At 73.2% G+C, this 88,264-nt stretch carries 65 protein-coding genes (1 of these 65 running past the window's edge); 42 read left to right on the top strand and 23 right to left on the bottom strand.

Translation table 11 applies throughout. The features are described 5' to 3' along the window. Positions 1-495 precede the first annotated feature (495 nt). Positions 496-2,223: a beta-N-acetylhexosaminidase gene (locus tag BIU94_RS08045; RefSeq protein ID WP_083404676.1), complete on the bottom strand. Its 1,728-nt coding sequence runs from the start codon at positions 2,221-2,223 to the stop codon at positions 496-498. Positions 2,224-2,259: 36 nt separating this feature from the next. On the opposite strand from BIU94_RS08045, the gene BIU94_RS08040 reads away from it, so the two are divergent. Then, positions 2,260-3,399, top strand: a complete 1,140-nt coding sequence (locus BIU94_RS08040; protein ID WP_175472172.1) for an ROK family transcriptional regulator — start codon at positions 2,260-2,262, stop codon at positions 3,397-3,399. A gap of 51 nt (positions 3,400-3,450) precedes the next feature. Further along, entirely contained in the window at positions 3,451-4,188 is a 738-nt protein-coding gene (locus BIU94_RS08035; RefSeq protein WP_071256967.1) for a DedA family protein, read from the top strand. A gap of 4 nt (positions 4,189-4,192) precedes the next feature. On the opposite strand, the gene BIU94_RS08030 is transcribed toward BIU94_RS08035, so the two are convergent. Further along, positions 4,193-4,396, bottom strand: coding sequence for a DUF2945 domain-containing protein (locus tag BIU94_RS08030; RefSeq protein ID WP_071256965.1), 204 nt, complete (start codon positions 4,394-4,396; stop codon positions 4,193-4,195). 196 nt (positions 4,397-4,592) lie between these two features. On the opposite strand from BIU94_RS08030, the gene BIU94_RS08025 reads away from it, so the two are divergent. Further along, positions 4,593-5,645, top strand: coding sequence for a serine/threonine-protein kinase (locus tag BIU94_RS08025; RefSeq protein ID WP_071256963.1), 1,053 nt, complete (start codon positions 4,593-4,595; stop codon positions 5,643-5,645). Between the two features lie 87 nt (positions 5,646-5,732). Then, entirely contained in the window at positions 5,733-6,356 is a 624-nt protein-coding gene (locus tag BIU94_RS08020; RefSeq protein ID WP_071257007.1) for a phosphoribosylanthranilate isomerase, read from the top strand. A gap of 251 nt (positions 6,357-6,607) precedes the next feature. On the opposite strand, the gene BIU94_RS08015 is transcribed toward BIU94_RS08020, so the two are convergent. Continuing rightward, on the bottom strand, positions 6,608-7,366 hold the full coding sequence (locus BIU94_RS08015) for an HAD-IIB family hydrolase (protein ID WP_071256961.1): 759 nt from the start codon (positions 7,364-7,366) through the stop codon (positions 6,608-6,610). Positions 7,367-7,405: 39 nt separating this feature from the next. Continuing rightward, positions 7,406-8,002: a nitroreductase family protein gene (locus BIU94_RS08010; RefSeq protein ID WP_071256959.1), complete on the bottom strand. Its 597-nt coding sequence runs from the start codon at positions 8,000-8,002 to the stop codon at positions 7,406-7,408. Between the two features lie 84 nt (positions 8,003-8,086). On the opposite strand from BIU94_RS08010, the gene BIU94_RS08005 reads away from it, so the two are divergent. Both BIU94_RS08005 and BIU94_RS08000 read left to right on the top strand, forming a co-directional pair. Further along, positions 8,087-9,010, top strand: a complete 924-nt coding sequence (locus tag BIU94_RS08005) for an AEC family transporter (RefSeq protein ID WP_071256956.1) — start codon at positions 8,087-8,089, stop codon at positions 9,008-9,010. 242 nt (positions 9,011-9,252) lie between these two features. Beyond that, positions 9,253-9,660, top strand: coding sequence for an aldehyde dehydrogenase (locus tag BIU94_RS08000; protein ID WP_071256953.1), 408 nt, complete (start codon positions 9,253-9,255; stop codon positions 9,658-9,660). 9 nt (positions 9,661-9,669) lie between these two features. Here BIU94_RS08000 and BIU94_RS07995 read toward each other — a convergent pair whose 3' ends face one another. The 4 genes from BIU94_RS07995 to BIU94_RS07980 form a co-directional block, all read right to left on the bottom strand. After that, on the bottom strand, positions 9,670-9,918 hold the full coding sequence (locus tag BIU94_RS07995; protein ID WP_071256951.1) for a hypothetical protein: 249 nt from the start codon (positions 9,916-9,918) through the stop codon (positions 9,670-9,672). 93 nt (positions 9,919-10,011) lie between these two features. Beyond that, positions 10,012-10,848 (bottom strand): exodeoxyribonuclease III, encoded by an 837-nt coding sequence (locus tag BIU94_RS07990; protein WP_071256949.1) that lies wholly within the window; start codon positions 10,846-10,848, stop codon positions 10,012-10,014. A 40-nt stretch (positions 10,849-10,888) separates the two neighbouring features. Further along, positions 10,889-12,232: a M23 family metallopeptidase gene (locus BIU94_RS07985; RefSeq protein ID WP_071256947.1), complete on the bottom strand. Its 1,344-nt coding sequence runs from the start codon at positions 12,230-12,232 to the stop codon at positions 10,889-10,891. 64 nt (positions 12,233-12,296) lie between these two features. Then, on the bottom strand, positions 12,297-13,970 hold the full coding sequence (locus BIU94_RS07980; RefSeq protein WP_071256945.1) for a hypothetical protein: 1,674 nt from the start codon (positions 13,968-13,970) through the stop codon (positions 12,297-12,299). A 101-nt stretch (positions 13,971-14,071) separates the two neighbouring features. Between BIU94_RS07980 and pyrE the strand changes: the two genes are divergently transcribed. Together pyrE and BIU94_RS17785 are read left to right on the top strand one after the other, a co-directional pair. Continuing rightward, positions 14,072-14,623: an orotate phosphoribosyltransferase gene (gene pyrE / locus BIU94_RS07975; RefSeq protein ID WP_071256943.1), complete on the top strand. Its 552-nt coding sequence runs from the start codon at positions 14,072-14,074 to the stop codon at positions 14,621-14,623. Continuing rightward, positions 14,620-16,872 (top strand): septum formation family protein, encoded by a 2,253-nt coding sequence (locus tag BIU94_RS17785; RefSeq protein ID WP_071256941.1) that lies wholly within the window; start codon positions 14,620-14,622, stop codon positions 16,870-16,872. The genes pyrE and BIU94_RS17785 overlap by 4 nt, the downstream gene beginning before the upstream one ends. A 268-nt stretch (positions 16,873-17,140) precedes the next feature. On the opposite strand, the gene BIU94_RS07965 is transcribed toward BIU94_RS17785, so the two are convergent. Then, positions 17,141-18,094, bottom strand: coding sequence for an aldo/keto reductase (locus BIU94_RS07965; RefSeq protein WP_071256939.1), 954 nt, complete (start codon positions 18,092-18,094; stop codon positions 17,141-17,143). Between the two features lie 116 nt (positions 18,095-18,210). On the opposite strand from BIU94_RS07965, the gene BIU94_RS07960 reads away from it, so the two are divergent. Beyond that, positions 18,211-18,855 carry a HEAT repeat domain-containing protein gene (locus BIU94_RS07960; protein ID WP_071256938.1) on the top strand — a complete coding sequence of 215 codons (645 nt, stop codon included), beginning with the start codon at positions 18,211-18,213 and terminating at the stop codon, positions 18,853-18,855. Positions 18,856-19,194: 339 nt separating this feature from the next. Continuing rightward, entirely contained in the window at positions 19,195-20,472 is a 1,278-nt protein-coding gene (locus tag BIU94_RS07955) for a sodium:proton exchanger (protein WP_254784788.1), read from the top strand. 344 nt (positions 20,473-20,816) lie between these two features. On the opposite strand, the gene BIU94_RS07950 is transcribed toward BIU94_RS07955, so the two are convergent. Beyond that, positions 20,817-21,506 (bottom strand): metal-dependent transcriptional regulator, encoded by a 690-nt coding sequence (locus tag BIU94_RS07950; RefSeq protein WP_071256936.1) that lies wholly within the window; start codon positions 21,504-21,506, stop codon positions 20,817-20,819. 37 nt (positions 21,507-21,543) lie between these two features. On the opposite strand from BIU94_RS07950, the gene BIU94_RS07945 reads away from it, so the two are divergent. Then, positions 21,544-22,434, top strand: a complete 891-nt coding sequence (locus BIU94_RS07945; protein WP_071256930.1) for a CPBP family intramembrane glutamic endopeptidase — start codon at positions 21,544-21,546, stop codon at positions 22,432-22,434. A 42-nt stretch (positions 22,435-22,476) separates the two neighbouring features. Here the strand turns inward: BIU94_RS07945 and BIU94_RS07940 are convergent, their stop codons facing one another. Beyond that, positions 22,477-23,274 carry an HAD-IIA family hydrolase gene (locus BIU94_RS07940; protein WP_071256928.1) on the bottom strand — a complete coding sequence of 266 codons (798 nt, stop codon included), beginning with the start codon at positions 23,272-23,274 and terminating at the stop codon, positions 22,477-22,479. A gap of 130 nt (positions 23,275-23,404) precedes the next feature. Between BIU94_RS07940 and BIU94_RS07935 the strand changes: the two genes are divergently transcribed. From BIU94_RS07935 to BIU94_RS18200, 5 genes are all read left to right on the top strand, one after another. Further along, positions 23,405-24,070: a TetR/AcrR family transcriptional regulator gene (locus tag BIU94_RS07935; protein WP_071256921.1), complete on the top strand. Its 666-nt coding sequence runs from the start codon at positions 23,405-23,407 to the stop codon at positions 24,068-24,070. A gap of 23 nt (positions 24,071-24,093) precedes the next feature. Continuing rightward, on the top strand, positions 24,094-24,729 hold the full coding sequence (locus tag BIU94_RS07930) for a TrmH family RNA methyltransferase (RefSeq protein WP_071256918.1): 636 nt from the start codon (positions 24,094-24,096) through the stop codon (positions 24,727-24,729). 185 nt (positions 24,730-24,914) lie between these two features. After that, positions 24,915-39,827, top strand: coding sequence for a CARDB domain-containing protein (locus BIU94_RS07925; protein ID WP_071256916.1), 14,913 nt, complete (start codon positions 24,915-24,917; stop codon positions 39,825-39,827). Then, the gene (locus BIU94_RS07920; protein ID WP_071256913.1) at positions 39,824-40,297 is read left to right on the top strand and encodes a hypothetical protein; all 474 of its coding nucleotides are present in this window, start codon (positions 39,824-39,826) and stop codon (positions 40,295-40,297) included. Before BIU94_RS07925 ends, BIU94_RS07920 begins: the two co-directional genes overlap by 4 nt. Positions 40,298-40,352: 55 nt before the next feature. After that, positions 40,353-42,746 (top strand): LuxR C-terminal-related transcriptional regulator, encoded by a 2,394-nt coding sequence (locus BIU94_RS18200; protein WP_071290548.1) that lies wholly within the window; start codon positions 40,353-40,355, stop codon positions 42,744-42,746. 169 nt (positions 42,747-42,915) lie between these two features. Here the strand turns inward: BIU94_RS18200 and BIU94_RS07910 are convergent, their stop codons facing one another. Next, the gene (locus BIU94_RS07910) at positions 42,916-43,905 is read right to left on the bottom strand and encodes a LacI family DNA-binding transcriptional regulator (protein WP_071256909.1); all 990 of its coding nucleotides are present in this window, start codon (positions 43,903-43,905) and stop codon (positions 42,916-42,918) included. 431 nt (positions 43,906-44,336) lie between these two features. Between BIU94_RS07910 and BIU94_RS07905 the strand changes: the two genes are divergently transcribed. Beyond that, entirely contained in the window at positions 44,337-45,107 is a 771-nt protein-coding gene (locus BIU94_RS07905) for an endonuclease domain-containing protein (RefSeq protein ID WP_175472171.1), read from the top strand. 94 nt (positions 45,108-45,201) lie between these two features. Here BIU94_RS07905 and BIU94_RS07900 read toward each other — a convergent pair whose 3' ends face one another. The 3 genes from BIU94_RS07900 to BIU94_RS07890 are packed head-to-tail and all read right to left on the bottom strand — an operon-like array spanning position 45,202 to position 48,658. Beyond that, a complete protein-coding gene (locus tag BIU94_RS07900) occupies positions 45,202-47,283 on the bottom strand; it encodes a YhgE/Pip domain-containing protein (RefSeq protein WP_071256902.1) in 2,082 nt (693 codons plus the stop codon). Continuing rightward, a complete protein-coding gene (locus tag BIU94_RS07895) occupies positions 47,280-48,014 on the bottom strand; it encodes a hypothetical protein (RefSeq protein WP_071256900.1) in 735 nt (244 codons plus the stop codon). Before BIU94_RS07895 ends, BIU94_RS07900 begins: the two co-directional genes overlap by 4 nt. Further along, positions 48,011-48,658, bottom strand: a complete 648-nt coding sequence (locus BIU94_RS07890; protein ID WP_071256897.1) for a TetR/AcrR family transcriptional regulator — start codon at positions 48,656-48,658, stop codon at positions 48,011-48,013. Before BIU94_RS07890 ends, BIU94_RS07895 begins: the two co-directional genes overlap by 4 nt. 316 nt (positions 48,659-48,974) lie before the next feature. On the opposite strand from BIU94_RS07890, the gene BIU94_RS07885 reads away from it, so the two are divergent. The 4 genes from BIU94_RS07885 to BIU94_RS07875 all read left to right on the top strand — a co-directional run bounded on the left by BIU94_RS07885 (position 48,975) and on the right by BIU94_RS07875 (position 54,815). Next, positions 48,975-52,472, top strand: a complete 3,498-nt coding sequence (locus BIU94_RS07885; protein WP_071256890.1) for a S8 family serine peptidase — start codon at positions 48,975-48,977, stop codon at positions 52,470-52,472. A gap of 128 nt (positions 52,473-52,600) precedes the next feature. After that, positions 52,601-52,765: a hypothetical protein gene (locus BIU94_RS17780; protein WP_175472170.1), complete on the top strand. Its 165-nt coding sequence runs from the start codon at positions 52,601-52,603 to the stop codon at positions 52,763-52,765. 186 nt (positions 52,766-52,951) lie between these two features. After that, complete coding sequence (locus tag BIU94_RS07880; protein WP_071256888.1) at positions 52,952-54,250, top strand: adenylosuccinate synthase; 1,299 nt, start codon at positions 52,952-52,954, stop codon at positions 54,248-54,250. Between the two features lies 1 nt (position 54,251). Then, complete coding sequence (locus tag BIU94_RS07875; RefSeq protein ID WP_175472169.1) at positions 54,252-54,815, top strand: low molecular weight phosphatase family protein; 564 nt, start codon at positions 54,252-54,254, stop codon at positions 54,813-54,815. 42 nt (positions 54,816-54,857) lie between these two features. Here the strand turns inward: BIU94_RS07875 and BIU94_RS07870 are convergent, their stop codons facing one another. Then, positions 54,858-55,835 carry a hypothetical protein gene (locus BIU94_RS07870; protein ID WP_071256886.1) on the bottom strand — a complete coding sequence of 326 codons (978 nt, stop codon included), beginning with the start codon at positions 55,833-55,835 and terminating at the stop codon, positions 54,858-54,860. 119 nt (positions 55,836-55,954) lie between these two features. Further along, on the bottom strand, positions 55,955-58,537 hold the full coding sequence (locus BIU94_RS07865; RefSeq protein WP_217639487.1) for a LamG-like jellyroll fold domain-containing protein: 2,583 nt from the start codon (positions 58,535-58,537) through the stop codon (positions 55,955-55,957). Between the two features lie 147 nt (positions 58,538-58,684). On the opposite strand from BIU94_RS07865, the gene BIU94_RS07860 reads away from it, so the two are divergent. The 4 genes from BIU94_RS07860 to BIU94_RS07845 all read left to right on the top strand — a co-directional run bounded on the left by BIU94_RS07860 (position 58,685) and on the right by BIU94_RS07845 (position 62,244). Then, positions 58,685-59,176 carry an SRPBCC family protein gene (locus BIU94_RS07860; RefSeq protein WP_071256881.1) on the top strand — a complete coding sequence of 164 codons (492 nt, stop codon included), beginning with the start codon at positions 58,685-58,687 and terminating at the stop codon, positions 59,174-59,176. 95 nt (positions 59,177-59,271) lie between these two features. Further along, positions 59,272-60,246 carry a CPBP family intramembrane glutamic endopeptidase gene (locus tag BIU94_RS07855; protein ID WP_071256879.1) on the top strand — a complete coding sequence of 325 codons (975 nt, stop codon included), beginning with the start codon at positions 59,272-59,274 and terminating at the stop codon, positions 60,244-60,246. Continuing rightward, positions 60,233-61,576 (top strand): sensor histidine kinase, encoded by a 1,344-nt coding sequence (locus BIU94_RS07850; RefSeq protein ID WP_083404671.1) that lies wholly within the window; start codon positions 60,233-60,235, stop codon positions 61,574-61,576. Before BIU94_RS07855 ends, BIU94_RS07850 begins: the two co-directional genes overlap by 14 nt. After that, positions 61,573-62,244 (top strand): response regulator transcription factor, encoded by a 672-nt coding sequence (locus BIU94_RS07845; RefSeq protein WP_071256877.1) that lies wholly within the window; start codon positions 61,573-61,575, stop codon positions 62,242-62,244. Before BIU94_RS07850 ends, BIU94_RS07845 begins: the two co-directional genes overlap by 4 nt. A 19-nt stretch (positions 62,245-62,263) precedes the next feature. Here BIU94_RS07845 and BIU94_RS17775 read toward each other — a convergent pair whose 3' ends face one another. Continuing rightward, a complete protein-coding gene (locus BIU94_RS17775; RefSeq protein WP_071256873.1) occupies positions 62,264-62,779 on the bottom strand; it encodes a hypothetical protein in 516 nt (171 codons plus the stop codon). Positions 62,780-62,896: 117 nt separating this feature from the next. Between BIU94_RS17775 and BIU94_RS07835 the strand changes: the two genes are divergently transcribed. Together BIU94_RS07835 and BIU94_RS07830 are read left to right on the top strand one after the other, a co-directional pair. Continuing rightward, positions 62,897-63,529 carry a TetR/AcrR family transcriptional regulator gene (locus tag BIU94_RS07835; RefSeq protein WP_071256871.1) on the top strand — a complete coding sequence of 211 codons (633 nt, stop codon included), beginning with the start codon at positions 62,897-62,899 and terminating at the stop codon, positions 63,527-63,529. Between the two features lie 147 nt (positions 63,530-63,676). After that, the gene (locus BIU94_RS07830; RefSeq protein WP_139196354.1) at positions 63,677-64,075 is read left to right on the top strand and encodes a hypothetical protein; all 399 of its coding nucleotides are present in this window, start codon (positions 63,677-63,679) and stop codon (positions 64,073-64,075) included. Between the two features lie 70 nt (positions 64,076-64,145). Here BIU94_RS07830 and BIU94_RS07825 read toward each other — a convergent pair whose 3' ends face one another. Beyond that, positions 64,146-64,868, bottom strand: coding sequence for a CPBP family intramembrane glutamic endopeptidase (locus BIU94_RS07825; RefSeq protein ID WP_175472168.1), 723 nt, complete (start codon positions 64,866-64,868; stop codon positions 64,146-64,148). 181 nt (positions 64,869-65,049) lie between these two features. On the opposite strand from BIU94_RS07825, the gene BIU94_RS07820 reads away from it, so the two are divergent. From BIU94_RS07820 to BIU94_RS17365, 5 genes are all read left to right on the top strand, one after another. Then, positions 65,050-66,120 carry an acyltransferase gene (locus tag BIU94_RS07820; protein WP_071256864.1) on the top strand — a complete coding sequence of 357 codons (1,071 nt, stop codon included), beginning with the start codon at positions 65,050-65,052 and terminating at the stop codon, positions 66,118-66,120. Positions 66,121-66,279: 159 nt separating this feature from the next. Next, on the top strand, positions 66,280-67,719 hold the full coding sequence (locus BIU94_RS07815; RefSeq protein ID WP_071256863.1) for a polysaccharide biosynthesis tyrosine autokinase: 1,440 nt from the start codon (positions 66,280-66,282) through the stop codon (positions 67,717-67,719). 13 nt (positions 67,720-67,732) lie between these two features. After that, positions 67,733-68,692, top strand: coding sequence for a hypothetical protein (locus BIU94_RS07810; RefSeq protein ID WP_139196353.1), 960 nt, complete (start codon positions 67,733-67,735; stop codon positions 68,690-68,692). A gap of 62 nt (positions 68,693-68,754) precedes the next feature. Continuing rightward, entirely contained in the window at positions 68,755-70,149 is a 1,395-nt protein-coding gene (locus tag BIU94_RS07805) for a sugar transferase (RefSeq protein WP_254784787.1), read from the top strand. Between the two features lie 199 nt (positions 70,150-70,348). Then, complete coding sequence (locus BIU94_RS17365) at positions 70,349-70,618, top strand: hypothetical protein (protein ID WP_139196352.1); 270 nt, start codon at positions 70,349-70,351, stop codon at positions 70,616-70,618. A gap of 19 nt (positions 70,619-70,637) precedes the next feature. On the opposite strand, the gene wecB is transcribed toward BIU94_RS17365, so the two are convergent. Then, positions 70,638-71,816, bottom strand: coding sequence for a non-hydrolyzing UDP-N-acetylglucosamine 2-epimerase (gene wecB / locus BIU94_RS07795; protein ID WP_071256855.1), 1,179 nt, complete (start codon positions 71,814-71,816; stop codon positions 70,638-70,640). A 126-nt stretch (positions 71,817-71,942) separates the two neighbouring features. Here wecB and BIU94_RS07790 point away from each other — a divergent pair, with 126 nt between their 5' ends. The 7 genes from BIU94_RS07790 (at position 71,943) to BIU94_RS07760 (ending at position 80,100) form a co-directional block, all read left to right on the top strand. Continuing rightward, on the top strand, positions 71,943-73,205 hold the full coding sequence (locus tag BIU94_RS07790; RefSeq protein WP_071256853.1) for a hypothetical protein: 1,263 nt from the start codon (positions 71,943-71,945) through the stop codon (positions 73,203-73,205). Positions 73,206-73,254: 49 nt separating this feature from the next. Continuing rightward, positions 73,255-74,478: a lipopolysaccharide biosynthesis protein gene (locus BIU94_RS07785; RefSeq protein WP_071256850.1), complete on the top strand. Its 1,224-nt coding sequence runs from the start codon at positions 73,255-73,257 to the stop codon at positions 74,476-74,478. Positions 74,479-74,487: 9 nt separating this feature from the next. Then, entirely contained in the window at positions 74,488-75,678 is a 1,191-nt protein-coding gene (locus BIU94_RS07780; protein ID WP_083404668.1) for a glycosyltransferase family 4 protein, read from the top strand. Further along, complete coding sequence (locus tag BIU94_RS17360) at positions 75,675-76,718, top strand: glycosyltransferase (protein ID WP_071256845.1); 1,044 nt, start codon at positions 75,675-75,677, stop codon at positions 76,716-76,718. The genes BIU94_RS07780 and BIU94_RS17360 overlap by 4 nt, the downstream gene beginning before the upstream one ends. Further along, positions 76,715-77,635, top strand: coding sequence for a glycosyltransferase (locus BIU94_RS07770; RefSeq protein ID WP_071256843.1), 921 nt, complete (start codon positions 76,715-76,717; stop codon positions 77,633-77,635). The genes BIU94_RS17360 and BIU94_RS07770 overlap by 4 nt, the downstream gene beginning before the upstream one ends. Before the next feature lie 9 nt (positions 77,636-77,644). Continuing rightward, positions 77,645-79,459 carry a DUF4012 domain-containing protein gene (locus BIU94_RS07765; protein WP_071256841.1) on the top strand — a complete coding sequence of 605 codons (1,815 nt, stop codon included), beginning with the start codon at positions 77,645-77,647 and terminating at the stop codon, positions 79,457-79,459. Positions 79,460-79,548: 89 nt separating this feature from the next. Next, positions 79,549-80,100: a hypothetical protein gene (locus BIU94_RS07760; protein ID WP_071256839.1), complete on the top strand. Its 552-nt coding sequence runs from the start codon at positions 79,549-79,551 to the stop codon at positions 80,098-80,100. Positions 80,101-80,168: 68 nt separating this feature from the next. Here the strand turns inward: BIU94_RS07760 and BIU94_RS07755 are convergent, their stop codons facing one another. From BIU94_RS07755 to BIU94_RS07745, 3 genes are read right to left on the bottom strand one after another with little or no spacing between them, the layout of a single operon-like run. Then, complete coding sequence (locus tag BIU94_RS07755) at positions 80,169-80,510, bottom strand: hypothetical protein (RefSeq protein WP_071256836.1); 342 nt, start codon at positions 80,508-80,510, stop codon at positions 80,169-80,171. Then, the gene (locus BIU94_RS07750) at positions 80,507-81,676 is read right to left on the bottom strand and encodes a hypothetical protein (RefSeq protein WP_071256833.1); all 1,170 of its coding nucleotides are present in this window, start codon (positions 81,674-81,676) and stop codon (positions 80,507-80,509) included. Before BIU94_RS07750 ends, BIU94_RS07755 begins: the two co-directional genes overlap by 4 nt. A gap of 46 nt (positions 81,677-81,722) precedes the next feature. After that, complete coding sequence (locus tag BIU94_RS07745; protein ID WP_175472166.1) at positions 81,723-82,217, bottom strand: VanZ family protein; 495 nt, start codon at positions 82,215-82,217, stop codon at positions 81,723-81,725. Between the two features lie 260 nt (positions 82,218-82,477). Between BIU94_RS07745 and BIU94_RS07740 the strand changes: the two genes are divergently transcribed. From BIU94_RS07740 to BIU94_RS07730, 3 genes are all read left to right on the top strand, one after another. Beyond that, positions 82,478-82,807, top strand: coding sequence for a hypothetical protein (locus BIU94_RS07740; protein WP_071290546.1), 330 nt, complete (start codon positions 82,478-82,480; stop codon positions 82,805-82,807). A gap of 104 nt (positions 82,808-82,911) precedes the next feature. Further along, positions 82,912-83,235 carry a hypothetical protein gene (locus BIU94_RS07735; RefSeq protein WP_175472165.1) on the top strand — a complete coding sequence of 108 codons (324 nt, stop codon included), beginning with the start codon at positions 82,912-82,914 and terminating at the stop codon, positions 83,233-83,235. 302 nt (positions 83,236-83,537) lie between these two features. Next, positions 83,538-88,264, top strand: the 5' portion of a protein-coding gene (locus BIU94_RS07730; RefSeq protein WP_175472164.1) for an Ig-like domain-containing protein. 727 nt of this gene lie beyond the right edge of the window; the window shows 4,727 of its 5,454 coding nt (coding positions 1-4,727); its start codon is at positions 83,538-83,540; the stop codon falls past the right edge of the window.

The following is an 88,264-nucleotide window of genomic DNA, read 5'->3' as shown; positions in this document are numbered from 1 at the left end:
AGGCCCGGTGCCAGCTGGCACCGGGCCTCCCGTCCGTCTCCGATCGCCGGGCCGACACCCGGGTCGGGCGGCGGGCGGCCGGGCCGACACCCGGGCCGGCCGGGCCGACGCCCGGATCGCGCGGCCGAGGTCGCGCGATGTGCCGTCCGGCGCCCGATCGTGCGGCTGGTTCCGCGACCTCGGCGGGCGGGCTGCGGCGTGTTGCGCGACCTCGGTGCCGGGCCGCGTGCGCGAGGTCGGCGCGCCGTCGCCGGGTCGCCGACGCCAGGTCGGGCGGCCGAGGTCGCGCGAAGTGCCGTCCGGCGCCGGATCGTGCGGCCGGTACCGCGACCTCGGCGGGCGGGCTGCGGCATGTCCTGCGACCTCGGCGCCGGGCCGCGTGCCCGACGTCGCCGGGCCGCCGGCGGCCGGGTCGCGCGGCCGAGGTCGCGCGATGTGCCGTCCGGCGCACGACCGTGCGGCTGGTTCCGTGACCTCGGCGCCGGGGGCCGCGTCCTACTCGGCGATGTTCGCCGTCACGGCGTCGATGTAGGCGGCGCGCTCCTCGCGGGAGTGCGGGCGGCCTGGCACGCCCGGGCGCTGCTCCCACGGGAAGGGTCCGGCCTCGTGGCGGTACTCGATGCCCATCGCCTCGAGCCGGGCGGTGTGCTCGGCGAGTCGGCCCCGGAACTCGGCGAGGTCGCGCGGGCCGGCGGCGTCGGCCGACCAGAGCGCCTCGGCGAGGGCGGCCACGCGGGGGAACAGCTGGTAGTCGAGCTTCCGGGCGGTGTCGACGTGCTCCGTCCACATGTTGCCCTGGCCGCCGATGACGTGCGCGCGCTCGGCCTCGGTCAGGCCGGAGGGGACCGGGTCGAAGGCGAAGACGTCGTCGACCGACAGCACGATCGAGACCGGGATGGGCTCGGTCGCCAGGTCGCTCTGCCGGTAGTCCAGGTAGGCCTGGTCGTCGGGTGAGGAGATGACGTCGTGTCCGCGCTTGGCCGCGGTCCGGGCGCCGGTCAGGCCACGCCACGAGACGACCGTCGCGGACGGGTCGAGCGTGCCGCCCTCGAGGATCTCGTCCCAGCCGAACGCCCGGCGGCCGTGGCCGGCGACGTGGTCGGCGAGCTGGCCGATGATCCAGGCCTGCAGCTGCTCCTCGTCGGCGAGGCCGAGCGACCGGATGCGCTCCTGGGTGCGGGGGTCCTGCTCCCACTGCACCTTCGGGCACTCGTCGCCGCCGATGCCGATGTAGCGGGACGGGAACAGGGCGATGACCTCGTCGAGGACGTCCTTGAAGAAGTCGACGGTGCTGTCGTCGGCGTTGAGGACGTCGTCGGCGATGCCCCACTCGGTCCAGACCTCCACCGGCGTCTCCGGGTGCACGCCGAGCGACGGGTAGGCGGCCAGCGCGGCGCGCACGTGTCCGGGCGTCTCGATCTCCGGCACGACGGTGACGAACCGGTCGGCGGCGTAGGCGACGATCTCGCGGATGTCGTCCTGCGTGTAGTAGCCGCCGTGCGGACGGCCGTCCTTGCCGGCGACGACCAGGGAGCCGTCGGGTCCCGGCACGTGGGCGCCCACCTGCGACTCGCGCCGCCACGAGCCGACCTCGGTCAGCCGGGGGTACTTGCGGATCTCGATGCGCCAGCCCTGGTCCTCGGTGAGGTGGAAGTGCAGGCGGTTGATCCGGTGCGCGGCGAGCTGGTCGACGACGCGCATGACCTCGTGCTTCGTGCGGAAGTGCCGGGCGACGTCGAGCATCACGCCGCGCCAGGCGAAGGCCGGTGCGTCCTCGACGACCGTCGACGGGACGGACCACGGCCCGGTGCCGACCCGGCCGTGGCGGTACACGTCCGGTGGCAGGAGCTGCAGCAGGGCCTGCACGCCGTAGAAGACGCCGGCCGCCGAGCCGCCGACGACGTCGATGCCGCGCGGCGTGACCGTGAGGCGGAAGGACTCGCTGCGGTCGCCCTCGGGGGTCGCGGGCCCGGCCGGCAGCGACGGGTCGTCGACCACGCGCAGTGCGATCACGCCCTCGGTGGTGCCGCCCTGCCCGGTGCCGTCGTCGGCGGCGTCGCGGACCGGCAGCCCGGTCGACGCCCGCAGCGTCTGCTGCAGGTACAGTCGGACCGATCCGGCCGCGTCGTCGGCGGCGATCCGGGTCGACGGCGTGATCTCGAAGGCGCCGGTGCCCGGGGCGGAGCGGCGCGGTCGTGGGATGAGCATGTCGGAGTCCACCATTCCTCAATGATCTTTCGTAATGTGGAGGCTATGGCTGTGCAGGAGACCGTGTCAACGATCCCGGGAGTGGTCGGAGCGACGCCGGGCGTCCTCCGGCAGATGAACTCGCGTGCGATCCTCGACGCCCTGCTGCGCGACGACGCCTCGCACTCGGTCACCGAGCTGAGCCGCGCGGTCGGCCTCTCGCGCCCCACGGTCGAGGCGGCGCTCACCGACCTCGTCGACGAGGGCTGGGTGGCCGAGGCCGAGGTGCTCGTGACCCCGAACAAGGCCGGTCGGCGCCCGAAGCGGTTCCGGGCCGACGCCGCCGCCGGCTCGGTGCTCGGCGTGGACCTCGGGCTGCACGGGATCGTCGGCGTGCGCTCCGACCTGCGCGGGGTCCAGCAGGCCCGGGTCGAGGAGCGCTACGCCGACCTCGCCGACGCCGAGCAGGCGTGGACGAGCGTGCAGGACGTGGTCCGCCGCCTGACCGCCGACACCGCGACGTCACCGGTGCTGGCCGCGACGTTCGGCGTGCCGGCCGTCGTCGACCGGAGGGGCGCGATCGACTACACCGTCGCGGTGCCGGAGTGGGTGGAGCGCCGGGTGCCCGGCCGCATCCAGGACCTGTTCCCCGGCGTCGCGACCTTCTTCGACAACGACGCCAAGCTCGCCGCCGTCGCCGAGGCGATGTGGGGGCGCCTGCGCGGCGTGCAGGACGCGGTCTCGCTCGTCATGGGCCGGCAGATCGGTGCGGCGTTCGTGGTCGACGGGGCACTGGCGCGCGGGGCGCGCGGCGCGGCCGGCGAGATGGGCGGCCTCGACGTCACGGGCTGGCCCGGTGCGCCGAGCCGGCTGGAGGCCCGGGTCCCCGCCGACACGGACCTCGAGTCCGTCTTCGCCGCGGCCGGGCAGGGGGCGGCGTGGGCCGTCGAGGTCGTCCGCGCGTTCGCCGCGGACGTGGCCCCCGGCGTCGTGCAGCTCGTCGCGACGATCGACCCCGAGGTCGTGGTCGTCGGGGGCGAGGTCCTGCCGGCGGCGGCCGAGTTCAGCGAGGCCCTCGCCGCGGTGATCGCACCGCAGCTCCGCCACCCGGTCGAGGTCGTGCCGTCGACCGTCGGGCGCGACGCGGTGGCGCGGGGTGCGCTCGCCCGGTCCCTGACGCACGTGCGCACCGAGCACATGGGACTCGGCTGACCTCCAGACCGGACCCGGGTTCCTGACAGGCCGTTCAGAGAAGATGGCGGCATGACGACTGCCGTGACCGACCGCGCCATGACCGTCGCCACCGGCGACTCCTCCACCCCGTCCGACCTGGGGGGCCTGTCCGGGCTCGTGCTCCAGCTCATCGACGCCCTGGGGGAGTGGGGCGTGGCGCTCATGCTCTTCGTCGAGACGGTGTTCCCGCCGATCCCGTCCGAGGTGATCCTGCCGCTCGCCGGGTTCCTGGCCGGTGCGGGCAAGATGGACCTCGTCCTGGTCCTGCTGCTCGCCACCCTCGGGTCGTACCTCGGGGCCCTGGTGCTGTACTGGCTCGGCGCCGTCATCGGCTTCGAGCGGACCACACGCTGGCTCGGCCGCCTGCCGCTGGTCGACGAGGACGACTTCCGCAAGGCCGCCGACTGGTTCCACCGCCACGGCAAGAGCGCGGTGTTCTTCGGCCGGTTCGTGCCGATCGTCCGCAGCCTCATCTCGCTGCCGGCCGGTGCCGACCGGATGCACCTCGCCACGTTCTCGATGTTCACGATCATCGCGAGCGGCATCTGGAACAGCGCCCTGGTGCTCCTCGGTGCGGCGTTCGGCTCGCAGTACGAGCGCGTCGAGCAGTACACCGAGTGGATCGACCGGGTGCTCTACCTCGCGATCGCCGTCGTCGTCGTGACGTTCGTGGTGCGCCGCATCCGCCGCGCCCGTGCCGACCGGCGGTCGGACGGCGACGCGGACGGTGCTCGGGGTCGGCGACGCGCCGAGCCCGCCCGCGACTGACCCGTCAGGCCTTCTGCAGGGCCGACTCCTTGTGGGCGGCCTGCTTGCCGCTCTTCTCCGACTCGACGATCCAGTACGGGTCGTCGTCCGTCGGCTTGAAGTGCTGCCCGTCGAACGTGAAGTCCTTCGTCTTCTGCTCGACCAGCGTGCCGGTGGTCGTGCCCTGCGAGGTGTTCCAGTGCACCTCGTCGCCCTTCGACAGTGCCATCGCTGTCCTCCTTGCGAAGTAGTCCGTTGGTGGACGTCGGACGGTACCCGCCGATCCCGCACGGACACAGGGAAGCAGGGGGTCACGATGTCGTAACGCCCGAGCGGGACGGAGAGCGGACGCGTACCGTTGACGGCGAGCCACACACGCCGGCAGCGGCCGCGGATCTCCTGGCTCCGGACGGAACGACGGCATCATGACCCTGCTGGACAGCGCGCGGGCGGACACGGTCCTGGCGGCCCGGTACCGGCTCGTCAAGCTGATCGGCACGGGCGGGATGGGCTCGGTGTACGAGGCCCGCGACGAGCACACCTACCGTGCCGTCGCCGTGAAGCTCTTCGCCACCCCGGACAAGATGACCACCGCCGACCGCGTCCGCCAGGAGCGCGAGATCCGGCTGCTCAGCATGCTGTCGCACCCGGGGCTCATCCCGCTGTACGACGCCGGCACCCACGACTTCGAGGACGGGCCGCACCGCTTCATCGTGATGGAGCTCATCGCGGACACGACGTTGCTCCGCCGGCTGTCCGAGGGTGCCCTGCACAACTACGAGGTCGCTGACCTCGGCGCGCAGCTCGCCGACGCCCTGGCGTACGTGCACTCACGTGGGATCGTCCACCGTGACGTCAAGCCGGCGAACATCCTCATCAGCGACGAGGGCTCGTCCGGCTTCGCCCGCACCGTCAAGCTCACCGACTTCGGGGTCGCGCACTTCGTCGACGGCTCGCGGCTGACGAACGACGGCACGATCATCGGCACGGCGGCGTACCTGAGCCCCGAGCAGGTCGCCGGTGAACCGATCAGCTTCGCGACGGACGTCTACTCGCTCGGCCTGGTGCTGCTCGAGGCGCTGACCGGCAAGCAGGAGTACTCCGGCACGCTCATCGAGGCGGCGCTCGCGCGGCTGCGGCACGACCCGGTCGTCCCGGACGACGTCGCGTCGGAGTGGCGCGACCTGCTCAGCCGGATGACCCACCGGGACCCGGCGCGCCGGCCCACCGCCGTGGCGATCGCGAGCGCACTGCGCGGCGGCTCGACGCAGATCACCGGCCCGTTGCCGCTCGGTCCGGAGCGGGTCAAGCACCAGCGCGACCACCGCATGCACCGCGCGGCCCACCGCCACGCGAAGCGCGGCACGTTCGAGGCGGTCCGCCGCTGGCGTCGCCGCAACGTGCTCGTCGGCTCGTTCGCCGTCTCCGGCGTGCTCCTGGCCTGCGGCGCCGCGTACGTCGCCGGCATGCTGCACTGACCACTGACCACTGACCACGGAGCACCCCGGCGCGGCTGCCCGGGCCGCGGTGGTACCGGCGTCCGGTCGACTGGCAGGATGGACGACATGACCGACCAGCGCTGGATCAAGATCTGCGGCCTGTCGACCCCGGACACCGTGGACGCCGCCGTCGACGCGGGCGCCGACGCGGTCGGCTTCGTCTTCGCCGCCGGCAGCCCGCGGACCGTCACGGCGGACCTCGCGAAGGAGCTCGTCGAGCGGCTGCCCGACGGCATCGACGCGGTCGGGGTGTTCCGCGACCAGAAGATCGACGAGGTCGTCGGCATCGCCTCCGAGGTCGGTCTCACCACCCTGCAGCTGCACGGCGGCGAGTCCGCGACCGACTTCGCCCGGGCGCGTGACGCCGGCTTCTTCACGATCCGGGCGCTCGCGGCGGAAGACTACCTGCGCGAGACGCCGGAGCAGCGCGCCGCGTACGACCACGACCTGCTGCTGCTCGACGCCGCGGTGCCGGGCAGCGGCCGGCTCATCGACCCCGCGGCCGTCGAGGGCACGGTCGACGAGGCCTGGATCCTGGCCGGCGGGCTCACCCCGGCGAACGTCGTCGCGGCGGTCGAGGCGCTCGACCCGGACGGCGTGGACGTGTCGAGCGGCGTCGAGTCGGAGCGCGGGGTCAAGGACCCGGCGAAGATACGCGCGTTCGTCGAGGCCGTCCGCAGCCTCGGCTGACGCTCGGTCCGGCTGACGCTCGGTCCGGCTGACACGGACCGGCTGACACGGGTCGCCTGCCGCGGGCCGGCGGGCGCACGGTCGGCTGCGCAGCCGGCGCGCGCTCCGGACGTGCTCGGTGGCGGACGGGAGGCGCGTGGCGCGCCCGCCCCGTGCCTCCCGTCCGGCGCGCAGTTGCGTGCACTGCGGATGGTGAGCAGGAACGGTCGGGTGGCGGGTACCGACCCGACCGTTCCTGCTCACGAAGCGCGTCAGCGCAGGGTGGGGACCAATGCGGTGAGGAAGGCGTCGGTGTCCTCCCAGCCCTCGACCGCGTGGCAGGGCACGCCCAGGGCCTTCACCGGGTAGTCGTTGCCCTCGGGGTCGAGCCGGTCGCCGACGAACAGCATGTCGTCGAGCGCGATGCCGGTGATCTCGGCGAGCCGCTGCATGCCGTAGGCCTTGTCGATGCCCTTGCGGGTGATGTCGATGCTCGTCGAGCCGCCGGAACGGACCTCGAGGTCGGGCAGGTCCGACTGCACGAGCCCGCGCAGGTGGTCCTTCTTCGCGCCGGTGGGGTCCCACTGCTTCTTCACGTCGACGGGCGCGGTCTGGCCGAGCGCCGAGAACGTGATCTGGGAGCCGCGGTCCTCGAGGATCTCGCCCCAGGTCTCCGACTCCCAGTAGCCGGCTTCCTCCGCACGGGCCCGGACCGAGGCGAGCGCGCGGCGCTTCTGCTCGTCGGTCAGGTCCTCGGCGTACTGCAGCGCCCAGTCGTCGCCCGCCCACCGGTAGTAGCGGGTCCCGCAGGTCGGCAGCAGGTGCAGGTCGTCGAGCACGAGCCCGTCACGCTCGCGCAGGGGCGTGACGAGCTGCTGCTCGAACTGCTGGAAGTTGCCGCCGGAGATCACCGCGACCGGGACGACCTCGAGCAGGGACGCGAAGGTCTCGAGCATGCGGGGGTCGAGGGCGGACTTCGACGGGGCGAGCGTGTCGTCCAGGTCGAAGGCGACGAGGCGGGGCGTGGTCATGCCCCCGATCCTGCCAGACGCCGACCAGGGGCCCGCTGACTACTCCTTGACGAGCACGACCTCGTCGAGGGGCAGGCGCGTGCGCGGGGCGACCTCGCGCTCGGCGGCCTTCTCGTCGAGCTGCGACGGGTGCGCGACGGTGCCGATCGCCGTCACGGTGTAGGGCAGGAAGCGCTCCGGCAGGTCGAAGGCGGCGCGGAGGCCCTCGGCGTCGATGCCCGCCATCTGGTGCACGTGCAGCCCCTCGGCGTGCGCCTGCACCGTCAGGGCCGCCAGCGACTGCCCGAGGTCGTACTGCGCGAACGGACGGGCCTCGCCGTCCTCGGTGACGGTCTCGAGGACGCCGACGACCAGGGCGCTCGCGCGGAACGCCCACGCGGCGTTGAAGCCGAGCAGGTTCTCGTTGATCTTCCGGAACGTTTCGGTGCCACGGCGGCCCGCGAGGAAGCGGCGGGGCTGGTGGTTCATCGCCGACGCGGCCCACCGGGCGGCCTCGAGCACGGCGTCGAACTGCGCGTCCGTGATCGTCGCGGTCTCGTCGTAGGAGCGCGGGCTCCAGCGCTCCTCGAGCAGGGGCACCAGGGGCTGGCTGGAGTCGGTGGACCGGGTGAGGGTGTCGGCGTTCGTCGAGGTCATGGTGCCTGCAACGGTAATCGATGCGTACGCATTTCCGACCCGCGTGACGGCACGTGACCGCGCACAGGTGCCAGGATGGACCCGATGGGTGGCGTGTTGACCGGCTTCGCGATCATCGGCGCGATCATCGCCGGTGGGTACGTCGTCGGGCGCATCCGACTGCTCGGGCCGCACGCGCAGTTCGTCATGAGCCGCCTGGCGTTCTTCGTGCTCATGCCGTGCCTGCTCTTCCACACCATCGCGACGGCGGACATCGCCTCCTTGCTGTCGCCGGTGCTCGTGGTGTCGCTGCTCAGTGCCGTCGTCGTGGCCCTCGCAGCCGCGGTGGTCTTCCGCCTGGTGCTGCGCCGCCCCGTCACGACCACCACCGTCGGCGCACTCGCGTCGAGCTACGTCAACGCGAACAACATCGGGCTGCCGGTCGCGGTCTACGTGCTCGGGCAGGCGACCGCCGTCGTGCCGGTGATCCTGCTGCAGCTCGTCGTCCTCGCGCCGATCGCGCTGACGATCCTCGACGCCGCGACCGCGGCTTCGGGTGGCTGGGTGCGGCGGGTCTCCGGGCCCTTCCGGAACCCGATCATCATCGCCTCGATCGTCGGCCTGGTGTTCTCGGCGACCGGCGTCGACCTGCCGGCACCGGTGCTCGAGCCGTTCTCGCTGGTCGGGGCCGCCGCGGTGCCCGTCGTGCTGCTGTCCTTCGGGATGAGCCTGCACGGCGCCGCGCCCCTGCGCGATCCGGCGATCCGCACCGACGTCATCGTGGCGTCGTCGATCAAGCTCGTGGTCATGCCGGCCGTGGCGTTCGTGTTCGCCCGGTTCGTCTTCGGTCTCGGCGCGCAGGACGTCTTCGTGCTGACGACGCTCGGCGCACTGCCCGCGGCGCAGAACGTCTTCAACTACGCGCAGCGGTACGGCGCGGCCGTCCCGGTCGCCCGCGACGTCGTGCTCATCTCGACGATCGGCTCGGTCCCCGTGCTCGTCGCGGTCGCGGCGCTGCTGCACCCGTAGCGCGCCCGGGGCGCCCCGCGCGCCGGACGGGAGGCCCGTGACGGACCCGCACCGTGCCTCCCGTCCGCCGTGGGGTCGCGTGCGGACGCGTGTGATCGCGCGCGCTCCGGATGGTGAGCAGGAACGGTCGGGTGGTGGGTGCCGACCCAATCGTTCCTGCTCACGAACCGCGTCGGGTGCGCGCGTACCCTGGCACCCACGGGGCGGACCCGCCCCGTGACCACGACGGACGGAGACCTGCGATGGACACGATGGCGATGATGAAGAGCATGTCGACGACGGACATGCCCGTGGCGATGGACGCGGACGCGGTGCAGGACACGATGATGGCGATGAACGCCGCGTCGATGGCGGCGACGATGTGCTCCGCGTCGGACATGCGCATGGGCGCCGAGATGGCGACGTGTGCCGCGATGTGCTCGAACACGGCGATGCTCGCGGACACCGGCATGCGGATGATGATGCGACCGATGGGCACGGACACCGAGGCGATGCGGGCGATGCTCCTGGCCGTCGTGGCGATGGGGACCGCGTGTGCTGCCGAGTGCCGCGGGCACCAGGACATGGACGACTCGTGCCGGTACTGCGCGATGGCCTGCGACGAGATGGTGTCGAAGTGCCGGGCGCTGCTCGACGCGATGGCCGCCTGAGCCGTCCCGCTACGCGCTGCGCGCCGTGGTCTGACGGCCGCCGGCGCTGAGGATCTCCGCCACCGGGTGGTGGGCGACCGGGTCGCCGACCGACAGGACGCCGTCGGCGCCCGTCACCCGGAGCCGCTGCACGTCGCCGTCGAGGAAGGCGACGACCGTGTCCGTCGCGCCGGTCTCGAGGACGATGCCGTCGCGCCAGGCGCCGGGGGCCGCGCTCGCCATGACGCGCTGGATCGGGAGGACGGTCGTGGGGGACATGGCTGCACCTGCTCTCGGACGGGGTCGGTGCAGGGAAACCTACGTGGCCGTCGGCGACCGCTCAACGACGGCGGTCGCGGGGCGTAACAGACGTCAGAAGATCATCGGCCGGTCGTCGTCGAGCGAGGTGTCGAGGTCGAGGTCGACCACCACGGGGACGTGGTCGCTCGGGGCGTCGCCCTTCCGCTCGTCGCGGTGGATCGAGGCGTCCGTGACGACGTCGGCGAAGGCCTGCGAGCCGAGCACGAAGTCGATCCGCATGCCCTCGTCGCGGGGGAACCGCAGCTGCTTGTAGTCCCAGTAGGTGGAGCCGTCGGGGACGATCGGGCGGACGACGTCCTGCAGGCCGCGGGCCTCGAACTCGCGGAACGCGGCGCGCTCGGGTTCGCTGACGTGGGTCGAGCCCTCGAAGACGCGGATGTCCCAGACGTCCTCGTCGAGCGGTGCGACGTTCCAGTCGCCCATCAGCGCGAGCGGGATCTCCGGCGAGGCCTCGAGCCACTCCGAGGTGCGGTCGGCCAGCTGGGCGAGCCAGTCGAGCTTGTACGTGTAGTGCGGGTCGCCGAGCTCGCGGCCGTTCGGGACGTACAGGCTCCAGAGCCGGACGCCGTCGACCGTGACGCCCATCGCGCGCGCCTCGACGGGCAGGTCCGGGCCCTCGTGGCCCTTGAGGAATCCGGGCTGGCCGGGGAAGTCGCGGGTGACGTCCTCCATCGGCAGGCGACTGGCGAACGCGACGCCGTTCCACTGGTTCAGGCCGTGCGCCTCGACGTGGTAGCCCGCGGCCTCGAAGGCGTCGACCGGGAACTGCTCCGGCTTGCACTTGATCTCCTGCATGCCGAGGACGTCGACGTCCTCGCGCACCAGCCAGTCGACGATCCGCCCCACTCGGGTGCGGACGGAGTTCACGTTCCAGGTCGCCACGCGCATGGGACAAGAACCTACCGGTGGCGGCTGGGGACCGTGGCGCCTAGAAGGCGACGCCGCGGGCCGACATGAACGGCACCGGGTCCGTGGTGGCGCCGTTGATGTGGACCTCGACGTGGCTGTGGCAGCCGGTCGACGCACCGGTGGAGCCGACCAGGGCGATGAGCTGCCCGGCGGACACCTGCTGCCCCTGGGCGACCCGGAAGCCGCCGTCCACGATGTGGCCGTACGCGGTCTGCACGCCGCCGCCGTGGTTGATGCGGACGTAGTTGCCGTACCCGCCGTACCACCCCACGTAGTCGACGGTGCCGGCCGACGCCGCGACGATGGGGGTGTAGCAGCCGCTCGCCAGGTCGGTGCCCTCGTGCATGGTGACGACGCCGGTGATCGGGTGCACCCGGTAGCCGTACGGGCTGATGACGTACCCGCTCGCCGGTCGGACCCAGCCGGTGCCCGAGCCGGACCCGGCCGAACCGCCCCCGCCGCTGCTGCCACCGGAGGACGCCCCGCCGCCCCCGCCGCCACCGGAGGAGCCGGCGTTCGCGTTCTGCGCCGCGAGCTGTGCCGCGGCACGCTCGGCTGCCTCGCGCGCAGCCTTCTCCTCGGCCCGCTTGCGGGCACGCTCACCTGCGGCGAACTCGGCCTCGGTGCGGACGCGCCCCGAGGTCAGGGTCGCGAGCTGGGCGTCGAGTCGCGCCTTGTTCGACTGCTGCTCGTCGTACGCGGCCTGGACCGCGTCCGAGGCGGCCTGGGCCTCTTGCATGCGGGCCTCGGCCTTCGCCGCGAGGTCCTCGAGCGCTTCGGCGGCACGGTCGGCCTGGGCCTGCAAAGACTGGGCGACGGCGGCGTCGTTGGCGGCGGCGGCCTGCACGCGCTCGGCCTGCTCGGAGAGCTTGCTCAGCGCGCCGAGGTCGTAGAGCAGGTCACTCGCGTCGTCGCCCTTGGTCAGCACCGAGGTGGTGACGTCGGCGCCGCCCGAGCGGGCCATCTGCGCGGCGAACTGGCCGGCCTGCGCGGCGCTCTGGTCGGCGACCTCCGCGTGGTCCTTCGCGTCGGCGCGGAGCCGCTGTTCCTTCTCGGCCGCGGTCTGGGCCTTGCGCTGCGCCGCGTAGAACACGTCACCGAGCTCCTGCGCCTTCGCCTCGGCCGCTTCGACCTTCGCGTCGAGCTCGCTGATGATGCCGCGGATCTCGGTGATCTGCCCCTGCTTCGCGGACTCCTTGCCGCGGGCGGCCTTGACCTCGTCCCACGTGGGGTAGGTCACCGCCTGAGCGGCGGGGGCTTCGGCGACGACCGTGCCGACGAGGCCCGTGAGCGCGAGGGCCGTGACGGCGAGTCGCAGGCGCACGGCGGCCCTGGGGGAGCGGAGGCGGGAGGATCGAGACATCGGGCACGAGCCTATACATCCGTACAGCCGGGATCGACCGACAACGCGCCGCTGTGGAGAACTCCTAGAAGCCGCGTTCCCGTCGGATCGCGTCCGCGCTGCCGACGACGTCGCGGCGCAGGACCTCGGCGCCGGCCGTGCCCGCGTAGTCGTAGACGTCGAAGCCCGTGCAGTGGGTGATGGTCGCCGGGGCGCCGAGCGAGTCCTCGACGGCGGTGGTCCACAGGTCGCGCGACCCCACGATGACGAACGTCGGGGACGCGTCGCGGTAGGCACCGAGGTCGACGAGCCAGGGGTAGGCGTCGAAGGTGTCGCGGACCTGCAGCAGGTGCACGTTCGGCGTCGCGTAGGCGGCGAGCGGCCGGACCGTCCAGAACTGGCCGACGCCGGTGACGGTACGGCCGTCGGCCCAGCGCTCGAGGCACGCGGTCGGGCCGTACCGTGCGGCGGCGACCGCACCCGCGGTGCTCGGCGTGACGGCCACGCCGGTGACGAGCACGGCGCCGGCGGCGACGGCCACGGCGGTGGCGAGGCCGCGCCGCGGACGGTGCACCCGGGTGCGGCGGACCGCCGTGCGGGCGAGCTCCGCGACGGCGACGAGCGCGAGCAGCGGGACGGTGGCGATCGGCTGCAGGTACCGCGCGGCGTCCTGCCCGGTCACGACGACGCCGACCGACAGGGCGACCACGGTCACCAGGGGGAGCGCGGTGGCGACGAGCACCGTCCGCGACGTCCGCACCCGCCACGCCCACACCGTGCCGCCGACCGCGACGAGCACCCCGGCGAAGAGCAGGAGCAGCCCGGCGTCCCCGGCGGCGGTGCCGGCGCGGTCGTCGGTCAGCGCGGCGAAGAAGCGCAGCGACGCGGCCGCCCGGTCCGGGTGCAGGTAGGAGGACGGGTCGAGCGACACGAAGGGCCGCAGCGGGACGCGGAGCAGGTACCCGACGACGGAGCCCACCACGAGCGTCGCACCGAGCAGCCCCGCCGGCCGCCACGGCACGCGACGGGCCAGGGCGAGGAGCGCGAGCGTGACGACGACGGGCGCGGCCGACCACGGCACGTACATCGGGTTCGACGCGGTCGTGCACGCCGCGACCAGCCCGAGCACGACGAGCACCGTCGGCGAGGCCCGGCCGGTCCGGACGGCCCGCAGCACGAGCACCGCCGTGCCGAGCATCGCGAGCACCACCCCGTAGTAGTACGTGGTCGTCAGCAGCAGCGACGCCAGCTCGAGCGAGTTCGTCGTCGGGGACGACTCGGTGAGCACCAGCAGGGTCACGAACGCCAGCGCCCCGGCGGACACCGTGATCCGCGCCGCGCGCCCGGCCGAGGGCATGAGCTCGTTCGCCGCCGCCCGGACCAGCGCGTAGACGGCGAGCAGCACGAGCACGCCGTTCAGCGCGAGGGCCTGCTGCGGGGTCGCCGTCACGAGGGCGCAGAGCAGGTAGACCGGCAGCTCGGGGAAGAAGAACAGCGCGGGCGACATCGCCCACTCGAACGGCTGCCCCGCCTCGAGCGACCGGCGCACGAGCGGCAGCAGCACCGAGTCGCCGTCGTACCAGAGCACCGAGACGCGCTCGGTGGCGACGACGTGGCGCAGCGCCACGACGGCGAGGGCCAGCGCGACCAGGGCGCCCAGGGCCTCCCGCCAGACCGCGCCGGACGCAGTGCCCGCCGACGCCCGGCCCGCGCCGGCGGACGACGTGGCCACCGTGGCGCGGTGCGGTGCTCGGGACATGCTCCGGAGCGTACCGAGCCGCGCTCGGTGCCCGTACCGCTTCCTCGCCCCGGCAGCCGGGAGGCGCGCGGGACGCGCCCGACCGGCTACCCTTGTGGGCTGTGACCGACGCGCGCGAACAGTTGATCCAGTTCATCTCCTCCGAAGCGGTGTTCCACGGCGACTTCACCCTGACCAGCGGGAAGAAGGCGACGTACTACATCGACCTGCGGAAGGTGAGCCTGGACCACCGGGTCGCGCCGCTGATCGGCCAGGTCATGACCGAGCTCGTGCAGCAGGTGCCCGGCGTCGACGCGGTCGGGGGCCTCACCATGGGCGCCGACCCCATCGCGAGCGCGGTGCTGCACCAGGCCGCCGCCCGGGGCCTGGCCTACGACGCGTTCGTCGTCCGCAAGGAGCCGAAGGACCACGGCCGCGGCAAGCAGGTCGAGGGCCCGGACCTGCGGGGCAAGCGCGTGGTCGTGCTCGAGGACACCTCGACCACGGGTGGCTCGCCGCTCAAGGCGGCCGAGGCGCTCGAGCGCGAGGGCGCGATCATCGCCGCCGTCGCGGTCGTCGTCGACCGGGACACCGGTGCGAAGGAGACCATCGAGGCCGCCGGTTACCCCTACTTCGCGGCCATCGGGTTGGCTGATCTGGGGCTGACCGCGTGACCGAGGAGCGTCCCGAGGACGCGCGCGGGCCCGAGGACACCGCCGGCCCGGCAGACGGGGTCGACGGCCAGGAGGCCCGGCGTGCGTCCGGCGAGGACGCTCCGTTCCACGGGCTCCGCAGCGCTGCGGACATCTTCGGGGCGCCCAGGGGCGCGGACGACTGGCCCTCGCGTCGTGAGCGCCGCGAGGCGGAGCGCTCCGCGAAGGAGACCGGCGCACCGCTGCCCGAACCGTTCGTCCCCGACGACGAGCCCGAGTCCGGCACGAGCACCGGCACCGGCACCGACGCCGGCACCGGCGCGGGCGCCGTGTCGTCCGCTCCCGCGCCGCTCGACGACGGCGCCACGCAGGCGATCTCGATGCCCGAGCAGCTCGCCGCACCGTCCGAGAACCCCACCGCGGCGGTCGAGTACGAGCGCTCGACCCTGCACGACCGCATCCCGCCGCCCGCCGCAGTGCCCCCGGCCGCCGCCGCGCCGCACCCCTCGTCGATCTCGCTGCCGACCGCGCAGACGCACCGGGACGAACGCGCCGCCGCGAGCCGTGCCGTCGACGCGGAGCGCCGCCGCGTCGACCCGTTCGGCGAGGGTCGCGCCGACGTCGACTGGCTCGGACGGGCCACGGGCCCCGGGGCCGTGCCGACCGGTCCGGTGGCCCAGCAGCCGCCCGGCGTCGAGAACGTGCTGCCGCCGACCGAGGAGCCGCCGAGCTTCACCGACCTGCTGCGCCTCGACGAGCTCGGGCGACCGGCGTCGGGTGTCGCCGGCGCCGACCGGCCCTTCGACTGGGCGATCCGCGACGACGAGGCCGGCGAGGTGCCGTCCGCGCTGACCGCGGACACGTTCGACACCACCACGACCTCGACGGGCTCCGGCTCGTGGTCGCTCGCCGCGGAGTCCGACGAGCCCGCTCGCGACGACGCCACCCCGGCGCACGGTGTGCCGCCGGTCCTCCGCGAGTTCCCGGTGCCGCCGGCCGTCCCCGCAGCCGCTGCCGCCGCCGCGAGCGCGCCGGCCGCTCCCGGCCCCGGGGCGACGCCCGCGTCCGACGCGACCGAGGCCCTGGACGTGCGCCGCGCGCCCGGGCGGGACGACGCTGCGGACCCCGCCCCGGGCCTCCCGTCCGACGCGCCGACCACCGCGATGCCGGCGGCCGACGCGAGGTGGGACGACCCCGACGCGACCGTGCCGCCCACGGCGGCCCCGCCGCTCGTCGAGCCCGTGGCCGGGACCCAGGCGTACCCCGCGGCGCTGCCGCCCGCGGTCGGGCAGGACCTCGACGCGTTGCTCGGGCTCTCCGCCGACCGCCGGGACGACGACCACGTCGCCGAGCGTCCGACCGCCCTGCCGGGCACCGCGCCGGACGACCTCGACCAGTCCGAGTGGGCCGGCCGCGAGACGAGCGACACGAGCGCCATCAAGGACCTGTTCGGCACCGAGGCCGTCGACCAGCTCGGCGGCACCGGCTACGACCCGGAGGACACCGGCACGCGGATGATGCCGGCGGCCGTCGCGTCGTCGGCCGGGGTGTCCGCCGCGAACGGGCAGCGAGGGGGCGGGTCGTCCGGTGCCGGCGGTGCGTCCGGCGGTCGCGACAACTTCATCAACGAGGGCGTCGCCCGGCTCCGGAGCGAGGGCACGCGCGGCAAGCAGCTGCTCATCGGCGCGTCGGTCGTGCTCATCCTCGTACTCGTCGTCGCGGTGTTCCTGCTCACCCTGTGGATCCGGGGCAACGGGATCGCGGAGCAGACCGCACCGACGCGCTCGCCCGCCGCAGCTGCGTCGACGGCTCCGGCGACCCCGTCGACCACACCCTCGGCCGCGGCGCCGTCGAGCGAGGCAGCCCAGTCCGGCACGACGCTGCAGTTCGCGACGACGCCCGCGCTGCCCGGCGAGCACCCGTGGACCGACCTCGCCGGTGGCGAGTGCCTGTCACCCTTCACGAACGCGTGGTCGCAGACCTTCACGGTCGTCGACTGCGCGACCCCGCACATCGCCCAGCTCACGGCGCGGATCCCCGTGACCGCCGACGCGTACCCCGGCGCCGAGGCACTCGGGGCGCAGGCCGCCGAGCAGTGCCAGTCGGACGCGGCGCTGAACGCCTCGGCCGCGGCGGCCGTCGGGGACGTGCAGGTGCAGGGCTCCTACGCCCCGGACCAGCAGACGTGGGACCAGGGCGACCACTTCCTGTCGTGCTTCGTGACGCGGTCGTCCGGGCAGCCGCTCACCGGGTCGCTCGCGCCGGCGTAGGCCTGCGCCGCACCCGCACCCGCACCCGCACCCGCACCCGCACCCGCACCCGCACCCGCTGCCGCGCCGGCTGGCCGGGGTCGGCGCGCACCCGTTCTGCGACGGTCCACCCTGGTATCGGCGCGTGGGCTGTCGCACCGTTCACACGCATCGGATGCGTGTGCAACGAACGACAACCCACCCGTCGAACGACGAGTGGGCTGTCGGAGCATGCACGAGCATCCGGGCCGGACGGGCCTGGCGCTCGGGTACCCGGGCGCGCGTGGGGTCAGGCGCTCGCCGGCACCTGCGCCGACACGTCGGTCAGGGTCCGCAGCTCGTCGGCGCTGAGCTCGAGGTCCGCCGAGGCGAGCAGTGCCGGCAGCTGGTCGGTGTCCCGGGCGCTGGCGATCGGCGCGACGACGTCCGGCTGCGCCTGCAGCCAGGCGAGGGCGACGGTGGCGATCGCGACGTCGTGGGCCTCGGCGACGGTGGACAGCGCGTCGACGACGGCGAGACCCTCGTCCGTGAAGTACCCGGAGACCTGGCCCTCGCGGTCCTTCCCGGCGAAGTCGCCCTTCGTGCGGTACTTGCCGGTCAGGAACCCGGCGGCGAGCGCGAAGTACGGCACGACGCCGAGGCCGTGCTCGTGGGCGAGCGGGGCGATGTCGGACTCGTACGGCTGGCGGGTCACCAGGTTGTAGTGCGGCTGGATCGCGACGGGCTGCGCGAGGCCGTTCTCCGTCGCGATGCGGATCCACTCCTCGGCCCGCTCCTTCGAGTAGTTCGAGATCGCCGTGTACCGCACCAGGCCGTCCTGCACGAGCTGGTCGAAGGCGCGGACGGTCTCCTCGAGCGGGGTCGCCTGGTCGTCGAAGTGCGCGTAGTACAGGTCGATGCGGTCGGTGCCGAGGCGCTGCAGGCTGGCACGGGCGGCAGCGGCGACGTTCGCGGCGCCGAGGCCCTGGAACTGCGGGTGCTGCGAACCCTTCGTCGCGATGACGACGTCGTCGCGCTTGCCCGAGGCGCGGAGCCACGAGCCGATGACCCGCTCGGACTCGCCGCCCTCGTTGCCCGGCGCCCAGGCCGAGTAGACGTCGGCGGTGTCGACGAAGTCACCGCCCGCGGCGGTGTACGCGTCGAGCACCTGGTGGGAGGTGCGCTCGTCCGCCGTCCACCCGAAGACGTTGCCGCCGAGGGCGAGGGGGAACACGTGGAGGTCGCTGGTGCCGATGCGGGGCATGTGGGGTCCTTCCGGTTGTGCACGTGGTCGTGGGCGGTCCGGGGACGGACCGTCGTCTGCCGACGGTATGCCCCGAGTCTCGACGCGGTCCCGGGATCGCGGACGAGCATGGACGGATGACCGCGCTCACCGAAGCCCTCGCCGACCCGCGCTCCTCCGTCCGACTGCAGGCCGTCATGGCCGCGGGGGCCACCCCACACGCCGAGGACCTGGACGTGCTCGTCGCTCGGTGCGCTGTGGAACCGGACCTGTTCGTCCGCGACACCCTGACGTGGGCGCTCACCCGACACCCCGCCGACGCCGTCGTCGCACGGGTCACGCGCGAGCTCACCCGACCCGAGGCGCAGGCCCGCAGCCAGGCACTGCACACGCTGTCGAAGATCCGCGACCGGTCGACCTGGCCCGTCGTCCGGCCGCTGCTCGGCGACCCCGACGAGGGCGTCCTGCGCACCGCGTGGCGCACCGCCGTCGGCCTGGTGCCCGACGACGAACGGGACGGCCTCGCCCGCACCCTCGCGGTGCAGCTCGGCGTCGGCGACCGTGAACGACGTCTCAGCCTGTCGCGGGCGCTCGTCGCCCTCGGCGAGGACACCGTCGCCAGCGTGCTCGCCTCCGCCGCCGACCGCGGCTCGGCGGCGGTGCGCGAACACGTCGCCGAGACCGAGCGGCTGCTGCAGGACCCCGACGCCGCCTCGGCGCTCGCGCTCGAGCGCGCCCGCCGCGAGGTCGCGCTCGGCCGCACCCGGTCGGCGAAGGGGTAGGCCCCGCGGGGTGCGCGCATGACGGACGGGAGGCCCGTGGCGGACGCCGCCACGGGCCTCCCGACCGTTCCGGGGCGGGCCGGGCAAGACCTGGATTCGGGACGCCGAAGAGGCCGGATCGGCTTGCGCACGCGGATCGGAGCGCGCCAAGGTGGGTGCCGAAGGGGAGTAGCTCCCAGCGCGTGCATCGACACACTGGCCATCACGACGATCGGCCCGGTGCACCACCCGACACGGGTCCGACAGGGCCGGGTCGGGCGAGCGAGACCTTCGGCCGTTCCGCCGTGGCCGAGGTCCTCCCTGCGAGGCCCTGCCGTGGCTCCTCCCGGGAGACCCACCATGACCGACACCCTGTCGACCCCCACGTCGACGGCCGCCGCCCCCGCACCCCGCATGGGCGCCAGCGCCTGGGGCCGCGTCGCGATCTGCGTCGTCCTCGCGCTGCCCGCCGTCGTGTTCCGCCTCGGCGGACTCGCACCGAACCCGGTCGTCGACCTGTTCGTCTTCGGCGGTGCCGTCGTCGCCGCCGCGTTCCTGCTCGCCTGGGCCGCCGAGGCCGCGCAGAAGGACATCTCCGGGGCGCTCGCCATCGCGATCCTCGCGCTCATCGCCGTGCTCCCCGAGTACGCCGTCGACCTGTACTACGCGTTCCGCTCCGGGTACGACCCCGCGTACGAGCAGTTCGCCGCCGCGAACATGACCGGGTCGAACCGGCTCCTGCTCGGGTTCGGCTGGCCGCTCGTCGTGATCGTGTCGCTGCTCGTCGCACGACGGTTCGTGCGCGAGGGCTCGATGCCCGCCGCTGCCAGCCGGGTGCTCGAGCTGGAGCGGTCCGCACGGCTCGACGTCGGGTTCCTCGCACTGCTCGCCGTCGTCGCGTTCCTCATCCCGCTGATGGGCTCGATCCCGATGTGGTTCGGTTTCGTGCTGCTCGCCGTGTTCGTCGTCTACCTGTGGCGGGCCTCGCAGGTGCCGGGCGACGACGACGAGGACCTGCCCGGCATGGCCGGCAACATCGCCTCGATGCCGAGGGTCGCCCGCCGCTGGACGATCGTGCTGCTCTTCGCCGCAGCCGCCACCATCGTGCTCATGGCTGCGGAGCCGTTCGCCGACGCCCTCGTCGAGTCGGGCAGCGCGCTCGGCATCGACAGCTACTTCCTGGTGCAGTGGCTCGCGCCGCTCGCGACGGAGGCCCCCGAGTTCATCGTCGCCGTCCTCTTCGCACTGCGCGGCATGGGCGGCGCGGCCATCGGCACGCTCATCGCGTCGAAGATCAACCAGTGGTCGCTGCTCGTCGGCTCGCTGCCGATCGCGCACGTGCTCGGCGGCGGGACCTCGGGCGGGCTGCCGCTCGACGGCCGGCAGGTCGAGGAGTTCATGCTCACCGCGTCGCAGACCGTGCTCGGCGTGGCGATCATCATCGCGCTGCGGTTCCACCGGTGGTCGGCGATCGCCCTCGTGGCCCTGTTCGCGGTGCAGTTCGTCGTGACCGACACGAGCGGCCGGTGGGTGCTCAGCACCGTGCACCTGGTCGCGGCGGTCGTGGTGTTCTGGATCAACCGGCGGGAGATCGGGCCGACGCTCGCAGCGCCGTTCCGCCGGCCGCGGGCGGCGTAGGCGCCGGCGGGCGCCGGGGTCGGGCGGGCGCGGGGCGGGCGCGAGGTCGCACGTTCTGCCGCCTGGGCGGCGCTCGGGCGGCACTTCGTGCGACCTCGGCGGACGTGAGCGGCGCGTCGTGCGACCGGGGACAGGTCGGACGGGAGGCGTAGGGCGGCTGGCACCGTGCCTCCTGTCCGGCTCGGGGCCGGGGCCGGGCGGGCGGCGGGCGGGCGCGAGGTCGCGCGTTCTGCCGTCTGTGCGGCGCTCGGGCGGCAGGGTGTGCGACCTCGGCGGACGTGAGCGGCACGTCGTGCGACCTCGGGGCGCGTCGTGCCCCCTCGGGCCGTGCGCGCCGCCTCGGGTCAGTCGGCGTCGGGAGCGAGCCAGATCGCGGACGCCGCCGCTGCCGGCAGGTCGACGAGGGACTCGGTCCCGTCGCTCGCCCGGCGCGCCACTGCGATGACGCCGGCGTAGTCGCGCACCCGCTCGACCCGCAGGTGCGTGCCGAGTCCCACCCCGAGTTCGTCGAAGTACCGCAGCAACGAGGGGTCGTCGTCCGACACCCGGTCGACCGTGCCGCACGAGCCCGGCTCGACCGCGCCGAGCAGTGTGCCGGGGGAGTCCGGCACCGAGCCGTCGGCGGCGGGGATCGGGTCGCCGTGCGGGTCGTGCGTCGGGTGGCCGAGGTCGGCGTCCACCCGGTCGAGGAACCGCTCGGACACGGCGTGCTCGAGTGCCTCGGCCTCGGTGTGGACCTCGTCCCAGGAGTAGCCGAGCCGCTCGACCAGGAACGTCTCGATGAGCCGGTGCCGGCGCACCATCGCGACGGCGACCTGCTGGCCGAGCGGGGTGAGGACGACGCCGTAGTACGGGGTGTGCTCGATGAGCCCGTCACGGTCGAGCTTGCGGAGGTTGCCGGAGACCGTCGACGCCGACACCTTCAGCGCGGCCGCGATGTCCCGCGTGGCGAGCCCCGCGCCACCGCGCTCGCCGTCCTTCCAGATGAGCTTGACGTAGTCCTCTGCCATGGTCGACAAGGAGGGCAGGCGCATACCGCCAATCGTACGGCCGCCCTGGTACAGATGAGACGTGCACCCACCCCGTCGCCGCCGCTGGCCGGTCCCGCCGTCCCTGCTCGTCGGCCTCGTCCCGATCGTGGTCTTCGCGGCGGTCAGCGCCTGGCGGTCCCGACCGAGTGACGACTACGCGACCCTCGGGCAGACGGTCGACAGCGTCGTCCGGGCACTCGTGGTCCCCGAGGGCATCGCCGTGGTGGCGCTCGCCGTGTTCGTCACCGCGCTCGGCTGGTGGCGCATCGCCACGGTCGACCGCACCCGGACGCCCCTGCGGTGGACGATGGTCGCCCCGCTGCTCATCGTGCTCGTGGCCCTCGCCCGCCTGCCGTTCGTGGACTGGTCGGCGTTGCCGCCGCACTACTTCCTGCTGCTCACCGTGGGGGTGCTGTTCGTCGGGGTGTTCGAGGAGCTGATGACCCGCGGCGTCCTGCTCGTCGGACTGCGCCGTCGCGTGCCGGAGATCGGCGTGTGGGCGATCTCGTGCGCGCTGTTCGGCGTGCTCCACCTGCTCAACGTGCTCGGCGGTGCCGAGGTCGACGCGACGCTGCTCCAGGTGGTGTTCGCGGCGTCGTTCGGCTCCACGCTCTACGTCGCCCGTCGGCTCACCGGCAACCTGCTCGCCCCGGTGCTCCTGCACGCGTTCTGGGACTTCGGGTCGATCGGCTTCTCGGCGACCGCCGGGTTCGAGGACCGGGGCCGCCTGCTCGCGGTCGGGCTGATCGGGCTGTTCTCGTTCGGGGTGCTGGTGCTCGGGATCGTCGCGGGCGCGCTGGTCGCGTGGCGGGACGACCGCCCGCGTCGCCTGGCGAAGCAGTGGCGCTCGGTGCCGCCGATGGCGGCCTTCGCCCTGGAGGCCCGTGGCACCGCATCCGTCGAGGCCCCCGCCGGTCTCGCACCGCGGTAGCGACACAGCGACGCAGCCGCGCGGGCGGCGGCGCGCTGCTCGCTAGAGCTCGACCTCGAAGGGCTCGGTGCGGACGAGTTCGTGGACGCCCGAGATGACCTCGCTCGGGCGGAACGGGTAGCGGTCGATCTCGGCCTGGTCGCTGATGCCCGTCATGACGAGGACGGTGTGCAGCCCGGCCTCGATGCCCGCCTGCACGTCGGTGTCCATCCGGTCGCCGATCATGCCGGTGTTCTCGGAGTGGGCGCCGATCCAGTTCATGGCCGAGCGGAACATCATCGGGTTCGGCTTGCCGACCACGTAGGGCTGCTTGCCGGTGGCCTTCTCGATCATCGCGGCGATGGCGCCGGTGGCGGGCAGCACGCCCTCGGCCGACGGGCCGGTGGCGTCGGGGTTCGTGACGATGAAGCGGGCGCCGGCGCGGATGAGCCGCACGGCCTTCGTGATGGCCTCGAACGAGTAGTTGCGGGTCTCGCCGACGACCACGTAGTCGGGGGCGGTCTCGGTCATGATGAAGCCGGCCTCGTGCAGCGCGGTCGTCATGCCGGCCTCGCCGATGACGAACGCCGAGCCGCCGGGCATCTGCGAGCGGCAGAAGTCCGCCGTCGCCAGGGCCGAGGTCCAGATCCGTTCCTCGGGGACGTGCAGGCCCGAGCTGCGCAACCGCGCACTGAGGTCCCGCGGCGTGAAGATCGAGTTGTTCGTGAGCACGAGGAACTCGGTGCCCTCGTCGAGCCACTGCTGGATGAGTTCCGGGGCCCCGGGGAGCGCCTGGTTCTCGTGCACGAGCACGCCGTCCATGTCGGTCAGCCAGCACTCGACCTCGTCGCGGGTTGCCATGGCCCTCACCCTAGTGCGCGGCCGTGACGGGGACCCCGGACCACCGGCACCGCGCCTGCCTGAACACCGACCGCCGGTCGGCTTTGCCCTAGGCTTTTCGGGACACGTACCGCATCAAGGAGGACCGCCCGTGCTCGTCGAACCCGGACCAGCCACCGCCGCCCCAGGGAGTCCGCCCGAGGCCGCCCCGCGTCGCCGCCGCGGGCGGCCGAACGCGCTGGACCGGCAGCAGGTCGTCGACGCGGCGACGGCGATCGCGAACGAGGACGGTCTCGACCGTCTGTCCTTCCGGGCACTGGGGGCGCGGCTCGGCGTCGCCCCGATGACGGTGCACCGGACGATCGGCGGGCTGGACGACCTGCACGCCGAGCTCGTCCGCCGCACGGTCGACGAGTTCACCGCGACGTTCGTCTGGCCCGACGAGTGGCACGAGGTCGTCCGGACCTTCGCCACGACCTTCCGCGACCTCATGCGGACGCACCCGCTCGTGCTCGAGTCGCACAGCCAGCGAGCCCCGCTGGCGTCCACCGAGTCGGACGCCGTCGTGGCGGAGGTCGTCGGGGCGCTCCGCCGGGCCGGCCTGTCCGACGAGGAGGCGATGTACGCGTTCTTCGTCGTCTACGACTTCGTGGTCGGGCACGCCGGGGTGCAGGTCGGCCGGGGCGACGCCCCCGCCGGTCGACCGGAGCGGCACGCGCTCGTCGGCGAGGTGCTGGGGGAGCACTCCTACGACGTCCGGTTCGCCCTCGGGCTCGACATCCTCATCGCGGGCATCGAGGCGCGCGCGAGCGCCTGACCGCCGGGTCGTACGCTGGTCCGGTGAGCACCACGCCCGAGCCGTCGCACGAGCTGACGACGAACGGCGTCGGTCCGCACCCCGAGCCGTGGCCGGACGACCCGCGGCTGGACCCGGAGCTGTTGGCGGCCGGGGACAGCCGCAACGTCGTCGACCGGTTCCGCTACTGGTCGATGGAGGCGATCGTCGCCGAGCTCGACACCCGTCGGCACGCGTTCGACGTCGCGATCGAGAACTGGCAGCACGACCTGAACATCGGGTCGATCGTGCGGAGCGCGAACGCCTTCCTCGCCGGCACGGTGCACATCATCGGACGGCGACGCTGGAACCGGCGCGGGGCGATGGTCACCGACCGCTACCAGCACGTGCGGCACCACCCCGACGTGCAGACGTTCCTGGCGGCGATGGCGGACGAGGGCCGGCCCGTGGTCGCGATCGACAACACCCCCGGTGCCGAGCGGATCGAGACGGCGGCGATCCCCGAGCGGTGCGTGTTCCTGTTCGGCCAGGAGGGACCGGGCCTGACCGACGAGGCGATCGCCGGCGCGGACGGGCACCTCGAGATCACGCAGTACGGCTCGACCCGGAGCATCAACGCGTCGGCCGCAGCGGCCGTCGTGATGCACAGCTGGATCGTGCAGCACGCCAGCCCGTCCTGACCGACGACCCCCCAACGGGGTGAACGGCAGGGTGAAAAAGTGACCGTTCGTCGCCGCGAAGCCGTGAGTGTCCTCAGGATGGAAGCGCAGCGGCCTGTGAGGCGGTCGTCGCACCCTGATCCCCACCCGGCAGCGTGGACCCGACCACTCCAAGGGTCTGTTCGTCGTGTCCGGAAGGTCACTGCTTGCTGCTCGCAACCCGCCGTCCCCGCCACCGCGCGGAGTCCGTCGCCCGTCCCCGGTGGTTCCGCGGCGTCGCGATGGCCCTCGCCGTGCTCATCCCCACGACCGGTGTCGCGCTCGGCACCGAGGGCGTCGCCCAGGCCGCGGTCGTGCAGTGGGGCGTCGGCGCCGACCAGGCACCGAACTACCAGGCGACGGTCAACGGCGACTTCACGATGACCGGCAACGGCGTCCTCGCCTGCTCCGGCACCGCCCTGACGGCGACGGGGACCAGCGGTACGTGCACGGACCTGCACGCGAACGCCGTCGGCTCGTCGACCACCACGTCCTACAACGACTACTTCAAGATGGTGAACTCGAACACCGTCTCCGGCTTCACCACGAACTCGTCCACCGGCACGCTGACGATCCCCGCCGGCGCGACGGTCGTCAAGGCGTCCCTCAACTGGAGCGCCAACACCGGCGTCTTCGCCGGGACGCAGAACGTCACCTGCTCCGGGAACTCCGCGAACGGGTCGCAGTGGTACGCCACCCGCCCCGACGCGGCCGCCGGCTACCGCACGCAGCCGGCGCAGCTCAAGGTCGGCTCGTCGGCGATCCGCTCCGTCGCGCCCGACGCCCTGCTCGAGGACCCCACCTCGCAGGCCAGCGCGCTCTACTACTCGGCCTCCGCCGACGTCACGAACGCCTTCGCCGGTGCCGCCACCGGGTCGCCCCTGTCGATCAGCGCCGGCAACGTCTGGGCGGCGGTCGGTGCCGGCTGCTACGCGGGCTGGTCGCTCACCGTGGTCTACGACTACGGCCGCTACATCGCGGGCAACGCCAACTCGGCCCCGCACAAGGTCATCTACTACCAGGGGCACGTGCGCGAGGCCGCGTCGGACAGCCCCCTCACCGTGAACTTCACCGGGTTCTCGGCGCTGCAGTCCGGCGTCAAGTTCGGGTACACGCTCTACGAGGGCGACCGCGGGATCACCGGCGACTACATGCGGTACACCCCGCAGGGCGGGTCGCCGACCGAGGTGCTCAACACGAAGAACGCCGGCGGCAACATCGGCGTCGGCCAGGCGGACGGCTCGGTCCGGTACACGCAGACCGCCGACACCACCGCGTTCACGAACCAGAGCGTCGACGTGCACACGCAGACGCTGTCCGGCGTCGACAAGGGCGACACCGCGATGACGCTCACGGTCGGCACGAGCGGCGACTCGTACCTGCTGCAGAACGCGGTGCTGTCCGTGCCCACCGCGGCGCTCAGCGTGTCGAAGACCCTCGACGGCACGGTCAACGACCAGTTCCGCACCGCGACGGAGAACACCGCCTTCACCATCACGGTGACGAACAACGGCTCGGTCGCGCTGACGAACATCCAGCTGACGTTCCCGGACACCGAGACGTGCACGCCGTCGACCACCATCGCGGGGCCACTCGCCGCCGGGGCCACGGCCACGGTCCGGTGCACGGGGCCCCCGCCCACGGCGGCGTCCACCACGAGCTCCGTGACCGCGACCGCCCAGGTGGCCGGTGACACCACCGTCACCGTCAGCGACACCGGCTCGACGAACACCTACCTGTCGTCGCTCGCCCTCACCAAGACCTCCGCCCTGGCCTCCGGCGCCACCGGCAAAGCCGGCGACACCGTGAACTACTCGTTCACCGCCACGAACAACGGCACCGGCCCGCTGACCGGCGTCGCGATCACCGACCCGCTCTCCGGGCTCTCCGCGCTGACGTACGGCACCTGGCCGTCGGGCACGAGCGGGACGCTGCAGCCCGGCCAGGCCGTCACCGCCACGGCGACCTACACGCTCACCCAGAACGACGTCGACGCCGGTTCCGTCGCGAACACGGCGACCGTCACCGGCACCGACCCCGACGGCGGCCCGCGCCCGACCGCCTCGGCGTCCCGCACGCAGCCGCTCACCGCCGCGAACACCCTCGCGCTCACCAAGTCCGGTGCCCTGGCGTCCGGGTCGACCGGTCGTGCCGGCGACACCGTGAACTGGTCCTTCCGCCTGACGAACACCGGCGCGCAGACCGTCACCGGTGCCACGATCTCCGACCAGCTCGCCGGCGTCTCCGCGATCTCCTACGGCACCTGGCCCTCCGGGACGACCGGTCGGCTCGCGCCGGGGCAGTCGGTGACCGCCACCGCCACGTCGACGCTGACGCAGGCCCAGGTGGACGCCGGCTCCGTGACGAACCCCGCGACCGCCTCCGGCCGCAGCGCCTCGGGCAGCACCGTCTCCGCCCCGACCGCCACCGCGACCGTCGCCGTGCCCGCCGCCAACGCGCTCGCGCTGACGAAGTCCGGCGCCCTGGCGTCCGGGTCGACCGGCCGTGCCGGCGACACCGTGAACTGGTCCTTCCGCCTGACGAACACCGGCAACCAGACGGTCACCACCGCGTCGATCACCGACCGGCTGAGCGGCGTCTCCGCGCTGACGTACGGCACGTGGCCCTCGGGCACGACCGGCACGCTCGCGCCCGGGCAGTCCGTGACGGCCGCCGCCACGTACACGCTCACCCAGACCGACGTCGACGCGGGCAGCGTCGTGAACACCGCCGGGGCCTCCGGCCGCGGCGCGTCGGGCGGGACCGTCACCGCGCCGGACGCGACGGCGACCGTGTCGGTGACCGATGCCTCCAGTCTGACCGTCGTCAAGAACGGGAGCCTGGCGTCCGGCGCGACCGGACGGGCCGGGGACACCGTGAACTGGACCTTCACGGTGACCAACGGCGGCAACCGCACGCTGACCGGGGTGACGATCGCCGACCCGCTCCCCGGGATCTCGACGATCGCCTACGGCACCTGGGCCTCCGGCACGACCGGTCGCCTCGCTCCCGGGCAGTCCGTCACCGCCACCGCCACGTCGACGTTGACGCAGGCGCAGGTCGACGCCGGCTCGATCACGAACACCGCCACCGCCTCCGGGACGAACCCCTCCGGCACCACCGTGACGAGCGGCCAGACGACGAAGACCGTCGACATCGCCTCGGCGCAGAAGATCGCGCTGACGAAGACCGGCTCGCTCGCGAGCGGCGCCACCGGCAAGGTCGGCGACACCGTGAACTGGCAGTTCAGCGCGACGAACACCGGCAACACCACGCTGTACGGCGTCGCGATCGCCGACGAGCTCGCCGGCATCTCGGCCCGCACCTACGCGTGGCCGGGCGCCGCCGGACGGCTCGACCCGAACCAGACGGTCACCGCCACCGCGACCTCGACCCTCACCCAGGCCGACGTCGACGCCGGCAGCATCGTGAACACCGCCACCGCGGCGGGCAACACGCGTGCCGACGGCACCGGCCAGTCCGCGTCGTCGACGACGACCGCGGCGGTGTCGCTCTCGCGCGCCCCCGGCATCGCGATCACGAAGACCGGCGCGCTCGCCTCCGGGGCGACCGGCGCCGTCGGTGACACCGTCACGTACACGTTCACGGTCCGGAACGCCGGCAACACGACGCTCACCGGCGTCGCCGTGAGCGACCCGCTCGCCGGGCTGTCCGCGCTCACGTACTCGTGGCCGGGCACGAGCGGCCGCCTGACGCCGGGGCAGACCGCCACCGCGACGGCGACCTACGCGCTCACCCAGAAGGACGTCGACGCCGGTTCCGTGCAGAACACCGCGACCGCGCGCGGCACCGCACCGGACGGCTCGACCGCGACGAACGCCGCGACCGCCCGCACCACGGTGCCGTCGGCACCCGGCATCACCGTGTCGAAGACCGGTGCGCTGGCCGCCGGTGCGACCGGCGCCGCGGGCGACACCGTCGACTACACGTTCACGGCCCGGAACACCGGCAACCAGACCCTCACCGCGGTGACGATCAGCGACGCCCTCGCCGGCGTCTCGACCGTCACCTACGGCACGTGGGCGTCCGGCACCGCCGGCACGCTCGCCCCCGGGCAGACCGTCACCGCGACGGCGCGCTACACGCTCACCCAGGCCGACGTCGACGCCGGCAGCGTGGTGAACACTGCACAGGTGTCGGCCCGCACGCCCGCCACGACGACGATCACCGCGAGTTCGCCGAACACGCTCCAGGTCCCGTCGAACGGCACCCTGTCGTTCGCGAAGACCGGCACCCTCGCCGGCTCCGGCACCCCCGCGGCCGGCGGCACGGTGAACTGGACCTTCACGGCCCGCAACACCGGCAACGTCACGCTCACCGGCGTCACGATCACGGACCAGCTCGCCGGGATCTCCACCGTCACGTACACCTGGCCGGGGGCCACCGGGCGCCTGGCACCGGGACAGACCGTGACCGCGTCGGCCACCTCGACGCTCACCCAGGCGCAGGTCGACGCGGGCACCGTCCGCAACACCGCGACGGTCGCCGGCACGACGCCCCGCGGCACCGCCGTCAGCCAGGCCGCAGCGGCCACGGTGTCGGTGGACCGCACCGTCGCCGTCAGCGTCGCCAAGTCGGGAGCGCTCGCCGCCGGTTCGACCGGCACCGCGGGCGACACCGCGACCTGGACGCTGCGGATCACGAACACCGGCAACACGACGCTCACCGGCGTCGGCGCGACCGACTCGCTCGCCGGGCTCTCCGCGCTCACCTACGGCACCTGGCCCTCCGGCACCGCCGGGACCCTGGCGCCGGGCCAGACGGTCACCGCGACGGCGACCGGCACCGTCACCCAGGCCGACCTCGACGCCGGTTCGGTCACGAACACCGCCACCGCGACCGGCACCGGTCCGTCGGGCACGACGACCGCGACCGCCCAGGGCTCCGGGACCGTGCCGCTCGCCGGCAACCCGGCGCTGACGTTCACCAAGGCCGTCGCCACCGGCGCGGGGTACAGCGGCCGCGCCGGCGACACCCTGGACTACTCCTTCCGCGCGACGAACGCCGGCAACCAGACGCTCACCGGTGTCACGATCACCGACCCGCACGCGGGCCTCGGCGCGCTGACGTACCAGTGGCCGGGCACGGCGGGGCGCCTCGCCCCCGGGCAGACCGTGACCGCGACCGCGTCCTACACGCTGACGCAGGCCGACGTCGACGCCGGCACGGTCGCGAACCGCGCCACCGTCTCCGGCACGAACCCGCAGGGCACCGCGGTGAGCACCCCCGCGACCGCCGCGCAGACCATCGCGCCCGCACCCGGCATCGCCGTGGCGAAGAGCGCCGTCGTCGGCGGCACCGGTCGGGTCGGCGACACCGTGACCTACCGCTTCGACGTGTCGAACACGGGCACGACGACCCTCGGCGGCGTCGGCGTCACCGACCCGCTGTCCGGGCTGTCCGGGATCACCTACGGCACCTGGCCGTCCGGCACCGCGGGCACCCTCGCCCCGGGGCAGACGGTCCGCGGCACCGCGACCTACACGATCACCCAGGCGGACGTCGACGCGGGCAGCATCGTGAACACCGCGTCCTCGGCGGCGACCACGCCGGGCGGCGGCACGGTCCGCGCGACCGGTTCGGCCACCGTGACCCCGGCCTCCGGGGCCCCGGCGATCACGCTGGCGAAGACCGAGCGCCTCGCCACCAGTGCGACCGGCGTCGCCGGTGACACCGTGCGGCTCGGCTACACGATCACGAACACGGGCAACCAGACCCTGACGAACGTGACGCTCACGGACGACCAGTCCGGGCACTCGGCGTTCGCGTTCGGCACCTGGCCGTCCGGCACCGCCGGCACGCTCGCCGTCGGCCAGTCCGTCACGGCGACGGCGACGTACACGCTCACCCAGGCGGACGTCGACCGCGGCCGGGTCGCGAGCGACGCCACCACGACGGGCGTCTCGCCCGGCGGCGTGACGGTCCGCGCCACCGACACCGGCTCGGTCGTGCCGAAGCGCACGCCCGGGGTCGCGCTGACCGAGACCGGTTCCGTGACGAGTGGCAACGGCGGCGTCGGCTCCGTCGTCACCTGGACGTACCAGGCGACGAACACCGGCACCGTGACGCTGACGGTCCCCGAGGTCGTGCACGCCCTCGGCGGCACCGTCACCTACGCGTGGCCGAACGCGCCGAACACCCTGGCCCCGGGTGAGACCCTCACCGCGACCAGCACCTCCACCGTCACCCAGGCCGACGTCGACGCCGGGTCCCTGGTGGACACCTCCTCCGTCACCGGGACCGCGCCCTCCGGCACCGACCCGGCGACCGTCACCGCCACCTCCGCCGCCACCGTGCGCACCTCGGACGCGGCGCCCGGCCTCGGCATCAGCAAGGTCGAGACCTTCGACGCCGACGGCTCGACGACCCGCGCCGCCGTCGCCGGCGAGCAGGTCGACATGCGCTACGTCGTCACGAACACCGGCAACGTCACGCTCACCGTCGTCGGCGTGCAGGACGCGCAGCGCGGTGTCTCGAGCGTCGTCTTCGCCGACGGCGACACGACCATCACCCTGGCACCGGGCCGTTCGGCCACCGCCACGGCCACCTACTCGCTCAGCCAGTCCGACGTCGACGCGGGCGGCATCCGCTCCGCGGCGACGGCGTTCGGCACCACGCCCGCCGGCACCCGCGTGACCGCGTCCGCCACCGACGGCGTGACGATCACGCCGCAGCCGGCCGTCGCGCTGACGAAGACCGCACGCTACGACACGAACGCCGCCGGCGCCGTCGAGAGCGGCCGCGTCGGAGACACCGTGGTGTTCTCGTTCCTCGCCACGAACACCGGCTCGGTCACCCTGACCGACCTGACGCTGCGGGACCAGCTCGTCGGCCTCGCCACCGCGACCCCGATCGACGGGACCCCCGCGCTGCGCGACCTCGAGTGGTCCGGCGGCAGCACCGGCTCCCTGGCCCCCGGCGAACGCGTCCGGGCGACCGCGCGCTACACCGTGACCCAGACCGACGTGGACGCCGGCAGCATCACGAACACCGCGACCGTCGCCGGCACCACGCCCGGTGGCGCGTCCACGAGCCGCGACGCCACCGTGACCATCGCCACCGCGGCGGACAACACGGCGGCGATCGGCATCGTCAAGCAGGCCTCCGTCCCCGGGACCGGCACGCCGCAGCCCGGCGACCCGGTGCTCCTCGGGTACACGGTGACGAACACCGGCGACTTCTCGCTGACCGGCGTCACCGTCACGGACGACGGCGCCGACGCGGGCTCCGTCCGCTACAGCACCTGGCCCTCCGGCACCGCGAACCGCCTCGAACCCGGCCAGACCGTCACCGCCACCGCGGTGCACACGCTGACGCAGGCCGACATCGACGCCGGCTACGTCACGAGCCCGGCGCGCACCACCGGCACCCCGCCGACCGGTGCGGCCGTCACCGCGACGAGCTACCGCACGGTGCCCGTCACCCAGGTGAACACGTTCGACTTCTCGAAGAGCGGCGTCCCCGCGGGCAGCACGGCCGGTGTCGGCGACCGCCTGACGTTCACGCTCACCGCGCGGAACACCGGCAACACGACGCTGGACCTGCTCCAGATGACGGACCAGCTGCAGGGCGTCGGCGTGCTCGAGTACCGCTGGCCCGACCCCGCGGCCCCGGGGGTCGTGCCGCCGGGCCAGGTCGCCACGGCCACCGCCGCGTACACGATCAGCCAGGCCGACGTCGACGCCGGCAGCGTGCTCAACAGCGCGAACGCGATCGCGAGCCCGCCGACCGGCTCCGCGATCACGCGGACGACGACGAGCACCACCGGGGTGGACGCCTCGGCCCCGACGATCACGCTCGACAAGACCGAGGCGCTGGCCGACGGCGCCGTCGGGGTCGCGGGCGACACCGTCCGGTTCGGGTACACGATCACGAACGCCGGCACCACGACCCTGACCGGCGTCGCGCTGACGGACGCCCAGCCGGGCCTCGGCGCGATCGCCTACGGTGCGTGGCCGTCCGGCACCACCGGGTCCCTCGCACCCGGGCAGTCCGTCACCGCCACGGCGACGTACCGCCTGACCCAGGCCGACGTCGACCGGGCCGCGGCGGACACCGCGGACGGCGTCGCGCTCACCAGCGTCGCCACGACCACGGCGACCGACCGGCGCAGCGGCGAGGCCGTCAGCGCCACCGACGACGGCTCCGTGACGCTCGCGCCGACCTCGGGCATCGCCACCCGGAAGACCGCCGCGACCGTCGGCGGCGGCAGCATCGGCGCCGTCCGCGCCGGGGACGTCGTCCGCTACACCGTCACCGCGACGAACTCCGGGCAGACCACGCTCACCGACGTCACGGTGTCCGACCCGCTCCGGGGCCTCGGCACCCCGACCACCACCTGGCCGAACGCCACGGCGGGCACGCTCGCGCCGGGACAGGCCGTCGTCGTCACCGCGGACCGCACCGTCACGCAGGACGACGTCGACGCCGGGTCGGTCGCGAACACCGCCACCACGACGGGCACCACGCCCGCCGGCACCACCACGTCCGGTTCGGGCACCCGGACGGTCGTCACGACACCCGGCGCGCCCGCGATCGCGGTGCAGAAGTCCGAGGCGCTGGCCGACGGCGCCACCGGTGCGACCGGCGACACCGTGGAGCTCACCGTCACGGTGACGAACCGCGGCGACGTGACGCTGACCGACGTCGCCGTCGCCGACGGCCAGCCCGGCGTCTCCGCCGTGCGCTTCGACGCCTGGCCCTCCGGCACCGCCGGCCGCCTGGCACCGGGGCAGTCGGTCGTCGCGCACGCCACGTACACGCTCACCCAGCAGGACGTCGACCGTGGCGGGGTCGCGAGCACCGCGACCGCCACCGGCGTCCCGCCCCGGGGCGCGACGGTCGCGGCCTCCGACGACGCCGGCGTCACGGTGACCCCGCGGGGCGCCCTGTCGGTCGACAAGACCGGCACCCTCGGCGGCGCGACCGGCGCGGTCGGCGACACCGTCCGCTACGGCTTCCGCGTCACCAACACCGGGAACGTGACGCTCTCCGGCGTCGGCGTCGCCGACGTGCTCTCCGGCGTCTCCGCCGTCACGATCGACGACTGGTCCGGCGCCGCCGGGCGGCTCGAGCCGGGCGACACCGTCACCGGCACCGCGACGTACCGCGTCACCCAGGCCGACGTCGACGCGGGCAGCGTGCTCAACGACGCCACCGTCACCGGCAGCACGCCGTCGGGCGACACCGTCACGGCGTCCGACGCGGCGACCGTCGCCCTGGCGGCGGCCGCCCCCGGCATCCGCCTCGACAAGACCGAGCGCCTCGTCGACGACGCCACCGGTGTGGCCGGCGACACCGTGCGCCTCGGGTACACGATCACGAACACCGGCACGGCGACGCTGTCCGGCGTCGCGCTGACGGACGCCCAGGCGCGCCTGTCCGACATCGAGTTCGGCACCTGGCCGTCCGGCGTCGGCACCCTCGCGCCCGGGCAGACCGTCACCGCGACCGCCACGTACACGCTGACCCAGGCGGACGTGGACCGCGGCACCGTCGGCAGCACCGCGACCGCGACGGGCACCAGCCCGCGCGGCACCGAGGTCACCGACAGCGCCCAGGGGACGGTCGCGCTCACCGCGCCGGCCGCGGTGTCGCTCACGAAGCGCGCCGCGTTCCGGGACGGCGGGACCGGTCGGGTCGGCGACACCGTCGACTACACCTTCACAGTCGTCAACACCGGTCAGGTCACCGTCGACGGCGTGCGGGTCGCGGACCGGCTCGCCGGCCTCGGACCCGTCACCGTCGAGGCCGGGCCGGACGGCGACGGCTCGCTCGCCCCCGGGCAGTCCCTCGTCGCCCGCGCCGCGTACACCGTGACGCAGGCCGACGTCGACGCCGGCAGCATCGTCAACGGCGCCACCGCGACCGCGACGCCGGCCCGTGGGGACGACGTCACGGCCACGGACAGCACCACCGTCCGCACGTCGGACGGCGCCCCGGCGATCGGGATCACCAAGACCGAACGCCTGACCGGCACCGGCACCCCGGCAGCCGGCGACACCGTCCGCCTCGACTACACGCTGACGAACCGCGGCAACCAGACGCTCACCGGCGTCACGGTCACCGACGCGCAGATCGGCGTCACGTCGGTCGCGTACGGCACCTGGCCGTCCGGCACCGCCGGTCGCCTGGCCCCCGGTCAGTCCGTGACCGCCACGGCCACGTACGTGCTCACCCAGGCGGACGTCGACGCGGCTCGCGTCGAGAGCGCCGCCACCGTCTCCGGCGTCGCCCCGACGGGAGGCACGGTGCGCGCCACCGACACCGCCGGCGTCGACCTCGCCGCGGCTCCCGGGCTGTCCCTCGACAAGCAGGGACGGCTCGCGCCCGGCGCCACCGGCGCCGCCGGCGAGGGCATCCGCTACACCTTCAGCGCGACGAACACCGGCAACGTGACGGTCGAGCTCCTCGACTTCCGCGACCGCCTCGCCGGGCTGAGCGACCCGACGGTGAGCGACTGGCCCGGTTCGGTCGGCGTGCTCGCGCCCGGCCAGACCGTCACGGCCGAGGCGACCTACACGATCCGCCAGTCCGACGTCGACGCCGGCTCCGTGGCGAACACCGCGACCGTGGTCGGACGTGCGCCCGACGGCTCCGACGTCACCGGGACCGACGGCACCACCGTCGAGACCGCCGCGTCCGGACCGCGCATCGGCGTCGTCAAGACCGCCGTCCTCGCCGACGGCGCGACCGGCCGCGCCGGTGACCGGGTCGAGTACCGCTACGAGGTCACGAACTCGGGCAACGTCACCCTGACCGGCATCGGCGCCGTCGACGACCAGACCGCCGTGTCCGCCGTCGTCTTCGGCGACTGGCCGACCACCGAGGGCCGGCTCGCACCGGGCCAGACCGTCACCGCGACGGCCTCGCACGTGCTCACCCAGGCCGAGGTCGACGCCGGCGTCCTGCGCAGCACCGTCACCGCGACGGGCACCGCGCCGGGCGGCACGGACGTGCGCGCCACCGACACCCGGGCCGTCACGATCGCACCCGCACCCCGCGTCGCGTTCTCGAAGACCGCCGCGTACACCGACGGCGGCACCGGCCGCGTCGGGGACACCGTGCGGTACGCCGTCCGCGCGGAGAACACCGGCTCGGTGACCCTGCGCGACGTGACCGTGACCGACCGCCTCGCCGGGCTGTCCGCCTTCACCGCCGACTGGCCGGCCGCCGCGGGCACGCTCGCGCCCGGTGCCGTCGTCACCGCGACCGCCGAGTACACGGTCACCCAGGCCGACGTCGACGCCGGCAGCATCGTCAACCAGGCCGTGCTCTGGGCGAGCCCGCCGACCGGCGCGCCCGTCACCGCGACCGACGGCACCACGCTCCGCACCGCCGTGCCCGCCGACGGGATCGCACTCGTGAAGGACGAGCGCGTGACCTCCGGCACCGGCGTCGCGGGTGACACGGTCACCTTCACCTGGACGATCGCGAACCCCGGCAACCGCACCCTGACCGGCGTCACCCTCGACGACGACCAGTCCGGGCTCGGCACCGTGTCGTACGGCTCGTGGCCCGGCGCCGTCGGCACGCTCGCGCCGGGGCAGGCCGTCACCGCCACGGCGACGTACACGCTCACCCAGGCCGACGTCGACCGCGGCTCGATCAGCAGCACCGCGACGACGACCGGCACCGTGCCGTCCGGCGAGGTCGTCACGGCGACCGCGACCGGAGCGGTCGACACGGTCCGCACCGGCTCGTGGACGATCGCCAAGTCCGGCGCCCTGGCCGACGGGGCCGCCGGTGTGCTCGGCGACCGCATCGACTGGACGTACCGCGTCACGAACACCGGCACGGTCACGCTGACCGACGTGGTCGTCGGCGACGACCTGCCCGGCGTCACCGCGCCCGTCGTCGCGACGTGGCCGAACGGCACCGCCGGCACGCTGCGCCCCGGGCAGTCGGTCACCGCCACGGCCCGGTCCGCCGTCACGCAGACCGACGTCGACGCCGGCAGCGTGGTCAACCGTGCGACCGCCGACGCCCGGGTGCCCGCGGGTGTCACCGACCCCGGTGCCCAGGAGGACAGCGCGACGGTCGCACTGCGGACCTCGACCCAGCAGGTCGACGTCGTGAAGACGGCCCGCCTGGCCGACGGGTCGACCGGACGTACCGGCGACACCGTCGAGTTCGGCTACGTCGTCACGAACACCGGCACCGCGACGCTGACCGGGGTCGCCCTCGCCGACGCGCGCCCCGGCACCTCGGCGATCGCGGTCACCTGGCCGGGACGCGCCGGCGTGCTCGCACCCGGCGAGTCCGCACGTGCCACGGCGACCACGGCCCTGACGCAGGCCGACGTCGACCGGGGGACCCAGGCCTCCACCGCGACCGCGACGGGGACCGGACCCGGCGGCGCGACCGTCACCGCGACCGACTCGGCGACGGTCCGCATCCCCGCGGCGCCGGCCCTCACGCTGACCGAGCAGGGGACGCTCGCGCCCGGCGCCACCGGCGCCGTCGGCGACACCGTCCGCTGGACGTACGTCGTCACGAACAGCGGATCCGTCACGCTCGACCGCACCGCGCTCGAGCAGCAGCTCGGCGACACCGCGGCCTTCGGGACCTGGCCGGGCGCCACCGGCGAGCTCGCGCCGGGACAGTCCGTCACGGCGACCACGACCTCGGTCGTGACGCAGGCGCAGTTCGACGCCGGACGGGTCGTCAACCCCTCGACGGCCACCGCCACGGCGCCCGACGGCTCCGTCGTCACCGCGGACGCCTCCGCGACCGTCGAGACCGGCCCCGCAGCGGCACGCATCGGCATCACGAAGACGGCCGCGCTGCCGGACGGCGACGCCGCGCCGCGGGCCGGGGACGTCGTGACGATCACCTACCAGGTGACGAACACCGGGACGTCGACGCTCACCGGCGTCGCGCTGCAGGACGCCCAGGCGGGTGTCGGGAACCCGACGTACGACTGGCCGGGCACCGCCGGCACGCTCGCACCCGGGCAGGTCGTCACCGCCACCGCGACGGTGACCCTGACGCAGGCCGACGTCGACCGCGGGTCGGTCGGCGGGACGGCGACCACGAGCGGCGCGCCGCCCACCGGCGACCCCGTGCGGGCCGACGCCGGCGCGACGCTCGTGCTGCCCGGCGCGCCGGAGCTCGCCCTGACGAAGTCCGGTGCCCTCGCCGACGGCGCGACCGGTGCGGTCGGCGACGTCGTGGACTACCGCGTCACCGTCCGGAACACCGGCACGACGACGGTCCGCGACCTGACGGTCACCGACCCGCTGCCCGGGCTCGGCGCGCTGACCCTGCCCGACGGCTCCGACGGCACGCTCGCCCCCGGCGAGACCGTCACCGGCACGGCGCGGTACACCGTCACCCAGGACGACGTCGACGCGGGCAGCGTGGTGAACACCGCCACGACGACGGCGAACCCGCCGACCGGCGACCCCGTGACCGCGACCGGCAGCACGACCGTGCCGCTCGGCTCGGCGACCGCCGGCATCACCATCGAGAAGCGGCAGCAGCTCGCCGAGGGCGCAGCCGGTCGTGCCGGTGACCGCGTGGAGTACGCCTTCACGGTGACGAACACCGGCGCCGCCACCCTGCGCGGCGTCACCGTCGCCGACGGGCAGCCGGGCCTCGGACGCGTCACGGTCACGTGGCCGGGCGAACCGGGTGTCCTCCGCCCCGGGCAGGTCGCGACGGCCACCGCGGTGTACACCCTGACCCAGGCGGACGTCGACCGGGGCGCGGTCACCAGCACGGCGACCACCACGGGCACCGCGCCCGACGGCACCGTCGTCCGCGACGAGGACGCCGGCACGACCCCGGTCACCGGCACCCCGGGGCTCACGGTCGCGAAGCGCGGCGAGGCGACCGGCTCGGCCGTCCTCGGCGCCGAGGTCCGCTGGGCGGTCGAGGCGACGAACACCGGCACCGTGACGCTCACCGACGTGACCGTCTCCGACGAGCTCGCCGGCTTCACCACCACCGGCACCACCTGGCCGGGGCAGGCCGGGACCCTGGCCCCGGGCGACACCGTCCGCGTGACCGGCACCTCGGTCGTCACCCGCGGTGACGTCGACGCCGGCGGGGTCGTGAACACCGCCCGCGCGACCGGCACCGCACCGGACGGTGCCGGCACCTCCGCAGGCGGCGCGGCCACCGTGCCGACCGAGGCGACCTCGACGCCGCCGTCCGGTCCGCACCTGACGCTCGACAAGCGCAGCACGCTGCCGGCCGGCACCGCGGCGACGGCCGGCGAGCGGGTCGGGTACACGTTCACCGTCACGAACGACGGCGACACGACCCTGACGGACGTCCGGCTCGACGACCCGATGGCCGGCCTGTCCACCGTCACGTGGGAGTGGCCCGGCACCGCCGGCGTGCTCGCACCCGGCGAGCAGACCACCGGCACCGCGCAGTACACCGTGACCCAGGCGGACGTCGACGCCGGCTCCGTCGTGAACACCGCCACCGCCGGCGGCACCGGCCCCGGTGGGGTCGTCGTCGGCAGCGACCCCTCGACCGCGATCACCCCGACCGCGCCGACCGGCACGACGCCGCCGACCCCGCCGACCCCCGGCGACGGCGTGGGCGGACTGACGGTCACGAAGACCGTGCAGTACGCCGAGGGCACCGACGGGCGGGTGGGCCAGCAGCTGGTCTACGGCTTCACCCTCGTCAACACGGGCACCGTCACGCTGCACGACGTGCGCGTGGACGACCGGATGCCCGGGCTGTCGGACGTCGTGTACGGCGACTGGCCGGGCACGCCGGGCACCCTCGCACCGGGGGAGCGCGTCACCGCCACCGCGACGTACACGATCAGCCGTGCCGACGGCGCGTCCGGTAGCGTCGAGAACAGCGCGACGGCGATCGGGACGCCGCAGCCCGGGGCCCTGCCCGGTGACGGCCCGATCGTGTCCGCGCCCGACACCGTCCGGATCGAGGTCCACCCGGCCGCTGGGGTCCCCGCCCTCGCGTTCACCGGTTCCGACCCCGTCCCGGCCATCGCCGTCGCCGCACTCCTGCTGGCGCTCGGCATCGCAACGGCGGCCCTCGGGAGCCGCCGCCGCACCCGGAAGGAACACCGATGACCCTGCGCCCCACGCGCTCCCTGCCCGTCCGCCTGCTCGCGATCGCCGGCGCCGCCGCGCTCGGCATCGGCCTGGCCGGCTGCTCCGGCGGCGACGGGCCGGACGGGAAGGCCTCCGGGACGGCGACCGCGCGGGCGACCGCCACCGAGCGTCCGGCGATCACCGACGTCGACACCCCGGCGGGCGGCGACGGCGAGTACGTCGGCGCCCTGAAGGACGTCCAGGTCAGCTCGTGCAAGAAGTCCGGCTCGGAGTGGGCCGTCGAGGGCACGGTGGAGAACCCCGCGAAGAGCGCGCAGGGCTACCGCATCTACGTCTCGCTGCTCAAGGGCCAGTCCGACACCCGGGCCGTCAAGGAGGTCGACGTCGACAGCGTCGCCGCCGGCGCCTCGGACGACTGGTCCACCACCATCGGCACGTCGGAGAGCGGACTGTCCTGCGTGCTGCGCGTGGAGCGGTTCGCAGCCTGAGACCGGCCCGGCCCGGACCGTGCCACCGCTGCACCGCCCCTCGGACACCGCTCACGTGAGCGGTGTCCGAGGCACGCCGCGACACCGGGTCGAGCGACCACGGCTGCTCGCCAGGATCGAGAGCGCGCTGCAGACCGGTCGACCCGTCGTGGTCGCCGGCCCGCCACGGTCCGGCGTCACCACCCTGGTCCGGCACTGGGCATCGGAGACCGAGCGGACCGTCGTGACCGGGCTGACACCCGGCGACCAGGACGACGACGCCGTCCTGGTGGTCGACGACGCGCACCTGTTCGGCGCCGAGGGCCTCCACGCGCTCCTCGCCCGTGCCACCGACGTCCCCGTGGTCCTGGCCGGCGGGGCGGGCCCGACGCTCGACCGGATCGCCGCGGACACCCACGCGGTCGTCCTCGACGGCGCGGACCTCGCCTTCGACGCCACCGAGGCCGCGACCCTGCTCGGGCGGAGCGTCGGCGTCGTCGTCGCCCCGGTCGTCGTCGCACGCACCGTCGACGGCGTCGGCGGGCTGGTGGGCGTGCTCGCCGCCGCGGCCGCCGCGGTCGCCGCCGAGGACCGTCCGCCCGTCGACCTCGGCAGCCGCTTCCACGCTGCCGTCGACACCGCCACGGCCGACTGGATCGGCACCGTCGAGGACCCCGCGCTGCGGAGCTTCGCCGAACGCGCCGCCGTCGTCCGGTCGGCGCCCGTCGCGTTCCTCGCGGAGCTCGCGGACGACCCGTCGGTCGACCCCGTCGCGGTGTGCCGCGCGGCCGCGGCTGCTGGACTCGGCACCGTCCGCGGGCAGGGCTTCACCTGGTTCGACGCCACCGCCGGCGCACTCCGGGCCGCCGGCGCCGCACGCGACCCCGACCGGCAGCGCGAGGTGGCACGACGGGCAGCGGCCTGGGCGATCACCCACGACGACACCGTCACCGCCGTGGACGCCGCCGTGCAGCTCGACGACCTCGAGCTGCTCTCCGACGTGCTGACGACCGCGTGGACCCGGCTGACCGGTCCCGGAGCGCCGACCATCGCGCGGCTGCTCGACCCGGTCCGACCCCGTCGGGCGGCCCGGTACCCCGTCGTCCTCGCCGCCATCGCGCGCGCCGAGTCCACCGCCGACCGGCACCACGCACGGGCGTCCCGGGTGAACGCAGCCGTCGTGCCCTCCGTCGCCGCCGTCATCGGGACCGCCCACCCGGCCGAGGCGGTCTTCCTCGCCGCGATCGAGATGCAGTCCCGTCGCATCACCGGCGACGACGCCGGCGCGCAACGCGCGGCGGACGCGGTCCGCGAACGCCTCGCCGCGCTCGACGCGGCGGCCGGCGACCGACTGGCACCGCGCCTCCCGTTCGTCCTGCAACAGCTCGCCGCCACCGCGCTGACCGCGGGGGACGTCGAGACGGCGCTCGCGACCCTGGTGCACGTCGAGCCGACCGACGGGCCGGACGGAGCACTGCAACGCGCCGCCGCCGACGGCCTCACCGCGCTCGTGCACGCCCTGGCCGGCGAGGTCGACGTCGCCCGGCGACTGCTCTCGGTCGACGGCGTGCTCGACCTGCCCACCGGCGCACTGGCGAGCGCCGTCGTCGCGCTCGAGGACGGCGACACCGCCACCGTCCTCGCGCTGCTGCACCGCGTCGACCCGCTCTTCGGGGCGTTCGAGCACTGGCCCCTCGTCCTCACCCTGCGGGCGCGCGCCACGACCATCGCCGGACGCGTGCCGCCGGCCGACCAGCTCGCCGCGCTCGACGCCGAGGCGCAGCGCTACCGGATGCGGGCGGTCGCGGGCGGGGTCGGCGCCCGGCTGCTCGGACGGGCGCGCGTGCGGCTGCAGCTCGCCGCCGGACAGCTGCCGCAGGCGGAGCGAGGCCTCGAGGCCCTCGGCCCCGTCCAGGGCTGGAACGCCGCGGAGCACGTCGGTCTCGCGCTCGCCCGCAACGAGCCGCAGCGTGCCCTCGACCTCGTCACCGCCGTCTTCGCGCAGGGCGGCCGGTACGAGGCGCGGACGACCGCACTGCTCGTGCTGCTCCGCGCGGTGGCGCTGCGGCGGACCGGGGACGTGCACGGCGCGGTCGCGTCCTTCTGCGAGGCCGTCGACATGTTCGACCGGCACGGCATGCGCGCGGAGCTGCTCACCCCGCCCCGCGACGACGTCCTGCAGCTGCTCGAGGTCGCCGACGATGCCCGGGCGCGGGCGCTGTTCGCCTCGGTGTCGTCCCTGTCCTCGGTGATGCCCGGACCCGACGTGTCGGTGGTGCTGTCCGAGCGGGAGTCCGTGGTGCTCGCACTGCTGGCCGCCCCGCACAGCGTGCCCGGGATCGCGGCGGAGCTGCACGTGTCGGTGAACACGGTGAAGACGCAGGTCCGCAGCGTCTACCGGAAGCTCGGGGTGTCGTCCCGGCGCGACGCCGTCGAGCAGGCGCGGTTGCTGGGGTTGCTGGCGCCGTAGGGCGGGGCGGAGGCCGTGGTTCGGCGGCGGGCCGCGTCGCGCGGTGCCGCGCGGTGCCGCGCGGGCGTCGAGTGAGCAGAAGACGTCGGGTCGGATGGGTGGACCCGACGTCTTCTGCTCACTGGGTGCCGCGCGGAGTGCACCACGCTGCGCGCCGAAGGCCCCCGGGTCAGCGCGGCGCAGTGGTGCGGCGCGCGACGAGCCGGGGCTCGACGAGGACCTCGGTGGCGGCCACCGTGGGGTCGGCGATCCGCGCGAGCAGCCGTTCACCGGCACCGCGGCCGATCTCGACGCTGCGGTCGTCGATGCTCGTGAGTCCCACGTAGCGCGTCGCCGCGACCGGGGTGTCGTCGTAGCCGATGACCGAGACGTCCTCGGGGACGCGGAGGCCCCGCTCCGCCAGCTCGGACATCGCGCCGAGCGCCATGACGTCGTTCGCCGCGAAGACCGCCGTGACGTCGGGGTGCTCGTCGAGCAGCGCGCGCAGACCGCGTGAGCCGGCGTCCTCGGTGGGCTCCTCCGGCAGGACCGTGACGCACACCGAGGCACGCCCGGACGCCGCGGCCTCGAACCCGGCGCGCCGTTCGGCGGACGCGGCCGAGCGTGCGCCGACGAAGCCGAGCCGCGTGTGGCCGAGGTCGAGCAGGTGCTCGGCGGCCATGCCGCCACCGGCGCGGTCGTCGTTCGCCACCGTGTCCGCGCGGGGGATCGACACACGGCCGCCGGCGATCACCAACGGCATCGAGGCCGGGATCGCCAGGTCGGTGTCCGGCTCGCCGGCGATGACGATGCCCTCGACACGCATGGACAGGAAGCCCTCGACCGGCGAGGCGTCGAGCCCCGTGTTGAGGAACCGGTCGGCGACGACGAGCCGGTGGCCCTGGTCCTGCAGCGACTCGCGCAGACCGGTGAGCAGGTCGACGAACCACTGGTTCCGGAAGTCGTCGAGCACCACGCCCACGGTCCGGCTGCGCGTGCCCGCGAGCGAGACCGCCGCCGTCGAGGGCCGGTAGTCGAGCTCCTGGATGGCCTTGAGGACGGCCTCGCGCCGTTGGTCGCTCACCCGCGAGGACCGCTGCAACACCAGGGAGACGAGGGACTTCGACACCCCGGCGCGCGCGGCGACGTCGTAGATGGTCGCGGGCTTGCCGTCTCCCATGATGCGCTTCGACCTCCGTTGGTTCGTGCGTCGATCGTAGCGGGCGGCGCGACCGTGCACTCCGACGGCGTCGAGTGAGCAGAAGACGATGGGTACTGCACACTGACCCGTCGTCTTCTGCTCACTCGGTTGTGCGGCGTGGAGTGTGTGGCGGCGTGTTGATGGCGGCAGGGGGAGTGGGGTACCAGTCCTCCACACTGGAGGCACGGGGTGCGTCGTCCACGCGCGGCGCTGCCGTGCCGCGGGCAGGGGCGCGGTGCGCGATCGTGTCCGGCATGCGACCACGTCCACTTCCCCCGTCACTCCGGGGGCGACCGTTCGACGTCGGAGCGGCCGACCGCGCGGGTGTCCCTCGTGCGCGGCTCCAGCGTCGGGACCTCGTCCGCCCGACCCGCTCGGTGCGCTGGGAGCGGGACCACCCTCCGGACGCGGTGCAGCGCATCCGTGCGCTGCGTCCGGTCCTGCTGCCCGGCCAGTTCGTCAGCCACTTGTCGGCAGCCGTGCTCTGGGGGCTCCCGGTCCCGCAGTCGGTGGACGACCCCGTGCACGTCACGAGCATCCTGCCCCAGGCGCAGCCCCGCCGCGCCGGTGTGGTCGGGCACCGGGTGACGGCTGCAGACGCCTCGATCCGATCACGTCACGGGGTTCCCGCGAGCAGTCCGGCCACCCTCTGGATCGAGTGCGGGACGGTGCTCGACGTCGATCAGCTCGTCGTGCTCGGCGACGCGATCGTCACCGAGCGCCGCTGTGCGACGACGCCGGACGACCTCGCCGCCGCGCTCGCTGCGGTCGGTGCTCGGCGCGGGGTACGGAAGCTGCGTGCGGCGCTCGAGCTCGTGCGCGTGGGCGCCGGTTCGCCGCAGGAGACCCGGGCGCGGTTGGCGATCGTGCGCGCCGGGCTGCCCGAGCCGGAGCTGCAGGTCGACGTGTTCGACGAGGCCGGGCGCTTCGTCGGCAGGGTCGACATGGCGTACCCGGAGCAGCGCGTCGTCGTCGAGTACGAGGGCGACCACCACCGGACCGATGCCGAACAGTGGGGTCGAGACCTCCGCCGCTACCGTGCGATGGAACGACTCGGGTGGGCGGTCGTCCGGTGGACCAAGTCCGACCTGAGCACGAGCACGAACGGCGCGATCGACCACCTGCGGACATTGCTCGCGTGCACGACGTCCCGGGTCCGGCGTGCGTCGCGCACCGAGTGAGCAGAAGACGACGCCTCGCCCGGAGACACTCGTCATCTTCTGCTCACTCGCGAGCCCGCGGCGTCCGGCGCGTCCGCGGCCCGACCGCCCCGCCCTACCCGATCAGGCTCGGGCGCAGGTCGCGCAACGTGCGGGAGCGGGTCTGCCGCGCCGTCACCACGAAGGACACCAGGAGCGCACCGAGCAACCAGCACAGCAGCACGCCCGCGTCCGACCACGCGGCGCCGAGGTCCCCGCCGTACATCGTCTGCCGGATCGCGTCGACGGAGTACGTCATCGGCAGCGCGAAGTGCAGCGCCGCCAACGGCCCCGGCAGGGTCTGCCACGGGAACGTGCCGCCGGCGGTGACGAGCTGCACGAGCATGAGCACGAGCCCGAGGAACTGTCCGACCGATCCGAGCAGCACGTTGAGCGCCATGATGATCGCGGCGAAGGTCGCCGAGGCCAGCACCATGACGCCGATGGTGCCGCCGGCGTGCACGACGTCGAGGTCGAGCGCGAACCGCACGATCAGGAACAGCGCCGCCATCTGCACGAGTCCGAGCAGTGCCGGGGTCAGCCAGCCGCCGAACACCACCGCGAGGGGCTTGCGTGCCGCAGTGATGGCACGCTTCGAGATCGGCTTGAGGATGAGGAACAGCGCGTACATGCCGATCCAGGCCGCCAGCGAGATGAAGAACGGGGCGAGGCCGGCGCCGTAGTTCGACGCGGCGGCGACGTTGTCGTCCCCGACGGTGACCGGGTCGGAGATGACCGAGGCCTGCGACTCCCGCTGCGAGGCGTCCGACGCCGGGATCTTCGTGCGGCCCTCGTCGAGCGAGTGGGCCAGCTTCGCCGAGCCCTTCTTCAGCTCGTCCAGGCCCGAGGCGAGCGACGAGGCGCCTCGGTCCGCAGCGGCCGCGCCCGATGCGAGCGACGCGGCACCCGACGACAGCGTGGGAGCGGCCGCGGCCAGCTTCGACGTGCCGGCAGCGACCTGCGAGGCGCCCGAGGACAGCGTGGACGCTCCGGTCGCGGCCGAGGAGATACCGGAGGCGAGCGTGGGCGCCGCGGACGCGAGCGACGAGGTGCCGGCCGCGACCTGCGCGGAGCCGTCGCGCAGCCGGTCGACCGAGGTCTTCGTGGTCTCGTAGGTGCTCTTCGCCGAGGCGCCGGCGCTGTTGACCCGGGTGACGGCGTCGGTGACGGTCGCCTGCAGTGCTGCCTGCTGCTCCTCCGTGAGCTCGACGCCCTCGGGCAGGTTGTCGGTGATGTCGGCGAGCACGGTGGCGGCGTCGACGGGCCGGAGCGACTCGACGTCGGCGCTGTACGAGTCGATCGTGTCGGCGAGCTGCTCGTTGCCGGCGGCGACCTGCTGCGCTCCCGCGTTGAGCTGCTGCGTCTGCGCGGGCAGTGCGGCGGTCTGCTGCTGCGCGCTCGCGAGTCCGGACGCCAGGGTCGACGCACCGGACGCGACCTGCTGTGCGCCGCTGTCGAGGCGCTGGGTCTGGGAGGGCAGGGACGCCGTGCCGTCGGCGAGCGAGGCTGCTCCGGCGGAGAGCTGCGCGGTGCCGTCGGCGAGCGTGTGCGCTCCGGTGTCCGCCTTCGCCGAGCCGGATGCGAGCTGGTCGGCGCCGTCGACGGCGTCGCCGAGGCTGTCGCGGACGTCGGCGAGGCCGACGAGCAGGGACTTCGCGGCCTGCTTGCCGACCCGTTCGGCGACGGCGGTGCGCATGGTCTTGCCCGCCTGCTCGGCGATGGTCGACGCCAGGTACGAGTTCGTGTCGGCCGTCGTCATGACGAGCTGCGCCTGCGTGGGGTCGTCGGACTGCGCGGAGACCAGGTGCTCGGAGAAGTCGTGCGGGATGGTCACGACGAAGTCGTAGGTGCCGTTCCGGACGCCGGAGCGGGCGTCGGCGGCGGTCGTCTCGGTCCACTTGAAGTCGCCGCCGTCGATCGCCTCGTCCGCGACGTCGGTGCCGTAGTCGACGTGGTCGCCGTCGAGCGTGGCACCGGCGTCGAGGTCGACGATCGCGGCGGGGATCTGGTCGAGCTTGGCGTACGGGTCGCGGTTCGCCCACAGGTAGGCACCGCCGTAGAGCAGCGGCACGACCATGAGCGCGATGAACGCGAGTCGTGCGAGCGGGGTCGCGGTGAGTCGCGCCAGTTCGGCGCGGACGAGCGAGGTGGTGGTCACGGGGTTGCCTCCGTCGGGACGGTTGCGGATTCTGCGGTGACGGACGGGGCGGACGGGAGGCCCGGCTCGGTTCCGTCGGACAGGGCCGCGTCGTCGGGACCCTCGGGCTGGGACGCGTCGGTCGCGTCGATGGTGTCGAGCAGGGCCTCGACGGTCGCCGCGGCGGCCTTCGAGGTGACGAGCACGACGGTGACGCCGCGCCGGGCGACGTCGCGGACGACGGTGAACCAGTCCTCGACGGCGCCGCCGTGCCGCTCGGGCGAGGTGATGACGACGCCGGACACGCCGTCGCGGAGCAGGGCGAGTTCGACGAGCAGCCGGACGCGCACGGCCGTCGGCACGCGCTGCACGGCGGTGTCCGCGTACTGGCGGAGGCCGAGTTCGTCGAGCACCGTGTCGACGTGCGCGCGGCTGGGCCGCCGGTCGGCGAAGGCGAGCTCCTCGCGCACGACCTGCTGCACGGTGAGCACGGGGAAGGGCTCGGCGATGCCGGGGGTGTCGACGAGGGCGACGGTGCGGCGCACGGCGGCGGCGTCCTCGTGCCCGTCGAGCAGCAGCCGGCCGGTGTCGGGCCGCATCCGGCCGCCGGCGACGAGCGAGGCGAGCACGGGGGACTGCTCGGTCTCGACGGCGACGACCCCGGGGCGCCCGGGAGCGGCGACGGCGGAGACGACGGGCAGCGCGGCACCCGGCTCGTCACCGATGCCGACGTGGTCGAGTTCGAGTGTCATGCGGGCTCCTTCGCGGAGGGGGCGGCCACGGGTTCGGAGAGCAGGGCGGTGCGCCAGTCGATGCCGGCCATGCCGAGCGCGGACAGCACGACCATGCGGCGGCCGTCCTCGTCGGGCGTCCCGGAGCGGGTGGCCTCGTCGAGCACGGCGATGCAGGCGCCCTCCACCAGGCGTCCGAGCGTGGCGGGGTCGACGTCGTCGCGCATCGTGCCGTCGGCGATCCCGAAGGCGCACGCGTCGCGGACCTGGGCGCGCAGGGGTGCGAACACCTCGGCGACGGGTTCGGCGAAGGGGCTCCGGACGGCGACCCGGGCCATCGACCGGACGTGCGAGACCTCGGACCACAGCGTCACCGCGATGGCGGCGAGGCGGGCGGCCGGGGGGAGTTCCTGCAGGTCGGAGCCGGTCGGCATGGCGGCGGCGATCCGGGCGGCCCCGGCCGTGACGACCTCGCGCACGAGGTCGTCGCGGGAGGGGAAATGTCCGTACACCGCGCGCCGGGACAGTCCGGCGGCCGCGGCGATGGTCTCGATCGACGCGTCGGGGTCACGCTGGAGACAGGTCTTCGCAGCGTCGATGAGGGCTGCCCGGTTCTCCGTGGCGTCGCGGCGGGGCGCACGGACGGGCTGGTCGGCGGTGGTCACGGCTCCAGCGTAATAACCTGCACACGGGTGTGCAAGTTAACAGGAAGGCCGTCGCTTCCGTCCCCCGCACGGGGGTGTCCCCCAAAGTGCGGACTGCCCATTCTGAGCGTCAACACATAGCTTCACAGGAATCTGATGCGAACCACGGACTGAGCCAGGAGTGCCCTCTTTGAACCGTGCAACACCGAACCCGAACCCGAATCCCTCCCCACACCGCTTCACACGCGTCCTGACCGCCGGCCTCGCCGTCGCGGCCCTCGCGTGCGGTGGCCTCGCAGTCGGGGGTGCGGCTTCGGCGGCTCCCGCCGGGACCTCGGTGGCCGACCTCAAGCTCGCGGCACCCCTGCGCGATGCGAAGCCCTCGAAGACCGTCTCGGCCTTCATCCGCACGACCGGCAAGGGCGCGCTCGAGGTGGACGCCCAGGCGAAGGGCGGCGACCTCAGCCGCTCGAAGTCCCCCTCGACGCAGGCGAAGCAGCGCGTCGAGGCGATCCAGTCGACGACCGAGGCCGTCAGCGCCGCCGTCAAGAAGGCGGACAAGGGCTCGAAGGAGCTCTACGCGACCGAGTACACCGTCCCCGGTGTCGCGGTCGTCGCCGACGTCTCCGCGCTGTCGGCGATCGCGAAGCGTCCCGACGTCGAGAGCGTCATCCCGCTCACGCCGAAGAAGGTCGTCGAGCCGACGGTCCTGCCGGACGCCGGCGTCGCCCCTTCGGGCGTCGACCCGAGCCTCGTCAAGCCCGGCGCGGACGGCGCCGCGCCGAAGAACGCGGCGAGCGACATCTACACGCGCTCGCTCGACGCGTGGCAGCAGACCGGTCACACCGGTGCGGGCATCAACGTCGCCGTGCTCGACACCGGCCTCGACTACACGCAGGCCGACTTCGGCGGCCCCGGCACCACCGAGGCGTACGCCACGGCGCTGGCGAACGCGAGCGGTGGCGCCCCGGACCCGAGCCTGTACGACGGCTCGAAGTTCCTCGGCGGCTACGACTTCGCCGGTGCGACGTACAACGCCGACCCGTCGGACCCGGCGTCCTACGACCCGGTGCCCGCTCCGGACGAGAACCCCATCGACGGCAAGGGCGGCGACCACGGCACCCACGTCGCGGGCACGATCGCGGGCTACGGCCTGACCGCCGACAAGCAGACCTTCGACGGCGACTACACGAAGCTCACCGCGCAGCAGGTCCAGGACATGTGGATCGGCCCGGGCACCGCGCCCGAGTCCGGCCTCTACGCCCTCAAGGTCTTCGGTGACAACGGTGGCTCCACCGACGTCACCGGTGCGGCGCTCGACTGGGTCGGCCGTGCGCTGACCGAGGGCAAGGACATCAACGTCCTCAACCTGTCGCTCGGCTCCGACTACGGCGCGCCGGACGACCCCGACAACGCCAAGATCGACGCGCTGACGGCCCGCGGGGTCCTGCCCGTGATCGCCTCGGGCAACGCCGACGACTTCACCGACATCGGTGGCTCGCCGGGCAACGCCGCCGGGGCGCTCACCGTCGCGGCCAGCGCGACCGGCCAGTCGCTGTTCGACGCCGTCGAGGCCACCGGGCCGTCGGACGTCGCCGGCACCTACCGTGCGCAGTACTCGCAGAACTTCACCGGCACCCTGCCGGTCGAGGGCGACGTCGTGGTCCCGACCGCGAACGTCGACGGCTGCGCGGCGTTCAGCGCCGACGACGCCGCGAAGATCGCGGGCAAGGTCGTCTGGCTCAAGTGGACCGACGCGGCGCTCGAGTGCGGCTCGGGCGTGCGGTTCAACAACGTCGAGGCTGCCGGCGGTGTCGGCGTCCTGCTGGCGGGCACGATCAACACGTTCGACTCCGGCATCGCGGGCAACGCGACGATCCCGGGTGCCGAGCTGACGCTCGACGCCGTGGACGCCCTCCGCGCCAGCGCCACGGCGGGGACCCTGCACGTGCGGTTCGCGGACGAGCTCAAGGGCTACGCGCTCGCCACCGACCCGGAGTCCGTGAACACGCTCGCGTCGTTCACCAGCCGCGGTGTGCACGGGTCGTTCGACGACATCGTCAAGCCGGACATCGCCGGTCCCGGTGTCAACGTCATCTCCGCCGCCAACGGCACCGGTGACGGTCGCATGTCGATGAGCGGCACCTCGATGGCCACCCCGGACGTCGCTGGCATCGCGGCGCTCACCTTCCAGTCGCACCCGCGGTGGAGTGCCCAGCAGGTCAAGGCCGCGCTGATGAACACCGCGACGCACGACGTCAAGGACGGCTCGCGTGCGGCGACCCTGCTCCGTCAGGGCACCGGCCGCGTGGACGCCCTGCAGGCCGTGACCACCGGCACCACCGTCCGGAGCGCGGAGAACGGCCAGCTCGTCACCGCGTCCTTCGGTGTCGTCGAGGTCGCCGGCAAGACGAGCGAGACCCGCACCCTCGAGATCCAGAACACCGACGGCTCGCCGCACACGTACGACGTGACGTACGAGCCGCAGGTGGACCAGCCCGGCGTGGCCTTCGCGCTGAGCACGAACCGGATCACCGTGCCGTCCGGCGTGACGAAGACGGTCGAGCTCACCTTCACGGTGGCCGACCCGACGGCACTGCGCCGTGTCATCGACCCCACCCAGGAGTCGGTGCAGCAGGGCTACCAGCGTGAGTTCGTCGCCGCGGCCTCGGGCGTGGTGGCGTTCACGCCGACCGACTCGGCGGTCGACCCGATGCGCATCGGCACCTACGTGGCGCCGAAGCCGGTCAGCGCGGTCCGTGCCCGGACGACGGTGCCCTTCACCGGCCCCGGCAAGTCCGCGAACCTGACGCTGAAGGGCCGCTCGTTCGACCAGGGCGGCCTGACGAACGGCTACCACTCGACCGTCGCGCCGTTCGTGCTCGGCGGCACCGACCCGGCCGAGACGTTCCCGGAGGGCTCGGCGGCGCAGTCGCTGCGGGCGGCGGACGTCCTGTCCTACGGTGCGAGCTACGACAAGGCCTCGGACACGGTCGCCTTCGGCGTCCAGACCGCCGGTCCCGACGCCAACCCGGGCGCCGTGACCAACGTCGAGGTCCTCGTCGACACCGACCGTGACGGCGAGCCCGACTACCTGGTCTACGACGCGAAGTCGTCGGCGGTCGACGCGACCTTCGCGACGACGGTCGACCTGGCGACGGGTGAGACGGTCGACGCGCAGCCGCTGAACGGCGGTGCGCCCGGCCAGGACGTCAACACCTTCGACAGCTCCGTGAAGGTGCTCACCGTCACCGGTGCCGCCATCGGCGCGACGGGCAAGTTCTCCTACTCGGTCCTGACCGAGTCGGCGTACGCCCCCGCGATCGCCACGGACGCCTCGTCGGTCGTGGACGAGACGAAGACCGTCACGTTCGACGTGTCGAAGCCGGCGCTGACGTTCAGCCAGGGCGGCACGTCCGGCGTGCTGTTCGCCGACGCGGGCAACCTCACGGTGACCCGTGCCTCCGGCGTGACGAGCGCCAAGGTGCTCGCCCTGCACCTCGGCAACGCCGCGGGTTCGCAGGCCGACGTCTCGACCATCCAGGTGACCCCTCCGACGCTCGCCCTGCAGAAGGGCAGCGCCGTGACGATCAGCGGCACCGCCAAGGTCGGGGCGACGCTCACCGCGAAGCCCGGCACCTGGTCCGCGAAGGCGACGTACAAGTACCAGTGGCTCCGTGACGGGAAGGCGATCACGACCGCCACGGGCTCGAAGTACACGCTGACGTCCTCGGCCGCCGGGCACCGGTTCTCGGTCGAGGTGACGGCCCACGCCTCGGGGTACAAGGACGGCACGGCGACGTCGGGCTCGACCGCGAAGGTCGCTCGCCGCTAGTCGCACGCAGTCCCACCAGCACCGGTGCCGGGTCCCGTCCAGGGGCCCGGCACCGGTCTGTTCCCGGACGGTGCGGGAAGGGGACAGGTAGTTAGACAAACTAGCGAAGCGCTGTCAGGGTGGTCACCATGCAGAGCACGTTGAAGCAACTCCGGTCCAACCCGGTCGAGTGGCGGCGTCGTGGGCTCACCCCGCCGGACGTCATCCAGGCCATGATCGAGCAGCGCCTCGCCGAGCCCGGGCACGCGCAGCCCGTCGGCGATCCGTCGTACCAGGACTTCTTCCGCGCCTGACCGCGGAACGCACGGACCGACCGGACGGGAGGCCCGGTGCCAGCTGGCACCGGGCCTCCCGTCCGTCCGTCCGCCCGCCCGTCGTCACCGTCACGCGGGTGGCGCGGAGGTGACCAGCCGATAGACTCGGGTGGACCACCGGCCCGTCGGTCGCGTGAGGTCCTCCGCCAACGTGAGGAGAACCAGATGCCCGCAGCAGTCATCATCGGCGCCCAGTGGGGCGACGAGGGCAAGGGGAAGGCCACCGACCTGCTCGGCAGCCGCATCGACTACGTCGTGAAGTTCAACGGCGGCAACAACGCCGGGCACACGGTCGTCGTCGGTGGCGAGAAGTACGCCCTGCACCTGCTGCCCTCCGGCATCCTGACCCCCGGTGTCACGCCGATCATCGGCAACGGCGTCGTCGTCGACCTCGAGGTCCTGTTCCAGGAGCTCGACGCGCTCAAGGCCCGCGGCGTCGACACCTCGAAGCTCCTCGTGTCGGCGAACGCGCACGTCATCACGCACTACCACCGCACCATCGACAAGGTGACCGAGCGCTTCCTCGGCAAGCGCCAGATCGGCACCACCGGTCGCGGCATCGGCCCGAGCTACGCGGACAAGATCAACCGCGTCGGCGTCCGCATCCAGGACATCTTCGACGAGAACATCCTGCGGCAGAAGGTCGAGGCGGCCCTCGACCAGAAGAACCACCTGCTGCTCAAGGTCTTCAACCGCCGCGCGATCGACCCGGAAGAGGTCGTCGAGTCGCTGCTGTCGTTCGCGGACCGTCTGCGGCCGATGGTCGCCGACACCGGGCTCGAGATCCACCGGGCGCTCGAGCGCGGCGAGACCGTCCTGTTCGAGGCCGGGCAGGCGACCATGCTCGACGTCGACCACGGCACGTACCCGTTCGTCACCTCGTCGTCGGCGACCGCCGGCGGCGCGGCGACCGGCTCCGGCATCGGCCCGGGCAAGCTCGAGCGGATCATCGGCATCGTCAAGGCGTACACGACCCGTGTCGGCGCCGGCCCGTTCCCGACCGAGCTCTTCGACGAGTCCGGCGAGTTCCTGCGCGCCAACGGCTTCGAGTTCGGCACCACCACCGGGCGCCCCCGTCGCTGCGGCTGGTACGACGCCCCGATCGCCCGCTACACGGCCCGGGTGAACGGCGTGACCGACTTCGTGCTCACGAAGCTCGACGTCCTGACCGGGCTCGAGACGATCCCGGTGTGCGTCGCGTACGAGGTCGACGGCGTCCGCGTCGACGAGGTCCCGGTGAACCAGTCCGACTTCCACCACGCGAAGCCCGTCTACCAGGACTTCCCGGGCTGGACCGAGGACATCACCGGCGCCCGGTCGTTCGACGACCTGCCGAAGAACGCGCAGGACTACGTGCTCGCCGTCGAGTCGATGTCGGGTGCGCGGATCTCCGCCATCGGTGTCGGCCCCGGCCGTGACGCCATCGTCGTCCGCCACGACCTGCTCGGCGCGGACCAGGCCTGACGTGCGGGTCCTGTTCGTCTGCAGCGGCAACATCTGCCGGTCGCCGCTCGGCGAGCAGGTCCTGACGGCACGGCTCGGCCCGGACGCCCCGGCGTTCCGGGTCGGGTCGGCCGGCACCATCGCCGACGACGGCGCGGCCATGGACGCCGCCGCCGCCGCGCAGTCGGCCCGACTCGGAGGCGAACCGTCCGGGCACGGGTCGCGGTACCTGACCGCGGCGATCGTCGACGACACCGACCTCGTGCTCACCGCCGAGCGGTCGCACCGGCAGGCCGTGGTGTCGCTCGTGCCGCGTGCCGCCCGCCGCACCTTCACGGTGAAGCAGTTCGCCCGCGTGCTCGACGGGCTCGAGCCCGGTGACCTGGCCGACGTGCACACCGCCGAGGCACTCGTCGAGCGGGTCGCGCGGCTGCGGGGGACCGTGCCGCCGCCGGCCGACCCCGCGGACGACGACGTCGACGACCCCTACCGCCGGTCCGAGGCGACGCACGCCCGGGTGGCGGACGAGCTCGACGCCGCGGTCACCCGCATCGCGGACGCCCTGCGCGCCGTCGCCACGGCCTGACCGCGCTCGACGACGACGCGGCGTCGGTCGACGGCCGCCGGGTCACTCCGGCAGCCGGTACGACCCGATCGTGATCGTGTGCGCCCCCTGGCCCGCGAGCGCCCGGACGACGGCGTCGGCACGGGCCCGGTTCGGCACCGCGTCCTTCGCCGCCCACGCCGCGAGCGCCGACTGCAGTTCGTGCTGGTTCGTCACGACGGCCGTCGAGGCGCCGCCGCTCCGGTCCTCCGCCTGCACGTAGGCCATCGCCGTCGGCGACGAGTAGAACACGCAGGTGTCGAACCAGGTCCGGCGCGTGCCGGTCGCCGCGTCGACGAAGCCCGCCAGGCGGCGTGCCTGCACGCGGACCTGCTGCGCGGGAGCGGCGTTCTTCGCCTGCACACGCACCTGCCACCAGTTCTCGGCCTCCTGCTCGTGGTTGAGCACGGTCCGGCTCTGCACCTGCACGGCGAACGGCGGCACGAGCGACGACTCGTCGAGCAGGTTCCGGAACGCCGGGTGCACCTCGCTCGGTCGACGGCCGTCGAAGACGATGCCACCCCAGCGCTTGCTCTCGATGACCAGTCCGCGCCCGGCGTCGGAGACGAGCACGTGGTCCGCCTGTGCGACGAACCGCCGCCACGAGCCGCGCTCGGTCTCGTCGGCGGGCACGAACACGACGTTCGTCATGAGCACGCCGTTCAGCCCGGCGGCGATCGCGGCCTGGCGGATGACCTGCGCGGACGCTTCCTCCCACCGCATGCCGCCGCGCGCGAGGTCGCGGCTCTGCTCGGCGGCGGTCAGGGCGTCGCGTCGTGCGGCGTCGGCCTGGTCCAGGGAGCGCCGGTGCTCCGCGTCGCGGGCATCGGCCTGCTCGCGGTGCTCGGCGTCGAGCCGCGCGAGCTCGTCGGCGCGGGCGCGCTCGGCGGCGTCGAGGTCGGAGCGGGCGGCGGATCGGAGTCGCCGCAGGACGAGCACCAGGACGACCACCACGACGGCGAGCCCCCCGGCGACCACCCACGGCACGAGGTCGCTGGTCATGACCCCACCCCACCACGTCGGGTCGCCGGAACGCCGCTGCCCGGCGGCGCGCCCGCGAACGTCGGACGGCGGGCACGGTGCTCGTCGCACCGTGCCCGCCGTCGGGTCGAGCGGTCGGACTACCGGTCCGTGCGCGGCAGACGGGGCAGGGCGCCGAGGCGTCGGCGCACGAGCACCGCGGTGCCGAGGGTCAGCAGCACGAGCGCCGCCACCCCGGCCAGGCCGAGGCCGTCCGCGCCGGTGAAGGCGAGCTCCCCGGAACCGTCCTGCGGACCGTCTGCGCCGGGGCCCTCGGCGCTCGGCGTCGGCGTGCCGGCGCCCGGCTGGGCGCCCGCACCCTCGTCGTTGGCACCGGGATCCTGGGTGCCGGGGTCACCGGCGCCCGGGTCCTGGGTGCCGGGGTCCTGGGTGCCGGGGTCGCCGGGGTCGCCCGGTTCCTCCGCCGCGGGCACCGCGACCGCGAAGTCGACGGCGGCACCGCTCCGGGTCCCGATCGACTGCACGGCCTGCGCCGCCGCGGTCTCGAGCGCGCGGGCACGGGCCGCGGTGCCGGTCAGGGCGACCGTCCACCGGCCGTCCGCGGCGACCTCGGTGGTGCCGCGGACCGCGCCGGACAGGGTCACGGTGGCGCCGGGGTGGCCGGAACCGGTCACGGCGGTCGGCACGGCGTCGGTGCCCGGCTCGTCGACGGTCAGGGCGTCGAGGTCGGCGCGGGCGGTCAGCCACGAATCGGCGCCGATCGGGTGGTCGACCACGCGGGTCTCGCCGATGCAGCCGTTCCAGCCGTTCGTCGCGGCATCGTCGACCCAGTCGCTGCCGAACAGCCACGGCATGCCGTCCTGCACGGTCTGGCCGCCGGTGTCGGTCGCGTTGCGGAGCACCGGGGCGCCGTCGACGTACATCGTGGTGGTGCGGGCGTCGACGTCGTTCACCAGGGCGACGTGCAGCCAGCGACCGGGGATGATCTCGCCCGACCACGCCGTGCGGTCACCCTTCGACGCGTCGGCGGTCACCTCGGTCCACTGGAACTCCTTGAGGTTCGAGATACCGAGCGCCGCCGGCGACGCCGTCCAGTCCCAGCGGGTCTGCGGCACGCCGATCTGCGAGCGGTTGCCGCTGCGGACGATCGCCTTCGACCACGAGTTCGCGCCGTCGGTCCAGGACGGGTCGACCTCGAGGAACGTCTCGATCGTGTAGCCGTCCGGGAACGTCGCCCGGTCGACGGCGGTGTCCCCGGGGGAGGTGAGCGCGCTGAACCGCTTCGCCGCCTTGTCGGCGTTCGCGAAGCACAGGCCGGCACCGTCGGAGGACAGCGGGTGGGCGTCGTCGACGATCGTGACGTCGCCGTCCTGCGCGGTCGGCGAGCCGGACTCGGCGTGCGTCAGGCGGGTGAGGTCGGCGTCCCCGACGACGTCGTCGACGGTCGCTCCGGGAGCGAGCACACCGGCCGCCTGCTCACCGGGACGCCACCAGGCCAGGGTGCCGTCGACGTCGGTGTGGTCGGCGCGGCCGCCGGGCAGCTCGGTCGTGGTGGGCGGCGCGCCCTCGAAGCCGTCGAGCAGCATCGCCCGCGCGCGGTCGTTGAGCGGCGGCTCGTCCGCGGAGCCGGCGCGGAAGTCCGGCGCGAAGCCCGCGAACCGGGTGCGGAAGTCGACCGGCACGGTGTAGCGCTGGTGGTCGCCGTCGAGCAGCGGCTGGTCGTACGAGGTGAGCGTCTCGGTCGGCTTCCACGTCACCCACGGCGACGCGGTCTGCATCGCGAGCGTGCCGTTCGTCAGGTCGAACTCGAGCAGCCCGAGGTAGCCGTCGCCGCCCTCGTAGTCCATCTGGTGGTCGATGAGCACCTGGGTCACGGCGTGGCCGGCGTCGTTCGTGCGGTTCTTCCACGTGCTGCCGTGGAAGTGCCCGTTCAGCGTCAGGAACACCTGGTCGTTCGGGGCGATGAGCTGCTTCCACAGGCGCTCGCCGTAGGCCGTGTCGACCGGGGTCAGGCCGTCGGTGGCGATGTTGATCACCTCGTGCGAGGTGAGGATCGTCGGCAGCGTCGGGTGCGCGGCGATGACCTGGTCCGCCCAGGCGAGGGTCTCGTCGGACGCGCGCCACGGCAGGGCGAGCGACAGGAACCGCTGGCCCTCGGCCTCGAAGACGTGGAACTGGCTCAGGCCGGTGCGGTCGGTGCCGGACTCGACGGTCGGCTGGCCGGTGGCCCGGCTCGCCGGGAACGTCTGCAGGTAGGGCTCGGCGGCGAGGTCGTACGAGGTGTCGAACACGGTGTCCGCCGAGTTCCGGACGTCGTGGTTGCCCGTCGTCACGCTGTACGGCAGCCCGGCGTCGTCGAGCACGGACATCGCGCGGTCGGCCGCCTGCCACTCGCCGGGCTGCCCGACCTGGTCGACGACGTCGCCGACGTGGGTGACGAAGGGGATGTGCAGGTCGTCGGCGTGCTCGGCGAGCCACTGCGTCTGCACGTGGAACGGGTCGTCGCCGTACCGGGGCACGAACTGCGACGCCGAGTAGCGCGAGTAGAACTGCGTGTCCGGCAGCACGGCGAGCGTGAAGCGCGACGCGAGGTCGGCGTCCGGCGCGGCGGCCGCGGCGGCGGTCGGGGAGGAGGACAGGGTCGGCAGGCCGACGGCAGCGGCCACGGCGAGGGCGGTGGCCCCCAGCGCGGCGGACCTGCGGCGGGATCGGTGAGCGGTCACCCGACGATGCTCGCGGCGTCGTCTGTCGCGCCGGTTGCCTGTACGTGACCACAGTGTGAGCGGCGGGCGACGACGGACGCGGGTTGCGCAGGCGGAGCCGCACCGGGCCTCCCGTCCGCTCGCCGGCCCACGTGGCAGCATGGCCGCATGCCCGTCGTCGAGTCCCGCTGTGTCGTGCCGGTCGACGCGCACGTCGCCTTCGCCGTCTCGCAGACGCAGGGCGCGATCCGGAAGCGGTGGGACCCGTTCATCCGGCGGCAGCACCTGATGGACGGCGCGACGCTGCCGGCGAAGGGCGTCCGGACCTCCACGGTGCAGCGCTTCGGGCTCCGCATGGAGAGCGAGTACGTGTCGTACCACCCGCCGTCGAACGTCGGGATGAAGATGACGAAGGGCTCGTGGTTCTTCGAGCGGATGGGCGGCGGGTGGCGCTTCACCCCCGTCGACGGGCAGCCCGGCTCCACGCTGGCGGTCTGGCGCTACAACTTCACCTGCCGGCCGAGGTGGTTGGCGCCCCTCGCCGAGCGGATCGGTGCGTTCGTGCTGCAACGGGACATCGACCGGCGGATCCGGGGCTTCGCTCGCGGCTGCGAGGACCCCGTCGTCCTCGCCCACCTGGCCGCCCAACGCACCGACTGAGCGGCCCGGGAGCACTTGCATCCTTCGATGGAACTCCGGCAGGTGCGTCCCGAAGCCGGTCGTCCCGCGGCGGCGCGTTTCCTAGCGTCGTCTGCATGACGAACACCACCGAAGTCCGGCCCACGGCCGGCACCGCAGCCCGCGACCGAGGGGGTGTCCGCGGCGTCATCGCCCGGCACCCGCTCGCGTCCTTCTTCACGATGGCGCTCGGCCTGAGCTGGCTCGCCTGGGTGCCGTACATCCTGTCGCCGCACGGCATGGGTGTGTGGGACATCCACTTCCCCGAGGTCCTCGGCAGCGGGCAGTTCACCGGCGTCCTGCCCGGGGCGCTCCTCGGCCCGTTGGGCAGCGCCTTCATCGTCACGGCGGTCGCCGACGGCCGCGCTGGTCTGCGGCGCTGGGTGGGCCGGCTCTTCCGCTGGCGGGTCGCCTGGTACTGGTACGCGCTGGCGCTCGTCGTCGTGCCGGCCCTGATCGTCGTGTCCGCGCTGCCCTTCGCCGGTGGCGACGTGCGGGCCCCCTCGGTCCTGGCGATCGCCTCGCTCGTGCCCGGCCTCGTCATCCAGCTGTTCTCGACCGGTCTGAGCGAGGAGCCCGGGTGGCGCGACTTCGCCCTGCCCCGGCTGCAGCACCGCTTCGGCGGCCTCGGCGCGGCCGCGATCCTCGGGCCGATCTGGGCCCTCTGGCACATGCCGCTGTACCTCAGCGACTGGGGCGGGTGGCCGAACGCCCACTGGAGCGAGCCGGTCGTGTTCGCCCTGTTCACCATCACCTTCAACGTCGTGATGATCCAGGTCTTCAACAAGACCCGCGAGAGCCTGCCCCTGGCCCTGCTGCTGCACGTCGGCGTGAACAACACGATCTCGATGCTGTTCCCGGAGATGTACCCGAGCATGACCGCCGGCACGCTGATGATCGGCCTGACGATCATGTCGACCACCGCGGCCGTGGTGCTCCTCGTCGCCACCCGGGGTCGACTCGGCTACGACCCGGCCCGACGCGCCCTGCCCCTCGACGCACCGGTCCCGGACCACGCCCGCCTCGTAGGATCCAACGATGGCACCCGCTGAGCACGACGCGCTGCGCGCCCCGGCCACGCCGGCCGCGCAGCCGACGTCCGACGCACGCCGCGCTCGCCGCGTCGACCTGTTCGTCGCACTCGGCACGGCCGTGGTGGCCCTCGGCCTGCTGCTCGGACTGCCGCCGCTCGACGCCGCCGAGCCCGACACGGCCGGCCTCGCCCTGCGGGCCGCCGCACCGTTCACCGTCCCGTGGGCCGTCCTGGCCCTCGGCCTGCTCGCCCAGTCGGCGGCGTTGCTCGCCGTCCGTCGGGCAGCGCGCAGCACGCTCGTCGTCGTCGCGGCGATCCCCGTGGTCGTCGCCGGGCTCGCGCCGGCCTCGGCGGACCTGTTCGACCTGACCGCGCTGCCGATCGCCGTCGCGGTCGTCCTGACCGCCGCCCGGGTCCCGCTCGTCCGGCTCTGGCCGGCCCTCGTCACCGCAGCCGTCCTCGTCGTCGTCGGCGAGGGAGCGCTCGCCACCAACGCGTCCGGCTCGGCCGACGGCCTCACCGGCGCGCTCGGTCAGGGCGTGCTGCAGGCCGTCGGAGCCGTCGGCCTGCCGCTGCTGGTCACCCTCGTGGTGCTGTCCCGCCGCGAGGTCCGCGTCGCCCGCACCGCCGAGGCGAGCGCCGTGAACCGCGAGCAGGACGCCCTGGTCGACGCCGCGGTGTCCCGCGAGCGGGCCGCGATGGCCCGGGAGCTCCACGACATCGCCGCGCACCACCTGTCCGGCATCGCCCTGATGGCCGCCGTCATCGACCGCCAGATCGACGCGGACCCGGAGCGTGCCCACGAGGGCGCCCGCCAGGTCCGCGAGCAGAGCACCGCCGTGCTCGAGGACCTGCGCCGCCTGGTCGGCCTGCTCCGCGACGACGCCCCCGCCGAGCGGGCCGTCGAGACGGTCGCCGGCATCGTCGACCTGGTCGAGCGTGCCCGGTTCCGCAGCGACGTCCGGCTCGACGTGCTGCCGGGTGACCGTCCGCTGGCCGACGGCGTCGGCCCGCTCGCGCAGCTCGCCGCCTACCGCACCGTCCAGGAGGCGCTGGCCAACGCCGCCCTGCACGCCCCGTCCGCCCCGTGCACCGTCACCATCGACGACCGCGACGCGACCCGGGTGGTGATCCGGGTGGAGAACGCACCGGCCACCGTCCCGGCAGCGGGGACCTCTCCCTCGGGCGGCAACGGCCTGCGGGGGATGCGCGAGCGGGCGGACCTGGTCGGGGCGCGCCTCCAGACCGGCCCGACCGAGACCGGTGGGTGGCTGGTGGAGCTGGCGCTCGGCCGGGAGGCAGCTGCCGCACCCGCGCAGACCGCCGACGGCACCGGGGTGGTCGCGTGATCCGCGTGCTGGTCGCGGACGACCAGCCCCTGGTCCGTGCCGGGGTGTCCGCACTCCTCGGCGCGGAGCCGGACATCGAGGTCGTCGGTGTGGCCGCCGACGGCGGCGAGGCGCTCGCGCTCGCGCGCGCCACCCGCCCCGACGTCGCCTGCCTGGACATCCGGATGCCGGTGATGAACGGCATCGAGCTCGCGCGGATCTTCTGCGCGCCGGACGCCGACCCGGCGATCCCGGCGCTCATGCTGACGACGTTCGACCTGGACGACTACGTGTTCGGGGCGCTCGAGGCGGGCGCCTCCGGGTTCCTGCTCAAGGACGCCGAGCCGGACACCATCGTCGACGCCGTGCGGCAGGTCGCCGCCGGCAACGGCACCCTCGACCAGGCCCTGACCCGGCGGGTGCTGCGCGAGTTCGTGTCGCGGCGGAGCCTGCAGCCGGTCTCCGGCGACCGGGCCGACGGGGTGCTCACCGCCCGGGAGCGCGAGGTGCTCCTGCTGCTCGCGCAGGGGATGTCGAACGAGGAGATCGCGGCCGCGCTCGTGCTCGAGGTGTCGACCGTCAAGTCGCACCTGGCGCGGATGCTGCCGAAGCTCGGCGTGCGGTCGCGGCTGCAGGCCGTGGTGTGGGCGTACCAGAACCGGATCGTGACGGTGCCGGACCAGCCGTAGGGTCGATCGGTCGGGTCGGTCAGTCGGCCGCGGGCGTGGCCGTGGCCGTGATCGGCTCGGCGGCGCCGGGGACGACGAGCTGCCAGACGTCGTCGTCGCTGCTCCGGTGCAGGTACAGACGGAAGGTGCCGTCCTGGGCGAGCGGGTCGCCCTCGAGGTACTCGACCGGTTGCCCGCCCGTCGTGCACTGGTCCGAGGGGCTGATGACGTCGATGGTGCGGCCGGGGGAGTCACCCTTCTCGACGCCGGTGATCCTGGCCCGTCGCACCTCGTACACCCCGCCGACCTCGACCGTACGGTCGGTGGCGGTGACCTCGGCGTCGACCACCAGGGTCGCGAGGTCGCTGCGTTCGGCAGGTGTCCTCGCCGCGACGTAGTCGATGCAGGACCCCGACCCCACGACGTCGTCGCCCGCGCCCCTCGGGCCGTCGGCGCCGTCGCCGGCCCCGGTCGTGCCCCCGGTCGCGCACCCGGCGAGCACGCTCGCCGTGGCCGCCGCGAGGACGGCGATGGTCAGCATCTGCTTCCGCTCCATCGCCTGAGTATCGCTCACCGCGCCCCGGGCGTCCAGCGTCCCGCCGACCAGCCAGGGAACGCGCGTTCCCGTTCTGGGGGTAGTCGACGTGCACCGCGGGGTGGTGGACTCGTCACCATGCACAACGAACCCTCGGGCCGGGCCCACGACGACGACCTCCGGCCGAAGGTCGTCGCGGCGATGCAGCGGGCGCTCCGCTCCCGTCCGATGCACGAGGTCACCCCCGCCGTCGTGGCCGCCGAGGCCGGGGAGTCCGTCGACGTCGTCGACCAGGCGTTCCCGAGCTGGGACGGCCTGCTGCTCGCGACCATCGACAAGTGGAACGAGGAGCGGACCGCCCCGCTCATGCCGATCGCCGAGCAGCACGGCACCGTCCGCTTCCTGCGCGCCATCGTCACGGCCAACGTCGCCGACCCGACGCTCATGCGCTTCCTGACCGCGACGCTCAACATCGCCGCCTCGCCCGAGCACCCGCTGGCGCCGATGCTGCACGCGCGCTGGCGTCGCTTCCACGCGTTCGTGCAGCACGCGCTCGAGCGCGACGTGCTGCTCGGCCGCGAGCCGCACACGATGGACCCGGCCCGTGGCTCTGAGCAGCTGCTCGCGACCTACGAGGGCCTGCAGCTGCAGTCGATGGTGCGCCCCGACATGGACCTGCTCGAGGCCTACGACCGCGCCGTCACACGCCTGCGCGAGGGCTGGCAGCGCGCGTACGTCCCGCCCGTGTGGGACCTGGACCTGGTGGGCTGACCGACCCACCCCCACAGACCGAGGACGCCCCGTGCGTCCGAGGCGCAGACGCACTGCGTCCGCGTGCGCCGCTGCTCGATTCGGGTTCGGGTGGCGGCGCGAACACCGCACCGGTCGGAGCCGATGCCGCTCCGGTACGGTCGGCGCATGACGACCGACGACGACCTCGGGCACTGGCGCACCTGGTGCATCGGCGGAGCCGTCGCGTCGTTCGTCGCCCTGCTCGTGCTCGGGCGGTTCGTCCCCGTCAACTGGTGGGTGCTCACCGCCTGGGTGACCGTCGTCGCCGCGTTCACCGGCCTGCCGCCGGGCAGCTCCCGCTGGACGGACCGTCGGGTGACGGTGATCGCCCTCGCGCTGCTCGTCGTCGGCGCCGGACTCGCCCTCGGCGCACTCACCGACGACCGCGCCGGCGACGGCACCCGCACGACCGGAGCCGTCACCGGTGCCGTCCTCGTGCTGGCCGGAGCGGCGTGGGCGATCGTCGGCGCGCGGCGCCCCTCGCGCCGACAGGTGGACGCGGAGGCCGAGCGCCACCGCGCGTGACGGACCCGCCGCGACGCCGACGCCGGACCGACGCTGGCTGCGCTGCCGACGCTCCCGGTGCGGACCCGGGTCAGCGCGGCCAGGTGGCGACGACGGCGACCGTGTTGAACAGCACGTGCGCCAGGACCGCACCACCGAGGCGGTCGGTCATCGCGACGAGCACGCCGGTGAGCAGGCCGAGCACGAAGGTCGTCACGAACACCTGGAAGCCGGCGAGTGTCGTCCCGCCAGCTCCGAGCAGCAAGTGCAGCAGGGCGAACAGGAACGCCGTCAGCAGCACCGCCAGGAAGCGCGTGCGCGGCGTCAGCTCCGACGCCAGGCGGCGTTGCAGCACCCCGCGGAACACGACCTCCTCGAGCACCGGGCTGACGACGCAGACCCCGACCGCCGCCACCACGAGCGGCACGACGTCGGGCGGGCCGAGCGTCACCGGCGGCGTCAGGCCCGTCGTGCCGGAGAACAGGACCGACAGACCCGCGTCGAGCCCACGGCACACGACGGCGACCCCGATCGCCGCGACCGCGTCCGGCCAGCCGAGGCCGAGCCGACGGACCAGCGCCACGGGAGCCGAACGGCGGAGGACCCACCACACGCCGAGCGCGAGCGGCACCCACACCACCAGGTCCGCGGCGAGCACCTGGACGACCGGGGACGGCAGTGCCCCGGACCGGGCGACGCCGGTCACCAGTCGTGACAGCACCACCGCCACGGCGATCGCCACGAGCACCACGCGGAGGTCGCGGGCAGCCGCGGTACCGGGGGTGGTCGTCGGCGCGTCCTGGTCGGGCTGCATGTCGACACCGTACGGGACGGGGCGGGGTCTGCCCTCGAGCTGCACTCCGGTGAGGACGTGATCACCCGTCATTTCCTGGGTAGGATCGGTGTGCGGGATCGATCAGGACCCGCACCACATGCGCCGACGCGGAGTGCCTGCTCACCAAGGGACGACGACGCGGTGCGCCCGGGGAGGCCCCATGCCGCAGACGAGCGACGTCACGCTCCCCGACGCCTCCGTCCGAGCCGGTCGGGTGGAGTTCCTCGACGCGATCCGGGGAGTCGCCGCCGCGGCGGTCGTCCTCGAACACGCGCTCGAGGCGTGGATGCCGGAGTACACCCGGTACGCCCTCCAGTACCTCAGCGTCGGTCGGGTCGGTGTCGTCGCGTTCTTCCTCGTGAGCGGCTACGTGGTCGGGATGATGCTGTCGACCCAAGACGTCCGGGTGTTCGCGGTGCGTCGGTTCTGGCGACTCTTCCCCGTGTACTGGTTGGTCCTCGGCGTGGCGATCCTGGTGCAGCTTCCCACACACCCAGCGACCGATGACGGCATCCTCGTGCTCGTCGCCAACCTGCTCATGGTGCAGGGGATCGTCGCGCTGCCGAGTGTCCTCGGGAGCGCGTGGACCCTCGGGCCGGAACTGCTCTACTACGTCCAGTCCGGACTGGGCAAGCACCTGGGACACCTCGACCGCACCGTCTACGCGGGCTACGCCTGGCTCGCGCTCTACGCAGCGATGTCCGTCACCGGGTACGCGATCGGCAAGGAGCTCCCGGCCACGACGCCGTTGATGCTCTTCCTCGCGTCCTTCGGGCACAGCATCCACCTGCGCGAGCGCCGCGGGAGTCGTGTCTGGATCGGGTACGCCTGCGCGACGCTCGTCGTCGTCCCGCTCTGCAGCGCGCCGTTGATCGCATCGCAGCAGGACCCGGCCCACGGCTACGGTCTGATCGGGTTCAACCTCTCCGTCTGGGTCGGGGTGCTCCTGTTCACGGTGTTCTCGCTGCGCAGGTCGTCCCGCTCCGTCCCGAGCATGCTCTGGCTGGGTGCGGTCAGCTACGCGCTGTACCTCCTCCACCTCCCGGTGATCGACGGCGTCCGGAGCGTCGTCCCGTCGCCGTGGGCGGGTGTCCCGGTCGCGGTGACGCTCTCCGTGACCGCCGCATGGGTCGTCCACCGTTGGTTCGAGACACCGTTCATCGAACTCGGGCGTCGCTTCTCACGGGGTCGAGGGCCCGTGCCGTCGCAGTCGGGTCGACGGCCGTCCTGAACGGTGGGACCAGGGTCGGCGCCCGGTCGATCGGCCTGCGAACGATGCGTCGCGGCGACGCTTGCGTGTGGCACTATTTCTATGCCGAACGCTGGGACGATCCCGGTCGACCTGTGACAGGGACTGCAGGACACGGCGACATTCGGGGAAGGGTGCCGCGTGGAGCTACGCGACTACATCGCGGTCTTGCGCAAGGGATGGGTCTTCATGCTCGTCCTGGCGCTGATCGGCGTCGCGGCAGCGGCGGGTTACTCGCTGCTCAAGCAACCGGTCTACTCGGCCTCGGCGCAGGTCTTCGTCTCGACGCAGACCAGCGGGAGCGCGAGTGACCTCGCACAGGGCAACACGTTCACCCAGCAGCGGGTGTTGACCTACTCGAACCTGGTCGAGACGCCGATCGTGCTCCTCCCGGTGATCTCGAGCCTGAAGCTCGACATGACCTCGGACGAGCTGGCGGAGATCGTCAGCTCCGACGCCCCGCTGAACACCACGCTCATCTCGATCACCGTCGACGAGACCGACCCGAAGCAGGCGGCCGACATCGCGAACGCGACCTCGGAGAGCCTGACGAACGTCGTGCAGAACATCGAGGCGACGGACGCGGACGGCACCGCCACCGTCAAGCTCACCCGCGTCAAGGAAGCCCAGGTGCCGAACACCCCGGTGAGCCCGAACGTCCCCGTCAACGTCGTGCTCGGCCTCTTGGTGGGCCTGGCGCTCGGCGTCGGCGTCGCCGTCCTGCGCGAGACGCTCGACAACCGGATCCGCACCGAGTCCGACGTCGAGAAGATCAGCGAGAAGCCGGTCGTCGGCGGGATCGCCTTCGACAGCAAGGCATCCGAGCGTCCGCTCATCGTGCAGGTCGACCCGCGCAGCCCCCGCGCCGAGTCGTTCCGCACGCTCCGGACGAACCTGCAGTTCCTCGACATCGGTACCGGGTCGCGCACCTTCGTGATGACGTCGTCGGTCGAGTCCGAGGGCAAGAGCACCACCGTCGCGAACCTCGCGATCGCGCTCGACAACGCCGGCTTCCGCGTCGTCCTCATCGACGCCGACCTGCGCCGACCGAAGGTCGCGCAGTACATGGACATCGAGGGCGGCGTCGGTCTGACCGACGTCCTCATCGGGCGCGCGGAGATCGAGGACGTGGCGCAGCCCTGGGGCCGTGGCAACCTCGTGGTCCTGCCGGCCGGTCCGATCCCCCCGAACCCTTCCGAACTCCTCGGCTCCCGTGCCATGCAGGACCTCATCGCCGCGCTCGAGCAGCAGTTCGACTACGTGCTCTTCGACGCCCCGCCGCTGCTGCCCGTCACGGACGCCGCGATCCTGGCGAAGAAGGCCTCCGGCGCGATCGTCGCGGTGGCCTCAGGGCGCACCCACAAGGGTCAGCTCGCCGGTGCGGTCAGCGCGCTCGAGAACGTGGGTGCCCCGATCGCCGGCTTCGTGATGACGATGATGCCGACGAAGGGGCCGGGTGCCTACGGGTACGGCCGGTACGGCTACGCCTACGGGTACGGCCTGCAGGACGACGACCAGGCCGAGCCGCCGAAGCCGCCGAAGCGCGGCCGTGCCGCTGCTGCCCGCGGGGCCGTCAGGTGACCGAGGTCCCCGCGTGAGTCGCCGCCGGGGACGCAAGGCCTCGCGTGGCACCCCCACGCGCCGCACGCTCGTCTGGATCGCCGTGCTCGTCGTCGTGCTCGTCGTGGTCGACGTCGTCCTCGTCGCCCTCGCGCTGTCCCGTACGGAGCCCTCCTCCAACGGCACCCCCGGTCCCGTCCCGACCTTCTCCAGCGTTCCGCGTCCGCCGTCGAGCGAGCCCGCCCGACCGACTTCGTCGGCTGGACCGTCCACCTCCGCCACGGCTGACCCGGCCGCGTCGGTGGTGCCCGTCCGCCGTCTGCTGTCGGCCTCGACCGGCCGCGATGCGTGGCGCGCCTGGTCAGGGGCGTGCGGCGGCGCAGACGGAGTCCTGGAACACACCGAGGACGGTGGTGCTTCCTGGACGAGGGTCGACCTCGGGGACGTGCGGGGTGCCGTGCTGGCGCTCCGGGCCGACGAGGCCGGCGTCTCGGTCGTCATCGGTTCGGGCCCGACGTGCGCGACAGTGGTGCGGACGTCGACCGACGGCGGCACGACGTGGCGCGAGGGCGTGGTGGGGTCTGCCGGCATCGTCGTCGGTCCGGACGGGGTCGTCCTGTCGTCGGGCACCATCGCCGAGCCCTGCGCGGAGCCCGTCGAGGCAGCCGAAGCCGACCAGACCGTCGCCGTCGTGTGCGAGGACGGGCTGGTGTCGCGATCGGGGTCGTCCCCTTGGGCCTCGTTGCCGGTCCGCGGCGTCCGGTCGCTCGCGGCCGAGGGCAATGTCTTCACGGTCGCGCGGAGCGCGGCGACGGGCTGCGACGGCGTACAGCTGGCCTCGCTGCCCTCGGACGGAACGATCCTGACCCCGGTCGGTTGCGCCGCCGGAGCAGACACGAGCGGCACCGTCGTGGTCGCACGTGCTGGGACGTCCGCCTGGCTGTGGGCGGGCGACGACGTGCTGGTGTCCGACGACGGCGGCCTGACGTGGTGACCCTGACGAGCCGGCAGACCACCGCTGCGGTTCCCTGGGCGAAGCGGTACGCACGCCGTCTCGTGGCCACCGACTTCCTGGTCCTCGTCTGGGTCGTCTTCGGCGTCCAGATCGCTTGGTTCGGCTTCGACAGCGCGGCGGTCAGCGGCAGCGTCGCCGACCTGGCCATCGGCTACACGGCGGTCTCGCTCGGGATCATCGTGGCGTGGCTCGTCGTCCTCGCGCTCTACGACACCAGGGACCACCGCTACATCGGCACCGGTTCAGCGGAGTACCGGCGGATCGTCGACGCGTCGATCCGACTGTTCGCGTTCGTCGCCATCGTGGCCTACGTGTTCAAGGTCGACCTGGCTCGTGGCTACGTGTTCATCGCGTTCCCGCTCGGGACGGTCGTCCTCATGTTCAGTCGGTGGATCTGGCGGCAGTGGCTGAACGCCCAGCGGTGGAACGGCAACTACTCGGCGCAGGTGCTCCTGGTCGGGTCGCGGTCGAGCGTCGAGCACCTGGCGGGAGAACTCGCCCGGCATCCCGAGGAGGGCTACCGCGTCGTCGCGGTGTGCGTGCCGGACGGGCGTGCAGGCGAGACGATCGGCGAGCCCGGTGTGCCGGTCGTCGGGAAGATCACGGACGCCCTCGCGGCCCTCGACACGACCGGAGCCGACACGGTGGCGGTGACGAGCTCCGAGGAACTCGGCGCGCAGGCGGTGCGCGAGCTGAGCTGGGGGCTCGAGGGCGGTCGACAGCACCTCATCGTCGCGCCGAGCCTCACCCAGATCAACGGCCCCCGCATCCACACCCGTCCGGTTGCCGGACTCCCGCTGATCCACGTCGAGATGCCGCGGTACGAGGGTGCGACGCACTTCCTGAAGCGTGCCTTCGACCTCGTCGGAGCGGCGCTGCTGACCGCCGTGCTCTCACCGGTCCTCGTCGCGATCGCGGTCGCCGTGAAGGCCACCAGCGCCGGGCCGGTGCTCTACCGCCAGGAGCGGATCGGGCAGAACGGTGAACCGTTCCGCATGCTCAAGTTCCGGTCCATGCGCGTGAACGCCGATGCCGAGCTCGCCGCGTTGCTCGAGCGTCAGGGAACGTCCGACAAGCCGCTCTTCAAGGTCGAGAACGACCCCCGTGTGACGTCGATCGGCCACTTCCTCCGCAAGCACTCCCTCGACGAGTTCCCCCAGCTCTTCAACGTCCTCCTCGGGACGATGAGCCTCGTGGGGCCGCGACCGCAGCGCGAAGGGGAAGTCGCGCTCTACGACGACGCTGCTCGTCGGCGCCTCCTGCTCAAACCCGGCATGAGCGGACTGTGGCAGGTCGGGGGCCGGTCGTCCCTGGGGTGGGAGGACGCGATCCGCTTGGACCTGTACTACGTCGAGAACTGGTCCATGACCGGTGACATGGTCATCCTCTGGCGCACGGTCAAGGCCGTCCTGCGCCCCGGGCACGATGCGCACTGACGGCGCTGTGCGAGCGCGACGGTGGCGACGGCCGCTCGCGGTCGGTGGGTTGTCCGTGGTCTTCCTGGCCGGACTGGCGACGAACGCCGTGCTGACCGGTCGTCGGACGCCGACGGATCGCGCCGGTCGCGCGGTCGGGCCGGAGACCGGCCCGGCGCACGACCCCGGATCAGTCCGGCGGTTCTTCCGGAGTTGGAAGGTGGCGACTGTCGCGGTGGTGCTCGCAGCGACCGCGCTCACCCTCGTCGTGCTCATCGCGCCGAACGGGTGGGTGGCCCTCGGGTTCGTCGTGGTCGGCGCGTTCCTCACCGTCCTGAAGGAACTGTGCGCTGCGTTCGCGCGGGACGAGACGAGGAAGCCGGAGCGGCGGCGGTCCGCCGAGGACGTCGCCGCCATCTGTTCGGTGTACGCGGCGGTCTTCGGGGTTCCCGGTCTGGTCGCAGCTGCCGCGCCGTTCCTGACCGGTTGACAGCTCGACCCCGACCTGGTCAGCGGGGCGCGTCGCCGCGCGGGTCGAAGCCGGTGACCTCGGACACCGGTCGACCCGCCGCCAGCGATTCCAACGCAGCGATGGTCCGCTCGGTGGCCAGACCGTCGCCGTACGGGTTCACGGCGTGCGACATCGCCGCGTAGGCCGCGTCTGAGCGGAGCAGTTCGTCGACGGCGTCGACGATGACGGACGCCGTCGTCCCGACGAGCCGGACGACGCCGAACTCGACGGCTTCGGGCCGTTCGGTCGAGTCCCGCATCACGAGCACGGGCTTCCCCAGCGCCGGGGCCTCCTCCTGGATTCCCCCGGAGTCGGTGAGCACGATCGACGAGGCATCGAGCAGGTGCACGAACTCGCCGTACCCGACCGGCTCGGTGACCACGACGTTGTCCAGACCTCGCAGCGGCGGCAGGAGGGTCTCGCGGACCGCAGGATTCCGGTGGACGGGGACCACGACGAGGAGGTCGGGGTGCGCCGTCGCCAGTTCGACCAGGGCTGCCGCGATCTGCTCCATCCCGCCGCCGAGGTTCTCACGTCGGTGCGAGGTCACGAGGAGGATGCGACGCCCGGAGTCGACCGCTCGCTGCAGCGCGTCGTCGGAGAACGACGCGTGGTCGCGTGACCGCGCCTGCAGGAGCGCGTCGATGACACTGTTCCCCGTCACGACGATGGTCTCGGGGTCGACGCCTTCGTCGAGCAGGTTCTGACGGCTCTGCGGGGTCGGGGCGAGGTGCAGCGACGTGATCTGGGTGAGCAGCCTCCGGTTCCCCTCCTCCGGGAACGGCAGGCGGAGGTCGTGGCTCCGGAGACCGGCCTCGAGGTGCACCACGGGGATCTGGTGGTAGAAGGCCGTCAACCCTGCAGCGAACGCCGTGGAGGTGTCGCCCTGGACGACCACGGCGTCCGGCGTCTCGCGGGCGAACAACTCGTCGAGACCCTGCATGGTCGCGGTCGCGATGTCGACCAGCGTCTGGCGGGGCTTGAGGATGGCGAGGTCGGTGTCGGGCACGATGCCGAAGACCTCGTTGACCTGGTCGAGCATCTCGCGGTGCTGCCCGGTCACCGTGACGTGGGTCGTCAGCGTCGGGTGGGCCGTCAAGGCCTTCACGATCGGGGCGAACTTGATCGCTTCCGGACGGGTGCCGTAGATCGGCATGATGTGCAAGTGAGTCTCCATGCGCTGTGAGGAGGCCTGTGCCCCCAGTGCGCGATTCTAGGCGGCGATCGTCCTGCGGTCGGTTGCGACGATCTGGCAGAATGCTGCTGCACGGGAGACGCCCGGTCTGTCGCTGAGGGGGTCTCGTTGCCACGTCAGGCCACCGCGAGGTCCTCCACGGGCGCGACGCCCGTCGGCACCCGTCGCCGCGTCGGCACCGGGGCGTTCGGCGTGACCGCGGTGATGCTCGCACAGTGGATCCTCCCGACCGTCGGGTTCGCGTTGCTCATCCAGGACCGCGGGCCGGTCCGCGGGCAGGCGGTGGTGCTCCTCGCTCCGCTGCTGTTCACCGTCGGCGTCTTCGTCGCGAGCCGGATGGGTCCCGGGCTCCCGCCGCCCGCGGACACCACCCCGCCGTGGCTCCTCTCCTTCCTGCGCGGGTGCGTCGTCGTGCTCGGCCTCCTCGCCGTCCTGCACTTCTCGGCGGTCGGCATCCCCCTGCTGAGCAGCAGCGTCGAGACGAGCCGCTTCGACGTCGGGTCGAGCGGACTGGGTGGGTTCCCGAGCAGGGCCGTGCTCTACGCCCTCCCGATCGCGGCCTTGATCGGCCTGTCGACGCTGTCGCGTGGATCCCGGCGACCCGCGATGACGCTCTGGTTCGTCTTCGCCGTCACCCAGGTCTTCCTCGGGTTCAAGGGCGGCCTCATCGAGGTGCTGATCATCACGGCGTTGGGACTCACGATCCGGCTCGGCAGGCTCGGTGTGAAGCAGCTGTTCGGCTTCGCAGCGGGTGGCGTCGTCGCGATCGCCTACGTCACGTACGTCGGCTCGAAGTACCAGACGTTGGCAGGGTCGGATGCCGGCCTCGCGTACGTCGTCCGGCGATCGACGAGCGATGCGATCATCGCGGGCTACACGGCGCTGACCGCGCGACCCGTCGGCATCGCCGAGGACACGTCCGTGCTGCTCCGGGACGTCGGCGTCCTCTTCGGTCGGTACCTCGGCACGGCACCAGAGGGGTACTCGTTCGACGAACTGGTGTCGTCGGTGGTGACCGGCACGCCGATCCAACGCGGTGCGTTCCTCGTCCCGGTCACGGTCGGCGGTCCGGTGTACCTGCTCTACAGCATGCCGGTGCTCGTGTGCGTCCTCGTGCTCATCGCCCTCGGCTTCGCCTGGCACGCCGCCGTCGTCCGCCTCCGGCGTCCGTCCCGCCCGCTCGCCACCCTCGGAGCCGGCGTGGCCGTCTACGGCATCCGGGTCTTCCTGCTGAACGGCAACGGGGCGTACCTCCTCATCAACCTCACCTTCACGTTCGTCCTGCTCGTCATCTGCTCCGCCGTCGGCCACGTGCTCTTCAGCCGTGCGTCGGCTCAGCGGTCCGGGCCGTTGCCGGAGGTCGTCGATTAACGCCGAACGCATCCGGTTCGGCCTCTTCCAGGCAGGGCCGCTCGCCGTCGTGGGCACGACGCTCCTGGTCTGGCCGCTCCTCGGTCGGATCCTCGCGCCGCAGTCCGTCGGGCAGCTCTCCGCGGTGCTCGCGGTGAGCAGCATCCTCGCGCCGGTGGTCACCCTGGGCACCCACCTCCACATCGCCAACCGCCTGGCCCGCGATCCCGGTCGTGCCGGGGGACCGGACGGGCGACTCGTCCGGTTCCTGCTCGGGACGTTGATCGTCGTCGCACTCGTGAGCACGGCCGGTGTGCTCGTCCAGCACGACGAACCGGTCCTCCGCACGATCGCGGTCGTCGCTGCGACGGGGTGCTCGATCATCGGCATCGGTGTGGTCAGGGGCCTCGACCGAGCGCTGTCCTACGCCGTCCTCACGCTCTGGGCGCAATTCGTCGCGCTCCTCCTGCTGACCGTCGTGGCATGGGCTTCCGGGTCGCTCGACGTCGCGCTCGCGTCCTACGCACTCGCCCTGGTGGCAGGAACGGTCCTGGTCCTGCCGCTCGTGCGTCGGCGCGACCCGGGACGCACCGACGAGGGCGTGACGCGCATCGGTGTGCAGTCGTTGAGTCTCGTCCCGCACCTCGTGCTGGCAGTGGCGACGTTGCTCCTCGCCCGGATCATCGTCGGCTTCGTCGCCGGCCCGGTCGGACTGGCGGGCTTCCAGTACGCTTCCCTGCTCATCGGCGGGGTGACGACGATCGGAGCGTCCCTCGACGCGCACTGGTCGACGCGGGCGCAGGCCGCGGTCGACGAGCGCGACCTCCGCGGACGCCTCGACCGCAACCTGGTGCGGATCCAACTCCTCTTGCTCGTCGTCGCCCTGGGCGTCGTGGTGTTCGTCTTCGCCCTGCTGCCGGTCTGGTTGCCCCCGAGCTACGACGTCACCACGGTCCGCGCTGCGGTCATCGTCTCGCTCAGCGCGGGTGCGTTCCAGGCACTGGCCGACAACCGATCGGCGGCGCTCATGTGGCTCGGCCGGCCGGGCTTCGTCTCGGTCGCGACGGCGCTCGGCGTCGTCGCAGCCGCGGTCGGCTGTGTCGCGTTGGTGCTGGCCTTCGGGTGGGTCGCTGCGGGAGCCGCCATCGCACTCGGCACCGCGACCCGCGCCGCAGCGATCACCGTTTTCCTGCGACGGGTCAGCCCGGGGCTCGGCCTCGATCGGCGCGCCGTGACCGTCACGGCGGCCTGTGTCGCGGCGCTCCTGTCCGCCCTTCTCCTGACCCTGATCTGACGAGGCGCCATGCGAATCCTGATGTTGACCAACAGCTACGTCGACCGGACCCGAGGTGGCGTCGAGCTGCACGTCCACAACCTCGCCAAGGAGCTGGTCGCCGCCGGTCACGAGGTGACGGTGGGGCGGACCAGCCCGGGTCAGAGCCTGCTCCCGGTCGAGGGGCCGGAATTGTGGGTGATCGATCCCGACGCGGCTGCGACGGAAGGGCGTTCGCGGAGTCGACGCAGCACCGGTGGGGGACGCTTCCTCTCCAACTTCCTGGCCCGTGTCCGCATCGGTCGTCGCATCGGCCGGGTGCTCGCCGACGCGGACCTCGAACAGCGCTTCGACGTCGTCCACCACCACGACTTCATCACCAGTTCGGTCATCGCGCGGCGGCTGGCGCAGACCGGGTTGCGGCAGGTCTGGACCAACCACCTCGGCGAGTTCCTCATCCTGCGGCGCATCCCCGTGGCGGGCAGGTGGATCACACGGTGGCTCACCGCGCACTTCGACGCCGCGACCGGGCCGTCGCCGGAGCTCGCCGAGCAGGCAGCGGTGCGCTGTCCGATCCGCTACGTCCCGAACGGTGTCGACGTCGAGACCTTCCGGCCCGCCGATCCCGAGGAACGTCGGCAGCTGCGGCGAGGACTCGGGATCGCCGAGCACGAGACCGTCTGCATCGTGCCCCGCCGTTGGGCACCGAGCAAGGGCGTGCTCTACGCGGCCCGTGCCATGAGCTCCCACGCCTGGCCCGCGGGGGTCTCGATGCTCTTCGTCGGAGCCGGAGAGTCGGACTTCCCCGAGTACGCAGCGGAGATCCGCACGTCGTTGGCACGAGCCCGCTCCCACGTGTCGGTGGTCGACTCGGTCGACGCGCTCGGGATGGCCGAGCACCTCCGTGCCTCGGACATCTGTCTGATCCCCTCGCTCCTCGAAGCGACGAGCCTCTCGGCCCTGGAGTCGATGGCCAGCGGCCTCCCGATCGTGGCAACCGACGTGGGCGGTCTCCCCGAACTCGTGTCGGACGCCACCGGCCTGCTCGTCCCTCCGCGCGCGGACGACGAGTTGGCGGTCGCGGTCGCGACGCTCGCGGCACGCACCGACACGGAGCGGCGCGACATGGGTGTGCGAGCCCGAGCGTTCGCGGTCGACTCGTACGCCTGGTCGGGCATCGCCAGGCGCATCAGTGCGATGTACGAGGACTCCCCCGCATGAGGATCGCGTACGTGTCGCACGTGAGCAGCCGGTGGATCAAGCAGCGTCCGCACTTCCTCAGCGAGGCGATCGGGCGACGAGCGGGCGTCGAAGTCGCGTTCTTCGACTCGCTCTTCGTCAACCGGCGGAACCTCGTGCAGGGGCAGCGACTGCGGGTCCCGGTGCGACACCTGCCCCTCGTGCCGCAACGCCTCCGCAGCCGCTTCCGAGCAGCGGACGTGGCCCTGAGCGCCGTTTCGGCGCTCCTGCTCCTGCTGTGGCGGCCGTCCGTCGTCGTCGTGACGCATGCGCGGCACCACACCCTCGCGCGTCTCCTCCGTGCTGCCGGGATCCGGGTCGTCTACGACTGCATGGACCTCAACCGGCAGTTCGCCGACGCGACCGAGGCCGACGTCGACGCCGAACGACGGCTGCTGGCGCTCGCCGAGGTCGTGTGGTGCTCGAGCGCGGCGATCGCAGCGGACATCGGGGACGTCCAGCCCACCGCGCGGACCCTGGTCGTCCGGAACGCCCTCGACCGGTCGAGCGCAGAGGAACGCTTCGCATCGCCCGGCGCCGTCGAGCCCGGGACCGTCCGGTACATCGGGACCGTCTCGGAGTGGTTCCGCTTCGACGACGTCCTCGCACTGCTCGACGCCGACCCTCACCTCCGCTTCGAACTGGTCGGACCGGCGGACGTCGCGGTGCCGGCCCACCCGCGTCTGCGCGCCGTCGGGGCCCGGCCGCACGGCGAGGTGCTCTCGCTCATGGCGTCGAGCGACGTGCTCGTCATGCCGTTCGAGACGACGCCCCTCGTCCTCGGTGTCGACCCGGTGAAGGTGTACGAGTACATCGTGTCCGGGCGACCGGTCGTCTGCTCGGACTACCCCGAACTCGAACACTTCGGAGACCACATCGTCCGGGCGGACGGCACCGACGCGTTCGTCCGGGCCGTCCGGGCGGCGACCGGGACTCCTCGTCGGCCTCCGGAGGAGGTCGCGGCGTTCCTCGACGACAACGACTGGGACACCCGAGCCCGTTCCGCGATCGGAGCACTGTGAGCAGCACCGCGGTGGTCATCGTCTCGTACCGCTCCGAAGCGGAGGCCGCGGCGTCAGCACGGTCCGTGAGCGAGGACCCCGAGGTGGCCGAGGTCCTCATCGTGGACAACTCCGCCGACGAGCAGCGAGTGGACCGCGTGGCGTTCGAGGGCCTCGGTGACCGCGTCACGGTCATCAGCGCGCAACGGAACCTCGGCTACGCAGCCGGGAACAACCTCGGCATCCGAGCGGCCGTCGACGCCGGGCACGAGTTCGTGTTGGTGCTGAACCCCGACGTCGACCCGGCCCCCGGAACGGTCCGCGCCCTGCTCGACGTCCTGCTCGCTGACGACGCCGTGCAGATCGTGTCCCCAGCGCTCGTCGAGACCTACCGGGGCGATGCCGACACCGTGCTCCGTTCGCCGGGGTTCGACCTCCTGCTCGGACGCGGCCTGCTGACCGCGCCGAGGTCCGGACGCTTCGAGTCGACGTTCTTCGGCGCGGCGTTCCTCGCTCGCAGTCGGTGCTTCGAGCAGCACGGCGTCCTCGACGAGGACCTGTTCCTGTACTGCGAGGAGGTCGAGTTCGTCTCCCGGATGCGGCGGCACGGCGAGCGGCCCGGGTTCCGGGTGGCCGCGGACGTCCACGTCCAGCACGGTCGTGGTGGGACGGTGTCACCCGACGGGTACGAGGGAACCGCCCGGTCGACCGTCGCGTACGAGCAGGCATCGCGTTCGGTGATCGTGTTCGGACGCAAGTACCACCGGCGCCGGGTGTGGCTCTGGACCCTCGCCCGACTGGTGATGGCCGCACGTCTGGCCGTCCGTGACCGAGGTGCGGCGACGGCCGTCGTCCGTGGACTCGTTGCCGGTCTACGTGTCCCGGTGAGCTCGTCGGGTCGACGGCGACGTCGGGAGCGGAAGCGCCCGTCGCCGTAAGCTGAGCCCATGTCGGACCAGCCCGAGCCCCGACGCGCTGCGCGACTACCGAGGCCCCGACCTCGGACCGTCCTGTGGGGCGTCCTCGCCGTCGTCCTGCTCGTGGTCCTGGCGATCGCGTGGGTCGCGGTGCGTGGCGCACTGGCCAAGCAGGACCTGGAGGCGTCGGTCCGGCACGTCGACACCCTGCGCAGCCAGCTCGCGGACGGTGACACGGCCGCCGCGGTCCGGACGGCGGCGCGGCTCGAGTCGAGCGCCGCGGACGCCCGGGCGAAGACGAGCGACCCGGTGTGGGCCGTCTTCGAGCACGCGCCGCTGGTCGGCGGCAACCTGCGCGCGGTGCGGCAGGTCGCGGCGATCGTCGACGACGTGGCGAGCGACGCGGTGCGTCCGGTCGCGGGGGTCCTTGGCGACGTGGACGTCGACGCGTTCAAGCCGGTCGACGGCAGGATCGACCTCGAGCCGCTGGTGGCGGCCGCGCCGGCGGTCGACCGGGCCGCCACGGCGCTCCGCGGGGCGTCCCGTGCGGCCGAGCGGATCGACACGGGTGACACCGTGTCGGCGGTGACGGACGCCGTGAACCAGCTGCGGGCCTCCTTGGCGTCCGTGTCGGACCAGGCGGCCGTCGCGGACAAGGTGGTCTCGCTCGTGCCGCCGATGCTCGGCGACGGCGGGAAGCGCCAGTACCTGGTGCTGTTCCAGAACAACGCCGAGCTGCGGGCCGGCGGCGGGATCCCCGGAGCGGTGGCGTTGCTCGACGTCGAGGACGGGGCGATCTCGCTCGGCAGGCAGGCGTCGACGGCGGACTTCCCGGAGGCGGACCGGCCGGTGCTGCCGCTCGACACCGAGACCCAGGGGCTCTACGGCTCGATCACGGGCGAGTTCATCCAGGACGTCACACTGACGCCCCGGTTCGACACCTCGGCGCAGCTGGCGCGGGAGATGTGGAAGCGGCAGTTCGGGCAGCGCGTCGACGGGGTGCTCTCGATCGACCCGGTGACGCTCGGCTACGTCCTGCAGGCGACCGGGCCGGTCCGGCTCGCGACCGGCGACGAGCTGTCGTCGGACAACGCCGTGCAGCTGCTGCTGAGCGACGCCTACGCGAAGTACCCGGACCCCGCGGTGCAGGACGCGTTCTTCGCCTCGGCTGCCAGCGCGGTGTTCACGAAGGTGTCCGCGGGCGGCTTCGACCCGACGGCGTTCATCGCGGCGCTGACGAGCGGGGTGCAGGAGGGCCGGGTGAAGCTGTGGAGCGCGGACCGCGCCGAGCAGCGGGAACTCGCGGGGACGGCCATCGCGGGTGGGCTGCCGACGAGCGACGACCGTGCGCAGCGCTTCGGTGTGTACCTCAACGACGCGACCGGCGCGAAGATGGACTACCACCTCGAGAAGACGGTCGCGGTCGGCAGCCGGGTCTGCCGGAAGGACGGCCGACCGACGTGGACCGTCGAGGTCCGGCTGCGGAACACGGCGCCGGCGGATGCGGCCACGAGCCTGCCGGCCTACGTCACCGGTGCGGGCGCCTTCGGCGTGGCTCCTGGCGCAATCCGGACGAACGTGGTTGTCTACGCCCCCTCTTCAGGGGTGTACGTGGGGTCGACGCAGGGCGGCAAGCCGGGCACGCCGCAGACCGCGGTGGACGGGGAGCACCCGGTCGCGCAGTTCCAGACCCTGCTCTCACCAGGGAAAAGCACGACCATCCGGGTGCAGTTCCTCGGTGGCGCGGACCTGGGGCGGACGCCGGTCGACGCGGTGTCCACGCCGGGTGTTCACCAGACCGTCACGCAGCCCCTGGTCGCGACCTGTGAATCTCCGCTAGATTGAGTGGACTTCGCACACTGCACCTGCAACTCACCGAGCCGGTCGCACAACCAACCATCCGCGCGAAGACAACAGCACTCAGGGGACTTCACATGAAGAAGATCATCGCTGCCGTCGTGATCGCAGCTGCTGCTTTCGTCGCCGTGCCGACCGCCGCCAACGCAGCCGGGTACGTACCGGCCTCCAACGTCAGCGTCGCAGGGACCCCGGTCGCCGGTGGCACCGCGTCCGTCGGCTTCGCCGCCGGGTCCTTCGCCGCCAACGAGACCGTCACGGTCTCCGTCACCGGTGCGGGTGCGGTCACGCTCGGCGCCCTGCCCGTCACCACCGTGACCGGCACCTACACGGCGTCCTCCACCGGCGCCGCGAACGTCAAGGTCACGCTGCCGCAGGGTGCCTCGGGCACCTACTCGCTCACCGCGACCGGCGCCACGTCGGGCAACGTCGGCACCTCGGCCCTCACGGTCGTCCCGGCTGACGGTGCTGCTGCGGTCCCCGCGGCCGGTGCCGGCGACGGTGAGCTCGCGTTCACCGGTTCCACCATCTCGATGCTCGCGATCTGGGTCGCCGGCGGTGCGGTCGTCCTCGGTGGCGGCCTCCTGCTGGTCCGCACTTCGGTCCGTCGTCAGCGCGCGCAGGCCTGAGCCCCGCCGCACGGCACGAAGGCCCCGGAGCATCCGCTCCGGGGCCTTCGTCGTCCCCGCTCCCGTGGTCAGGTGCGCCCGGGTGGCGTGTCCTGGTCCCACACCGCGGCGTACCGGTCCCGTACCGACGGCCAGAGCAGCGCCAGGGCGTCGTCGGTCGACCGGACGCGGTCGCCCTCCGGTGGGAACAGCACGAACTCGTGGGGGATCGGGCGGCCGGCCCGGTCGCACCGGCCCTCGGGGTCGGTGAACCGCACGGCGACGAGTCGCCCCGTGCGGTGCAGGACCGTGGGGGCGTCGCCGGCGCCGTCGAACGCCTGCTCGTAGACGGGCAGCGGGTCGTCGTCGCCGAGACCGCTGAGGAACCGGAAGCCCCACGTCCGTCCGCGGGTGGCCCAGATGCGTGTCACGCCTCGCCCCGGCGCAGGACGCCCTGCTCGACGCCGTGGTCCAGGTCCTCGGCGAAGTGCTCGAGCAGGCGGCCGAGGAAGTCGGCCTCGGCGGCGGACTCCTTCCGCTTGTCCGCGACGAACTTGTTGAGGAACTTCACGCCGCGGGTGCCGAGCTCGCCGACGACGAACCCGACGAGTGCTCCGACGGGGGTCGGCAACTTCAGGCGCTTGCTGCTGACGAGCCCGACGACCGGCCCGACGAAGCGCAGGAGGTTCTCGGCGACCGCGGAGGCCCGCTGCTTGTTCGTCGCCCACCGTGCGAAGCGTTCGAACGGCAGCATCGCCGTGATCGGCATGAGCAGGTCGACGCCGGTGCGCACGCTGACGTCGATCGCGCCGGGCTCGAAGCGCGCCGCGGACAGCAGCAGGAAGTCCTCGCCGACGTCGAGGGCGTCGGGGTCCTCGACGTAGCTGCGCAGGACGGCGTGCAGCTCGGCGAGCTCGCCGCCGGCCGCGCCGAGCACGAGGTCACGGAAGCGCTCGACGTCGAGCTCCGGCAACAGGTCGGCCTTCGACAGCCCGAGTGCCCAGATGCGCGGGAAGCGGGCGAGCCGTCGGCCCCGGTCGAGCACGTCGTCGCGCAGCTCCGACAGCCCGGTGCGGAAGTCGGTCAGCAGCGCCTTGAGGTACCGCTCCTCTTCTCCGGGGTGCTCGGCGAGCCGCTGCCCGTCCACGAGCAGGATCGCGACGTCGGCGCTGAGGAGCGAGCGGAAGGTCTCCACGCGGCGCTCGGCCTCCTGCGCCGAGTCCGGGTCCTGCTCGAACCACTCGCCGGGGTAGTCGTGCCAGACGACGCGCAGGGTCTTCAGCGGCTTCGTGGTCGCCTTCCGGGTCTTCCTCGACCCGGCGGGCACCTCGGCGGTCGGCTCGAGCACGAACGCGTACTCGGTCGAGGCGAAGCGGTTCGCGGTCGGTGGGGTGGCCCCGTCGCGCATGCCGAGGTAGTCGCGGTGCAGCTTCCGGCCCTGCGCCTTGTCCTCGGCGCGGACGCCGTAGCCCTTCGTCCGGCGGAAGGCGGGTTCCTGCGCGCCGCCGAAGAACGACGACAGCAGCACCGTCTTCCCGCTGCCGCTCGCTCCGAAGACGGCGACGTGCTGCTCGAGGGGATCCGTCTGTGTGCGCATGCCCTGCACGGTAGTGGTGGCCGCCGCCGGTCCTCGGAGACTCGGGTCAGGCGTCGCCGCGCGCCGGGGGACGGCGCCGTCGTCGCCGTGCCGTCAGGCGGAGCGCCAGCACGCCGGCGACCGCCCCGAGGAGCGCCCCGAGACCGTTCGCGACGACGTCGTCGAGCGACGGGGTCCGCTCGGGCAGGAACAGCGCCTGGGTCGTCTCGATCCCGGCGCTGACGACGAGTCCGGCAGCGGCGCCGGCCCACCACCACCGCGGGCCGGCGAGCAGCACCACGAGCAGGCCGAGCGGCACGAAGAACGCCACGTTCGCCAGGGACTCGATCGTGCCGTACCCGAAGCGGTCCGGCACGCCAGCACGGTGGGCGGCGGCGACGAGCCGGTCGAGGGTCGGCCCGGCGGCCGCGTCCACCGGCGAACCCCAGGCGCCGACGGCCACGACCCCGACGCCGTAGGCGGCGGCCAGCCACGTCGCCACCCGCCGGCTGGTCCCGGTCGCCCCGGCACGGCGGTGGCGGCGGGACTCGTCGGGGTGCACGTCGACGACCGTAGCGAGCCGTGCCTCCTGTCCGGCTGCGCGACCGTCTGCGGTCCGCACCCCGACGGTCCGCAAAACGAGTACCCCGATCTGTCCCCTGTACCCCGGAAGTGCGACGCACCTCCCCGGAAATCCGGGCCTGTGCACTGCGCCGCATTGACGGAACCCGTGAATCGACGGGCCTCGCTGGCGGTCCGACCCCCGCTTCTCGTAGCGTTCTCGTGTCAGCAGATGTACCCCGGATCGTGAAGGAGAGCGACATGGACACCACCGTCACCACCAAGACGCAGGCCGAGGTCACCCTCGACACCGACACCGTCGACACCATCGCGATCCTCGAGGCCGACGCCGCCCTGTCGAGCCGTCCCACCCGTGCGAAGGTCACGTGGGTGCAGGAGGACCAGGGCGAGTGGGTCGCCAACTACGGCGGCTACTTCGGCGGCAGAGTCGACAAGCGCGACGGCCGCTACGTCGCCTCGGACACCTTCGGTCTGGTCGTCGGCGACTTCGCGTCGCTCGAAGAGGCCCAGGCGAAGCTCGACGACCAGCTGCACGTCATGCTCCCGTCGGTCATCCGACCGATCGCGTGACGATCGAGACCGACAGCTCCCGCTCCACCCGCAGCACCACGCACCGCAGCAGCACCCAGCACCGCAGCGTCACCAGCACCGCAGCACCACGAAGGAGCAACACCATGAGCACGACCCTCGCGAACCGGCAGCAGGCCGAAGTGACCCTCGACACCGAGACGATCGAGGTCATCACCGAGATCGAGGCGCAGGTCGTGGCCACGGAGGAACCCCGCGTGCCGATGACCTGGGCGCGGCCGGACAGCGGCCTCTGGGTCGCGAACTACGGCGGCTACTACGGCGGAACGGTCGACCGCCAGGGGACGCACTTCTTCGTCGCGGACACGTTCGGGCAGTACGTCGGGGACTTCCGCACGCTCGACGAGGCCAAGGCCCGTCTGCTCGAGCGGCTGCAGGTCGTCCTGCCGGACGTGCGTCGCGCCGCCTGAGCCGCACCGCACCACCCGCCGCTCGGCGGTCACGGACACAGCCCCACCGGGATCCGGTGGGGCTTCTTCGTGCGCCCGGAACGGGTGACACCGGACGGCGGTCGCCGCGGAACGACGGGGGAGCGGGTGCCCCCTCGAACGAGTGGTCCCCCCTATTGGGGACCTGCACTGTCCCCATCACGAGACGAAAACCTGTCAGTATCGGCTCGGCGCCAACGACCGTTCTCTGATCCACGGTCGACGGCTCCCGCATCGTCTCGACCCGAAAGTGACTCATGCTGCCTGTTCACCAGGGCACCGCTGTGCCTCGCCGCCGTCCCGCGCTCCGCCTCGTCGCCATGCTCGGTGCCACCCTGCTCGCGGGCGCCGGTCTGACCGCGACGACCGCGGTGGTCGCGTCCGAGCCCGCCTCGGCGGTCGACGCGACGCTCGACGGTGCGCTGCTCTGCAACCAGAACACGCTCTACGCCACCAACGCGGCCGGGCGGGTCATCGCGGTGGACATCAGCAACAGCGACTCGAAGGGGCAGACGGCCGAGGTCGCCACGCTCGGCGCCGAGGCCAACAACGGTCTGGGCATCTCGCGCGAGGGCGTGAAGATGTTCGCCGCTGCGAACGGCGGCACGGCCACCCTGCGCGAGTACGACCCGAAGACCGGCCAGGTCTCGGCCTCGATCGCCACCGACGCGGTCCGGTCGATCATCCGCGGCGCCGTCGACCCGTCGACGGGCCTGTACTACCTCGGCGGCAACTACGGCTCGGCACCGGACAACAACGCCTGGCTCGGCGCGTACGACCCGGCGACGAAGAAGTACATCGGCCAGGTCGGCCAGCTCAGCGGGCTGAAGGACGGCAACGGCGACTTCGCGTTCAGCACCCGCGGGCTGCTGTTCGTGGTCGCTGCGGACACCGTGTACCGCGTGAACGCCGAGACGATGCCGACCACCCCGGGGACGGCGCCGATCGGCACCACGGCGATCGCGACCCTGCCCGCCGGCACGACCAGCCCGGGCATCGCGTTCTCGTCCGACGGCTACCTGTACGTCTCGAACGCCGTCCAGACGAACAACGTGTGGACCACGACCATCTACCAGCTCGACCCGACCTCGGGTGCCGAGATCCGCCGCTTCCCGATCAACGGCGACTACCGCGCGAGCGACCTCGCCACCTGCAACTACGCCGACACCCTGACCGGCCAGGCGAGCATCGACGACCGCTGGAACAGCGGCGACCAGTTCGGCCTCGCCATCACCGGCGGCGGCATCACCCCGAACGCCGGCACGCGCGGCACGACGACCGGCTCCGCCAACGGCGTGCAGTCGCAGAAGGCCGGCGCGGTCCTGTCGACCCCGACCAAGCAGTACACGGTCACGCAGACCGCCGCGGGCACCACGGACCCGGCGAACTACGACACGACGTGGAAGGCCGTGAACACGACGACGAACGCCGTCGTCGCGCAGGGCACCGGCAGCACCGCGGCGCTCACGTTCCCGGCAGCGACGTCCTCCGACGGCACCGACGTCGTCGTGACCTTCGCGAACCGGCTGAAGCTCACGCACGCGCAGACCGCGGCCGACGTGTACTCCACCCCGGTCGAGACGGCCCTCGACGTCCCCGCCGCCGGCGTGCTCCGCAACGACCAGGGCACCGGCCTGACGGTCACCGGCCACACCGACCCGCAGCACGGCACCGTCACGATGTCCGCCACGGACGGTTCCTTCCGCTACGTGCCGGCGAAGGGCTTCTCCGGCACTGACCAGTTCACCTACACGGCGACCGACGGCGGGGGCCGCACGTCGACGAGCACCGTGACCGTCACCGTCACCCCCACGACGACCGACGACGCCTTCAGCGTGCACGCCGGCCAGACGGCGACGGCCGACGCGGCGAAGGGCCTGCTCGCGAACGACCGCGGCTCGCAGCTGACGATCACCGGCAACACCGACCCCGCGCACGGGACCGTCACGGTCCGCGCCGACGGCTCGTACTCGTACACCCCGGCCGACGGCTGGTCCGGCAAGGACTCCTTCACCTACACGGCGAAGGACGGCTCCGGTGCGTCGAGCACCGCCACCGTCACCGTGACGGTCCTGCCGACCGCGGGAGCCGACGACGTCACCGCCACCGCCGGTTCGCCGACGAAGGGGGCAGCACCCGGCCTGCTCGGCAACGACCTGGGCAGCGGCCTGACCGTGCAGGGTGCGACCCAGCCCGCGCACGGTTCCGTGACCGTCGCGAAGGACGGCTCGTACGTCTACACCCCGGCCGACGGGTACTCCGGTCCGGACTCGTTCGACTACACCGTGGTCGACCCCTCGGGCAACACCGACACCGTCACCGTGACCGTCCAGGTCGCACCGCTCGCGAAGGACGACACCGTCCGCGTGGCAGCTGGCAGCACGTACACCGCCGACACCCGGGCGACCGGCGTCCTCGGCAACGACCTCGGCACCGGCCTGACCGTCGACTCGAACACCGCGCCGGCGCACGGCACCGTGTCCGTCGACAAGGCGAGCGGCACCTTCACCTACACCCCGGCCGACGGGTTCTCCGGCACGGACACGTTCCGCTACACCGCGGTCGACGCCTCCGGTGCACCGACGACCGCGACCGTGCGGATCACGGTCGCCCCGACCGCGGCCGACGACGCCGTGTCGACGACCACCGGCACCCCGGTGTCCGTCGCCGTGCAGCGCAACGACCGCGGCACCGACCTGACCACGACGATCGTGCGTGGCCCGGCGAACGGCACCGCCGTCGTCGAGCAGGACGGCACCGTCTCGTACACCCCCGCCGCCGGCACCTCGGGCGTCGACACCTTCGAGTACACGGTCACCGACGGCGACGGCGTCACCAGCACCCCCGCCACGGTCACCGTGACCGTGACGCCGCGCACCTGGGCCGACACCGTGAGCACGACGGCCGGCACCCGGCTGGCCATCGACCCGGCCACGCTCACGGCCAACGACCGCGGCACCGGCCTGCACGTGACGGACGCGTCCGGCGCCCAGCACGGCGGCGTCGCGTACGACCCCGCGACCGACGCCGTGGTCTACCGCCCCGCGCCGGGCTTCTCGGGCACCGACACCTTCACCTACACCGTGACGGACGCCTCGGGCACGACGGCCACCGGCACCGTCACGGTCGTCGTCGGTCCGCAGGCAGCGGCGGACACCGCGGAGGCGACCGCCGGCTCGACGCTCACCGTCGGTGCCGACCGTGGCGTGCTCGCGAACGACGACGGCACCGGGCTCCAGGCCACGGTCGACCGCGCACCGGCGAACGGCACGCTCGACCTGGCCACCGACGGCTCGTACACGTACACGCCGAAGGACGGGTACTCCGGTACGGACACCTTCACCTACACGGCGACGGACCGCGACGGCCGCACGACCACCGGCGCCGTGACGATCACGGTCTCGCCCGCGACGAAGGCGGACGCCGTCACCGTCGCGGCGGGCAGCAGCGTCACCGTGACCTCGCGTGACCTCACCGCCGCCGACCTCGGCACCGGCCTGCGCGTCACGGACGTGCGGAACGGCGAGCACGGCACCGCGAAGCGGAACGAGGACGGCACCGTCACCTACACGCCGGCCCCGGGGTACTCCGGCAAGGACACCTTCACGTACACGGTGACCGACGCCGAGGGCAACACCGCCACCGGGACCGTCGCCGTGACGATCACGCCCGTGGTCGCCGGTGGTTCGACCACCGTGGCCGCGGACGGCACCACCACGGTGCCCGCCGACCAGGGCGTGCTCGCCGGAGCGAAGGGGACGGACCTGACCGTCACCGGCAACACCGACCCCGAGCACGGTGCCGTCACCGTGGACGAGGACGGCGGCTACACGTACACGCCGGAGCCCGGGTACTCGGGTCCGGACACCTTCGACACCACGATCACCGACGGGTCGGGCAACACCACGACCGGCACCGTCACGATCGTCGTCGCACCGAAGGCCGTGGCGGACGCCGCGGAGACCCGCGCCTCGACCCCGGTCGACGTCGCGGTGACCCGCAACGACTCCGGCACCGCCCTGACCGTGCAGTCGGTCACGCAGCCGGAGCACGGCACCGCCACCGTCACCGGTGCCGGGACCGTCACGTACACCCCGGCCGCCGGCTTCTCCGGCACCGACCGGTTCTCGTACACGGTCACCGACCCGACCGGCGGCACCGCGACCGCGGTCGTCACCGTGACGGTCGCACCGACCGCCGCAACCGACCGCATGGAGACCGGCCCCGGCACCGCACTGCCCATCGCCGGGTCCACGCTCACCAAGAACGACGACGGCACGGGCCTCACCGTGACGGGGCACGGCAGCGCCGCGCACGGCACGGTCAGCACGGGCAGCACGCCGGGATCGCTCGTCTACACCCCGGACCGCGGCTTCTCCGGCACGGACACGTTCGCGTACACGGTGACCGACGCCTCCGGGCAGACCGCCACCTCGACCGTCACCGTCGTCGTCGGCATCGCCGCGGTCGACCACTGGAACACGACCGCGACGAACGGCACGCTGCGCGTGCCCGCGTCGAAGGGTGTGCTCTCCGGTGACGCGGGCAGCGGGCTGACGGCGTCGATCGAGACGAAGCCGGCCCACGGCAGGGTCACGCTCGCCGATGACGGCTCGTACGTCTACACCCCGACGGCGAACTGGTCCGGCCGTGACCAGTTCACCTACGGTGCGACCGACGCCGAGGGCAACACCGCCTACGCGCTCGTGATCATCGACGTCACGCCCACCGCCACGGACGACCGCGCGTCGACCACGGCCGGCGAGCCGGTCACGGTGAAGAGCCCCGGTGTGCTCGGCAACGACCGCGGCACCGACCTGACGGTCGTCGCCGCCGGTCGCGCCCAGCACGGCACGGTCACCATCGCCGCCGACGGCACCTTCACCTACACCCCGGCGAAGGGCTTCTCCGGCACGGACACCGTGACCTACCGGGCGCAGGACGCCGCCGGCCAGCAGACGACGGCGACCGTGACCATCACGGTCGGCATCGCCGCTGTCGACGACGCCGC

It is taken from the genome of Curtobacterium sp. MMLR14_006, assembly GCF_001864985.1.
Lineage (GTDB): Bacteria > Actinomycetota > Actinomycetes > Actinomycetales > Microbacteriaceae > Curtobacterium.
This window is presented reverse-complemented; position numbering and strand designations above follow the sequence as displayed.

What these genes read in the sequence shown, in the direction of transcription:
- BIU94_RS08045 (WP_083404676.1), bottom strand. Translation starts at nt 2,223, where the DNA reads ATGGTGGACTCCGACATGCTCATCCCACGACCGCGCCGCTCCGCCCCG.
- BIU94_RS08035 (WP_071256967.1), top strand. Translation starts at nt 3,451, where the DNA reads ATGACGACTGCCGTGACCGACCGCGCCATGACCGTCGCCACCGGCGAC.
- BIU94_RS08030 (WP_071256965.1), bottom strand. Translation starts at nt 4,396, where the DNA reads ATGGCACTGTCGAAGGGCGACGAGGTGCACTGGAACACCTCGCAGGGC.
- BIU94_RS08025 (WP_071256963.1), top strand. Translation starts at nt 4,593, where the DNA reads ATGACCCTGCTGGACAGCGCGCGGGCGGACACGGTCCTGGCGGCCCGG.
- BIU94_RS08020 (WP_071257007.1), top strand. Translation starts at nt 5,733, where the DNA reads ATGACCGACCAGCGCTGGATCAAGATCTGCGGCCTGTCGACCCCGGAC.
- BIU94_RS08015 (WP_071256961.1), bottom strand. Translation starts at nt 7,366, where the DNA reads ATGACCACGCCCCGCCTCGTCGCCTTCGACCTGGACGACACGCTCGCC.
- BIU94_RS08010 (WP_071256959.1), bottom strand. Translation starts at nt 8,002, where the DNA reads ATGACCTCGACGAACGCCGACACCCTCACCCGGTCCACCGACTCCAGC.
- BIU94_RS08005 (WP_071256956.1), top strand. Translation starts at nt 8,087, where the DNA reads ATGGGTGGCGTGTTGACCGGCTTCGCGATCATCGGCGCGATCATCGCC.
- BIU94_RS08000 (WP_071256953.1), top strand. Translation starts at nt 9,253, where the DNA reads ATGGACACGATGGCGATGATGAAGAGCATGTCGACGACGGACATGCCC.
- BIU94_RS07995 (WP_071256951.1), bottom strand. Translation starts at nt 9,918, where the DNA reads ATGTCCCCCACGACCGTCCTCCCGATCCAGCGCGTCATGGCGAGCGCG.
- BIU94_RS07990 (WP_071256949.1), bottom strand. Translation starts at nt 10,848, where the DNA reads ATGCGCGTGGCGACCTGGAACGTGAACTCCGTCCGCACCCGAGTGGGG.
- BIU94_RS07985 (WP_071256947.1), bottom strand. Translation starts at nt 12,232, where the DNA reads ATGTCTCGATCCTCCCGCCTCCGCTCCCCCAGGGCCGCCGTGCGCCTG.
- BIU94_RS07980 (WP_071256945.1), bottom strand. Translation starts at nt 13,970, where the DNA reads ATGTCCCGAGCACCGCACCGCGCCACGGTGGCCACGTCGTCCGCCGGC.
- BIU94_RS07965 (WP_071256939.1), bottom strand. Translation starts at nt 18,094, where the DNA reads ATGCCCCGCATCGGCACCAGCGACCTCCACGTGTTCCCCCTCGCCCTC.
- BIU94_RS07960 (WP_071256938.1), top strand. Translation starts at nt 18,211, where the DNA reads ATGACCGCGCTCACCGAAGCCCTCGCCGACCCGCGCTCCTCCGTCCGA.
- BIU94_RS07955 (WP_254784788.1), top strand. Translation starts at nt 19,195, where the DNA reads ATGACCGACACCCTGTCGACCCCCACGTCGACGGCCGCCGCCCCCGCA.
- BIU94_RS07950 (WP_071256936.1), bottom strand. Translation starts at nt 21,506, where the DNA reads ATGCGCCTGCCCTCCTTGTCGACCATGGCAGAGGACTACGTCAAGCTC.
- BIU94_RS07940 (WP_071256928.1), bottom strand. Translation starts at nt 23,274, where the DNA reads ATGGCAACCCGCGACGAGGTCGAGTGCTGGCTGACCGACATGGACGGC.
- BIU94_RS07920 (WP_071256913.1), top strand. Translation starts at nt 39,824, where the DNA reads ATGACCCTGCGCCCCACGCGCTCCCTGCCCGTCCGCCTGCTCGCGATC.
- BIU94_RS07910 (WP_071256909.1), bottom strand. Translation starts at nt 43,905, where the DNA reads ATGGGAGACGGCAAGCCCGCGACCATCTACGACGTCGCCGCGCGCGCC.
- BIU94_RS07895 (WP_071256900.1), bottom strand. Translation starts at nt 48,014, where the DNA reads ATGACACTCGAACTCGACCACGTCGGCATCGGTGACGAGCCGGGTGCC.
- BIU94_RS17780 (WP_175472170.1), top strand. Translation starts at nt 52,601, where the DNA reads ATGCAGAGCACGTTGAAGCAACTCCGGTCCAACCCGGTCGAGTGGCGG.
- BIU94_RS07880 (WP_071256888.1), top strand. Translation starts at nt 52,952, where the DNA reads ATGCCCGCAGCAGTCATCATCGGCGCCCAGTGGGGCGACGAGGGCAAG.
- BIU94_RS07870 (WP_071256886.1), bottom strand. Translation starts at nt 55,835, where the DNA reads ATGACCAGCGACCTCGTGCCGTGGGTGGTCGCCGGGGGGCTCGCCGTC.
- BIU94_RS07860 (WP_071256881.1), top strand. Translation starts at nt 58,685, where the DNA reads ATGCCCGTCGTCGAGTCCCGCTGTGTCGTGCCGGTCGACGCGCACGTC.
- BIU94_RS07855 (WP_071256879.1), top strand. Translation starts at nt 59,272, where the DNA reads ATGACGAACACCACCGAAGTCCGGCCCACGGCCGGCACCGCAGCCCGC.
- BIU94_RS07850 (WP_083404671.1), top strand. Translation starts at nt 60,233, where the DNA reads ATGGCACCCGCTGAGCACGACGCGCTGCGCGCCCCGGCCACGCCGGCC.
- BIU94_RS17775 (WP_071256873.1), bottom strand. Translation starts at nt 62,779, where the DNA reads ATGGAGCGGAAGCAGATGCTGACCATCGCCGTCCTCGCGGCGGCCACG.
- BIU94_RS07835 (WP_071256871.1), top strand. Translation starts at nt 62,897, where the DNA reads ATGCACAACGAACCCTCGGGCCGGGCCCACGACGACGACCTCCGGCCG.
- BIU94_RS07830 (WP_139196354.1), top strand. Translation starts at nt 63,677, where the DNA reads ATGACGACCGACGACGACCTCGGGCACTGGCGCACCTGGTGCATCGGC.
- BIU94_RS07825 (WP_175472168.1), bottom strand. Translation starts at nt 64,868, where the DNA reads ATGCAGCCCGACCAGGACGCGCCGACGACCACCCCCGGTACCGCGGCT.
- BIU94_RS07820 (WP_071256864.1), top strand. Translation starts at nt 65,050, where the DNA reads ATGCCGCAGACGAGCGACGTCACGCTCCCCGACGCCTCCGTCCGAGCC.
- wecB (WP_071256855.1), bottom strand. Translation starts at nt 71,816, where the DNA reads ATGGAGACTCACTTGCACATCATGCCGATCTACGGCACCCGTCCGGAA.
- BIU94_RS07780 (WP_083404668.1), top strand. Translation starts at nt 74,488, where the DNA reads ATGCGAATCCTGATGTTGACCAACAGCTACGTCGACCGGACCCGAGGT.
- BIU94_RS17360 (WP_071256845.1), top strand. Translation starts at nt 75,675, where the DNA reads ATGAGGATCGCGTACGTGTCGCACGTGAGCAGCCGGTGGATCAAGCAG.
- BIU94_RS07765 (WP_071256841.1), top strand. Translation starts at nt 77,645, where the DNA reads ATGTCGGACCAGCCCGAGCCCCGACGCGCTGCGCGACTACCGAGGCCC.
- BIU94_RS07760 (WP_071256839.1), top strand. Translation starts at nt 79,549, where the DNA reads ATGAAGAAGATCATCGCTGCCGTCGTGATCGCAGCTGCTGCTTTCGTC.
- BIU94_RS07750 (WP_071256833.1), bottom strand. Translation starts at nt 81,676, where the DNA reads ATGCGCACACAGACGGATCCCCTCGAGCAGCACGTCGCCGTCTTCGGA.
- BIU94_RS07740 (WP_071290546.1), top strand. Translation starts at nt 82,478, where the DNA reads ATGGACACCACCGTCACCACCAAGACGCAGGCCGAGGTCACCCTCGAC.
- BIU94_RS07735 (WP_175472165.1), top strand. Translation starts at nt 82,912, where the DNA reads ATGAGCACGACCCTCGCGAACCGGCAGCAGGCCGAAGTGACCCTCGAC.